The sequence below is a fragment of the Pseudomonas sp. TE3786 genome, assembly GCF_054057335.1.
This window is the reverse complement of sequence record NZ_JBSRZF010000012.1, coordinates 57,441-156,661: the sequence shown is the minus strand read 5'-3', so window position 1 is coordinate 156,661 and position 99,221 is coordinate 57,441. Positions and strand designations below refer to the sequence as shown.

Annotated in this window: 95 protein-coding genes, 3 tRNA genes and 1 pseudogene (1 of these 99 only partly in view); 54 read left to right on the top strand and 45 right to left on the bottom strand. The window is 60.4% G+C overall.

The features are described from left to right. Nucleotides 1-156: 156 nt before the first annotated feature. From hisC to ACVW0Y_RS14860, 10 genes are all read right to left on the bottom strand, one after another. Nucleotides 157-1,209, bottom strand: a complete 1,053-nt coding sequence (gene hisC, locus ACVW0Y_RS14905; RefSeq protein ID WP_457439089.1) for a histidinol-phosphate transaminase — start codon at nt 1,207-1,209, stop codon at nt 157-159. Nucleotides 1,210-1,292: 83 nt separating this feature from the next. Next, nucleotides 1,293-2,603 (bottom strand): histidinol dehydrogenase, encoded by a 1,311-nt coding sequence (gene hisD, locus ACVW0Y_RS14900; protein WP_457439088.1) that lies wholly within the window; start codon nt 2,601-2,603, stop codon nt 1,293-1,295. Between the two features lie 164 nt (nt 2,604-2,767). Further along, the gene (gene hisG / locus ACVW0Y_RS14895; protein ID WP_457439087.1) at nt 2,768-3,403 is read right to left on the bottom strand and encodes an ATP phosphoribosyltransferase; all 636 of its coding nucleotides are present in this window, start codon (nt 3,401-3,403) and stop codon (nt 2,768-2,770) included. Between the two features lie 83 nt (nt 3,404-3,486). Then, entirely contained in the window at nt 3,487-4,752 is a 1,266-nt protein-coding gene (gene murA / locus ACVW0Y_RS14890) for a UDP-N-acetylglucosamine 1-carboxyvinyltransferase (protein ID WP_457439086.1), read from the bottom strand. 22 nt (nt 4,753-4,774) lie between these two features. After that, the gene (locus ACVW0Y_RS14885) at nt 4,775-5,014 is read right to left on the bottom strand and encodes a BolA family protein (RefSeq protein ID WP_457439085.1); all 240 of its coding nucleotides are present in this window, start codon (nt 5,012-5,014) and stop codon (nt 4,775-4,777) included. A gap of 124 nt (nt 5,015-5,138) precedes the next feature. Further along, the gene (locus tag ACVW0Y_RS14880; RefSeq protein ID WP_457439084.1) at nt 5,139-5,450 is read right to left on the bottom strand and encodes an STAS domain-containing protein; all 312 of its coding nucleotides are present in this window, start codon (nt 5,448-5,450) and stop codon (nt 5,139-5,141) included. After that, the gene (locus tag ACVW0Y_RS14875; protein ID WP_457439083.1) at nt 5,440-6,096 is read right to left on the bottom strand and encodes an MlaC/ttg2D family ABC transporter substrate-binding protein; all 657 of its coding nucleotides are present in this window, start codon (nt 6,094-6,096) and stop codon (nt 5,440-5,442) included. Before ACVW0Y_RS14875 ends, ACVW0Y_RS14880 begins: the two co-directional genes overlap by 11 nt. An 11-nt stretch (nt 6,097-6,107) precedes the next feature. Further along, nucleotides 6,108-6,575, bottom strand: a complete 468-nt coding sequence (gene mlaD / locus ACVW0Y_RS14870) for an outer membrane lipid asymmetry maintenance protein MlaD (protein WP_457439082.1) — start codon at nt 6,573-6,575, stop codon at nt 6,108-6,110. Beyond that, nucleotides 6,575-7,375 (bottom strand): lipid asymmetry maintenance ABC transporter permease subunit MlaE, encoded by an 801-nt coding sequence (gene mlaE, locus ACVW0Y_RS14865; RefSeq protein ID WP_457439081.1) that lies wholly within the window; start codon nt 7,373-7,375, stop codon nt 6,575-6,577. The genes mlaD and mlaE overlap by 1 nt, the downstream gene beginning before the upstream one ends. Beyond that, complete coding sequence (locus ACVW0Y_RS14860; RefSeq protein WP_457439080.1) at nt 7,375-8,184, bottom strand: ATP-binding cassette domain-containing protein; 810 nt, start codon at nt 8,182-8,184, stop codon at nt 7,375-7,377. The genes mlaE and ACVW0Y_RS14860 overlap by 1 nt, the downstream gene beginning before the upstream one ends. Nucleotides 8,185-8,450: 266 nt before the next feature. Between ACVW0Y_RS14860 and ACVW0Y_RS14855 the strand changes: the two genes are divergently transcribed. The 10 genes from ACVW0Y_RS14855 (at nt 8,451) to ACVW0Y_RS14810 (ending at nt 15,604) form a co-directional block, all read left to right on the top strand. Further along, nucleotides 8,451-9,425: a KpsF/GutQ family sugar-phosphate isomerase gene (locus tag ACVW0Y_RS14855; RefSeq protein ID WP_457439079.1), complete on the top strand. Its 975-nt coding sequence runs from the start codon at nt 8,451-8,453 to the stop codon at nt 9,423-9,425. Next, nucleotides 9,425-9,949, top strand: a complete 525-nt coding sequence (locus ACVW0Y_RS14850) for a KdsC family phosphatase (RefSeq protein WP_457439078.1) — start codon at nt 9,425-9,427, stop codon at nt 9,947-9,949. The genes ACVW0Y_RS14855 and ACVW0Y_RS14850 overlap by 1 nt, the downstream gene beginning before the upstream one ends. A gap of 8 nt (nt 9,950-9,957) precedes the next feature. Further along, on the top strand, nt 9,958-10,530 hold the full coding sequence (gene lptC, locus ACVW0Y_RS14845; RefSeq protein WP_457439077.1) for an LPS export ABC transporter periplasmic protein LptC: 573 nt from the start codon (nt 9,958-9,960) through the stop codon (nt 10,528-10,530). Further along, nucleotides 10,517-11,089, top strand: a complete 573-nt coding sequence (gene lptA, locus ACVW0Y_RS14840; protein WP_457439076.1) for a lipopolysaccharide transport periplasmic protein LptA — start codon at nt 10,517-10,519, stop codon at nt 11,087-11,089. Before lptC ends, lptA begins: the two co-directional genes overlap by 14 nt. Further along, nucleotides 11,089-11,814 (top strand): LPS export ABC transporter ATP-binding protein, encoded by a 726-nt coding sequence (gene lptB, locus ACVW0Y_RS14835; protein WP_457439075.1) that lies wholly within the window; start codon nt 11,089-11,091, stop codon nt 11,812-11,814. The genes lptA and lptB overlap by 1 nt, the downstream gene beginning before the upstream one ends. 173 nt (nt 11,815-11,987) lie before the next feature. Then, nucleotides 11,988-13,499: an RNA polymerase factor sigma-54 gene (locus tag ACVW0Y_RS14830; protein WP_457439074.1), complete on the top strand. Its 1,512-nt coding sequence runs from the start codon at nt 11,988-11,990 to the stop codon at nt 13,497-13,499. A 136-nt stretch (nt 13,500-13,635) separates the two neighbouring features. Next, a complete protein-coding gene (gene hpf / locus ACVW0Y_RS14825; RefSeq protein ID WP_457439073.1) occupies nt 13,636-13,944 on the top strand; it encodes a ribosome hibernation-promoting factor, HPF/YfiA family in 309 nt (102 codons plus the stop codon). A gap of 14 nt (nt 13,945-13,958) precedes the next feature. After that, a complete protein-coding gene (gene ptsN, locus ACVW0Y_RS14820; RefSeq protein WP_457439072.1) occupies nt 13,959-14,423 on the top strand; it encodes a PTS IIA-like nitrogen regulatory protein PtsN in 465 nt (154 codons plus the stop codon). 18 nt (nt 14,424-14,441) lie between these two features. Then, nucleotides 14,442-15,296, top strand: a complete 855-nt coding sequence (gene rapZ / locus ACVW0Y_RS14815; protein ID WP_457439071.1) for an RNase adapter RapZ — start codon at nt 14,442-14,444, stop codon at nt 15,294-15,296. A 35-nt stretch (nt 15,297-15,331) separates the two neighbouring features. Then, on the top strand, nt 15,332-15,604 hold the full coding sequence (locus tag ACVW0Y_RS14810) for an HPr family phosphocarrier protein (protein WP_108096176.1): 273 nt from the start codon (nt 15,332-15,334) through the stop codon (nt 15,602-15,604). Nucleotides 15,605-15,737: 133 nt separating this feature from the next. Here ACVW0Y_RS14810 and pmbA read toward each other — a convergent pair whose 3' ends face one another. Further along, nucleotides 15,738-17,084, bottom strand: a complete 1,347-nt coding sequence (gene pmbA / locus ACVW0Y_RS14805) for a metalloprotease PmbA (RefSeq protein WP_457439070.1) — start codon at nt 17,082-17,084, stop codon at nt 15,738-15,740. A gap of 97 nt (nt 17,085-17,181) precedes the next feature. Here pmbA and yjgA point away from each other — a divergent pair, with 97 nt between their 5' ends. After that, entirely contained in the window at nt 17,182-17,700 is a 519-nt protein-coding gene (yjgA, locus tag ACVW0Y_RS14800) for a ribosome biogenesis factor YjgA (protein WP_457439069.1), read from the top strand. Nucleotides 17,701-17,813: 113 nt separating this feature from the next. On the opposite strand, the gene tldD is transcribed toward yjgA, so the two are convergent. The 8 genes from tldD to mreB form a co-directional block, all read right to left on the bottom strand. Then, nucleotides 17,814-19,256 (bottom strand): metalloprotease TldD, encoded by a 1,443-nt coding sequence (gene tldD / locus ACVW0Y_RS14795; protein ID WP_457439068.1) that lies wholly within the window; start codon nt 19,254-19,256, stop codon nt 17,814-17,816. A 41-nt stretch (nt 19,257-19,297) separates the two neighbouring features. Further along, complete coding sequence (locus tag ACVW0Y_RS14790; RefSeq protein ID WP_457439067.1) at nt 19,298-20,137, bottom strand: carbon-nitrogen hydrolase family protein; 840 nt, start codon at nt 20,135-20,137, stop codon at nt 19,298-19,300. Nucleotides 20,138-20,166: 29 nt separating this feature from the next. Further along, entirely contained in the window at nt 20,167-24,012 is a 3,846-nt protein-coding gene (locus ACVW0Y_RS14785; protein WP_457439066.1) for a YhdP family protein, read from the bottom strand. Between the two features lie 89 nt (nt 24,013-24,101). Beyond that, nucleotides 24,102-25,559: a ribonuclease G gene (gene rng, locus ACVW0Y_RS14780; RefSeq protein ID WP_457439065.1), complete on the bottom strand. Its 1,458-nt coding sequence runs from the start codon at nt 25,557-25,559 to the stop codon at nt 24,102-24,104. Continuing rightward, entirely contained in the window at nt 25,556-26,173 is a 618-nt protein-coding gene (locus tag ACVW0Y_RS14775) for a Maf family protein (RefSeq protein WP_457439064.1), read from the bottom strand. The genes rng and ACVW0Y_RS14775 overlap by 4 nt, the downstream gene beginning before the upstream one ends. Nucleotides 26,174-26,224: 51 nt before the next feature. Next, nucleotides 26,225-26,713: a rod shape-determining protein MreD gene (gene mreD, locus ACVW0Y_RS14770; protein ID WP_457439063.1), complete on the bottom strand. Its 489-nt coding sequence runs from the start codon at nt 26,711-26,713 to the stop codon at nt 26,225-26,227. Continuing rightward, nucleotides 26,710-27,789 (bottom strand): rod shape-determining protein MreC, encoded by a 1,080-nt coding sequence (mreC, locus tag ACVW0Y_RS14765; RefSeq protein ID WP_457439095.1) that lies wholly within the window; start codon nt 27,787-27,789, stop codon nt 26,710-26,712. The genes mreD and mreC overlap by 4 nt, the downstream gene beginning before the upstream one ends. Nucleotides 27,790-28,087: 298 nt before the next feature. Then, nucleotides 28,088-29,125 (bottom strand): rod shape-determining protein MreB, encoded by a 1,038-nt coding sequence (mreB, locus tag ACVW0Y_RS14760; RefSeq protein WP_108096189.1) that lies wholly within the window; start codon nt 29,123-29,125, stop codon nt 28,088-28,090. Nucleotides 29,126-29,349: 224 nt separating this feature from the next. Between mreB and gatC the strand changes: the two genes are divergently transcribed. The 5 genes from gatC (at nt 29,350) to ACVW0Y_RS14735 (ending at nt 33,446) form a co-directional block, all read left to right on the top strand. Further along, complete coding sequence (gene gatC / locus ACVW0Y_RS14755; RefSeq protein ID WP_457439062.1) at nt 29,350-29,637, top strand: Asp-tRNA(Asn)/Glu-tRNA(Gln) amidotransferase subunit GatC; 288 nt, start codon at nt 29,350-29,352, stop codon at nt 29,635-29,637. 29 nt (nt 29,638-29,666) lie between these two features. Next, complete coding sequence (gene gatA / locus ACVW0Y_RS14750) at nt 29,667-31,118, top strand: Asp-tRNA(Asn)/Glu-tRNA(Gln) amidotransferase subunit GatA (RefSeq protein WP_457439094.1); 1,452 nt, start codon at nt 29,667-29,669, stop codon at nt 31,116-31,118. A gap of 11 nt (nt 31,119-31,129) precedes the next feature. After that, nucleotides 31,130-32,575 carry an Asp-tRNA(Asn)/Glu-tRNA(Gln) amidotransferase subunit GatB gene (gene gatB / locus ACVW0Y_RS14745; RefSeq protein ID WP_457439061.1) on the top strand — a complete coding sequence of 482 codons (1,446 nt, stop codon included), beginning with the start codon at nt 31,130-31,132 and terminating at the stop codon, nt 32,573-32,575. 70 nt (nt 32,576-32,645) lie between these two features. After that, nucleotides 32,646-33,053, top strand: a complete 408-nt coding sequence (locus tag ACVW0Y_RS14740; protein WP_457439060.1) for a septal ring lytic transglycosylase RlpA family protein — start codon at nt 32,646-32,648, stop codon at nt 33,051-33,053. A gap of 9 nt (nt 33,054-33,062) precedes the next feature. Further along, nucleotides 33,063-33,446, top strand: a complete 384-nt coding sequence (locus ACVW0Y_RS14735; RefSeq protein ID WP_457439059.1) for a carboxymuconolactone decarboxylase family protein — start codon at nt 33,063-33,065, stop codon at nt 33,444-33,446. Nucleotides 33,447-33,577: 131 nt separating this feature from the next. On the opposite strand, the gene ACVW0Y_RS14730 is transcribed toward ACVW0Y_RS14735, so the two are convergent. After that, the gene (locus tag ACVW0Y_RS14730; RefSeq protein WP_108098691.1) at nt 33,578-34,969 is read right to left on the bottom strand and encodes a PhoH family protein; all 1,392 of its coding nucleotides are present in this window, start codon (nt 34,967-34,969) and stop codon (nt 33,578-33,580) included. Between the two features lie 522 nt (nt 34,970-35,491). On the opposite strand from ACVW0Y_RS14730, the gene ACVW0Y_RS14725 reads away from it, so the two are divergent. From ACVW0Y_RS14725 to ACVW0Y_RS14665, 13 genes are all read left to right on the top strand, one after another. After that, nucleotides 35,492-36,787: an NCS2 family permease gene (locus tag ACVW0Y_RS14725; RefSeq protein WP_457439058.1), complete on the top strand. Its 1,296-nt coding sequence runs from the start codon at nt 35,492-35,494 to the stop codon at nt 36,785-36,787. Beyond that, on the top strand, nt 36,784-37,872 hold the full coding sequence (gene trmA / locus ACVW0Y_RS14720) for a tRNA (uridine(54)-C5)-methyltransferase TrmA (RefSeq protein ID WP_457439057.1): 1,089 nt from the start codon (nt 36,784-36,786) through the stop codon (nt 37,870-37,872). The genes ACVW0Y_RS14725 and trmA overlap by 4 nt, the downstream gene beginning before the upstream one ends. A gap of 205 nt (nt 37,873-38,077) precedes the next feature. Continuing rightward, nucleotides 38,078-39,031, top strand: a complete 954-nt coding sequence (locus tag ACVW0Y_RS14715; RefSeq protein ID WP_457439056.1) for a YbgA family protein — start codon at nt 38,078-38,080, stop codon at nt 39,029-39,031. A 21-nt stretch (nt 39,032-39,052) separates the two neighbouring features. After that, on the top strand, nt 39,053-40,024 hold the full coding sequence (locus ACVW0Y_RS14710) for a MerR family transcriptional regulator (RefSeq protein WP_457439055.1): 972 nt from the start codon (nt 39,053-39,055) through the stop codon (nt 40,022-40,024). After that, nucleotides 40,024-41,502: a deoxyribodipyrimidine photo-lyase gene (gene phrB, locus ACVW0Y_RS14705; protein WP_457439054.1), complete on the top strand. Its 1,479-nt coding sequence runs from the start codon at nt 40,024-40,026 to the stop codon at nt 41,500-41,502. The genes ACVW0Y_RS14710 and phrB overlap by 1 nt, the downstream gene beginning before the upstream one ends. A gap of 4 nt (nt 41,503-41,506) precedes the next feature. Beyond that, nucleotides 41,507-41,971 (top strand): nuclear transport factor 2 family protein, encoded by a 465-nt coding sequence (locus tag ACVW0Y_RS14700; protein WP_457439053.1) that lies wholly within the window; start codon nt 41,507-41,509, stop codon nt 41,969-41,971. Beyond that, nucleotides 41,968-42,756 (top strand): SDR family NAD(P)-dependent oxidoreductase, encoded by a 789-nt coding sequence (locus ACVW0Y_RS14695; RefSeq protein WP_457439052.1) that lies wholly within the window; start codon nt 41,968-41,970, stop codon nt 42,754-42,756. Before ACVW0Y_RS14700 ends, ACVW0Y_RS14695 begins: the two co-directional genes overlap by 4 nt. Further along, nucleotides 42,753-44,003 (top strand): NAD(P)/FAD-dependent oxidoreductase, encoded by a 1,251-nt coding sequence (locus ACVW0Y_RS14690; RefSeq protein ID WP_457439051.1) that lies wholly within the window; start codon nt 42,753-42,755, stop codon nt 44,001-44,003. Before ACVW0Y_RS14695 ends, ACVW0Y_RS14690 begins: the two co-directional genes overlap by 4 nt. Beyond that, nucleotides 44,000-44,818, top strand: a complete 819-nt coding sequence (locus ACVW0Y_RS14685; RefSeq protein WP_457439050.1) for a DUF1365 domain-containing protein — start codon at nt 44,000-44,002, stop codon at nt 44,816-44,818. The genes ACVW0Y_RS14690 and ACVW0Y_RS14685 overlap by 4 nt, the downstream gene beginning before the upstream one ends. Further along, the gene (locus ACVW0Y_RS14680) at nt 44,805-46,076 is read left to right on the top strand and encodes a class I SAM-dependent methyltransferase (protein WP_457439049.1); all 1,272 of its coding nucleotides are present in this window, start codon (nt 44,805-44,807) and stop codon (nt 46,074-46,076) included. Before ACVW0Y_RS14685 ends, ACVW0Y_RS14680 begins: the two co-directional genes overlap by 14 nt. After that, nucleotides 46,069-46,590 carry a DUF2878 domain-containing protein gene (locus ACVW0Y_RS14675; RefSeq protein ID WP_457439048.1) on the top strand — a complete coding sequence of 174 codons (522 nt, stop codon included), beginning with the start codon at nt 46,069-46,071 and terminating at the stop codon, nt 46,588-46,590. Before ACVW0Y_RS14680 ends, ACVW0Y_RS14675 begins: the two co-directional genes overlap by 8 nt. Before the next feature lie 12 nt (nt 46,591-46,602). Then, nucleotides 46,603-46,920, top strand: a complete 318-nt coding sequence (locus ACVW0Y_RS14670; protein ID WP_457439047.1) for a YkgJ family cysteine cluster protein — start codon at nt 46,603-46,605, stop codon at nt 46,918-46,920. Nucleotides 46,921-46,930: 10 nt separating this feature from the next. Then, complete coding sequence (locus ACVW0Y_RS14665) at nt 46,931-47,662, top strand: class I SAM-dependent methyltransferase (RefSeq protein WP_457439046.1); 732 nt, start codon at nt 46,931-46,933, stop codon at nt 47,660-47,662. Between the two features lie 99 nt (nt 47,663-47,761). Here the strand turns inward: ACVW0Y_RS14665 and ACVW0Y_RS14660 are convergent, their stop codons facing one another. Then, nucleotides 47,762-48,925, bottom strand: a complete 1,164-nt coding sequence (locus ACVW0Y_RS14660; protein WP_457439045.1) for a type III PLP-dependent enzyme — start codon at nt 48,923-48,925, stop codon at nt 47,762-47,764. Between the two features lie 529 nt (nt 48,926-49,454). Here ACVW0Y_RS14660 and ACVW0Y_RS14655 point away from each other — a divergent pair. Further along, nucleotides 49,455-51,038: a peptide chain release factor 3 gene (locus ACVW0Y_RS14655; RefSeq protein WP_457439044.1), complete on the top strand. Its 1,584-nt coding sequence runs from the start codon at nt 49,455-49,457 to the stop codon at nt 51,036-51,038. 73 nt (nt 51,039-51,111) lie between these two features. On the opposite strand, the gene ACVW0Y_RS14650 is transcribed toward ACVW0Y_RS14655, so the two are convergent. Together ACVW0Y_RS14650 and ACVW0Y_RS14645 are read right to left on the bottom strand one after the other, a co-directional pair. After that, nucleotides 51,112-52,890 (bottom strand): sensor domain-containing diguanylate cyclase, encoded by a 1,779-nt coding sequence (locus tag ACVW0Y_RS14650; RefSeq protein ID WP_457439043.1) that lies wholly within the window; start codon nt 52,888-52,890, stop codon nt 51,112-51,114. A 141-nt stretch (nt 52,891-53,031) separates the two neighbouring features. Continuing rightward, nucleotides 53,032-53,931, bottom strand: coding sequence for a peptidoglycan DD-metalloendopeptidase family protein (locus tag ACVW0Y_RS14645; protein WP_457439042.1), 900 nt, complete (start codon nt 53,929-53,931; stop codon nt 53,032-53,034). A gap of 205 nt (nt 53,932-54,136) precedes the next feature. On the opposite strand from ACVW0Y_RS14645, the gene ACVW0Y_RS14640 reads away from it, so the two are divergent. Then, nucleotides 54,137-54,922, top strand: a complete 786-nt coding sequence (locus ACVW0Y_RS14640; protein WP_457439093.1) for a TatD family hydrolase — start codon at nt 54,137-54,139, stop codon at nt 54,920-54,922. 39 nt (nt 54,923-54,961) lie between these two features. On the opposite strand, the gene ACVW0Y_RS14635 is transcribed toward ACVW0Y_RS14640, so the two are convergent. From ACVW0Y_RS14635 to ACVW0Y_RS14615, 5 genes and pseudogenes are all read right to left on the bottom strand, one after another. Continuing rightward, the gene (locus ACVW0Y_RS14635; protein WP_457439092.1) at nt 54,962-55,666 is read right to left on the bottom strand and encodes a methyl-accepting chemotaxis protein; all 705 of its coding nucleotides are present in this window, start codon (nt 55,664-55,666) and stop codon (nt 54,962-54,964) included. Nucleotides 55,667-55,819: 153 nt separating this feature from the next. Then, nucleotides 55,820-56,017: pseudogene (locus tag ACVW0Y_RS14630) on the bottom strand (HAMP domain-containing protein); the annotation flags it as partial. A gap of 1,298 nt (nt 56,018-57,315) precedes the next feature. After that, on the bottom strand, nt 57,316-58,152 hold the full coding sequence (gene ampE, locus ACVW0Y_RS14625; RefSeq protein ID WP_457439041.1) for a regulatory signaling modulator protein AmpE: 837 nt from the start codon (nt 58,150-58,152) through the stop codon (nt 57,316-57,318). After that, nucleotides 58,149-58,742 (bottom strand): 1,6-anhydro-N-acetylmuramyl-L-alanine amidase AmpD, encoded by a 594-nt coding sequence (gene ampD / locus ACVW0Y_RS14620; protein ID WP_457439040.1) that lies wholly within the window; start codon nt 58,740-58,742, stop codon nt 58,149-58,151. Before ampD ends, ampE begins: the two co-directional genes overlap by 4 nt. Before the next feature lie 109 nt (nt 58,743-58,851). Then, complete coding sequence (locus ACVW0Y_RS14615) at nt 58,852-61,152, bottom strand: DUF1631 domain-containing protein (RefSeq protein ID WP_457439039.1); 2,301 nt, start codon at nt 61,150-61,152, stop codon at nt 58,852-58,854. A gap of 308 nt (nt 61,153-61,460) precedes the next feature. Here ACVW0Y_RS14615 and nadC point away from each other — a divergent pair, with 308 nt between their 5' ends. Beyond that, nucleotides 61,461-62,309 (top strand): carboxylating nicotinate-nucleotide diphosphorylase, encoded by an 849-nt coding sequence (gene nadC, locus ACVW0Y_RS14610; RefSeq protein ID WP_457439038.1) that lies wholly within the window; start codon nt 61,461-61,463, stop codon nt 62,307-62,309. Nucleotides 62,310-62,372: 63 nt separating this feature from the next. Here nadC and ACVW0Y_RS14605 read toward each other — a convergent pair whose 3' ends face one another. Next, nucleotides 62,373-64,127, bottom strand: a complete 1,755-nt coding sequence (locus tag ACVW0Y_RS14605) for a Wzy polymerase domain-containing protein (protein ID WP_457439037.1) — start codon at nt 64,125-64,127, stop codon at nt 62,373-62,375. Further along, nucleotides 64,128-64,466, bottom strand: a complete 339-nt coding sequence (locus tag ACVW0Y_RS14600) for a hypothetical protein (protein WP_457439036.1) — start codon at nt 64,464-64,466, stop codon at nt 64,128-64,130. 2 nt (nt 64,467-64,468) lie between these two features. Here ACVW0Y_RS14600 and ACVW0Y_RS14595 point away from each other — a divergent pair, with 2 nt between their 5' ends. From ACVW0Y_RS14595 to yacG, 6 genes are all read left to right on the top strand, one after another. Continuing rightward, entirely contained in the window at nt 64,469-64,924 is a 456-nt protein-coding gene (locus tag ACVW0Y_RS14595; protein WP_457439035.1) for a pilin, read from the top strand. Between the two features lie 130 nt (nt 64,925-65,054). After that, entirely contained in the window at nt 65,055-66,758 is a 1,704-nt protein-coding gene (pilB, locus tag ACVW0Y_RS14590) for a type IV-A pilus assembly ATPase PilB (RefSeq protein WP_457439034.1), read from the top strand. A gap of 3 nt (nt 66,759-66,761) precedes the next feature. Then, nucleotides 66,762-67,979, top strand: coding sequence for a type II secretion system F family protein (locus ACVW0Y_RS14585; RefSeq protein ID WP_457439033.1), 1,218 nt, complete (start codon nt 66,762-66,764; stop codon nt 67,977-67,979). Between the two features lie 2 nt (nt 67,980-67,981). Further along, entirely contained in the window at nt 67,982-68,854 is an 873-nt protein-coding gene (locus tag ACVW0Y_RS14580; RefSeq protein WP_457439032.1) for a prepilin peptidase, read from the top strand. Next, entirely contained in the window at nt 68,851-69,462 is a 612-nt protein-coding gene (gene coaE / locus ACVW0Y_RS14575; RefSeq protein WP_457439031.1) for a dephospho-CoA kinase, read from the top strand. Before ACVW0Y_RS14580 ends, coaE begins: the two co-directional genes overlap by 4 nt. After that, nucleotides 69,459-69,665, top strand: coding sequence for a DNA gyrase inhibitor YacG (gene yacG, locus ACVW0Y_RS14570; RefSeq protein WP_108098665.1), 207 nt, complete (start codon nt 69,459-69,461; stop codon nt 69,663-69,665). The genes coaE and yacG overlap by 4 nt, the downstream gene beginning before the upstream one ends. A gap of 20 nt (nt 69,666-69,685) precedes the next feature. On the opposite strand, the gene ACVW0Y_RS14565 is transcribed toward yacG, so the two are convergent. The 3 genes from ACVW0Y_RS14565 to ACVW0Y_RS14555 form a co-directional block, all read right to left on the bottom strand. Then, nucleotides 69,686-69,901, bottom strand: a complete 216-nt coding sequence (locus ACVW0Y_RS14565) for a hypothetical protein (RefSeq protein ID WP_457439030.1) — start codon at nt 69,899-69,901, stop codon at nt 69,686-69,688. 110 nt (nt 69,902-70,011) lie between these two features. After that, on the bottom strand, nt 70,012-70,692 hold the full coding sequence (locus ACVW0Y_RS14560; RefSeq protein ID WP_457439029.1) for an energy-coupling factor ABC transporter permease: 681 nt from the start codon (nt 70,690-70,692) through the stop codon (nt 70,012-70,014). After that, nucleotides 70,689-71,114, bottom strand: coding sequence for a GNAT family N-acetyltransferase (locus ACVW0Y_RS14555; protein WP_457439028.1), 426 nt, complete (start codon nt 71,112-71,114; stop codon nt 70,689-70,691). The genes ACVW0Y_RS14560 and ACVW0Y_RS14555 overlap by 4 nt, the downstream gene beginning before the upstream one ends. A 66-nt stretch (nt 71,115-71,180) precedes the next feature. On the opposite strand from ACVW0Y_RS14555, the gene ACVW0Y_RS14550 reads away from it, so the two are divergent. The 4 genes from ACVW0Y_RS14550 (at nt 71,181) to ACVW0Y_RS14535 (ending at nt 73,881) form a co-directional block, all read left to right on the top strand. After that, nucleotides 71,181-71,810 (top strand): DUF1780 domain-containing protein, encoded by a 630-nt coding sequence (locus ACVW0Y_RS14550; RefSeq protein WP_457439027.1) that lies wholly within the window; start codon nt 71,181-71,183, stop codon nt 71,808-71,810. Continuing rightward, entirely contained in the window at nt 71,807-72,301 is a 495-nt protein-coding gene (locus ACVW0Y_RS14545) for an MOSC domain-containing protein (RefSeq protein ID WP_457439026.1), read from the top strand. Before ACVW0Y_RS14550 ends, ACVW0Y_RS14545 begins: the two co-directional genes overlap by 4 nt. Nucleotides 72,302-72,342: 41 nt before the next feature. Then, nucleotides 72,343-72,516: a DUF3094 family protein gene (locus ACVW0Y_RS14540; RefSeq protein ID WP_108098659.1), complete on the top strand. Its 174-nt coding sequence runs from the start codon at nt 72,343-72,345 to the stop codon at nt 72,514-72,516. A 63-nt stretch (nt 72,517-72,579) separates the two neighbouring features. Then, the gene (locus tag ACVW0Y_RS14535) at nt 72,580-73,881 is read left to right on the top strand and encodes an NAD(P)/FAD-dependent oxidoreductase (RefSeq protein WP_457439025.1); all 1,302 of its coding nucleotides are present in this window, start codon (nt 72,580-72,582) and stop codon (nt 73,879-73,881) included. 207 nt (nt 73,882-74,088) lie between these two features. Here the strand turns inward: ACVW0Y_RS14535 and ACVW0Y_RS14530 are convergent. The 3 genes from ACVW0Y_RS14530 to ACVW0Y_RS14520 form a co-directional block, all read right to left on the bottom strand. After that, nucleotides 74,089-74,164 (bottom strand) — tRNA-Lys (locus tag ACVW0Y_RS14530). Nucleotides 74,165-74,169: 5 nt separating this feature from the next. Further along, a tRNA-Pro gene (locus ACVW0Y_RS14525) sits at nt 74,170-74,246 on the bottom strand. A 10-nt stretch (nt 74,247-74,256) separates the two neighbouring features. Beyond that, nucleotides 74,257-74,332 (bottom strand) — tRNA-Asn (locus ACVW0Y_RS14520). A 205-nt stretch (nt 74,333-74,537) separates the two neighbouring features. Here ACVW0Y_RS14520 and ACVW0Y_RS14515 point away from each other — a divergent pair. Further along, nucleotides 74,538-76,919: a DUF1631 domain-containing protein gene (locus ACVW0Y_RS14515; RefSeq protein WP_457439024.1), complete on the top strand. Its 2,382-nt coding sequence runs from the start codon at nt 74,538-74,540 to the stop codon at nt 76,917-76,919. Then, on the top strand, nt 76,919-77,251 hold the full coding sequence (locus ACVW0Y_RS14510; RefSeq protein WP_457439023.1) for a PilZ domain-containing protein: 333 nt from the start codon (nt 76,919-76,921) through the stop codon (nt 77,249-77,251). The genes ACVW0Y_RS14515 and ACVW0Y_RS14510 overlap by 1 nt, the downstream gene beginning before the upstream one ends. A 153-nt stretch (nt 77,252-77,404) precedes the next feature. Here ACVW0Y_RS14510 and clpB read toward each other — a convergent pair whose 3' ends face one another. The 3 genes from clpB to rluD form a co-directional block, all read right to left on the bottom strand. Then, entirely contained in the window at nt 77,405-79,969 is a 2,565-nt protein-coding gene (gene clpB / locus ACVW0Y_RS14505) for an ATP-dependent chaperone ClpB (protein ID WP_457439022.1), read from the bottom strand. A gap of 269 nt (nt 79,970-80,238) precedes the next feature. After that, the gene (pgeF, locus tag ACVW0Y_RS14500; RefSeq protein ID WP_457439021.1) at nt 80,239-80,979 is read right to left on the bottom strand and encodes a peptidoglycan editing factor PgeF; all 741 of its coding nucleotides are present in this window, start codon (nt 80,977-80,979) and stop codon (nt 80,239-80,241) included. Next, the gene (gene rluD / locus ACVW0Y_RS14495) at nt 80,969-81,913 is read right to left on the bottom strand and encodes a 23S rRNA pseudouridine(1911/1915/1917) synthase RluD (RefSeq protein ID WP_457439020.1); all 945 of its coding nucleotides are present in this window, start codon (nt 81,911-81,913) and stop codon (nt 80,969-80,971) included. Before rluD ends, pgeF begins: the two co-directional genes overlap by 11 nt. A gap of 176 nt (nt 81,914-82,089) precedes the next feature. Here rluD and ACVW0Y_RS14490 point away from each other — a divergent pair, with 176 nt between their 5' ends. After that, nucleotides 82,090-83,106 (top strand): outer membrane protein assembly factor BamD, encoded by a 1,017-nt coding sequence (locus ACVW0Y_RS14490; protein WP_457439019.1) that lies wholly within the window; start codon nt 82,090-82,092, stop codon nt 83,104-83,106. Nucleotides 83,107-83,273: 167 nt separating this feature from the next. On the opposite strand, the gene ACVW0Y_RS14485 is transcribed toward ACVW0Y_RS14490, so the two are convergent. After that, nucleotides 83,274-84,905, bottom strand: a complete 1,632-nt coding sequence (locus tag ACVW0Y_RS14485; protein WP_457439018.1) for an NAD+ synthase — start codon at nt 84,903-84,905, stop codon at nt 83,274-83,276. Between the two features lie 183 nt (nt 84,906-85,088). Here ACVW0Y_RS14485 and ACVW0Y_RS14480 point away from each other — a divergent pair, with 183 nt between their 5' ends. Genes ACVW0Y_RS14480 through ACVW0Y_RS14470 form a run of 3 tightly spaced genes read left to right on the top strand, consistent with a single transcriptional unit; the run spans nt 85,089 to nt 88,241 of the window. Beyond that, nucleotides 85,089-85,316, top strand: coding sequence for a PP0621 family protein (locus ACVW0Y_RS14480; RefSeq protein WP_457439017.1), 228 nt, complete (start codon nt 85,089-85,091; stop codon nt 85,314-85,316). Further along, complete coding sequence (locus ACVW0Y_RS14475) at nt 85,306-86,898, top strand: sensor histidine kinase (protein WP_457439016.1); 1,593 nt, start codon at nt 85,306-85,308, stop codon at nt 86,896-86,898. The genes ACVW0Y_RS14480 and ACVW0Y_RS14475 overlap by 11 nt, the downstream gene beginning before the upstream one ends. A 2-nt stretch (nt 86,899-86,900) precedes the next feature. Then, entirely contained in the window at nt 86,901-88,241 is a 1,341-nt protein-coding gene (locus ACVW0Y_RS14470) for a sigma-54-dependent transcriptional regulator (protein ID WP_457439015.1), read from the top strand. On the opposite strand, the gene thiO is transcribed toward ACVW0Y_RS14470, so the two are convergent. Next, nucleotides 88,242-89,342: a glycine oxidase ThiO gene (thiO, locus tag ACVW0Y_RS14465; RefSeq protein WP_457439014.1), complete on the bottom strand. Its 1,101-nt coding sequence runs from the start codon at nt 89,340-89,342 to the stop codon at nt 88,242-88,244. 193 nt (nt 89,343-89,535) lie between these two features. Between thiO and ACVW0Y_RS14460 the strand changes: the two genes are divergently transcribed. The 6 genes from ACVW0Y_RS14460 to ACVW0Y_RS14435 are packed head-to-tail and all read left to right on the top strand — an operon-like array spanning nt 89,536 to nt 96,477. Beyond that, nucleotides 89,536-90,033 carry a GspH/FimT family pseudopilin gene (locus tag ACVW0Y_RS14460; RefSeq protein ID WP_457439013.1) on the top strand — a complete coding sequence of 166 codons (498 nt, stop codon included), beginning with the start codon at nt 89,536-89,538 and terminating at the stop codon, nt 90,031-90,033. 8 nt (nt 90,034-90,041) lie between these two features. Continuing rightward, entirely contained in the window at nt 90,042-90,563 is a 522-nt protein-coding gene (pilV, locus tag ACVW0Y_RS14455; protein ID WP_457439012.1) for a type IV pilus modification protein PilV, read from the top strand. Nucleotides 90,564-90,573: 10 nt separating this feature from the next. After that, the gene (locus tag ACVW0Y_RS14450) at nt 90,574-91,374 is read left to right on the top strand and encodes a PilW family protein (protein WP_457439011.1); all 801 of its coding nucleotides are present in this window, start codon (nt 90,574-90,576) and stop codon (nt 91,372-91,374) included. After that, on the top strand, nt 91,371-91,964 hold the full coding sequence (locus tag ACVW0Y_RS14445; protein ID WP_457439010.1) for a PilX N-terminal domain-containing pilus assembly protein: 594 nt from the start codon (nt 91,371-91,373) through the stop codon (nt 91,962-91,964). Before ACVW0Y_RS14450 ends, ACVW0Y_RS14445 begins: the two co-directional genes overlap by 4 nt. 2 nt (nt 91,965-91,966) lie before the next feature. Beyond that, nucleotides 91,967-96,073, top strand: a complete 4,107-nt coding sequence (locus ACVW0Y_RS14440; RefSeq protein ID WP_457439009.1) for a pilus assembly protein — start codon at nt 91,967-91,969, stop codon at nt 96,071-96,073. After that, nucleotides 96,070-96,477 carry a type IV pilin protein gene (locus ACVW0Y_RS14435; RefSeq protein ID WP_457439008.1) on the top strand — a complete coding sequence of 136 codons (408 nt, stop codon included), beginning with the start codon at nt 96,070-96,072 and terminating at the stop codon, nt 96,475-96,477. Before ACVW0Y_RS14440 ends, ACVW0Y_RS14435 begins: the two co-directional genes overlap by 4 nt. A 75-nt stretch (nt 96,478-96,552) precedes the next feature. Here the strand turns inward: ACVW0Y_RS14435 and ispH are convergent, their stop codons facing one another. From ispH to ileS, 4 genes are all read right to left on the bottom strand, one after another. Beyond that, the gene (gene ispH, locus ACVW0Y_RS14430) at nt 96,553-97,497 is read right to left on the bottom strand and encodes a 4-hydroxy-3-methylbut-2-enyl diphosphate reductase (protein ID WP_457439007.1); all 945 of its coding nucleotides are present in this window, start codon (nt 97,495-97,497) and stop codon (nt 96,553-96,555) included. Between the two features lie 63 nt (nt 97,498-97,560). Continuing rightward, nucleotides 97,561-98,013 carry an FKBP-type peptidyl-prolyl cis-trans isomerase gene (locus ACVW0Y_RS14425; protein ID WP_457439006.1) on the bottom strand — a complete coding sequence of 151 codons (453 nt, stop codon included), beginning with the start codon at nt 98,011-98,013 and terminating at the stop codon, nt 97,561-97,563. Further along, nucleotides 98,006-98,512 (bottom strand): signal peptidase II, encoded by a 507-nt coding sequence (gene lspA / locus ACVW0Y_RS14420; protein WP_457439005.1) that lies wholly within the window; start codon nt 98,510-98,512, stop codon nt 98,006-98,008. Before lspA ends, ACVW0Y_RS14425 begins: the two co-directional genes overlap by 8 nt. After that, nucleotides 98,505-99,221 carry the 3' end of an isoleucine--tRNA ligase gene (gene ileS, locus ACVW0Y_RS14415; RefSeq protein WP_457439004.1) on the bottom strand. Its footprint extends 2,115 nt past the window's final position, so only the last 717 of its 2,832 coding nucleotides appear in the window; its start codon lies off the right edge, out of view — the gene reads right to left on this strand; it ends in the stop codon at nt 98,505-98,507. The genes lspA and ileS overlap by 8 nt, the downstream gene beginning before the upstream one ends.

The following is a 99,221-nucleotide window of genomic DNA, read 5'->3' as shown; positions in this document are numbered from 1 at the left end:
GGTTTGTTTAGTTCGTGGTTTTTTTTGGGCTGAAGCCAGGAGTAATATTCCGGGGCTAACCCCCCCTTTTGGTGGGGCTTCAGCCGCGATGCTCTTAACATCAAAAGCATCGCGGCTGAAGCCGCTCCTACCGGGGCTTTTTTATTCAGGCAGAGATCACAGTTGCTTCAGTGCATCCACCAACGCCTGGTTCTGCTCCGGGTTACCGATGGTAATCCGCAGGAACTGCGCGATACGCGGCTTGTTGAAGTGGCGCACGATCACGCTTTGCTCACGCAGGCCGGCAGCCAGCGTCGCCGCATCTTTGCTCGGGTGGCGGGCAAAGATGAAGTTGGCGCCCGACGGCAGCACCTCAAAACCCAGTGCGGTCATCTCGGCCACCAGCTTCTCGCGACTGTCGATCACGGCCTGGCAGGTTTGCTGGAAGTACGCTTTGTCTTCGAAGGCAGCGGCGGCACCGGCAATGGCGGCGCGGTCCAGCGGGTAGGAGTTGAAGCTGTTCTTGATGCGCTCCAGCGCCTCGATCAGGTCCGGGTGGCCCACTGCAAAACCAACGCGCAAGCCGGCCAGCGACCGGGATTTGGACAGGGTTTGTGCCACCAGCAGGTTCGGATAACGGTCCACCAGGCTGATGGCCGTCTCACCGCCGAAGTCGATATAGGCTTCGTCGACCAGCACCACGCTGTCCGGGTTGGCTCGCAGAATCTGCTCGATGGCCTCCAGCGCCAGCACGCAACCAGTCGGCGCGTTGGGGTTGGGGAAGATGATGCCGCCGTTGGGTTTGGCATAATCCTGCGGGCGGATCTGGAACTGCTCGTCCAGCGCCACCGCATCGAACGCAATGCCGTACAGGCCGCAGTACACCGGATAGAAGCTGTAGCTGATATCCGGAAACAGCAGCGGTTTGCCGTGTTGGAACAGGCCGTGAAAGGCGTGGGCCAGCACTTCATCCGAACCGTTGCCGACAAACACTTGCCCCGGCTGCACGCCGTAGTACTCGGCCACGGCCTGCTTCAAGCGGTCACCGTTGGGGTCCGGGTATAGACGCAGGTCGTCGTTGATTTCGGCCTGCATCGCGGCGATGGCTTTAGGCGACGGGCCATAGGGGTTTTCGTTGGTGTTGAGCTTGACCAGGTTGTTCAGCTTCGGTTGCTCACCCGGCACATAAGGCACCAGGTCTTTGACGAAGGGGCTCCAGAATTTGCTCATTGCCCTTCTCTCCTTGAATCTTGCGTTTGATTCGATGGGTTACGCCTCTGGCTTAACCCATCCTACGGATCGGTGTCGTCGCCTCAGGGCTTGATGCGGTATTCAGCGCTGCGGGCGTGGGCGGTCAGCGACTCGCCACGGGCCAGCACCGAGGCGCTTTTACCGAGCTCCGATGCGCCTTCGGCCGAGCAATGAATGATCGACGAGCGCTTCTGGAAGTCATACACGCCCAGCGGCGAGGAGAAACGCGCGGTGCCGGAGGTCGGCAGGACGTGGTTCGGGCCGGCGCAGTAGTCGCCCAGGGCTTCGGCGGTGTAGCGCCCCATAAAGATTGCACCGGCGTGGCGAATCTGTGGCAGCCAGGCGTCCGGGTCGGCCACCGATAGCTCCAGGTGTTCCGGCGCAATGCGGTTGGCGACGTCGATGGCCTGCTGCATGTCCTTCACCAGAATCAGTGCGCCGCGGGTTTCGATAGAGGTGCGAATAATGGCTTCGCGCTCCATGGTCGGCAGCAGCTTGGCGATGCTGGCGGCGACCTTGTCGAGGAACTCGGCGTCGGGGCTGAGCAGAATCGATTGGGCGTCTTCGTCGTGCTCGGCCTGGGAGAACAGATCCATGGCGATCCAGTCCGGATCGGTCTGGCCGTCACACACCACAAGGATTTCCGAGGGGCCGGCGATCATATCGATGCCAACCTTACCGAACACATGGCGCTTGGCGGTGGCCACATAGATGTTGCCGGGGCCGACGATCTTGTCCACCGGCGGTACGCTCTCGGTGCCGTACGCCAGCGCCGCTACAGCCTGGGCACCACCGATGGTGAACACGCGGTCAACACCGGCGATGCAGGCCGCAGCCAGGACGATTTCATTTATTTCGCCACGCGGGGTAGGCACTACCATCACCACTTCCGGCACGCCGGCCACTTTCGCGGGGATGGCGTTCATCAATACCGACGAAGGATAGGAAGCCTTGCCGCCCGGTACATACAGGCCAGCGCGATCCAGCGGGGTGACCTTCTGGCCCAGCACGGTGCCGTCGGCTTCGGTGTAAGTCCAGGAGTCCTGTTTCTGTTTTTCGTGGTAGCTGCGCACGCGCTCGGCCGCTACTTCCAGGGCCTGGCGCTGGGCCGGGGTGATGCGGGTCAGAGCCAGTTCCAGACGCTCACGCGGCAGGATCAGGTCCGCCATGCTGTTCACGCTCAGGCCGTCAAAGCGCTGGGTGTATTCCACCAGCGCCGCGTCGCCGCGCGCGCGCACGTTCTTGATGATGTCCAGCACGCGCTCGTTGACGCCGTCGTCCGACACGCTTTCCCAGCTCAGCAGATGATCCAGATGCTTGGCAAAGTCCTGGTCAGCGGCATTGAGTCGGCGGATGGCGATAGGAGCGGTCATAACGGGCCTCGTGATAGTCATGGACGTTAAGAGCGGTTGAGCGCAGGTGCGGCTTCAACCGGTTCTCGAGCGTCGCTAGGCTACCAAGCCAATCCTGTGGACGCCCGAGAAAAACGGCTATGACAAGGATAGGCACACGCGACTGAACGTCGCGTGGAGAGGTATCAGCCTCGGTGGTTAGCTTCCACCGCGTCGCGCAGGGTATCGATCAGCGCCTGGATACGGGCGTGCTGCATCTTCATCGAGGCTTTGTTGACGATCAGCCGGGAGCTGATATGGGCGATCAGTTCCTGGGCTTCCAGACCGTTGGCCTTCAGGGTGTTGCCGGTGTCGACCACGTCGATGATCTTGTCGGCCAGGCCAACCAGCGGTGCCAGTTCCATGGAGCCATAGAGCTTGATCACTTCCACCTGACGGCCTTGTTCGGCGTAGTAACGCTTGGCCACGTTGACGAACTTGGTGGCTACCCGCAGACGGCCTTTAGGCTCCGGTACGCCAACGGCACCGGCGGTCATCAGCTTGCACTTGGCAATTTGCAGGTCCAGCGGTTCGTACAAACCCTGGCCGCCGTATTCCAGCAGCACGTCTTTACCGGCCACGCCGAGGTCGGCCGCGCCGTGTTCGACATAGGTCGGCACGTCGGTGGCACGCACGATCAGCAAACGCACGTCGTCCTGGGTGGTAGGGATGATCAGCTTGCGGCTTTTGTCCGGGTTTTCAGTCGGCACGATCCCCGCCTTGGCCAGCAATGGCAGGGTGTCGTCAAGAATGCGGCCTTTGGATAAGGCGATGGTCAACATGGCGCAATGTGTCCTTAAAACCTGGTTTCCAGCGGTTGCGCGCAGCCCTGATCACCGCCACGCGGCAATCAGGGCAGGCACTACTAGCCCGGTACGCGACGGATTTTCGCGCCCAGCAACTGCAGTTTTTCTTCGATGCACTCGTAACCACGGTCGATGTGGTAGATGCGGTCGATCAGGGTGTCGCCTTCGGCCACCAGGGCCGAGATCACCAGGCTGGCGGATGCGCGCAGGTCGGTGGCCATAACCGGAGCGCCTTTCAGCGTCTGGGTGCCGGTGACTATGGCGGTGTTGCCTTCAACCTGGATCTGCGCGCCCATACGGGTCATTTCGTAAACGTGCATAAAGCGGTTTTCGAACACGGTCTCGATCACCGCGCCAGTGCCTTCGGCAATAGCGTTGAGGGCAATGAACTGCGCCTGCATGTCGGTGGGGAACGCCGGGTACGGAGCGGTACGCAGGTTCACGGCTTTCGGACGCTTGCCTTTCATATCCAGCTCGATCCAGTCCGGACCGGTGGTGATTTCCGCACCGGCTTCCTGCAGTTTCAGCAGCACGGCTTCGAGGATGGTCGGATCGGTGTCTTTCAGCTTCACCTTGCCGCCGGTAGCGGCAGCGGCCACCAGGTAGGTGCCGGTTTCGATACGGTCAGGCATCACGCTGTAACGCGCGCCGCCGAGACGTTCAACACCGTCGATGGTGATGGTATCAGTGCCGGCACCAGTGATTTTCGCGCCCATGGCGATCAGGCAGTTGGCCAGGTCGACCACTTCCGGCTCGCGTGCGGCGTTTTCCAGCACGCTGCGGCCTTTGGCCAGGGTGGCGGCCATCATGATGTTCTCAGTACCGGTCACGCTGACGGTATCGAAGAAGAAGTGCGCTCCACGCAGACCGCCTTCCGGCGCCTTGGCTTTGATATAGCCGCCTTCCACGTCGATGATCGCGCCCATGGCTTCGAGGCCACGGATGTGCAAATCAACTGGACGCGAACCAATGGCGCAACCGCCAGGCAGGGCCACTTCGGCTTCACCGAAGCGGGCAACCATCGGCCCCAGTACCAGAATCGATGCACGCATGGTTTTCACCAGTTCGTACGGGGCGATCAGGGTTTTGATGGCACGGGCGTCGACTTCAACGCTGAGCTTCTCGTCGATCACCGGCTCAATGCCCATACGACCGAACAGTTCGATCATAGTGGTGATGTCGTGCAGGTGCGGCAGGTTGCACACGGTGACTGGCGCATCGGCCAGCAGGGTTGCAGCCAGAATCGGCAGGGCGGAGTTCTTTGCCCCGGAGATGCGGATTTCGCCATTCAGGCAAACGCCGCCGGTAATAATCAATTTATCCATAGGAGTCTCGTCGCCCGTGGGCTTAGGAACGCTCGGCCCAAGCGGCGCGGCTGAAGAATTTCATGGTAACCGCGTGAATTCGGCCATCGGCGATCCACGGGTTGAGGTGGGCATAGACCTGCTGCTGACGCTTGACCGGGCTCATGCCCGCCAACTCGTCACTGATCAGGTTCAACTGGAAATTACAGCCTTCGCCTTCCACGTTGACCTCGGTATCGGACAGCTTTTCCTCAAGGAGGCTTTTTACTTCTACGGCCTGCATGCTAAACCTCGATCGGCGCCCTACGCGCGCGGGTCGGCCATGATACAAAAAAGCCCCCCGCCTGCGAACCCCGGAATACGGAACACTGACAGAGGGCCACACTTTTTTGCCAGCCCGTAGGGTTTCACGCCTGCAGCGGCAGAATTTCCAACAGGCCGGAGACTTCCGCGATCTGCCGCATTTCCAGCGGCAGGGCGCGCACCGACAGGGTCTTGCCGGCAGCTTTGGCCACGCGCATATAGGCCAGCAGCAACGACAGACCGACACTGCTGGAATGCTCAACCGCAGCGCAATCCACCACCACGGTGGTGGCCGGGGTGGCGCGAATCAGCTTTTCGCCCTCGGCACGCAACACCGCGCCGCTGCGAAAATCCAGTACACCCACCAATTGCAGGGTGCCATCGGGCTGCTGACGAATCAGGCTATCAGTCGTCATGACCCGCTGCCTTCTGCCCTTCTTCGGTGTTCTTGGCGTTGGCGACAACCTGCGCCCAACCGTCGATGGTCTTGTCCAGGTCGTTGCCATTTTTCTGCATGGCGTCGGCGAACTGGTCACGGAACAGCTTGCCGATGTTGATGCCGTTGATGGTGACGTTACGCAGCATCCACTCGCCGTTGACCAGGGTCATGGTGTAGGTGACCGGGTACACGGTGCCTTTGGTGTCACGCACTTCCATGTTGACGCTGGTGCGCTCCGGGTCGGACTGCTTGCCATTGCTCGGCAGCACGCGGATGTCCTGATTGTTGTACTCCAGCAAGGCGTTGCCGTAGAACTCCATCAGGCTGCGTTTGAAGTTCTCTTCGAAACGCTTCATCTGCGCCGGGGTGGCGTTACGCGAATATTTGACCGTCATGATGCTGCGCGAAATGCCGTCAGCGTCCACGACCGGACCGATGATACGGTTCAGCGAATCGTAGAATTTCTGCGGGTCGGCCTTGTATTGCTCTTTATTGGCCTTGAGGTCGCTCAGCAGTTCGTCAGTGGTTTTCTGCACGATTTCCTGAGCGCCGGGACCGGCCGTGGCGACCAGAGGAAACACCGCCAACAGCACCAGTAAACCGCGACGCAGAGTGCTCAACATGCCTGTATTCCTCACTTGGATTCTTTGTTAACCGAGTTGATCAGGAACTTGCCGATCAAGTCTTCGAGTACTAACGACGACTGGGTGTCATGAATGGTTCCGCCGTCCTTGAGCAAGGCTTCGTCGCCGCCCACGCTGATGCCGATGTACTTCTCGCCCAGCAGACCAGCCGTGAGGATAGACGCGGTGGAATCCACCGGCAGGTTGTCGACGCGCCTCTCCAGCTCCATGGTGACGCGACCGGTAAAGGTGTCGCGGTCCAGGTCGATGGCAGTGACCTTGCCGATCCCGACGCCGGCCATGGTGACCTTGGCGCGCACGGTAAGGCCGGCGAGATTGTCGAAGTTGGCATACAGCTTGTAGGTGTCCTGCCCAGCGCCGACCGTCAGGCCGCTCACCCGCAACGCCAGCAGCAGCAAGGCCAGCAGACCAGCCAAGAGGAACAGGCCGACACCAATTTCCAGGGTGCGGTTTTGCATCAGAAGTCTCCAAACATCAAGGCGGTCAAGATGAAGTCCAGGCCCAGCACGGCAAGCGAGGCATAAACCACTGTTTTGGTAGTTGCACGGCTGATCCCCTCGGATGTGGGCTCGCAGTCATACCCCTGGAACACAGCAATCCAGGTCACTACAAAGGCAAACACAACACTTTTGATCAGGCCGTTGAGCACGTCCTTTTCGAAGGACACGCTGTTTTGCATGTTGGCCCAGAACGACCCTTCGTACACACCCAGCCAGTCCACCGCCACCATCGCGCCGCCCCAGATGCCAACCACGCAGAAGATCATGGTCAACAAAGGCAAGGAGATGAAACCGGCCCACAGACGCGGGGCAATGATGTACTTGAGCGGGTCGACGCCGATCATTTCCAGACTGGACAGCTGCTCGGTGGATTTCATATTGCCGATCTCAGCGGTTAACGCCGAACCGGCACGGCCGGCGAACAGCAATGCCGTGACCACCGGGCCGAGTTCACGCAGCAGGGTCAGGGCGACCATCTGCCCCACCGCCTGCTCCGAGCCGTAGCTGGACAGAATGTTGAAGCCCTGCAGCGCCAGCACCATGCCGATAAACAGGCCGGACACGACAATGATCACCAGGGACATCACGCCCACGGAAAACAGCTGTTTGATCAGCAGATGGGTAAAACCGTTGCCGACATTGCCCGCGCCGAACAGCGAGCGCAGCAGAAACACGGTGGACGCGCCCAGCGAGCCGACCACGTCTATACCGGCGCGACCCAGCAGGCGAACGCGTTCGCTAATGGATTTTCTGCGCATCAACGCGCCCCCAACAGATCGTCGCGGTAATCCGCAGCCGGGAAATGGAAAGGTACCGGCCCATCGGCGATGCCCTTCATAAATTGGCGGATGCGCGGGTTATCCGACTCCATCAGCTCCTTGGGTGTGCCGTGGCCCAGCACCTGGGTATCGCCTACTACATAAAGGTAGTCGGCGATGCTGGCAGTTTCGGCGAGGTCGTGGGAGACCACGATACTGGTGATTCCCAGGGCATCGCTGAGCAGGCGGATCAGGCGCACGAGGATGCCCATGGCGATCGGGTCCTGGCCCACGAACGGCTCGTCATACATAAGGATTTGCGGGTCCAGGGCAATTGCCCGGGCCAGCGCGACACGACGTTTCATGCCGCCGGACAGCTCATCGGGCATCAGCTCGATGGCGCCACGCAGGCCTACGGCCTGCAGCTTCATCAGCACGATGTCGCGAATCATGTCTTCGGGTAGCTGGGTATGGACGCGCAGGGGGAAGGCCACGTTCTCGAACACATCGAGATCGGTAAACAGCGCGCCGCTCTGAAACAGCACGCCCATTTGCTTGCGCATATCGAACAGATCGCTGCGCGACAGCTCGGGCAGGTTCTGGCCGTTGACCCACACTTCACCGCTGGCAGGCCGCAACTGGGCACCCATCAACCGCAGCAAGGTGGTTTTACCACTCCCGGACGGCCCCATGATCCCTGTGACCTTGCCGCGAGGAATGGAAATATCGACATTCTTGAAAATGCTGCGCGAACCGCGCATGAAGGACACGCCCTTCAGCTCGACCGCGTAGGCGTGATCGGCACTCATCTGAACTCCTTGGTACAGCCGCCTATCAGACGTCATGTCTCACGGTGGGGACACCACAGGAGTGAACATGCCGGATAGGGCGGCAACTATATCACCGGCATCCAGCCGCGCCCAAGGTAGAAAAAGTCGGTAACAGCATTCGGCCTACAGCGGCGACCGAAGTGCGATCAACTCAACAGTGCACGAACACTCCTACATTCAAGGGTGAGCCGGACCGGCTTTACCGCTATAATCCCCGCCTTTTCACGCGGCCACTGTCTTTAGTTATGAACCAGACCAACGACCTGATCCAATCGGCACTGCGCACCGTCCGCCTCGAAATCGAAGCTGTGGAAGGCCTGCTACCCCGTATTGACGCGGCTTTCGTAAAAGCCTGCGAACTGATTCTGGCCAGTAAAGGGCGCGTGGTTGTGGTCGGTATGGGCAAGTCCGGGCACATCGGCAACAAGATCGCCGCCACCCTGGCGAGCACCGGGACTACCTCGTTTTTCGTCCACCCGGCCGAAGCCAGCCACGGCGACATGGGCATGATTACCCGCGATGACGTGGTGCTGGCCCTGTCCAACTCGGGCTCCACCGCCGAAATCGTCACCCTGCTGCCGCTGATCAAACGCCTGGGCATCACTCTGATCAGCATGACCGGCAACCCTGACTCGCCGCTGGCCAAGGCCGCCGAGGTCAACCTCGATGCCCGTGTAGCCCAGGAAGCCTGCCCGCTGAACCTGGCCCCAACCTCTTCCACCACCGCCTCGCTGGTACTCGGCGACGCCCTGGCCATTGCCCTGCTGGAAGCCCGCGGCTTCACCGCCGAAGACTTCGCGTTCTCCCACCCGGGGGGTGCCCTTGGCCGTCGTCTGCTGCTGAAAGTGGAAAACGTGATGCACAGCGGCGAGCAGTTGCCCAAGGTGCAACGCGGCACCCTGCTGCGCGACGCACTGATGGAAATGACCCGTAAAGGCCTGGGAATGACCGCCGTACTGGAGGCCGATGGGCGTCTGGCCGGGATCTTCACTGACGGCGATTTGCGCCGCACCCTGGACCGCGACCTGGATATCCGCCAAGCCACCATCGACGAAGTGATGACCGTGCACGGCAAGACCGCACGCCCGGACATGCTCGCTGCCGAAGCCTTGAAGATCATGGAAGACCACAAGATCGGCGCGCTGATTGTGGTCGATGAACACGACCACCCCATCGGTGCCTTCAACCTGGGCGACCTGCTGCGCGCTGGAGTGATGTGATGAGTAGCGACCTGTTGAAGCGCGGCAAGGCCGTCAAGCTGGCGGTTTTTGATGTCGACGGTGTACTCACCGACGGAAAAATCTACTTCCTCCCCGATGGCGGCGAATTCAAAACCTTCAGCACCCTGGACGGTCAAGGCATCAAGATGCTGATCAACTCGGGCGTGCGCACCGCGATCATCACTGGGCGCTCGTCGCCGGTGGTGGAACGTCGCGCACAGAACCTCGGCATTCATCATCTGTATCAAGGCCGCGAAGACAAGCTGGTGGTTCTTGATGAGCTTCTGGCCGAACTCGGCCTAAGCTATGACCAGGTCGCGTACCTGGGGGACGACCTGCCAGACCTGCCCGCCATCCGCCGTGCTGGTTTGGGCATGGCTGTCGCCAATGCCAATGACTTTGTTCGCCAACACGCCGATGGTGTGACTACGGCGCGTGGTGGCGAAGGTGCTGCCCGCGAATTCTGCGAGTTGATCCTGCACGCCCAGGGCAACCTCGAAGCGGCTCAAGCCGCCTATCTATAGAGCCAACCATGCTGCGCAAACTGCTTCTCACCTTATCGTTCGGCCTGGCGGCGCTGCTTGTCGCCGCCCTCGGCTATTGGAACCTGAACCCAGAGAGCCTGCTTGAGCAGAAGCCCCAGGCCAGTGCCGACAACGCCGTGGACTTCTACGTCATCAACGCGAAAAGCGTGGAGTACCAGGTCGACGGCTCGCTGCACTACGAAATGACCAGCGACAAAGTCGAGCACTTGAAAGAAAGCGACAAGAGCCTGATCACCAAGCCCGACCTGCTGCTGTACCGCGAAGCCTCACCGCTGCCCTGGCATGTGCAGAGCGAGCGCGGCGAAGTAGCGCCAGGCGGCACCGAGGTCGAGCTGATCGACAATGTGCGCATTGCCCGCACCGACGAAAAAAACCGCCCCACCATCATCACCAGCAGTCGCATGACCGTGTTCCCGGACAAGGAATTTGCGCAGACCCAGCAAGCCGTTAGAATCGAGGCCGCCAATGGAGTGACCACGGCTAATGGAATGAAAGCGTATTTGAAAGACAGCCGGGTGCTCCTGCTGTCCAACGTAAGAGGCCAGCATGAGGTTCGTTAACCAATTTTCCCTTCACACCCTGTCCCTGCTGCTCAGCCTGGGCGCGGCGATTGCCAGCTCCAGCGCCTGGGCCCTGCCCACCGACCGTGAGCAACCGATTCGAGTGCAGGCCGACAGCGCCGAACTCGATGACAAACAGGGCGTGGCGGTATACCGCGGCGACGTGGTGATCACCCAGGGCAGCATGAAAATCACCGGCCACACGGTGACCATCACGCAAACCCCAAGCGGTGATATCGACGTCTTCACCGCAGTGGGCACCCCGGCCTACTACGAACAGAAACCGGCTGTGGATAAAGAGATCGTCAAGGCTTACGGCCTGACCATCCAGTACTTCGCCGCCAAAGACCGCATTGTGCTGATCGACCAGGCCAAGGTGATTCAGGAAGGCAACACCTTCGAAGGCGAGAAGATCGTCTATGACACCCAGCGCCAGATCGTCAACGCCGGCCGCGCCAATGGCACCAACGTGACCAGCCCGCGCCCACGCATCGACATGGTCATCCAGCCGAAGAACAAACCCGCTGGCGCCCCACCAGCCAATCAGCAGGCGCAGTAATGGCGATTCTCAAAGCCCAGCACCTGGCCAAAGCCTACAAGGGCCGCCAGGTGGTTCGTGATGTCAGCGTATCCATCGAAAGCGGCCAGATCGTTGGCCTGCTGGGCCCCAACGGTGCCGGCAAGACCACCTGCTTCTATATGATCGTCGGCCTGGTGAATGCCGACCAGGGCCGCGTGCTGATCGACCAACAGGACGTCACCCACCTGCCCATGCACGGCCGCGCACGCGCCGGTATCGGCTATCTGCCGCAGGAAGCCTCGATCTTCCGCAAGCTGTCGGTGGCCGACAACATCATGGCGATCCTGGAAACCCGCAAGGAACTCGACAGCGCCGGGCGTCGCAAGGAACTGGAAAGCCTGCTGCAGGAATTCCACATCAGCCATATCCGCGACAACCTCGGCATGAGCCTGTCCGGTGGCGAACGCCGCCGGGTGGAAATCGCCCGCGCCCTGGCCACAGCACCGAAATTCATCCTGCTGGATGAACCCTTCGCCGGCGTCGACCCGATCTCCGTTGGCGATATCAAACAGATCATTCACCACCTCAAGGCCAAAGGCATAGGCGTGCTGATCACCGATCACAACGTGCGTGAAACGCTGGATATCTGCGAGACCGCCTATATCGTCAACGACGGCCAGCTGATTGCCGAAGGCGACGCGCAAACCATCCTGGCCAACCAGCTGGTGAAAGAGGTTTATCTGGGCCACGAGTTCCGCCTGTAAAGCCTCCCTGTAGCGCGTGTCTGTACAGTAAAAAAGACACGCCCTACAGACTTCGATTGAGGACTAGGCAAACACCTCAAACATAGGCATATAATTTGCTTCCTGGTGGCGTCTCGGCGCCCTCGTTGTGGAAAGCGCGTATGCGCCGGCGAATAAGGTCTTAAGCCCCCTCCATGAAACCATCGCTAGTCCTAAAAATGGGCCAGCAGCTGACGATGACACCGCAGCTGCAACAAGCCATCCGCTTACTCCAACTGTCCACCCTGGATCTGCAGCAAGAGATCCAAGAGGCACTGGAGTCCAATCCCATGCTCGAACGCCAGGAAGAAGGCGAGGACTTCGACAATAGCGACCCGTTGGCCGATGGTGCCGAAAGCGCCCCCCCCGCGCCGAACAACGAAGAGTCCTACCAAGACACCAGCTACCAGGAAACTTCGGCACCCACCGTCGACAACCTGGAGGAAGGTGAATGGAACGAACGCATTCCCAATGAGCTTCCCGTCGACACCGCCTGGGAAGACATCTACCAGACCAGCGCCAGCAGCCTACCCTCCAACGACGATGACGAGTGGGACTTCACCACCCGCACCTCGGCTGGCGAAAGCCTGCAAAGCCACATGCTCTGGCAGCTCAACCTGGCACCGATGTCCGACAAGGACCGGCTGATTGCCGTCACCCTGATCGACTGCATCAACGACCAGGGCTATCTGGAAGAAACCCTCGAAGAAGTGCTGGACGCTTTCGACCCTGAGCTGGATATCGAGCTCGACGAAGTCGAAGCCGTGCTGCACCGCATTCAACAATTCGAACCCTCCGGCATTGGTGCCCGCGACCTGCGCGAATGCCTGCTGTTGCAACTGCGTCAGCTGCCGGCAAAAACCCCGTGGCTGGCCGAAGCGCAGCGTCTGGCCGGTGATTACCTCGACCTGCTGGGCGGCCGCGATTACAGCCAACTGATGCGCCGCATGAAGCTCAAGGAAGATGAGCTGCGTCAGGTCATCGAACTGATTCAAAGCCTCAACCCGCGCCCGGGTTCGCAGATCGAAGCCAGTGAGCCGGAATATGTGGTGCCCGATGTGATCGTGCGCAAGCACAACGATCGCTGGCTGGTGGAGCTGAACCAGGAAGCCATGCCGCGCCTGCGGGTCAACCCGCAATACGCCGGCTTCGTGCGGCGTGCCGACTCCAGCGCCGACAACACCTTTATGCGCAATCAGCTGCAAGAGGCGCGCTGGTTTATCAAGAGCCTGCAGAGCCGCAACGAAACGCTGATGAAAGTCGCCAGCCAGATCGTCGAGCACCAGCGCGGTTTTCTCGATTACGGCGACGAGGCCATGAAGCCTCTGGTTCTGCATGACATCGCCGAAGCGGTGGGCATGCACGAATCGACCATTTCCCGCGTCACCACGCAGAAATTCATGCATACCCCGCGCGGTATTTACGAGCTGAAGTACTTCTTCTCCAGCCACGTCAGTACCTCCGAAGGCGGCGAATGCTCGTCCACAGCGATACGCGCAATCATCAAAAAACTGGTTGCAGCGGAAAATGCGAAAAAGCCGTTGAGTGACAGCAAGATCGCTGGTTTACTGGAGGCACAGGGCATTCAGGTAGCCCGTCGCACAGTCGCCAAATACCGCGAATCCCTCGGGATAGCGCCCTCCAGTGAACGTAAGCGACTGATGTAAACGTTATTCAGGGTTCGACCCGGCACCTGCTGCGAACCCTGCTCTGGCAAGACGGCTACACTGATCCAAGGCCAAAGTGTTCCGGCGACAAGCCCGTTAGCTTGTCTCTTACACACGGCAATAAGGAGAAAGCGGTATGCAAGTCAACATCAGTGGACATCAGCTGGATGTGACCGACGCCCTACGCGACTACATCGACGAAAAACTCAGTCGATTAGAACGCCACTTCGACAAGATCACCAACGTGCAAGTGACCATGGAGGTCGAGAAGCTCAAACAGAAAATCGAAGCGACTTTGCACATCGCCGGGGGCGAAGTGGTCGCCAACGCCGAACATGACGACATGTACGCAGCTATCGATCTACTCACCGACAAACTCGACCGCCAACTTATCAAACATAAGGAAAAGCAGCTGGGTCGCCTGCAAGGCGCCACAGTTCGCTGACACCACCCCAACCCATGATTCGACTTGAAAATATCCTGACCCCCGGCCGCTCCCTTGTGGGCGTGCCGGGTGGCAGCAAAAAGCGTGTACTCGAACAAATCGCCAACCTGGTCGCCCGCGAACTGCCCGATCTGGATGGACAAGACATTTTCGAAAGCCTGGTGGCCCGTGAAAAACTAGGCTCCACCGGCTTTGGCAATGGCATCGCCATCCCCCATTGCCGCCTGCCAGGTTGCACCGCTCCGATCAGCGCCCTGCTGCGCCTCGATTCCGCCGTCGACTTCGACGCCATCGACGGTGCCCCGGTCGACCTGCTGTTCGTGCTGCTGGTCCCCGAAGCTGCCACCGATGAACACTTGGAACTGTTGCGCCAGATCGCCAGCATGCTCGACCGCAGCGATGTCCGCGAACAACTGCGCCACGCCCCCACCAGCGAACGTCTGTATCAGGTTGTCGTAGACGTACAAAACGGCCGCTAGGCGAACGGGTGACTGTGCATGCGTTTGATCATCGTCAGTGGCCGGTCCGGTTCAGGCAAGAGCACAGCGCTCGATGTGCTCGAAGACAACGGTTTCTACTGCATCGATAACCTGCCCGCCGGGCTGTTGCCTGAGCTGGCCGAACGCTCCTTGTTGCACACCGAGCTGGTGCAACCGCTGGTTGCGGTGTCCATCGACGCACGCAACCTGCCCAGCCAGCTCAAGCGTTTTCCCGAACTGCTCGCCGAAGTGCGCGCCCGGCATATCCAGTGCGATGTGCTGTATCTGGATGCCGACGACGAAACCCTGCTCAAGCGCTTTTCCGAAACCCGTCGCCGGCACCCGCTGACCACCGACGAGCGCTCGCTGGCCGAAGCCATCCACGACGAAAGCCTGCTGCTCAGCCCGATCACCGATCTGGCTGACCTGAAGATCGACACCACCCACCTGAACCTCTATCAGCTGCGCGATACCCTCAAGCTGCGCCTGCTGAACAAGCCCGAGCCGGGCACGGCGTTTCTGGTCGAGTCGTTCGGATTCAAGCGTGGCATGCCGGTGGATGCCGATCTGGTCTTCGACGTCCGCTGCCTGCCCAACCCCTACTGGAAACCCGAGTTGCGCGAGCACTCCGGGCTGGACAGCGTGGTGGCCGAATACCTGCAGGAGCAGCCGGACGTACAGGAAATGTACGACGATATTTATGCTTATCTGCACAAATGGCTGCCGCGTATCGCCGCCAGCAACCGCTCTTATGTCACGGTCGCCATTGGCTGCACCGGCGGTCATCACCGCTCGGTGTACCTGGCGGACCGTCTGGGCAAAGAACTGAAGAAAACCCTGAAAAATATCCAGGTTCGTCATCGCGACCTGTAGAGTCGCTGAACCTTTGTAGAAGGACTTATGCAGCGATGCCTGCCTGTGAAATCACCATCATCAACAAGCTCGGCCTGCACGCCCGCGCCGCCGCCAAATTCGTTGGCGTAGCCGGTCGTTTCCCCTGCCAGATCCGTATTGGTCGCAGTCCGGAAAGCTGCGTCGACGGCAAAAGCATCATGGCCGTCATGATGTTGGCGGCCGGCAAAGGCACCGCCATCCACCTGAGCACCGACGGCGAGCAGGGGGATGAAGCCCTGGCGGCGCTGGTGGAATTGATCAACAACCGCTTCGACGAAGGCGAGTAACACCCTCCCCGCCGTGTCCATCAGCACGGCACTCAGCAGCCTCAAGCGGGATAAACAACTCGCTCAATGAACTGCGCAGACAGCGTACCCCAGCATCGGCGCACGCCCATCCGTACGCCTGAGAGGGGAAAAATCAGCTACCGGCGACCGTCATTTTCTCGATCAACACCGAGCCGGTACGGGTATTGCCGCGCAGCTCCAGGTCATTACCCACGGCGACAATCTGCTTGAACATATCGCGCAGATTGCCGGCGATGGTCACCTCCTGCACAGGAAACTGGATCTCGCCGTTTTCCACCCAGTAACCGCCCGCGCCGCGGGAATAGTCCCCGGTGACCATATTCAGGCCCTGGCCCATCAGCTCGGTTACCAGCAGCCCGCGCCCCATACGCTTGAGCAGCGCCTTCTGATCTTCATCGCCATGGCTGACAAACAGGTTATGCACGCCACCGGAGTTGGCGGTGCTCGGCATGCCCAGCTTGCGACCGGAATAGGTGCCCAGCACATAGGACTGCACCTGGCCTTTCTCGACGAAAAACTTGCTGTAGGTGGCCAGGCCATCGCCGTCGAAAGAGGCGCTACCCAGCGCGCCACGGATATGCGGGCGCTCTTCCAGGCTTAGCCATTCGGGGAACAGCACCTGGCCCAGGCTACCTTCCAGGAAAGAGGATTTGCGGTACAGCGTGCCGCCCGACACCGCCGAGAGAAAATGCCCGAACAACCCGCCAGCCAATTCGGCAGCAAACAGCACCGGCACTTCGCAGGTCGGCACCGGGCGCGCGCCCAAACGGCTTACGGCACGCTCGGCGGCGCGACGCCCAATGCTGACGGCACTTGCCAGGTCTTCACCGCGGCGGCTGACGTCATACCAGTAATCACGCTGCATCAACCCATCGGCCTCGGCGATCATCACGCAGCTCAGGCTCTGCCGGGTGCTGGCGTAACCACCGACGAACCCATGGCTGTTGCCGTAAACACGGCAGCCCTGATGGGTATTGAGGCTGGTGCCATCGGCGTTCTTGATCCGCGAGTCGGTGGCAAAGGCCGCCGCTTCACATTCCAGGGCGCGCTCGATGGCCTGCTCCGGAGTGATGTCCCAGGCGTGGTAGAGATCCAGATCTGGCAGATCGCGGGCCATCAGCTCGGCATCGGCAAGCCCCGAGCAGTCATCTTCGGAGGCATGCTTGGCAATGGCCAGGGCCGCCGCCACGGTTTCCCGAATGGCCGCTTCGCCGCTGGCCGAGGTGCTGGCCGAGCCCTTGCGCTGCCCCAGGTAGAGGGTGATGCCAAAGCCCTGGTCGCGGTTGAACTCGACGGTTTCCACTTCGCCCTGGCGTACCGAGGTCGACAACCCCTGCTCCACCGACACCGCCACTTCGCAGGCGCTGGCACCCTGGGCCTTGGCTTCGGCGATGATTTGCGCCACCTGTTCCTGCAATTGCGGCAGGGCCTGTGGCCCAACTACGTCTGCTGCACTCATAACCTACAACTCCAGTTCAAAGACCAGTCACCTGGCCAGGCCGGACAAGCGGCCTTTGACTCGTTATCATGGCGGCGTTTCCAACTGGATCTGCCCCATGTCTGACTATTCCGACGACTTCTCCGAAGAGAAGAGCAAAACTCAGGTCAAGCGCGAGCTACACGCGCTGGTTGACCTTGGCGAGCGCCTGACCACGCTCAAACCCGCCCTGGTCGACAAACTGCCGCTGACCGACGCCATGCGTCGCGCCCTGGCCGAAGCGCCGAAACACACGGCTCATATCGCCCGTAAACGGCATATCCAGTTCATCGGCAAGCTGATGCGTGATCAGAACATCGATGAAATTCTGGTGCTGCTGGATCAACTCGATGCCTCGACCCGGCAGTACAACGAACGCTTCCACAACCTCGAACGCTGGCGTGACCGTTTGGCCACCGGCACCGACGAGGTGCTCGAAGCCTTCGTCGCCGAGTACCCGGACGCCGACCGCACCCATTTGCGTCAGCTGATCCGCCAGGCCCAGCACGAAGCGGCGCAAAACAAAGCCCCGGCCGCCACGCGCAAAATCTTCAAATACATCCGCGACCTCGACGAAACCAAACGCGGGTTGCGTTAAAGCCCCCTTCGGTATTCCGGGAGAAGGGCTGTTTGTGGGAGGGGCTTTAGCCGCGATGCTTTTTACGATAAAAAGCTCGCGGCTAAAGCCCCTCCCACAAGTACTGCTGTGCCTTACGAGCCCGTCCCACCCACGGTAATCAAATCAATCTTCAACGTCGGCTGCCCCACGCCGACCGGCACCGACTGCCCATCTTTGCCGCAGGTGCCCACGCCGCTGTCCAGCGCCAGGTCGTTGCCGACCATCGATACCTTGCTCATCGCCTCCGGCCCGTTACCAATCAGCGTCGCGCCTTTGACCGGGGCGGTGATTTTACCGTCTTCGATCAGGTAGGCCTCGCTGGTGGAGAACACGAACTTGCCGCTGGTGATGTCCACTTGGCCGCCGCCGAGGTTGGCGCAGTAGATGCCCTTTTTCACCGAACGAATGATTTCTTCCGGATCGCTTTCGCCGGCCAGCATGTAGGTGTTGGTCATGCGTGGCATCGGCAGGTGCGCGTAGCTTTCGCGGCGGCCGTTACCGGTGGCGGCAACGCCCATCAAACGGGCGTTGAGCTTGTCTTGCATATAGCCCTTGAGCACGCCGTTTTCGATCAGGGTAGTGCATTGGGTGGGCGTGCCTTCGTCGTCCATGCTCAACGAGCCACGGCGGCCGAACAGGGTGCCGTCGTCGACGATGGTGCACAGACTCGACGCCACTTTCTCGCCAACACGGCCGCTGTAGGCCGAGCTGCCTTTGCGGTTGAAATCGCCTTCCAGGCCGTGGCCCACCGCTTCGTGCAGCAACACGCCGGACCAGCCGGCACCCATCACCACCGGCATGGCACCGGCCGGTGCCGGAATCGCTTCGAGGTTGACCAGCGCCTGGCGCAGCGCTTCACGGGCATAGCCCATGGCGCGGTCTTCAGTAAGGAAATACAGGTAGTCGGAACGCCCGCCGCCGCCATGGCCGCCGCGCTCGCGACGGCCATTCTGCTCAACGATAACGCTGACGTTAAAACGCACCAGCGGGCGGATATCGGCACCCAGGCTGCCATCGGCAGCGGCCACCAGAATGCGCTCCCACACCCCGGCCAGGCTGACGGTGACTTGCTGAATACGTGGGTCCAGCGCGCGGGTGGCGACATCCACACGCTTGAGCAACTCGACTTTTTCCGCGCGGGTCAGCACTTCCAGCGGGTTTTCCGGCGCATACAGGCGCGCCACCTGCGGGCTGACAAAAGCCTGCACGCGGCCTTGCTGACCGGCGCGGGCAATCGAGCGGGCAGCACGGGCGGCCTGACTCAGGGCTTCCGGGGTAATGGCGTTGCTATAGGCGAAGCCGGTTTTCTCGCCGGACTGGGCACGCACCCCCACGCCCTGATCGAGGTTGAAGCTGCCTTCCTTGACGATGCCGTCTTCCAACACCCAGGTCTCGGAAACCTGGCCATGGAAATACAGGTCGGCGGCGTCGATACCCGGCCCGGCCAATTCGCCGAGTACGCCCGGCAAATGTTCAATGCTCAAACCGCCCGGCCCCAACAGGTGCTCGCTGACGGACAGCAACATGTCGCTCATAGTCTCTCCAATAGGCTGTTCAAGCCTTTAAAACGGTGCCTTCAGGTCGGCGCCTTCAGCGACGACACAGCAAAACGGCGGTGTGTGTACACCGGCATACGTTGACGGATCGCCGCCTGCTCGACCGCATCACGGTTGGCCAGCAGCGCGGCCGCGCCTTGCGCCTGCTCGGCAAGCACCCTACCCCAGGGGTCGATGATTGCCGCATGGCCAAATGTTTCGCGCCCTTTCGGGTGCAGACCGCCTTGTGCGGCGGCGAGGATATAGCACTGCGTTTCTATCGCCCGTGCCCTCAGCAGTACCTGCCAGTGCGCGGCACCGGTGACGGCAGTGAACGCCGCCGGCACCGTGATCAATTCTGCCCCGGCCTCGCGCAAGGCGCTGTACAGCTCGGGGAAACGCAGGTCATAACAGACGGTCAGGCCCAGACGCCCCACCGGGGTATCGGCCACCACCACATGGCTGCCAAACGCGTAGTCGTCCGACTCGCGGTAGCGGCCGCGGCTGTCAGCCACGTCCACATCGAACAGGTGCAGCTTGTCATAGCGCGTCACCACTTCGCCGTGTTCATCGACCAACAGCGAGCAGGCATGCGACTTGGCCTGCGGTTGGCCGACCGGCGGCAACGGCAAGGTGCCCGCCACTATCCATAACTTGAGGTCGCGGGCGGTCTGTTTCAACCACGGCAGGATCACGCCGCTGCCTTCGGCCTCTGCACGACCGATGGCGGCCAGGTCGCTACGGCCCATGGCGGCGAAGTTTTCCGGCAGCACCGCCAGTTGTGCGCCCTGCTCGGCAGCGCTCTGCAACAGCAGGCGCGCCTCGGCTAGGTTGGCCAGCACGTCGTCCTGGCTGACCATCTGGATGACCGCAAGGCTCATAGCAACTCCGGGAACAGACTGATTAAAGGTTAGCGAGGTTTTTCAAAGGGCTTGTCGAAGTTGATCTTCGGGTCCTGCCAGGCACCCTTGACGCTGTACTGCACGCTGGCAAAGCGCGCCACCTGCTTACCCAGCAGTTTATCCACCACAAACAGAGCACCACCAATGGCCGGGGCACCGACGATCAAGGCCGCCAGCGGCAGGTTGTTGCTCAGCGGCAGGGTCACCAACAGCTTGGCATCCACCTGATTGCTGGCCATATCCAGGGTGCCGTTGAGTTCGAGATTGCTCGACGGCCCGGCCAGGGTGATCGGCTCTTTGGTCAGGTACACACCATTGGTGGCCACCAGCAGACCTTTTACCCGGTCGTAGCTAAGCCCCTTGTCCAGCAGGTCGGAGAAATCCAGGCGCAGGCGACGGCCGATGGAGTTGAAGTTGAGCAGGCCGAACACCCGCAGTGCCGCTGTCGAACCCTGGGCTTCGACAAACTGCCCCTTGCGCAGGGTGGGGTCGAGGGTGCCGCTAAAGCGTTTGAGGCTGATCCAGGCGGGTGAACCGGGCCAGCGGCCGTCGATATTCATATGGAAGTCTTCGCTGGTGGCGGTCGGCGCAAAGTTCCAGGCCAGCAGCACGTCAGCCAGATTCTTGCCGCCGATGCGGCCTTTGAACCAACTGCTGGTGGCACCCGGCGCGCCCTCCCAGCCCACGCTACCTTCCAGCTGCAGGCCCTTGAGGCCCATATTCACCTCGCTGAACACCACACCATTGGCGTTCGGCCGCGCTTTCAGCGACCAGGCCCCAAGCAGCGCGTCGCCCTGGTACACCCGGGCAATATTCAGATTGAGCGCCGGAATCTGCCGTGGATCGACAGCCGCCAGGCTGTCCGGCTCTTCCACTTCCGCGGTTTCAGCATTGGCCGGTTGTGGCGGTTGCGCGGCGGGGAAACGCAGGTGTTTGAGCTGGATATCGATGGGCGCGCCATCGGCATCCGGCAACCCGACCTGCCCGCTGACCTTGGCGCTGCCGAGGTTGATGGTCCAGCCGCTGTCGATCCGGGTCATCTTCACGTCGAGGTTATCGACCTCCGCCCCCAGACCACGGAAGGTGCCGATATGCAGTTCCGCGCTATTGAAGAACTGCTTGGCGCTGGCAGCCTGGTCACCGGCATAGCGCTTGGCCACGCTCTGCCAGGCGCTGGCGTCCAGCTCACCGACCTCACCGTTAACCTGCAAGCCCTTGGCGGCCGGAACCCGTGCGGGAGTGCTGCCCAGGCGCAGCTCGGCGCGGCCGTCGTTGATACCGCTGGCCGGCGCACTGGCCGCCAGGCTGGCGAGATTGGCGTAGGTCAGCCCATAGCTGCGTTCCGCGCCTTGCAGGCTCATGCGCCATTGGCTGGGGCGCTCATCGGCGGCGACTTTGCCCAGCGGTGCCGGCAGATCGATGGCCAGGCCTTTGAGGTTGGAGTCCACTTGCAGCTGACTGTTGTCGCCATCCAGGGTCACCGCCAAGTGGTATGGCAGGTCGCCGGATGCCGGTAGCGGCCGGGTTACCCCCAGCCAATCGGTGAGGCTTTTCAGCGGCATCTGGCCATTGGCTTCAATACGCGTAGTGGGTTTGCCCGGGGTGCTGCTGGCGATGGCCTTGCCGCGTACCGCACGGCCGAACAGCTGCGCACGGATATCGCTAGCGCTAAGCCCGGTGGCGGTGTCGTAGCGGAAGTTGCCCTTGACCTGACTGAGGTCGAGCTTGGGCGTCGGCATGCTCAGCTTGGCACCATCGGCGCTGAAGTCGACGATGGCGCGGGTCGCCGGGCCAGGGCCGAGGGGAATATCCAGATTCAGCTTGCCGGCCAATGCCCCTTCGCCGCTCCAGCCATTGAACAGCGAGGCAGTGCCAATGGGCGCTTCCTGGAGAATCTTCAAGGCATCGGCCAGGCTGCTGTCGAGGTTGCCGGTAATCAGCAAGCGTGATGGCTGGCCCTTGGCGACATGGGGAACCTCGACATTCACATCGCTGACGGTGCTGTTGAGCAACTGCCCGCTGGGTGCCCGCACCCGCACCCCGGTGTCTTCGATCAGCACATCGCCGCGCACGTTCTGCAACACCGGCCAGCCGGGCTGGAAGGCCAGTTCGGTGTCGTGCACCTTGAAGAACAGGCTGATGCTGTGGGCCGCGTCTTCGGCACCTTTGTTCAGCGAGCCCTGGTATTGGAAATAGCCTTCGTCGATGGCACCGCTATGGATCGCGGTGGTCAGCCATTTGGCCAGGTCCTGACTGAAACTCGGCACCAGGGTCGGCAGGTACTTCTCCACGTAATGGGCGTCGCCCTCCTGCAGCCCGACGCGCAGGTCCATATAGTCTTCGGTGTCGGGGCCCAGGGTGATCCGGATCAGGAAGTCGCCAGCCAGCTTGCCCTCGTCGCCCAGCAGCTTCATATACGGCGCGATCAGGGTGAAGGCTTCGCTGTTCAGGGTCCAGGTCAGGCGCGCATTGGCCTTCTGGTAGCGCCAAGGCTTGGGAAACAGGTGATCCAGATGCAGGGCGAAGTTTTCCGTGTCCATGCGCAGTTCGCCATGGCCGAGGTCGCCGCTGATGCTGCCGCTGACATTTTCCGCGGCCGGTGCGCCGCCGAAGGCCTTGAAGCTGATCTGTTGCAGGTTCGCGGCGAACTGCAGACGTTGCTCGGGGTTGGCCGCCTGCGGGGTGATGCTCAGTTGCACGTTATGCAGCGCACCTTGCGGCTGCAGACCTTCGAGCACCTGAGCAGCCATTTCCGGCAGCGGTGCCAGGGCTTCGATGGTCGGGGTCAGCGGGGTAAGGTCGAGGCGGTCAGCGGTGATCTGCCAGCTTTGCGGGCGGTCGGCGGCGGCGCTCTGATAGGTCAGCCCCACCTGTACTTCGCCCCAGCGCGTGTCACCCAGGGTGGCGGCCAGGGAGTTGAGCAGCAGCGTGTAGCCCTGCTCGGTGCGGTTCAGGTAGGCCATCACCGCCAGATCATCCAACCGCACGGCCTTGCGTTCGGCATAGGCGGCGCGCAGCTCTGGCGCATGCACCCGCGCCACCGCGCGCTGCACCGCACCATCCGCCCAGGACAACCAGAATTCGCCGCCAGCCTGCAGCCGCTCAATCTGCCACTCACGGGTCAGACCGGCGGGCAGCCAGCTTGCCCAATCACTTTGCGGCAGACTCAGGTAGATATCGGCCTGGGCCTCGCGCCAGGTCTTGGCTTTTACCCGCGCATCCAGACTGAAACTCAGCGGCTGGCCATCCGGCAAGGTCACCCGGCCATCCAGGCGCTGGTGGCTGCTGCCGGTGCGCAGATCGAGATTGATATAGGTGAGGGTCAGCGGTTTGCCGCGTTGCGGCTCCAGGGTCAGCTGGCTATTGAACAGCGCCAGCTGCTTGATGCGTTTGATGCTGCGAATCAGCTGTTCCGGGTCCAGCGGCGCGCTGTTGTCGCGCTGCGGCAGACCCTCCAGGGCCCAGTGGCCCTCGGCGTCCTGCACCGCACTGAGTTGCAGGCCATCAACCTCGAGGCTGCCGACCCGCACTTGCTGATTACTGAGGCTGGCCCACAGATCGGGCACCACCCGCACCTGGTCCAGGCGCAAGGCGCTGGGGCCGTCGCCCACCTGTACGTCATGGGCCACCAGCAACGGTGCCAGACCGCGCCAGCTGCCTTCCAGACTGCCAATATGTACCGGCAGGCCGACGGCCTCGCGCATACGGTCTTCGGCCTGCAGGCGGTAATCGGCTATCAGCGGCGTCAACTGCCGTCCGACGCTGACGTACAACGCCGCCAGAATAAGCCCGCTGGCGCATATGTACAGGCCCCAGCGCGTCAGGGTGGCTATCAAGCGGGCAAGGCGCTGCATGGTCAGACGGCGTTCCTTTTATTGTTGCGGCCGGGGCAATTCTGGCGAGCCGTCGTTATACGGACAGGCAATGGGGATCACGAGAGGAGTCAGAGTAAGACCACGTCATATTGTTCCTGTGAATACATGCTTTCGACCTGGAATTTGATCGTGCGACCGATAAAGCTCTCAAGGTCGGCCACATTACCCGATTCCTCATCCAACAGACGGTCGACCACTTTCTGGTTGGCCAACACACGATAGCCTTCCGGCTGATAGGCGCGCGCCTCGCGCAGAATTTCGCGGAAGATTTCGTAGCAGATGGTTTCCGGGGTTTTCAGCTTGCCGCGCCCCTGACAGCAGATGCACGGCTCGCAGAGAATCTGTTCCAGGCTTTCGCGGGTGCGCTTGCGGGTCATCTGCACCAGACCGAGCTCGGTAATGCCGATGATGTTGGTCTTGGCGTGGTCGCGCTCCAGCTGTTTTTCCAGGGTCCGCAGCACCTGGCGCTGGTGCTCTTCATCTTCCATGTCGATAAAGTCGATGATGATGATCCCGCCGAGGTTGCGCAGACGCAGCTGGCGGGCAATGGCGGTGGCCGCTTCGAGGTTGGTCTTGAAGATGGTTTCTTCGAGGGTGCGGTGACCGACGAAGGCACCGGTATTGACGTCGATGGTACTCATCGCCTCGGCCGGGTCGATGATCAGGTAGCCGCCGGATTTCAGCGGCACCTTGCGCTCCAAGGCTTTCTGGATTTCGTCTTCGACGCCATACAAGTCGAAGATCGGCCGCTCGCCAGGGTAATGCTCGATACGGTCGGCCACTTCCGGCATCAGTTCTTCGACGAACTGGGTGACCTTCTGGAAGGTTTCCCGCGAGTCGACCCGCAGCTTTTCGGTGCGCAGGCTGACCAGATCACGCAGGGTGCGCAGGGCAAGGCTGAGATCTTCGTAAATCACCGAAGGGGTTGGCGCGGTCTTCATCTGGGTGCCGATCTGGCCCCACAGGCGGCGCAGGTAGCGGATGTCGGCGACGATTTCATCGGCACCGGCACCATCGGCAGCGGTGCGCAGAATAAAGCCGCCGGCTTCTTCGATGCCTTCGGCAGCGATGCAGTCGGCCACTACTTTTTTCAGCCGGTCGCGCTCGACTTCATCTTCGATACGCAGGGAAATGCCGACATGGCTGGTGCGCGGCATATATACCAGGTAGCGCGATGGAATAGACAGCTGGGTGGTCAGGCGTGCGCCTTTGCTGCCAATCGGGTCTTTGGTCACCTGCACGGTCAGACTCTGGCCTTCGTGCACCAGGGCGCTGATGCTTTCTACCGCCGCGCCTTCGCGAGTGGAGATTTCCGAGGCATGAATAAAGGCCGCACGTTCCAGACCGATATCGACGAAAGCCGCCTGCATACCCGGCAGTACGCGCACCACCTTGCCTTTATAGATATTGCCGACGATGCCGCGGCGCTGGGTGCGCTCGACGTGCACTTCCTGCAGCACACCGTTTTCCACCACCGCCACGCGGGATTCCATGGGGGTGATGTTGATCAGAATTTCTTCACTCATGACGGCTCTCGCTCAAGGCACGGGTCGTTCAGATGTTGCCAACAGGGGATGCCGAATTCGGCGAGTAAGTCAGCAGTTTCACACAATGGCAGGCCGACCACGGCCGAATAGCTGCCATGCATGCCACTGACAAACACCGCTGCCAGGCCCTGGATAGCGTAGCCGCCGGCTTTGTCCTGCGGCTCGCCGCTGGCCCAATAAGTGTTGGCTTCAGAAATTGATATCGGGCGAAAGTGCACGTCGCTGCTGATCAAACGCACGTCGCTACGCTGGCCACTGGCCAAGGCGACGGCGGTCAGCACCTGGTGTTCACGGCCGGAAAGCAGTTGCAGCATGGCCAGGGCGTCGGCCTGGTCCACGGGCTTACCGAGAATCTGGCCGTCAACCACCACGGCGGTGTCGGCGCCCAACACCACGGCATCGGAAGAATTGGACAGGGTGGCCAAGCCAGCATGGGCTTTGGCCAGGGCCAGACGTTGCACGTAGACCTCAGCGGTTTCGCCGGGCAGCACGCTTTCGTCGATAGGGGCAGCAAGGGTGGAAAAGGCCACGCCGATCTGCGTCAGCAGCTCACGCCGGCGTGGAGACCCGGAGGCCAGGTATAGCGTGGCCATGCAGACCTCTCCCTGTCGAGCAGTGCGCCAGCAGGAAAAGGCCTGCCGCGCTTAATTGACGTTCAAACGCTTCTGTATACCGCGCAAAGCCACCGAGACCCAGGGCCAAAGCAACGCGCTGACCAGCGCCGGCAGCACAAAGGCCAGGGTTGGCGGGCGGTTACCGGTCAACGCATTGAGCCACAACTGCACCAGCTGGGCCAAGCCAAACACCACCAGCAACACCAGGCTTTGTTGCCACATCGGGAACATGCGCAAGCGCTGGTGCAGGCTAAGTACCAGGAAGGTAATCAGGGTGAGGATCAACGCGTTCTGCCCCAGCAGCGTGCCGTACAGCACATCCACACCGAGGCCGAGCAGCCAGGCGGTGGTCATGCCCACGCGGTGCGGCAGGGCCAACACCCAATAGGTGAGAATCAGCGCTGGCCACAGCGGGCGGCCGACTTCCATAAAATCTGGCAACGGCGCAACGCTCAGCAGCAGAGCCACCGCCAGGCTGAACCAGATAACCCAGCCATTACGCGGGCGCAGACCGATCATCGACGCTCTCCTTGCGTGGCGGGTTTGGCTGGAGTTGCAGCCGGTTTGGCTGGCGTAGCGGCGGGCCTGGCCGGTGTGGTGACGGGCTTGGCCGGCGTAGCAGCGGGTGCGGCAGGTGCCGGAGCTGGCGCAGCGGCCGGCGCTGGAGCGGTAGCAGGTGCTGGGCCTTGCAGCGCTTCAGCCGCTTTTTGCTCGGCCTGACGATCAACTTTTTCCTGCGCTTCGGCCGAATCGGTGGCGCGTTGTTCCGGACTGCGGGTATCGGTGAACACCAGCAATACGTAGCGGCTGCGGTTCAACGCAGCGGTCGGCACAGCGCGAACTATGGCGAATGGCTGACCGGAGTCGTGTATCACTTCTTTCACCACCGCGACCGGGTAACCGGCTGGGAAGCGCTGACCCAGGCCCGAGCTGACCAGCAAGTCGCCCTCTTTGATATCCGCCGTATCGGCCACATGGCGCAGCTCCAGCCGCTCCGGGTTACCGGTACCGCTGGCGATGGCACGCAGGCCGTTGCGGTTTACCTGCACCGGAATGCTGTGGGTGATATCGGTGAGCAGCAACACCCGCGAGGTGTAGGGCATCACTTCGACAACCTGGCCCATCAGACCACGGGCATCGAGCACCGGCTGACCGAGGAACACACCGTCCTTGCCGCCTTTATCGATCAGGATGCGGTGGGTGAAGGGGTTGGGGTCGACGCCAATCAGCTCGCCCACCAGCACCTTTTCATCCACCAGGGACGAGGAGTTGAGCAATTCACGCAGACGCACGTTCTGCTCGGTCAGCGCGGCCAGCTTCTGCAGACGACGCTGCATCAACAGCGCTTCGGCCTTGAGTTTTTCGTTTTCGCCCACGAGTTCGCTGCGGCTGGTGAACTGCGCGGTGGCGCCATCCCACATGCGTATCGGGAAGTCGGCCAGCCAATAGAACGGCGTCAGCACCAGACCGAGCTGGCTGCGCATGGGCTTGAGGGATTCGAAACGGGCATCGACCACCATCAGCGTGGCCGACAGTACAACCAGCACCAGCAGGCGTACCCCCAACGAGGGGCCCTTGGCAAAGAGCGGCTTAATGGCTGACTGCTCCGACGCTGAGTTGAATATTCATACGGTCCGCATCGCTGACTGGTGGACGGAGTGTAAGGCGAAGCACCGTTGTAAATGCAATGAGCCCACCGGAGTGGGCCCAACTGCCAGGCCGGGGCCAGGCTTCTAACGATTCTGGGTCAGGCCTTGTGAAAACGTAGCGAGCGACGGTTAGGCAAGGCAAAAACAGACGAACAAGCGGAATTGGCTGTAGCCAATGAGCATTGTGAGACTGTTTTTAACGCCGCCAAACCGAGCGCAGTAGTTTTCACAAGGTCTGCAACGCTCACTCGCTGGACAGCAGATCCATCGTATGACGGTCCATCATCTCGAGGGCTTTACCGCCGCCGCGGGCCACGCAGGTCAGCGGGTCTTCGGCAACGATCACCGGCAGGCCGGTTTCCTGGGCCAGCAGCTTGTCGAGGTCACGCAGCAAAGCGCCACCACCGGTCAGCACCAGACCGCGCTCGGCGATATCGGAAGCCAGTTCCGGCGGCGACTGCTCGAGGGCGCTTTTCACCGCCTGGACGATGGTGGCCAGCGACTCTTGCAGGGCTTCGAGCACTTCGTTGGAGTTCAGGGTGAAGCTGCGCGGTACGCCTTCAGCCAGGTTACGGCCACGCACGTCCACTTCACGCAGTTCACCACCGGCGTAGGCGGTGCCGATTTCCTGCTTGATGCGCTCAGCGGTGGATTCACCGATCAGGCTGCCGTAGTTACGGCGCACGTAGGTGATGATCGCTTCGTCGAAGCGGTCGCCGCCAACCCGTACGGATTCGGCGTAAACCACACCGTTCAGAGAGATCAGGGCGATTTCAGTGGTACCACCACCGATATCCACTACCATCGAACCGCGTGCTTCCTCTACCGGCAAACCGGCACCGATGGCAGCTGCCATTGGCTCTTCGATCAGGAATACTTCGCGGGCACCGGCACCCAGGGCCGATTCACGAATGGCGCGACGTTCTACTTGGGTGGATTTGCACGGAACGCAGATCAGCACACGGGGGCTGGGCTGCAGAAAGCTGTTTTCGTGCACTTTGTTGATGAAGTACTGCAGCATTTTTTCGCAAACGCTGAAGTCGGCGATCACGCCATCTTTCATCGGGCGAATGGCGGCAATGTTGCCCGGCGTACGGCCGAGCATACGTTTGGCTTCGGTACCGACGGCCACAACGCTCTTCTGGTTGCCGTGGGTACGGATGGCGACCACGGATGGCTCGTTCAGCACGATGCCGCGTTCGCGTACATAAATCAGGGTATTGGCAGTGCCCAGGTCGATCGAAAGATCACTGGAGAACATGCCACGCAGTTTCTTGAACATGGGATAGGGACCCTAGGCAACGCGCGGGTAAAAAAGTGGCGCAAACTCTAACAACGACGGGGATTTTGGGCAAGGCACCAATATGTTAAATTGCCGCCTTTTCCCGGCATTGGCGCCCAACTAGCGGCTTATGACCGCGCGCTGATCTTATCCGTTCCGTACGACAATCCCTACGGACTTCTACACGCCTTCCACAGGCCGTTCTATTAATTGGAGAACACCCGATGGCGCTTGAACGCTCCGAGGTGGAGAAAATCGCTCATCTGGCCCGACTGGGTCTGAACGAAGCCGATATCCCCCGCACCACTGAAACACTCAATAACATTCTCGGCCTGATCGATTTGATGCAAGCGGTGGACACCACCGGCATCGAGCCTCTGGCCCACCCGCTGGAAGCGACCCAGCGCCTGCGTGAAGACCAGGTCACCGAACAGAATCAGCGCGATGCCTACCAAGCCATCGCCCCAGCCGTGCAAGACGGCCTGTATCTGGTTCCCAAGGTTATCGAGTAAGGGGTTATCGAGTGAGTAAGGACGTGGACATGCACCAACTGACCCTGGCCGAGATTGCCCGTGGCCTTGAGGCCAAGAAATTCTCCTCCGAAGAGCTGACTCAGAGTCTGCTGGCGCGTATCGCCCAACTGGATCCGCAGCTCAACAGCTTTATCACCGTCACCGCAGACAGCGCGTTGCAGCAGGCCAAAGCCGCTGACGCCCGTCGCGCCGCTGGCGAAACCGGCGCGCTGCTGGGTGCCCCGCTGGCGCACAAGGACCTGTTCTGCACCCAGGGCATCCGCACCAGCTGCGGTTCGAAGATGCTCGACAATTTCACCGCCCCCTACGACGCCACTGTGGTCGCCAAGCTTGCCGCCGCCGGCGCCGTCAGCCTGGGCAAGACCAACATGGACGAATTCGCCATGGGTTCGGCCAACGAGTCGAGCCATTACGGCGCAGTGAAAAACCCGTGGAACCTGGAACACGTGCCGGGCGGCTCGTCCGGTGGTTCCGCCGCCGCCGTGGCCGCGCGCCTGCTGCCCGCCGCCACCGGCACCGACACTGGCGGCTCGATTCGCCAGCCTGCGGCGCTGACCAACCTCACCGGCCTCAAGCCCACCTATGGCCGCGTCTCGCGCTGGGGCATGATTGCCTACGCCTCGAGCCTCGACCAGGGCGGCCCGCTGGCGCGCACCGCCGAAGACTGCGCGCTGCTGCTGCAAGGCATGGCCGGCTTCGATGCCAAGGATTCCACCAGCGTCGACGAGCCGGTACCGGACTACTCCGCTACCCTGGGCGACTCGATCAAGGGCCTGCGCATCGGCCTGCCCAAGGAATACTTCAGCGCCGGGCTCGATCCGCGCATCGCCGAACTTATCCACAACAGCGTCAAGGAGCTGGAAAAGCTCGGCGCGGTGGTCAAGGAAATCAGCCTGCCGAACATGCAGCACGCCATTCCGGCGTACTACGTCATCGCCCCGGCAGAAGCCTCGTCCAACCTGTCGCGCTTCGATGGCGTGCGCTTCGGCTACCGCTGCGCAGACCCGAAAGACCTCACCGACCTTTATAAGCGTTCGCGCGCAGAGGGCTTCGGGCCGGAAGTGCAGAACCGCATCATGGTCGGGGCCTACGCCCTGTCGGCCGGTTACTACGACGCCTATTACCTGCAAGCGCAGAAAATCCGGCGCCTGATCAAGAACGACTTTATGGCGGCATTCCAGGATGTCGACCTGATCCTCGGCCCGACCACGCCCAACCCGGCCTGGAAGATCGGCGCGAAAAACAACGACCCGGTCGCCGCCTACCTCGAAGACGTCTACACCATCACCGCCAACCTCGCTGGCCTGCCGGGCATTTCCATGCCGGCCGGTTTCGTCGATGGCCTGCCGGTTGGCGTACAACTGCTCGCGCCTTACTTCCAGGAAGGTCGCCTGCTCAACGTCGCTCACCAGTATCAGCTCACCACTGACTGGCACACGCGCACACCGACAGGCTTCTGAGGAGATACACCATGCAATGGGAAGTTGTTATCGGCCTGGAGATTCACACCCAGCTCGCCACCCAATCGAAGATTTTCTCCGGCAGCGCCACCACCTTTGGTCAAGCGCCCAACACCCAGGCCAGCCTGATCGACCTGGGCATGCCCGGCGTACTGCCGGTGCTCAACGAAGAGGCCGTGCGCATGGCGGTGAAGTTCGGTCTGGCAATTGATGCCGAGATCGGCCAGCACAACGTGTTTGCGCGCAAAAACTACTTCTACCCGGACCTGCCCAAGGGCTACCAGATCAGCCAGATGGAATTGCCCATCGTCGGCAAGGGCCACCTGGACATCACCCTGGAAGACGGCACAGTGAAACGCGTCGGCATCACCCGCGCGCACCTGGAAGAAGACGCCGGCAAGAGCCTGCACGAAGACTTCAGCGGCATGAGCGGCATCGACCTGAACCGCGCCGGCACGCCACTGCTGGAAATCGTTTCTGAACCCGACATGCGCAGCGCCAAAGAGGCCGTGGCTTATGTAAAAGCCATTCACGCCCTGGTGCGTTACCTGGCGATCTGCGACGGCAACATGGCCGAAGGCTCGCTGCGTTGCGATTGCAACGTCTCGGTTCGCCCGAAAGGCCAGGCCGAGTTCGGCACGCGCTGCGAGATCAAGAACGTCAACTCGTTCCGTTTCATCGAGAAAGCGATCAACAGCGAAATCCAGCGCCAGATCGAACTGATCGAAGACGGCGGCAAGGTCATTCAGCAAACCCGTCTGTACGACCCGAACAAAGACGAAACCCGCGCCATGCGCAGCAAGGAAGAAGCCAACGACTACCGTTACTTCCCCGACCCTGACCTGCTGCCGGTGATCATCGACAACGCCTTCCTCGACGCCACCCGCGCCACCCTGCCGGAACTGCCGCCAGCCAAACGCGAGCGCTTCCAGGCGCAGTTCGGCCTCTCGGCGTACGACGCCAGCGTGCTGGCCTCCAGCCGCGAACAGGCGGACTACTTCGAGCAAGTGGTCGGCATCAGCGGCGACGCCAAGCTGGCGGCCAACTGGGTGATGGTGGAATTGGGCAGCCTGCTCAACAAGCAGGGCGTGGAAATCGACGCCTCGCCGGTCAGCGCCGAGCAACTGGGCGGCATGCTCAAGCGCATCACCGACAACACCATCTCCGGCAAGATCGCCAAGATGGTCTTTGAAGCCATGGCCAATGGCGAAGGCAGCGCCGACCAGATCATCGAAGCCAAGGGCCTCAAGCAGGTCACTGATAGCGGCGCGATCTCCGCCGTGCTGGATGAAATGCTCGCCGCCAACGCCGAACAGGTCGAACAATACCGCGCCGCCGATGAAGCCAAGCGCGGCAAAATGTTCGGCTTCTTCGTCGGCCAGGCGATGAAAGCCTCGAAAGGCAAAGCCAACCCGCAGCAGGTGAATGAACTGCTGAAACAGAAGCTGGAAGGCTGAGTGCAGGATAAAAAAACGCCGGTTATTCCGGCGTTTTTTTTGCCAAGGACTCTTGATAAGGAGAGCAGCAATGTGGCGTTTACTGATGCTGGCAACCACCCTGACCCTGCTGGCCGGCTGTAACAACCTGTCCTACCGTGACGCGCTGCCGACCAACACTCCGCCGCCCAGCCCCTACAACGGGCACTACAGCGAAAGCGGCGAAGCATCGTTTTACGGTGCCAAGCACCAGGGCAAGAAGACCGCCAGCGGCGAGCGCTTCGATCAGGCGCAACTGACCGCCGCCCACCGCACCTTGCCCTTTGGCACCCAGGTACGGGTGACCAACCTGGACAACAACAAATCCGTGGTTGTACGTATCAACGACCGCGGCCCATTCAACCGCAAGCGCTTGATCGACATCTCCCGCGCCGCCGCCGAGCAGTTGGATATGGTGCGCGCCGGTACCGCACCGGTGCGCGTGCAGAGTCTCGACTGAGGAATTTTTATGACCGATAAGCACAAGACCGGTGAACAGGTTCGCCGCCAGGTAATGGGCGACGCCTTCGTCGACCGCGCCCTGAACAACGCCACCGACTTCACCCAACCGCTGCAAGACTTCGTCAACCAACACGCCTGGGGCGGCGTCTGGAACCGCGAAGGCCTGCCCCTGAAAACCCGCAGCCTGATCACCCTCGCCGCCCTTACTGCCTTGAAGTGCCCACAGGAACTGAAAGGCCATGTACGCGGCGCGCTGAACAACGGCTGCAGCGTGGAGGAAATCCGCGAAGCGCTGCTGCACTGCGCGGTGTATGCGGGGGTTCCGGCTGCCATCGACGCGTTTCGCGCGGCGCAGGAAGTGATCGATAGCTACACCGCGCCCGCCCCGTAGGAGCGGCTTCAGCCGCGATCCCTGGAAACGATGAAGCAAGAGCTTCGCGGCTAAAGCCGCTCCTATGCGATCGAGTACAGCGATAAAAAAACCGGGCACATGGCCCGGTTTTTTTATCCTGCAAAACTCCTCTACATATTCGCTTCGGCGTATTCGGCCAGCACCGACCGTGGCACCCCTTGCAGGGTGATATGCACCCCATGGGGGAAGTCTTTGAAGCGTTCGGTCAGGTAGGTAAGCCCCGAACTCGGTGCCGACAGATACGGCGTATCGATCTGCGCCAGGTTGCCCAGGCACACCACCTTCGAACCGGTCCCCGCACGGGTGATGATGGTTTTCATCTGGTGCGGCGTCAGGTTCTGGCACTCATCGATCAGAATCAGGCTTTGCTGGAAGCTTCTGCCGCGAATGTAGTTAAGGGATTTGAACTGCAATGGCACCTTGCCAAGGATGTAGTCCACGCTGCCGTGGGTGTTCTCGTCGTCCATATGCAGGGCTTCGAGGTTGTCGGTGATGGCCCCCAGCCAAGGCTCCATTTTTTCCGCTTCGGTACCGGGCAGGAAACCGATCTCCTGGTCCAGCCCCTGCACACTGCGGGTGGCGATGATGCGGCGATAGCGTTTGGTGACCATGGTCTGTTCGATGGCGGCCGCCAGGGCCAGGATGGTTTTCCCCGAGCCGGCGGCACCGGACAGGTTGACCAGGTGAATATCCGGATCGAGCAGGGCGAACAGCGCCAGGCTCTGGTAGATGTCGCGTGGGCGCAGGCCCCAGGCCTCCTGATGCAGCAAGGGCTCCTGGTGCAGGTCGAGAATCAGCAGCTCATCGGCCTTGATGCCTTTGACCCAGCCGACAAAGCCCTGCTCGTCGATGATGAATTCGTTGATATGCACAGCCGGCAAGTTGTCGGTCATCTGCACGCGGTGCCAGGCACGGCCACGATCCTGGCGGGTATCGACCTTGCTCACGCGGTCCCAGAACGAGCCCGTGAGGGTGTGATAACCACGCGGCAACAGCGAGATATCGTCGACCAGCTGGTCGGTGTGGTAGTCCTCGGATTCGATGCCACAGGCGCGCGCCTTCAGGCGCATGTTGATGTCTTTGGTGACCAGCACCACCGACAGACCCGGCTTGCGGGCTTTGAGATCCACCAGCTGGTTGATGATTTTGTTGTCGTTGAGGTCTTCCGGCAGCCAGGTGATGGGCTCGGCACGACGGCTCATAAGGATGGACAGATAACCGCAGGGACCGCTTTTGTCGCGCTGGATGGCGACACCATGTTCCACTTCTTCGGGAGAGGCACCGCCGAGGATCTTGTCGATCAGGCGGATGGCTTGCCTACATTCTGCTGCGACGCCTTGCTTGCCGGTTTTGAGCTTGTCCAGTTCCTCAAGGACGGTCATGGGGATGGCAACGTGGTGTTCCTGGAAATTCAGTAAGGCGTTGGGGTCGTGGATCAGAACGTTGGTATCGAGGGCGTAGAGGATTGGAGCAGTAGGGCTGGAGCGTCCGTGGTCATCCATACTCGGTCACCTTCTTATAGGAGCCAAGCGACGGAATGCCGTAACAGCGCTCCGCCGCACAAACCGTCAATATCCCCGGCCGCGGCGGGGGAAAACTGTACACATCAAAAATGTGCTGCAGCATTTGCCGGTCTGCCTTTTAGATACTCCAAAAAAGGTGACAGGAAAAAGTAATTTTTGCGTTTGCCGGGTTTATTTTTCAGTGCGACGAAAAGCCCTTGGCGTACCCGCACCGTCTCGTTAAAGTCGGAAGTCCCGCTAGTGCTTAACAGCTACTTCCGACATACATTTCCCGTATGCAGGCCTGCTTCACTCCCCCTTCCTACCGTTGCCTTTTCCCCCTTTAGAACACCGCGCCCGATGCAAGGCACGAGCACTGCCGTGCGAACTGGTATGATGCGCCGCTTTTTTCGCCGCACCCGCTAAACCAGATACCGGCAAACCGGCGCCGTACAGGCTGCTGTGCTTTGCTTCTGGTTTATCCACAAGACGGCCATTGATCACATCCGCGGAGCCCATCCCATGCTGGAAAGACTGTTCCAACTCAACGCACACAACACCACCGTGCGCACCGAGATCCTTGCCGGGATCACGACTTTCCTGACCATGGCCTACATCCTGTTCGTCAACCCGAGCATCCTCGGCGAGACCGGCATGGACAAAGGCGCGATTTTTGTCGCCACCTGCCTGGCCGCCGCCATCGGTTCGGCGATCATGGGGTTTATCGCCAACTACCCGATTGCCCTCGCCCCGGGCATGGGTCTCAACGCTTTCTTCACTTACACCGTGGTCCTGCATATGGGCCATACCTGGCAGGTAGCGCTGGGTGCGGTGTTTATTTCGGCGTGCATGTTCTTTGTGCTGTCGATCTTTCGCATCCGTGAATGGATCATCAACAGCATCCCCCTGGAGCTGCGCTCGGCGATTGCTGCCGGTATCGGCCTGTTCCTGGCGCTGATCGCGTTGAAAGAAGCCGGCATCGTCATCGCCAACCCGGCCACCCTGGTCGGCATGGGCGACCTGAGCAAGCCAGAGCCGCTGCTGGCCATCCTCGGTTTCTTTATCATCGTTGCCCTGGAAGCCCGCAAAATCACCGGCGCGGTGCTGATCGGCATTCTGCTCACCAGCGCCGCCGGCATTGCCCTGGGCGTGTCGCAGTTCGGCGGCGTGTTCTCGATGCCGCCATCGCTGGCACCGACCTTTATGCAGCTGGATATCAAAGGCGCGCTGAATATCGGCCTGGTGACTGTGGTGTTCGCTTTTCTGTTTGTGGATATTTTCGATAACTCCGGCACCCTGATCGCGGTGGCCAAGAAAGCCGGCCTGATGCGCGCCGATGGCCATATGCCGAAGATGGGTCGCGCCCTGATCGCCGACAGCAGCGCGGCGATGGTCGGCTCGGTACTGGGTACCTCGACCACCACCAGCTATATCGAATCCGCAGCCGGCGTAAGCGCTGGCGGCCGTACCGGTCTGACCGCCGTGGTGGTGGCCATTCTGTTTTTGCTGGCGCTGTTCCTCGCGCCACTGGCGGGCAGCGTACCGGCCTTCGCCACCGCTCCGGCCTTGCTGTTCGTGGCCGTGCTGATGACCGCTGGCCTCGCGGAAATCGATTGGAGCGACATCACCGTCGCCGCCCCGGTGGTGATCACCGCCCTGGCCATGCCGCTGACCTTCTCCATCGCCAACGGCATCGCCTTTGGTTTTATCGCCTGGACCGCCATCAAGCTGCTATCCGGCCGCTGGCGTGAACTGAGCCCGGCACTGGTGATTCTGTCGATTCTGTTCGTGATCAAGCTGGGCTGGTTCAACGCATGAGTGCGCCGCAATTCGACCCTAGCCAGTACGACGCCCAACTGGCGGAAAAAAAGCAGCGCCTGCAGGACCTGCTGGCACCCTTCGACGCCCCGGTGCCGCAGGTGTTCGAGTCGCCGCGCGAGCACTACCGCCTGCGCGCCGAGTTCCGCCTGTGGCGTGAAGGCGAAGAGCGCTTCTATGCGATGTTCGCCGCCGGCGACAAGCACACGCCGATCCTGCTGGAAGACTTCCCCATCGCCAGTCGCCGTATCAATGAACTGATGCCGCAGTTGAAAAGCGCCTGGCAGAACAGCAAAGCCCTGGGCTTCAAGCTGTTTCAGGTGGAGTTTCTTACCACCCTGGCGGGCGACGGTCTGATCACCCTGTGTTACCACCGCCCGCTGAATGACGAGTGGCAAGCCGCTGCTACGCAACTGGCCAGCGAGCTGGGGGTGAGCATCGTTGGCCGGTCGCGCGGTCAGCGTCTGGTGGTGGGTCGCGATTATGTAGTGGAAAAACTCGAGGTGGCCGGTCGTACCTTCAGCTACCGGCAACCGGAAGGTGCCTTTACCCAGCCCAACGGCACGGTGAACCAGCACATGCTCAACTGGGCGTATGACGCATTGGGTGAGCGCAGTAATGATCTGCTCGAGCTGTACTGCGGCAACGGCAACTTCACCCTGCCGCTGGCCACCCGCGTCGGCAAGGTGCTGGCCACCGAGATCAGCAAGACCTCGGTGAATGCCGCCCTGGCCAACCTGGCGGACAACCAGGTGGATAACGTCACCCTGGTGCGCCTGTCCGCCGAGGAATTGACCGAAGCCCTCAACGAAGTGCGGCCATTCCGCCGTCTGCAGGGCATCGATCTGAAGGCTTATAAGTTCGGCAGCGTATTCGTCGACCCGCCCCGCGCCGGCATGGACCCGGACACCTGCGAACTGACCCGGCGCTTCGACAATATCCTGTACATCTCCTGCAACCCGGAAACCCTCGCGGCGAATATCGCCCACCTGAACGACACGCACCGCATCGAGCGCTGCGCCCTGTTCGACCAGTTCCCCTATACCCACCATATGGAATCCGGGGTTCTACTGGTTCGGCGTTAAGCCCCCGCGCAACCTTCGCAGGAGCGGCTTCAGCCGCGATGCTCTTGATCTTGAAAAGCATCGCGGCTAAAGCCGCTGCTATGGGACAGAGGTGCGCCGCAAAAAAACTTGTACAAGAAACTTGACCTGTACAAGCATCTCTCTATGCTGACCCCCAAAGCTGTACAAGAACTCAATCTTGTACAACTACTCCACAGGGGCCGTCATGGGTCAGCACAAACCGAAAATAGCCATCAGCGCCTGCTTACTGGGCGATGAAGTGCGCTACAACGGCGGACACAAGCGCTCTGAGCTGTGTACCGAGCGGCTGGCTGAGCATGTGGAGTTTGTACGCGTCTGCCCGGAAGTGGCCATCGGCCTGGGTACGCCCCGTGAGCCGATCCGCCTGGTGGGCGATATTGCTGCACCGCGTGCAGTGGGCACGCTGCACAGCGACCTGGATGTCAGCAGCGCGCTACGCGACTACGGCCAGCACATGGCCGAGCAATTGGCCGGCATCAGTGGCTACATCTTTATGCAGAAGTCGCCGTCCTGCGGGCTGCACCGGGTCAAGGTGTATCAGGCCAATGGCCTGCCCGCCGCCGGTGGCGGTCGCGGCCTGTATGCGGCGGCGTTTTGCGCGGCCCATCCGGACTTGCCGGTGGAAGAGGAAGGCCGCCTGAATGATCCGGTGCTGCGGGAAAACTTCCTCACCCGCGTGTTCGCCTACGCCGACTGGCAGCAGCTGCTGCAGCGCGGCCTGAGCCGCCATCGCCTGACCCATTTCCACGCCCGCTACAAATACCTGCTGCTGGCCACCCACCCGGAACAGTACCGCGCCCTCGGGCAACTGCTCGGCGGCCTGAACAAACACAACCTGCATGACCTCGCGCCGCGCTATTTCAGCGCGCTGATGGAGGCGCTGCAGAAATGCGCCACCCGCGGCACCCACAGCAATGTGCTGCAGCACATCAGCGGCTACCTCAAGGAAACCCTGAGTAGCGAGGAAAAGGCCGAAATGCAGCAACTGATCGAGCAGTACCGCCGCGGCTATGTGCCGCTGGTGGTACCGCTGACCCTACTCAAACACCACTTTCTACTCCACCCGGATCGCTACATCGCCGAGCAGGTGTACCTGCAGCCGCATCCGGCAAACCTCAGCCTGCGCAATGCGCTCTGACTCGGAAACTGAAAAAACACCATGAACAAACACGCACTCAACAACGACGAGCCCGAAGACAGCAGCGATGAAGAACTGCAGGCCGCGCTCGCCAACAACCTGCTGCCGATCCGCGAAGTGTCGCGCATCACCGGGGTCAACCCGGTCACCCTGCGCGCCTGGGAGCGCCGTTACGGCCTGATCGTGCCGCAGCGCACGGCCAAGGGGCATCGCCTGTATACCCAGGAACATATCGCCCGTGTCCAGGCAATCCTCACCTGGCTCAACCGCGGCGTGGCGGTCAGCCAGGTCAAGGCGCTGCTGAAAACCGCCGCCCTGCCCAATGCCCATGTCGACAGCGACGGCTGGCAAAACGCCCGCGCTGCCCTGCTGAGTGCCATCAGTGAACAAGCCGAGCGGCGCCTGGACGATGCGTTCAAACGCGTCGAGCAGCTGTACCCGCCGAAACTGCTGTGCGAGCAGCTTCTTCTGCCCTTGCTGGCGGAGCTGGAACAACGCTGGCAGGGCCAGTTCGGTGCCCGGTTGGAACAGGTATTTTTCTACTCCTGGCTGCGCAGCAAACTGGGCGCGCGGATCTACCACAACAACCGCCAGCTGGGCGGTGCGCCGCTGCTGCTGGTCAACCTCTCCGACCTGCCGATGGAGCCGGCGCTATGGCTATCGGCCTGGCTGCTGAGCAGCGCCGACTGCGCAGTCGAGGTATTCGACTGGCCGCTGCCGCCGCTGGAACTGGCCCTGGCCATCGAGCACATCAAGCCACGCGCCACCCTGCTGTATTCCGGCCAGGCGCTGGTCAGTGCCCAGTTACCCAAGCTGCTGGCCGACAGCAGCTGCCCGCGCCTGTTGGTCGGGCCGACGGTGCGTATTCATCAGGCCGACCTGCTCGCCCTGCAAACCCAACTCAATGGCCTGCACCTGGCCGATGATCCGCTGCTGGCTCTGCAAACCCTGCAGCAACTCGACCTGCTCGGCCCGCAAAAAGGCAAAGCGTAATGCGCCAGCTGATGTGGTTTCGCAGCGACCTGCGGGTGCAGGACAACAGTGCCCTCGCCGCCGCCATGCAGGCCGGGCCGAGCATTGCAGTGTTTCTGCTCAGCCCCGGGCAATGGCAGCAGCATGACGATGCGCCATGCAAAGTGGATTTCTGGCTGCGCAATCTGCAGCACCTGAGCCAGGCCCTTGGGCAACTCGGCGTGCCCTTGCTGATCCGTCAGGCCGACACCTGGGCGCAAGCCCCACAAGTGATTGCGGCGCTATGCAACGAGTACGACATCGGCTGCGTGCAGGTCAACGAGGAATACGGGGTCAATGAAACCCGGCGCGACCATGCCGTGGCCGACCGTCTCGGCGAACAGGGCATTCATTGGCGCAGCCACCTCGATCAATTGCTGTTCCAGCCGGGCAGCGTGCTGACCAAGGCCGGCAACTACTTCCAGGTCTTCAGCCAGTTCCGCAAGGTCTGCTACAGCCGTCTGCACAGCGCACTGCCGCCGCTGGTGGCACTGCCCAAGCCACAGCAAGGGCTGGGAATCAACAGTGACGCGGTGCCCGAGACCGTCACCGGCTTTCCGCCGCCCAGCGACAGCCTGCGCCAGCTCTGGCCTGCCGGTGAAACCGAGGCCCATGAGCGCCTGGAAACCTTCGCTGACGAGCAGATCGGCTACTACCACGAGCAACGCGATCTGCCGGCCAAACCCGGCACCAGCCAGCTGTCCACCTACCTGGCCGCCGGTGTGCTATCGCCACGCCAATGCCTGCACCGCGCCCTGATGTGCAACCAGGGCGAGTTCGAAAGCGGCAACACCGGGGTGATCACCTGGATCAACGAGCTGCTCTGGCGCGAGTTCTACAAACATATCCTCGCCGGTTTTCCACGGGTGTCGCGCCACCGCGCCTTTCGCCAGGAAACCGAAGCCCTGCCCTGGCGCGCCGCGCCCCAGGAACTGGCGGCCTGGCAACAGGGCCGTACCGGCATTCCCTTGATTGATGCGGCCATCCTGCAACTGCTGGCCACCGGCTGGATGCACAACCGCCTGCGCATGGTAGTGGCCATGTTTCTGACCAAGAACCTGCTGATCGACTGGCGTGAAGGCGAGCGCTTTTTTATGCGTCACCTGATCGACGGCGACCTGGCCGCCAACAACGGCGGCTGGCAGTGGAGCGCCTCTACCGGTACCGACTCGGTGCCCTACTTCCGCATCTTCAACCCGGTCAGCCAGTCGCAGCGCTTCGACCCCCAGGGCCGCTTTATTCGCCACTGGCTGCCGCAGCTCAACGAGCTCAGCGACAAGGACGTGCACAACCCGGCGATCCGCAAAGGCGGCGACCTGTTCGCCAGCCTGGATTACCCGCCACCGATTGTCGATCTGAGCAGCAGCCGCGCCCGCGCCCTGAGCGCGTTCAAAGGGCTCGCTGAAACGCAGCTGCCGCCGCTGTTTGACGACGACAGCCAAGCCCCCTGGAGGAACTGACGTCATGAAATTCGAACAGCCAGACCCATCGAATGACGGCCAGGCACAACGCGAGTTTCTCCAGCGTTTTGCCACTGCCGTTGCCAGCCTCGACGCCAATAACCTGGAGCGCTTGAGCGAGCTGTACAGCGCGGACGTGCGCTTTGAAGACCCCCTGCATGAGATTCATGGCCTGGCGGCGTTAACCCGGTATTTCCACGAGCTGTACGCCAACGTCCAGGAGCTGCACTTTCAGTTTTACGGCTTCGACCAGCTCTACCCCGGTGCCGGCTACCTGCGCTGGAAAATGACTTACCGCCATCCACGTCTGAATGGCGGCCGGCAAATTGAGGTCGACGGCTGCTCGCATCTGCTGTGGCGCGACAAGGTCTATGCCCATCGCGATTACTTCGATGCCGGCGCCTTGCTGTATGAACACCTGCCGCTGCTGGGACGGCTGATCCGCTGGCTCAAAGGCCGCCTGGCATGAGCGGCGCACGGCGGGTCTGGCTGACCGGAGCCAGCAGCGGCATTGGCGCGGCCATGGCCGAGCAGCTGCTGGCCGCCGGCACCCGTCTGGTGCTCAGCGCACGGCGGGGCGAGCCGTTGCAGGCGCTGGCCGCGCGGTATCCGGAGCAGGTGCTGGTATTGCCGGGGGACCTCGCCGACGCCGCGCAGGTGCATGCAATAGGCGAACAGATTGCCCAGCAGTGGGGAGCGCTGGACGGCGTGATCCTGAACGCCGGCACCTGTGAATATATCGACGCCCAGCATTTCGAGGCGGCGATGGTGGAGCGGGTAATGCGCGCCAATCTGCTCTCTGCCGCCTACTGCATCGAAGCCGCGTTGCCGCTGCTACGCATTGGCCGTGAACCGCATCTGGTGGCCGTTGCCAGCTCGGTTACCTACCTGCCGCTGCCGCGTGCCGAAGCCTATGGCGCATCCAAAGCCGCGCTGCGCTACCTGCTGCAGTCGCTGCGTATCGACCTCGCCGCCGAAGGTATCGATGTCACCCTGGTCAGCCCCGGTTTTGTCGATACGCCGCTGACCCAACGCAATGACTTTCCGATGCCGATGCGCTGGTCGGCGCAACAAGCCGCTGCCCATATCGTTCGGCGGCTGGACAAACGCCCCTATGAGATCGCCTTTCCCGGCGTATTTATCGCCTGTCTTAAATGGCTCGCCTGTCTGCCCACCGGCCTGCAACTGGCGCTCGGCAAACGCATGGCGCGCAGCGCCACGAACGCTTCACCCCCCAGCAAGGACGCAGCATGAAAATTGCCATTATCGGCAGTGGTATTTCCGGGCTGACCACCGCTTACCTGCTGAACCGCCAACACGATATCCAGGTCTTCGAAGCCAGTGACTGGATCGGTGGCCACACCCATACCGTGGATGTGCAGGTGAACGGCCGCGACTATGGGATAGACACCGGTTTTATCGTGTTCAACGACTGGACCTACCCAAACTTTATCCGCCTGCTGGGACAGTTGAAGGTCGGCTTTCAGGCCACCGAAATGAGCTTTTCGGTGCGCGACCCGGGCACTGGCGTGGAGTACAACGGCAACACCCTCAACAGCCTGTTCGCTCAGCGGCGCAACCTGCTGTCGCCGGCGTTCTGGGGCATGCTCCGGGATATCCTGCGCTTCAACCGCGAAGCCCTGGAAGATTTGCACAGCCAGCGTATCGGTGCCGGCACCACGCTGGGTGCCTACCTGCAAGCCCGTGGTTATCGCCAACGTTTTATCGACCACTACATAGTGCCGATGGGTGCCGCCATCTGGTCGATGTCGCTGGGGGAAATGCTTAATTTCCCGCTGCAATTCTTTGTGCAGTTCTTCAGCAACCACGGCCTGCTGTCGGTCAACAACCGGCCCCAGTGGCATGTGGTCAGCGGGGGCTCGCGCAGCTATGTAGAGCCGCTCTGTGCATCGTTTCGCCAGCACATTCGCCTCAACTGCCCGGTGCACAAGGTCGATCGCGACATGCTGGGGGTAACCCTGCACAGCGCCCAGGGCAGCGAGCGTTTCGACAAGGTGGTATTCGCCTGCCATAGCGACCAGGCGTTGCGCTTGCTCGACCGCCCCACTGCTGCCGAGCAGAGCATTCTTGGCGCGCTGCCGTACGCCGATAACGAGGTGGTGCTGCACACCGATACCCGCCTGCTACCCGAGCGACGCCTGGCCTGGGCCAGCTGGAACTATCGCCTGGATGGCGATCGCCAGCGCTCGGCGGCGGTGACCTACAACATGAATATTCTGCAGGGCATTCACAGCGACACCACCTTCTGCGTCAGCCTCAATCAGAGCGCCGCCATCGACCCGGCCAAGGTGCTCTCGCGTCATAGCTATGCCCATCCGCAATACAGCCTCGCCGGCATGGCCGCACAAGCGCGCTGGCACGAGCTGCTCGGCGTGCAACACAGCTATTACTGCGGTGCCTACTGGGCCAACGGTTTTCACGAAGACGGCGTGGTCAGTGCCCTGCGGGTGGCCAAGGCGTTCGGCGAGGAGCTCGGATGAACAGCGCCCTCTACAGCGGCTGGGTGCAGCACCGGCGCTTCAGCCCACGCGCCCATGCCTTTCGTTACCGCATGGGCTTGCTGTTTCTCGATCTCGACGAGCAGGAACAGGTGCTAGCCCTTTCGCCCCTGGCCGGGCGCGGACGCTGGTCGCCCTTCGCCTTTCGTGAACAGGATTTTCTGCCGGCCTTTACCGGTGCCGGAATACGCCTTGGCGATGCGGTACGGCAGATCGTCAGCGAAGCCCTGGGCCAGCCGCTGCTGGGCAAAATCTGCCTGCTGGCGCAGCCCCGGAGCTGGGGCCTGGCATTCAATCCGGCGAGCTTTTTCTACTGCTACGACAGCGTCGGCCAGCTGCAAGCAGTGCTCTGCGAGGTCAGCAATACGCCGTGGCAGGAGCGCTATCACTATGTGCTGCCCTGCCCGGACGGCGAACCCGGCCCCTATCAGGTGCGAGTGCGCAAGGCTTTCCATGTCTCGCCGTTTCTGCCCCTCGATCTGGAATACCGCATGCGCTTCAGCCAACCCGCGGCGCGCCTGGGCGTGCATATGGCCGACTGGCAGGGCGAACTCAAGCTGTTTGACGCCAGCCTGAGCCTTGAGCGCCGCGAGCTGTCGCGCGCCAGCCTGCACCGCTACCTGCTGAGTTTCCCCTGGATGACTGGCAAAACCCTGCTGGCCATCTATTGGCAGGCCCTGCGCCTGTTGCTCAAACGCATTCCGTTGTTTTCCCACCAGGCGGCCGAAGGCGCGTTGCGCGTGGCCAGCCTCGACCGCCCGCTCGCCAGCCAGGAACACCGCCATGAAAAGCCCTAGCCTCAGCAGCAAAACCTTTACCCGCAGCGGCAACGGCATCTCTGCCAACCTGCTGCGCCGCGCCGTGCTGCGCCTACTGGGGCAGTTGCGCCATGGCCAGCTGAGCATCGTCGAAAACGGCGAATGCCGGGTGTTCGGCCAACCCGGCGCGGCCCTGCAAGCGGAGATCCAGGTGCTCGATCCGGCCGTCTGGGCACTGGTGGCCAGCAATGGCTCGATCGGCTCCGGCGAGGCCTATATCCACGGCTACTGGAGCAGCCCGGACCTGACGGCGGTGGTGCGCGTGTTCGTCTGCAACCTCGACCTGCTCGACGCCATGGAGCGCGGCCTGGCGCGACTGGGCCGGCCGCTGATCGCCGGCCTGCACTGGCTGAACCGCAATACCCGTCAAGGCTCGCAGAAGAACATCGCCGCCCACTACGACCTCGGCAACCAGCTGTTCGAGCAGTTTCTCGACCCCACCATGATGTACTCGGCGGCCATGTTCCAGGGTGCCAATGACAGCCTGGAAAAGGCACAGTTGAACAAGCTTGAGCGCATCTGCCAGAAGCTCGCGCTGAAACCCAGCGACCATTTGCTGGAGATCGGCACCGGCTGGGGCAGCATGGCCATCTATGCGGCGGTGCACTATGGCTGCCGGGTGACGACCACCACCTTGTCCCGTGAGCAGTACGCCTACACCCAGCAACGGATCGCCGCCCAGGGCCTGCAAGAGCGCATCACCCTGCTGCTGCAGGACTACCGTGACCTGGAAGGCCAGTTCGACAAGCTGGTTTCCATCGAGATGATCGAAGCGGTCGGCCACAGCTTTCTGCCCACCTACTTCAAACAGTGCGCGCACCTGCTCAAGGACGATGGCCTGATGCTGCTGCAGGCCATCACCATTCGCGACCAGCGTTACGAACAGGCCAAGCGCAGTGTCGATTTCATTCAGCGCTATATCTTCCCCGGCGGTGCCCTGCCCTCGCTGAGCCAGATGCTCAGGGTGGTCACCGCGGATACCGATATGAACCTGGTGCATATGGAAGACTTCGGCCAGCACTACGCGCGCACCCTGCGCATCTGGCACGACAACCTGCGCAACGCCCGCCATACCCTGCATGAGCACGGCTACGACGATTATTTTTTCCGCCTCTGGGAGTTTTACCTGTGCTACTGCGAGGGCGGTTTTATCGAGCGCACCATCGGCACCGCACAGCTGTTGCTGGCCAAACCGGCGGCACAGACCGCGCCGCTGCTAGGGCGCTTTGATGCTTAGCAACCTGGCGAACGCCGGGCTGTTTCAGCTCGCCTGGTTCGCCGGCATTTTCAGCCCGCAACAGCCGGTCTTGTTGCTGGTACCACTGCTGGTGGTGGGCGTTCATCTGCTGTGGCTCGGCCGCGGCGAACTGCCGCTGCTGCTGGTTATCACCTTGCTGGGCACGCTGATCGACAGCCTGCTGATGCACGCCGGGCTGTTCGAATTCGCCCAGTCACGCTGGCTGATTCCATTCTGGCTGGTGCTGATGTGGACGCTGCTGGCCACCACCCTGCGCCACTGTCTGGCCTGGACCGCACGGCCCTGGTGGCTGGCCAGCGTGCTCGGTGCCGCCACTGCGCCGCTGTCGTATTACGCCGGCGCACGCCTGGCTGGGGTCGGTTTGCCCTTTGGCCTGTGGCCAAGCCTGGCGATTCTGGCGGTGCTGTGGGCGCTGCTGTTTCCGCTGCTGCACCGCCTGGCGCTACGCATGCAACCGGTCGAAATGCCGCCAACCGGCCGGCGCAGTCTGTAGACTGTCGCCCCCATGAGCGCCCTGCCCCCCATTCCCCTGGTCACCCTTGAGCCAACCCCTGTGGTTGCCTGCTCCAATTGCGCGGCCTGCTGCTGCCAACTGGAAGTGCTGCTGCTCACCGACACCGGGGTGCCCGAGCGCTATATCGATACCGATGAATGGGGCGGCGAAGTGATGGCGCGCCTGGACGATGGCTGGTGCATCGCCCTGGACCGCGACACCATGCGTTGTACCATCTACGAAAACCGCCCCTGGGTATGCCGGATCTTTGAAGAAGGCTCACCGGAATGCCTGGAAGAGCGTGAGCAGCTGACCACCATCTATCGCTAAGGGATTAGGAATGACGTTGCACAGCATCGAACGCATTTATCCAAAGGACCTGGACCCGCAAAACCCCGACGATCTGGCCACCCTGGCCATCCATATGCAGCGCTATGAATTCGCCTCGGGCCTGCTCAGTGGCTCGCGGGTTTTGGATATGGCTTGCGGTTGCGGTTACGGCACGGCGCTACTGGCGCAACAGAACCCGGACAAAACCGTGACAGGCGTGGATATCGACCCCGACGCCATCGCCTATGCCCAGGCGCATTACCAGCTGGCCAACCTCCGCTACGTGTGCGCCAACGCCGAAACCTTTGCCAGCGAGCACGGCTTCGACACCATCGTCAGCCTGGAAACCATCGAACACCTGCCCAGCCCCAGCCGCCTGGTGACCAACTACAGCAAGCTGCTGGCCAGCGGCGGTCAGGTGATCGCCTCGGTGCCGATCACCCCGACCCTGGACGGCAACCCCCACCATCTGCACGACTTCAGCAAAGCCTCGTTCGCCAGACTGTTCCGCAGCCAGGGTCTGCGCGCAGCGGCGCAGTTCGAGCAGATCCAGTGGTGGCAGTTCAAAGGGCTGTTCAGCAAAAAAGCCGACCACCAGAAACAACACCGCTCCGAAGGCGTCGGCAATGCGGTGCTGCAGTACTACCGCCAGCACCCCTTCTACCTGCTCGCGCGCCTCGGCTCGATGCTGCGCTATGGCTTCAGCAACCGTTACCTCACCTGCCAATTCAAGGCGCAGTAGCCCGTAGGTTGGGTTGAGCCAACGGCCAAACCCGACAAAGCGGAACATGCGCCGATAAAAAAGCCCCGCATTTAGCGGGGCTTTTTGTGCAAGCAAGGCTTACAGATAGAACGCCTTCAGCGGCGGGAAGCCGTTGAATTCCACCGCGCTGTAGCTGGTGGTGTAGGCACCGGTGGATAGCCAGTACAGGCGGTCACCGATGGCCAGGTTCAGCGGCAGGCCGTACTTGTAGTTCTCGTACATGATGTCGGCGCTGTCGCAAGTCGGGCCGGCGATGACCACTTCTTCCACTTCGCCTTTCTTCTCGGTCCAGATCGGGAACTTGATGGATTCGTCCATGGTTTCGATCAGGCCAGAGAACTTGCCCACGTCCACATACACCCAACGCTCGACGGCGGTACGCGACTTGCGCGCCACCAGCACCACTTCGCTGACCAGGATGCCGGCGTTGGCGATCAGCGAGCGGCCCGGCTCCAGAATGATTTCCGGCAGGTCATCGCCGAAGTCTTCCTTGAGGAAGCGGATGATCTCTTCGGCGTAGGTTTCCAGGCTGTTGGTACGGGTGATGTAGTTGGCCGGGAAGCCGCCACCCATGTTGATCAGTTTCAGCTCGATGCCGTCTTCTTCTTTCAGACGCTCGAAAATCACTTTGACCTTGGCAATCGCCGCGTCCCATACCGAGATATCGCGCTGCTGCGAGCCAACGTGGAAGGACAGGCCATAGGGCACCAGGCCCAGGTCACGGGCGAGGATCAGCAGGTCCATGGCCATGTCGGTCTGGCAGCCGAATTTGCGCGACAAAGGCCAGTCGGCAGTGGTCGAGCCTTCGGTGAGGATGCGCACATAGACTTTCGAACCCGGGGCGGCCTTGGCGATATTGCGCAGGTCGGCTTCCGAGTCGGTGGCGTACAGGCGCACACCTTTTTCGTAGAAGTAACGGATGTCTTTGGATTTCTTGATGGTGTTGCCGTAGCTGATGCGCTCCGGGCCGACACCGGCGGACATGACCTTGTCCAGTTCGTAGATCGAGGCGATGTCGAAGTTCGAGCCTTTGTCGCGCAGCAGTTCGATGATCTCGATGGCCGGGTTGGCCTTGACTGCGTAATACACCTTGGCGAATTCGAAACCGGCGCGCAGGTCATCGTAGGCCTGGCTGATGATGCTGGTGTCGATGACCACGAACGGCGTTTCTTGCTGATCGGCGAACTCTTTCATTTTCTGAAAGGTTGCGCGCGGGTAGTAGTCTTCCACCTGAATCGACATGCGAGGGACTCCATGGGCAAAACAAACAAAGGTAGTTAGGGGTGGCTTTGTGACAAAGCCGCGAACGTCGAATCCGTTTCCCCACTTTGGTTCGCCTACTTCCCAAGGCTTGTCGCCGAGTATCGAAATCGATCTCTCGTCGTCAGTACTTGAGCCGCATGGATCGTTTCCAGCATGGACGTTCGGGCGCGAACTTTAGGAGCATGTGGGGGCAAGATCAATCAAAAAATGTCGCAGTTTTGCACCGCTTTGCCGCTTCGTTTTGGATAACAAACAAAACGTCCAAAATGCTGCACAAACCCTTGCCATTCAAGGCTTCCAGCGCAGGGACAGGGATAAGTCTGCGGACCTTTTTTGACAGACCGACTATCACTGGCAGGGTTCCTTCGGACTGACCTGCGGGCCCCGTGCGATGCCACTGCCCCGCGACAAGCCGCTGGGCAGCCGGGCAAGGCGTCCGCCGCCCCAAACGCGACGGGCATCCTGTATACTTCGCGGCCAATTTCCAGCTCCACGACCAGGTTCTCGCATGACCACTCAGGCCGCCGAAGTCGCGAAACGCCGCACGTTCGCGATCATTTCCCACCCCGACGCCGGTAAAACCACCATCACCGAGAAGCTTCTGCTGATGGGCAAGGCCATTGCCATCGCGGGTACGGTGAAGTCGCGCAAATCTGACCGCCATGCGACGTCCGACTGGATGGAAATGGAGAAGCAGCGCGGTATCTCCATCACTACCTCGGTGATGCAGTTCCCCTACCGCGAGCACATGATCAACCTGCTCGACACCCCCGGCCACGAAGACTTCTCCGAAGATACCTACCGCACCCTGACCGCGGTGGACTCGGCGCTGATGGTGCTCGACGGCGGTAAGGGCGTTGAGCCACGCACCATTGCCCTGATGGACGTGTGCCGCCTGCGCGACACGCCCATCGTCAGCTTTATCAACAAGCTCGACCGCGACATTCGCGATCCGATTGAACTGCTCGACGAGATCGAAGCGGTGCTGAAGATCAAGGCCGCGCCAATCACCTGGCCAATCGGTTGCTACCGCGACTTCAAAGGCGTGTACCACCTGGCGGACGACTACATCATTGTCTACACCGCCGGCCACGGCCATGAACGCACCGAAGTGAAGATCATCGAGAAGCTCGACTCCGATGAAGCCCGCGCCCACCTGGGTGACGAGTACCAGCGCTTTGTCGATCAGCTCGAACTGGTACAAGGTGCCTGCCACGAGTTCGACCAGCAGGAATTCCTCGACGGCAAACTGACCCCGGTGTTCTTCGGTACGGCGCTCGGCAACTTCGGCGTCGACCATGTTCTGGACGCGGTCGTCAACTGGGCTCCCCAGCCGCTGGCCCGGGTTGCCAACGAGCGCACCGTGGAACCGGAAGAAGAGAAATTCACCGGCTTCGTGTTCAAGATTCAAGCGAACATGGACCCCAAGCACCGCGACCGGATTGCCTTTATGCGCATCTGCTCGGGCAAGTACGAGAAGGGCATGAAAATGCGCCACGTACGCCTGGGCAAGGAAGTGCGGATCGGCGACGCGCTGACCTTCTTCTCCTCCGAGCGTGAGCAGCTGGAAGAAGCCTTTGCCGGCGACATCATTGGTTTGCACAACCACGGCACCATCCAGATCGGCGACACCTTCACCGAAAGCGAAAACCTCGGCTTTACCGGTATTCCGCACTTCGCCCCGGAACTGTTTCGCCGCGTACGCCTGAAAGACCCGCTGAAATCCAAGCAACTGCGCCAAGGCCTGCAAGAGCTGGCCGAAGAAGGTGCCACCCAGGTGTTCTTCCCCGAGCGCAGCAACGACATCATCCTCGGCGCCGTCGGTGTGCTGCAGTTTGACGTGGTCGCCAGCCGGTTGAAGGGCGAATACAAGGTGGAATGCCAGTACGAGCCGATTACCGTGTGGTCGGCGCGCTGGATCGACAGCAGCGATAAGAAGAAGCTCGAAGAGTTCAAGGTCAAGGCTGTGGAAAACCTCGCCATCGACGGCGGTGGCCACCTCACCTACCTGGCCCCGACCCGGGTGAACCTGAGCCTGATGGAAGAGCGCTGGCCGGACATCAAATTCCGCGCCACCCGCGAGCACCACTGATACGCCAACAGGCTCCGGGTTTATCCCGCCCGGAGCCTGGCGTCTCGCCTCCCCGGCAGCGCCTCTTGTCTGCTTACGCCGGCAGTGCCTGCACCCCTTGCACCTGATTCCGCCCGCCCTGCTTCGCCGCATATAACGCGCGATCTGCAGCGCTGAGCAGCGCCTGTACATCGAGGGGCCGTTCGGCATTGTTGCAGGCCACGCCAATGCTCACGGTCAGTTTCACCTGCTCCTCGCCAGCTTCCAGAAGAATGCCGCCCACCGCCAGACGGATCTGCTCGGCTAGTTCATGGGCATCTTTAGGGTTGCTGTCGCGCAGCAACACCACGAACTCTTCACCGCCATAGCGCGCGGCCAGATCGGCGCTGCGCCGGGTTGCCTGCTTCAGCACCTGGGCTACGGCGCTGATGCAGGTGTCGCCGAAGGGGTGGCCGTAGGTGTCGTTGACCCGTTTGAAGTGGTCGATGTCGATCATCAACACCGCCAGCGCCGGGTCGTTCAGGTGCGCCAGCTGCTGGTCGCAGTAACGACGGTTGGCCAGCTGGGTCAGCGCGTCGGTGTGGCTGATGCGGGTCAGCTCGCCGTTGGCTTCCTCTAGGTCCTGCTTGGCGCGTTGCAGGGCGGAGGTGCGCTCCTGTACCCGCAGCTCCAGCTCTTCGTTGGTGCGGCGTTGCACTTCAAGGATCTGCTGCTGGGTGGCCAGCGCCTGCTCACGAGCCTCCAGCAGGCTGTGCTGGGCCTCCAGCCGCGCGGCGCGCTCGCGATTGAGGCGGTCGGCCAGGGCGATGGACAGCAAAATGAACTCGACGAAAAAGCCCAGGGTCTGCATCCGCAGGGTGACCTGATTGATCGGCAGCAGCCCTTCCAGCGCGGCCACATGCACAAAGGTGCAGACGATCAGAAAGCTCCAGGCCAGGATAAACAGCGGTGCCGAGGAATTGCCGCGTCGCCAGGCGGAAATCGCCACCACCAGCGCCAGAATGCATGAAGCCAGCGCCACTTGGTTGATGCCGATCCAATACACCCAGTCCGGCTGCACCAGGGTCAACAGCAGCGCCACCACCCAATACAGGGCCAGCAGATTGTTGGTCCATAGCGGCCAGCCGCCGAACCGCGGCAAGTGTAGAAAGGCGCGGATAAACATGGCGGCCGCGAAGAAGCTCCAGAACGCCGACAGCGCATAGATCTGCCGCGCCGGCTTGCCCAGCTCCGGCCACACATAGAGCGGGCCGATGCCGCTGATACTCAGCTCGTAGACGATTACCCCGAGCAGGTAGACGGTGTACCAGGCATAGCTAGGGTGCCGGGTGAACAGGTACAGGCTGGCGTTGTACAGCAGGATCGCCAGCATGGCGCCAAAGAACATGCCCAACAGCATGCGCAGGCTTTTCTCCTGGGCCTGGAACTGCGTGCTGCTGTAGATCTGCATGGGCAGCACCAGGTTTTCCTTGCTGCTTACGCGCATATACACCCAGGCTTCTTCGGCTTTCTCCAGGCTCAGGGGAAACACCAGTTGGCGCTCGGCTACCGGCCAACTGCTGAACGGCAGGTGATCGCCGGCCGACTGCGTGGTGCCCCAGCTGCGGCTTTGCGGGTAATACAGACGAACGTCGGCGCGGTCGAGGATCGGCCACTCGACCACCAGCAACCAGTCATTGATAGCGGCGATATTCAGCAGGTGCATGCGCACCCACACCGCTTGTTCCTGGTGGCCGAGGTTCAACGAGTCGGCATTGACCGCCTGCCAACCGCGCGAACGCTGGGCATCGACAAACTGCAGGGGCTGTTGGGGTAGTAGGTATTCAAGCTGTGGGCCGAGGCGCAGGGGCTCGCTGTCATCCTGCAATTGCACCAGCGCGGCCGAGCAGGAACAGGCTGCCAGCCAGCACAACAGTAGGGTTATGACTCGTGCGCATCGCCGCATTCTTCGCCCTTCGCCTGCCTGCCGGTCGATGGAGGTGACCGGCGCTCTGCACACAGGCTAGCAGGCGACTCAGTCACCGCCCACAGCGAAGTTGGGCAAGGTGTCGACCGGTTGCACGAAGTCGAAGGGAATCGATTCCAGCGCCAGGCCCATATTGCGTTGAATCACAAAGTGCAGGTGCGGGCCGCTGCTGTTGCCGGTGTTGCCGGAACGCGCCAGGGGCGTGCCGAGGGCGATGCGCTGGCCCTCATTAACCAGCACCGAACCGCGCATCAGGTGCAGGTAGACGCCCATGGTGCCATCGTCGTGCAGCACTCGGACAAAATTGCCCGACGGGTTGTTGCCGCGGCCGCTCTGATCGTTTTCTACCTTCACCACCGTGCCGGCACGGGCCGAGACAATGGGCGTGCCTTCGGGCATGGCAATATCGATGGCGTAGCGGCCCTTGGGGGTGAAATGGCTGTATTTGCCGTTGGCACCCTGGCTCTGGCGGAACGGGCCACCGACCCAGGGCAAGGGGTAGTCGTACTCCAGCGGCTGCAGGCGCGGATCGCCCAGAGCGGTGCGCAGTTTCGGCTTGTAGCGCATGGGTTGGGCGGGATCGCGCGGGGCCAGGGTGGCCAGGCGGATCTTGCTGCGCGGCGGCAGTACCCAGTGGATGGGTTTGTCTGGCATCCCCGACACGTTCACCGCGTTATTCACGCTGAGCTCCACTTCCACCGGGGCGTAGAGATCGTTGCGCACCAGCAGGGTTTCGCCGGCATCGTGCTTTTTGGTTTCCAGTTTCACCTGGGTATCCAGGCGTTCGACCATGCGATCACGGAACACAAAGACCTGCGCACCGGGCGCGGCTTTGTCGGTGTAGGTCACCACACCATTGGCATCGGTGTACTTGTAGATGGTCAAAGCCACCGCCGGATTGGCAGCGGCCAGCGTCAGACCACAGAGAAAGATAATGCGCCCTAGCATAACTGCATCGTTCTAATGGGTATCGAGCCAGCAAGACTAGCTCAGCGGGCCGCGCCAAGCGAGACGTGGGCCGCTGAGCTGTGAACAGGCTCGCGCCACTGGTCGGCCAGTGGCCATGACGATGCTGCCTCCACCCGCCGCCGCGAATTCGCACCGGCCGGCGATTCCCTTTACTCTGCGCTATGCCCAGCCCACGGCCCTGACCATGCACCTGACCGACACCCACACCCATCTGGACTTCCCCGACTTCGATAGCGATCGCAGCCAGGTGTTGGCCGCTGCGCAGGCAAAAGGGGTGACGCGAGCGGTGGTACTGGGGGTGTATCAGGACAACTGGCAGCGGGTGTGGGACCTGGTCAATCGCGAGCCCGGCCTATATGCCGCCCTGGGGCTGCACCCGGTTTATCTGCAGCAGCATCAACCCGAGCATCTGCAGCAGTTGCGGCAGTGGCTGGAGCGCCTGGCTGGTGCTGAAAAGCTCTGCGCCGTGGGCGAGTTCGGCCTGGATTACTACCTGGCGGAACTGGACCGCGAACGCCAGCAAAGCCTGTTCGAAGCGCAGTTGCAGCTGGCCGCCGAGTTCCAGCTGCCCGCCCTGCTACATGTGCGCCGCAGCCATGCCCAGGTGATCGCCACCCTGAAGCGCTTCAAGCTGCAACGCGGCGGGATTATCCACGCCTTTGCCGGCAGCTATGAGGAGGCCCGCGAGTACCTCAAATTGGGTTTCAAGCTCGGCCTGGGCGGCGCGGCGACCTGGCCGCAGGCCCTGCGTCTGCGCAAGGTGGTGGCGCAGTTGCCGCTGGAGGCCATGGTGCTGGAAACCGATGCGCCGGATATGGCCCCGGCGATGTACCCCAACCAACGCAACAGCCCCGAGTACCTAGCGGCGATCTGCGCCGCGCTGGCGCAGTTGCGTGGGGTGAGCCCGGAAGCGCTGGCCGAGGCCACTACGGCCAATGCCTGGGCCTTGTTTGGCTGGCGTCAGGCATAAAAAAAGCGCCGACGAAGGCGCTTTTCTCACAACGACTGCTTACACCCGGAAGGCGCTGATCAGCTGTTTCAGATGAGCCACTTCACCGGATAGCTCGCGGCTGGCCTGCTCGGTCTGACTCGCGCCTTTAGCCGTACGCTCACCGGCCAGGTTGATCTCGACAATGTTCTGATCGATATCGTGGGCCACCGCCGTTTGCTGCTCGGCAGCGGCGGCGATTTGCTGGTTCTGGTCGACGATCATGCCTACCGCGCCGAGGATATTTTCCAGGGCGACCTGCACCTTGCCCGACTCGGCCACCGTGTTGTCGGCCATGCTGTGGCTGCTGTGCATGGTTTTCACCGCAGCGCCCACACCGCCTTGCAGCTTGGCGATCATCTTCTCGATTTCTTCAGTGGACTGCTGGGTGCGCTTGGCCAGATTGCGCACCTCGTCGGCCACCACGGCAAAACCACGACCCTGCTCACCGGCACGCGCCGCTTCGATGGCGGCGTTGAGCGCGAGGAGGTTGGTCTGTTCGGCAATGCCCTTGATCACGTCCAGCACCTGGCTGATCGAGGCACTGTCGCTGGCCAACTGGTTGATCACGTTGACCGACTGTTCGATCTCATCGGCCAGACGCTGGATACTGCCCACCTGCAATTCCACCAGGGCGCGGCCGCTAACGGTTTCGTGGTTGACGCTCTGTGCGCTGTCCACCGCAGCGGCGGCGCTGCGGGCCACTTCCTGAGCGGTGGCGGACATCTGGTTCATTGCGGTCGCCACTTGCTCGATCTGACTGCGCTGCCCGGCAACCGCCTGGTTGCTCTGCGCGGAAACGTCTTCCACGCGATCTGCCTGATGGCCGACGGCGCTGACGGTATGGCCGACGCGCTCGATCAGGTGGTGAATCTTCTGCACCGTGCCGTTGAACACCTCACCCAACTCGCCCAGTTCGTCGCGGCTTTGCGCGTGGAAGCTGACGGTCATATCGCCGGCGGCCACCTGATCCATGACCTTGCCGAGGCTTTTCAGAGTAGTACGGGTGGAGACGTAGAAGCCGCCATACAGGTAGCCGATCAGGATAAACACCACCAACAGCGCCACCACCAGCATGACCATCTGCGCTTGTTTCTGCGCCAGACGTTTTTGCAGCTGCTGCTTGAGGAACACCAGCGCGGCGTCGTTCAGTTGGTAGGTTTTTGCCATCGACGCCGACACGCTGTCGTAAAACTGCTGCCAGGGCTCGTCGAGGGAGTCAGCCATTACCACCTGATCTTCGAACAGTGTGCTGCTGTCTTTCAGGGTGGCGCGGCTGGCGTCGGCCAGGCCTTTCAGCGCCTCTTGTGCCGCTGGGCTGCCATCGAGGGCATCGTTGATGGTCAGGCCGTATTCGGCGTGCAGTTTTTCCAGAAGCAACAGCAGCTCATCGAACTTGCCGCTGGCCGAGGAGTTGAGAAAGCCTTGCGCCAGCGACGCCGAACCCAGCGAGCGGCCGGTGCTCAAGGCCGCGGTGACCGAGGTGGTGCCGTTGGTGACCAGTTCGATCATCTGCCGCACGGTGGTCTGGCCGTCCTGGCTGAGGCCGGCCTGGTTGGCGATGATCTTGATCAGCACCTGCATATTGCCCTGTAGCTTTTCGATCATCGGTGCCTTGCTTTGCAGCGAGGACTCCGCGTCGGCGGCCTTCAGGGCTTTATCCAGTTCATCGCGTTTGCTGACGAACAGTTCCACCTGATCGGCGTCAGTGACCACCGGCTCCAGCTTGAGCAGATCGGCCTCGATACGTTTGCTCAGGGCACCGATACGCGCTTCGAGATCCCCTGCCTTGCCGGACTGGCCGACGGCAGCGTTGATCTCGACCATGTCATTGAGATTTTCCAGATCGCCACGCAGCTTGAGGCTGGCGCTCATCAGGTCGAGGCTTTGTAGCTCGGCGCGGGTGCCGACGAACTCGTTGTAGGAGTCCTGCACCAGATAGAAGTTGGTAACCAGCATTGGCAAAAAGAAGAGGACGCTGATTAGGCTGAACTTCATACCAAAACTAAGGCGATTCATCAGCGCGATGGCCGGATACAGCACGGTCTTCACAAGACGTCTCCTGTTCACATTATTGTTATGGATCGTCACAGGGCAGAGCGGCGAACGTGGCGGGGGTCAACCGCTTTATCCCTGCCGCCCTTGTGCGTCGCTGGGCGACGGCAACGGGCAAATCGAGCGTGAAACACATCACAGATTGCCGGGCACGGCATTCTGTATACCCGATATCGGCAAGCACCTTTGTAACTTAAGGTTAAGCAAGCGTCCATAAGCGCGGCGGGCCATTGATCAGGGTGATGGCACTTCACACCCAGGCCCTGCGCGGGGCCCGTCAGCTCGGGCCTTGTAGCCCGACCGACGGTGACCTCAAGGGGTCAGAACAACAGGGTCCAGACGGCAAAACCGGCGTACCAGAACACCCCGGCGCGGACCAGCAATTGCCACAGGCCATCGAGGCTGGAAACACCGCTTTCCCCCAAGGCGGGGGTGGTGAATTCTTCCGCCGCGCGACCGCTGCTGGCGATCAATTGGGCAGCAGCAATATTCCAGTTCAGCAGCTCATGGAGCAGCACCCGACTGACCGCAACAAAGCTGCCGACCAGAGCGAAGCTGCCCGCCAGCAAGCGCACCGGCAGCCAGTCGAAGGCGTGCCGCCATTGTCCGGCGCGGGTACGCAGGGCGGGGTCCTGGGCATGCTCGACGGTCAGCGCCAGCAGGCGATATGCCAGAGCGGCCAAGGGCCCGAGCAAGGCGTACCAGAAGATCACGGCAAAAAAGCTTTGATAGCCCTGCCACAGCAGATAGCCCTGAGCCTGTTGCAGCAGGCTGTCGGGATCAGCCGCCTCAACCCCCAGATCGCGCTGCGCCACCAGATAGGCGGCCTCCAGATCTTCACGTCGCCAGGCGTCGCGGAACGGCCCCAAGGCCACCAGCGGATCACCCCGGCCCAGGCTGTAGACCAACACCCACAGGTGCACCGGCAGCGCCAGCCAACCATGCACCGGCACACCCAGCACCGCCAGCAACAACGCCAGCGCCAGCAAGGGCAACAGCACCAGCGCCGCCAGCTGCAGCCAGGGATTATCGCGAAATGCACTTTGCCGCTCGACCCAGGCCAGCAGCCGTAGCCAGGTGCCGTCTTGCTGGATTCTGGTGCGCCAGGACGAGAACTTCTCGACCCACAGCACCAAGAGCAGCGCTAGAAAACTCATTGCTTCACTCCTTTTGCGGGCAGCTCGTGCCCTATCAATCCTTGATCGGCCAGCCCGGCGTGGAAGCGGGGCCAGTCAAAATGTTCACCCGGGTCGGTCTTGCGCCCCGGCGCGATATCGCTGTGGCCGCGGATACGTTGTCCGGTGATCGCTGGATAGGCCCGGCACAACTGGCCGCTCAACTGCGCCAGCACGGCGTATTGCCTATCGGTAAAGGGCTGGTCGTCCGTCCCTTCTAACTCAATTCCGAGGGAGAAATCATTACAGTTGTCCCGCCCCTCGAACATCGACACCCCGGCATGCCAGGCACGGTCGAGGCAGGAAACGAACTGGATCAGCGTGCCATCGCGCTCGATCAGAAAGTGCGCCGACACCCGCAGCTCGGCGATTGCCGCAAAGTACGGATGCTCTTCAGCGCACAGGCTGTTCTGAAACAGCTCCAACACTTTGCCGGTACCGAACTGCCCAGGCGGCAGGCTGATGTTGTGAATCACCAACAGGGAAATTTCCCCGCTCGGGCGGGCATTGAAGTTGGGCGACGGGCAGTGGCGAATGCCAGTGCACCAGCCGCTCTGGGGATCCAGCTGCATAAAAGCTCCTTGGCGTGCCGACCACTCTAGAGCAGCCTGCTCCGCGGGCCAACCCTGAAAACGACAACGCCCGGCAAAGGCCGGGCGCTGTGGATAACGGCTGCTGCAATCAGGCGTTTTTCAGCCGACGCAGGTTGCCGATCACCGACTCCAGGGCGCGGTCGAACAGCAGCGCATCGTCCAGCAGGCGGATGGCGTTGCGGCGAAATTCCACGGCCAGGCCCATGCGGGTTTTCTCCAGCACTTTCATACCGGTGCGGTTAACGAAGATGTACTTGCCGGTGGGCTTGATCACCGCCGCCAGCTTGCAGCGCAGCTTGTGTTCTTCGTCTTCCTGGAACTCGACCCAGCTGCCAACCACCAGGCTATCTACGCGGGCCAGGCCCTCGTCGTCATCCGGCAGCACCACTTCGGGCTCTTGCTCGCGGTTTTCACCAGGAGCCAGGAGGACGATTTCCTCAACCACTTCGATCATCGCCGGAACAGCGACCGCTTCGATTTCCTCTTCCGGCGGCAGCTCCAGCAAGGGCGCGTCGCCGTCCAGACCAGCAGCGATATCGGCGCTGGTCTCTTCAATGGTTTCCGGCAGCGGCCGTTTGAAACGCTGGAACGCCTGCACATGCAGGTTTTCCAGCTGACTGAAAAATTCGCTGGTGGAGAACGGATCGAACGCCGCGCTGGCCATACCTTCGCGCAAGGCCTTGAGCAAACCTGGCACCAACTCCAGCAGGCGCAGACGGGCTTCCGGATCTTCGTGCGGAGCCACGCTCCAGACCAGGTCGTCCATGGTGCTGAGGGCCGCTTCCCACTCCGGCGATTGCACGCCGTGCTTGAGGCAGGTGAGCATCATCACCTTGCTCCAGGCTTCCTGCAGGAGACGCACCACCACTTCCGGCAGAGTTTTGCCCAGCAGACGCTCGTTCAGCGCGTGCTCCACTTCGCGACGGGCCAGTTCGGCCTTGGCGCTGCCTTCTTCAGCGTCACGGGTACGCTGCTCCAGCAGTTCGCTACGGCGGCGCTCGTCGCCGGTAAAGGCGAGGAAATCGGCCAACAGCTCGGAGAAGATCGCCGGGTCGTCAACAAAGTCGTTGAGCAGGCGCTGCACCACACCTTCGATTTTCTGGTACAGGCTGTCGCGCTGGGCGTCATCCTGCTCCGCCCAGCCCAGGGCTGCAGCGGCAATTTCGTTGAGCAGACGGCGCGCCGGATGGCTGCCGCGGCTGAAAAAGGTCTTGTCCAGCACCGCCACTTTCAACATCGGAATCTGCAAACGGCCGATCAGGGCCTTGAGCGAATCCGACAGGGTGCGGTCGTCGAGAATGAACTCGAACAGCATCGACACCAGATTGATCACATCTTCATCAACCTCACCGACCACCCGCGACTTGCCGCTCTTGGCGCTGGCGCGCACCAACAGTTGCTCGAGCTGGTTGCGTAGGTCGAAGTCGTCCTGCACGGCGGTAGTGAAGGCTGGGCGCTGCTGCATATGGGAGAGCAGGCGCATCAGGTCATTACTGGAAATCGGCAGAGCGTCGGCAGGCGCTTCGCGGCGCGGTACGCCGCTGCCACGCACTTGCGACAACAGCTCCTGCAACACGCCAAACACTTCCTGCACGCCTTCGTCGACGTAACCGCCAGCCTGACTGGCTTCACCGCCAGCGCTGCTAACTGAACCACGACCGCCAGTAACAGGCGGGCCGGTTTTGCGGCGCACAGGCGCGGTTTTCAATTCAGGCAAGACGCCAGCATCGATCAGTTGCTGGTTGGTATCGGCATACAGCTGATCGAGATCGGTAAGAACGTATTTCTCGAACAGCTTGAGAATGATCAGCTTGACCTTGATCTCTACGCCCAAACGGCTGCAGGCCTCCAGGAAGTACTCGCAGAGTACGGTGGGGCCCAGCGGGTTGGTTTTGTCGTCAAGCTTCTTGCTGACCATCGCATTGATGCGGGTGGTCAGGTGACCGAGGGCGACCGCATCGCGGCTCATCACCTTGGCCACCATGGAGTCGATGGCGACGGTTTCTTCCAGCTCGTCGTTCTGAATCAGCGCCAGGGTGTCGAACGACACGGCATCCAGCTGCGGCGCACGGCCGATTTCGTACTGATTGAGGTTGGCGAAGGTTTCGAAGACTTTCTGCAGGAAGCCGCGTTCGATGCCCTTGCGCTTCAGACGCAGGTCACGCATGGCCTCGAAAAAGGCGTTTTGCTCAGCGTTGCTGGTGGCGCGGTCAGCCATCTCGAAGAGGGTGTCATCCGCGTTGTCGAACAGCGCCTGCAAGGCTTGTTTCAGCTGCTGAGCAGCTTTGTCGCGCACGTGAATGAGTGCCACGGGCAGCCTCCCCGCCGGTGATGTTGGCGAGTGCTCGGGAGCAACCTTATTAAGGTGCACCACTTTCGCATCAGTCATTGCAACTCTCCCGCAGACCGGCCTTCTGGCTCTCACATCTGCATAACGATCAACTGAGCGTCATCCGTTACGTCAAAGGCATGGCGTCAATAATAAGCAGTAAAAGCGATTATAGAGAGGCCGAGCAAGATAAAACCCTACTTCTTGCCCAGATATGACCTACATCACACATGTACCGCATCTGGTTACGAACGGCTACTGACTGACGACCAACGCGCGATAAGACGCACAGTTTTACCCACATAAATGGCACTAGCCAGAGGCCTTCGCCTCTTTATAATCGCCCCCATACGAAATGGGAGCCCCCAATGCCGAACCTACTCCTCGCCGACCTTGGCGCAGAAATTCAAGCCAACGTACGCCGAGCGCTACGAGAAGACGTCGGCAGCGGCGATATCACCGCCCAACTGATCCCCGCCGAACGCCTGGCCCACGCCACCATCATTACCCGCGACGCCGCCGTCATAGCCGGCAGCGCATGGGTTGACAACGTATTCGCCCAAATAGATCCCCGCGTCGCAGTGCATTGGCAAGTCCGCGACGGTGAGCGCGTGCAGCCTAACCAGCCTTTGTTTCATCTCGAAGGCCCCGCCCGCGCCCTGTTGACCGGCGAGCGCAGCGCCTTGAACTTCCTGCAAACCCTCTCCGCCGTCGCCACCCGCTGCCGCCACTACGCCGACATCGTCGACGGCACCGGGGTAAAACTGCTCGACACTCGTAAAACCCTGCCCGGCCTGCGTCTGGCGCAGAAGTACGCCGTTACCCAAGGTGGCTGCCATAACCATCGCATCGGCCTGTACGACGCTTTCTTGATAAAAGAAAACCACATCGCCGCCTGCGGCGGCATTGCCCAGGCGATTCAGGCCGCGCATGGCATTGCTCCGGGCAAGCCGGTGGAGGTGGAAGTAGAGAGCCTGGCTGAACTGCAACAAGCACTGGATGCGGGGGCGGACATCATCATGCTCGACGAACTCAGCCTGGATGAAATGCGTACGGCGGTGGCGATGACGGCCGGGAAGGCAAAACTCGAAGCTTCTGGTGGGATTAATGAGACGACGCTGCGGGTTATTGCGGAGACGGGAGTGGATTACATCTCCATTGGCACGCTGACCAAGGATGTTAAGGCGGTGGATTTGTCGATGCGGTTGAGTATTTGATCTGCGATTTGCGCCCATAAAAAATCCCGCTCATGCGGGATTTTTTATGGGCTGGGGTTGCGCCTATTTGTCAGTACCAGGACCCGGCACTAACAGACGCCCGAAGGGAACATTAGGGAATAACTTTTTCGCAACGGCCACCTGCTCAAGGAATCCTGCTCGGTAGCTCTCTTCGTAACAGATCTCCAGTTCACGCAAGGTTTCTCGTGCGCCAGCCTCGTTGCCATCAATCATCTGCACAACAGCCAATCTGGAGACAATTTGAGGATAAGGAAGCAACTGACGAAAACGCGGCAGAATCTCGCGCTCCTTTGGCAAGGAAACAAGCGAGATATCGAAGTTGGCGAAGTACAGTGCGTACCCGAAAGGCTCCAGCAAAGGGTCACGGATCATGGAGTCCACAAACGCGTACTCCTGCTGTTGCACCGGCGCGCGCAGAAAATACTGGCGATAACTCCATACCGTGCGCTCAACCAGTGGCAGGTACACCACCGCCACAAATAAAGTGACCAGTAAGGCGGCTATGGAGAATAGCCGCCCCTGCTTCAGTTTGACGGTTACCGCAGCCCCGCCGAGAGCGCCAATCAGCACCATGTTCAGCGCCAGAAAATGCATCATCCACATTGGAAATTCGATCAGGCCGTAAATCTGGATCGTCAGCAATACCAGCGCAGGAAGCAGTCGCACCTGATCTTTTGAAACCTGCCAGAAGGCTTTGGCTGCAAGCGCAAACATAGCCAACAGCCATACCAAGCCTGCAACCCCTAGCTCAACGACAACTTGCATCGGCGAGCTATGCGAATGCACAAACAAAGCGCCCGCAGAGGAAGTACCCGCCAACACATGCTGTTCGTAACTGCGCACCGCGTAATTACCAATACCGATACCGCCCCAGAAATTCTGACGGATCAACTCCAAGGTTACTCGCCACTCATTCAAACGTTGCGAGCTACTCAGCCCGCGACTGATCACATCGCTCTCAGCCGTACCGGCACCACGCACCCAGCCCCACTTGAGTACCAGAGCGTAGAACCACTGATCGAACAGGAAATACAGAGGACGAAATGCCCAATAAAAGGCGAAGCCTGCCACCATCACCCATAGCCAACGATCGACCCCAGCAACATTCCTCCGCGCGAACAGCACCGCAACAATGGCCACCCAGGCAACCAGAACACCGCGATTCCCCGAGGCAATAATGCCAGTCGTAAGCACCACCACTGACAACGCGCACAGCCACAATGCAATGCGGCGAGCACCAGCCAGCCAGCCGGCAGCCAACAATCCAAAAAAGCTGATAAACGCGAAAAAGTTACTGTGGCCGACCAAACCGGTCATTCGCCCAGTATTAGGCTCAGGCACATAGGCGCGCCAAGTGCTGCCGAGCAAGCCGTAAAACCGTAGGAAGCCGCCAACAGCGCAGATCAATGCAATAGCCAGAAGAGCAAAGGCCAATTTTTCAGCCCAACGCACACTTTGCTGCTCCCACTGGATCTGGTCGCCTATTAATAGCGCCAACAGGCCTATGAACCAGAACGCCGCCATCAGCAACTTGCTAGCTACAAACGGTTGAGGGTGCAGCCACCCTGAAACAGCCCCCAACACGCCAAGCGCTACCCACATCACCAACCATATTGAAAGGCGTAGCTCGGTGGCCCGCCAAAACAAAACAGCCACTGCGATCAGCACACCTAAGGCGACCAAAAGCTCTTCGATAAAGTTGGCGAGCGGGAAAACATGCATCGGCTGACAAAAGCCAATACCCACTGCTAGGAGCACAAGCATAAACGCGCGTTGCGCGGCTGCGACGTTAGACATTCAGGGGAACTCTATGACAATTTTGGTCACTCGCTTTTCAAGCCATCGCGGCAAGCGTGTGAATTCGGAGCCAATCATTGGCAACGGCGCACAGACTACAAGGAAGCGCCGCTGAAAGCGCATGAGAACTTCACAGTCGTAGGCCCGATAGCTTTTTTCAGCATGCTCGCCCGCATGAATCGTCCATTGAACGACCAAAAAGCTGCCGCCTTCGCCCTCCGGAATTAGCGGCCCCTCAACTATTTTTCGAGTCGATGTATTTGTTGGCAAGGCGCTTGCACTATCGACATCCAGCTGCGGAGCACGCAGTAACGCATAATCGAATCCAACTGGAGACATCCATGAAAGCTCAAATTCAGAAAGGTTTTACCCTTATCGAACTGATGATCGTTGTTGCGATCATCGGTATTCTGGCCGCCATCGCCATCCCGGCTTACCAGAACTACATCGGCCGCTCTGAAGCAGCCACCGGCCTGGCAGCTATTGCTCCTCTGAAAACCGGCGTTGAAGATGCTTTCGCTCAAGGCCTCGGCGGCGCTAGCGTTACCCTGCCACGTCTGGGTACCTCCCAAACTGCCAGCCCGCTGGGCGGCATCGCAATCGATGGTTCGGGTTTCCAAAACGACGGTTCGGGTTCGTTGAGCTTCACTTTCGGTAACAAAGTTAACCAAGCTGGCAAATCCGGCCCTAAAACTGTAGACAAAGTCATCACCCTGGCCCGCGACTCCAACGGCACCTGGAGCTGCACTACCGATCTGGTTGCTGACTTCGCTCCTCGCAACTGCGCCACCAAGTAATACTTAAGCCATAAAACTAAGGCGCCCACGGGCGCCTTAGTTTTTTCCGTAACACCCAAAGCCCTTCGCTTCGCTTCATATAGCATTTAGGCTATAACCCCTCTACATACTCCAAGCACACAGCCAACCAATGAATGACAAACCCATGCTGACCGGTTTAGCCAAGCAATTGGTGCTGGCTGAACTGCTCGATGAAAAAAGCGCCCAGCAGGCGCACGCTCAAGCGCAGCGAAACAAGATTTCGCTGGTGACCTATCTGGTCCAGAACAAACTGGTCAAAAGCCGCCAACTCGCCGAAGTCGCCGCAGACCAATTTGGTGTGGCCTTCCTCGACCTGAGCAGCATTGACAAAGAAAGTCAGCCCAAAGACCTGGTAACGGAAAAGCTACTGCGCCAGCACCGCGCCATTCCACTTTGGAAGCGTGGTAACAAACTCTTCGTGGGCATTTCCGATCCCACCAACCATCAGGCCGTTACCGATATTCAATTCAGCACCGGCTTGAACACCGAAGCCGTACTGGTTGAAGACGACAAACTGGGCGACGCCATTGAAAAGTTCTTCGATGCTGCCAACAGCGGTATGGACGATCTGGGCGATGTCGACCTGGATGGCGTCGATATCCAGGCCGTCGATGAAGACAAGCAAGACAGCGGCGACGGCAATGCGGCCGACGACGCTCCAGTTGTACGCTTCGTCAACAAGATGCTGCTGGACGCCATCAAGATGGGCTCGTCCGACCTGCACTTCGAACCCTATGAGAAAAGCTACCGCGTGCGCTTTCGTACCGACGGCATTCTTCACGAAATTGCCCGCCCGCCCATTCAGTTGGCCCCGCGAATTTCTGCCCGCTTGAAGGTTATGGCCAGCCTGGATATTTCCGAGCGCCGTAAACCGCAAGACGGCCGCATCAAGATGCGCATTTCGAAAACCAAATCCATCGATTTCCGCGTCAGCACCTGCCCTACGCTCTGGGGCGAAAAGATCGTAATGCGGATTCTCGACTCCTCCAGTGCGCAAATGGGTATCGATGCCCTTGGCTACGAGGAAGCGCAGAAAGACCTGTATATGTCCGCGCTAAAACAGCCGCAAGGCATGATCCTGGTAACCGGCCCGACTGGCTCCGGCAAAACCGTGTCCCTGTATACCGGCCTGAATATCCTCAATACCGTCGACGTGAATATTTCCACCGCCGAAGACCCGGTGGAAATCAACCTGGAAGGTATCAACCAGGTCAACGTCAACCCGAAACAGGGTATGGACTTTACCGCCGCCTTGAAATCGTTCCTGCGTCAGGACCCCGACATCATCATGGTCGGCGAGATCCGAGATCTGGACACGGCATCGATTGCAGTTAAAGCGGCACAGACCGGCCATATGGTGATGTCGACGCTGCACACCAACAGCGCCGCAGAAACACTGACACGCTTGCGCAATATGGGTGTTCCGTCTTTCAACATCGCCACATCGGTAAACCTGATCATTGCCCAGCGCCTCGCGCGCAAGCTCTGCAACAACTGCAAGAAAGAGGTGCCGGTGCCGACAGAAACCCTGCTCGAAGAGGGTTTCCCGGAAGACAAGATCGGCACATTCAAAATTTACGGCCCCGTAGGCTGCGATAACTGCAACCACGGTTACAAAGGCCGCGTCGGAATATATGAAGTGGTTAAAAACACGCCTGCGCTGCAACGGATTATCATGGAGGAAGGCAACTCCATCGATATTTCGACGCAAATGCGTAAAGACGGCTTCAATGACCTGCGCACTTCGGCTTTGCTGAAGGCCATGCAAGGTGTCACCAGCCTCGAAGAAGTGAACCGCGTCACTAAGGACTAATTCATGGCCGTTAAAGCATTAAAGACCAGCACCTTCAGCTGGGAAGGCACCGACAAAAAAGGCGCCAAGGTAAAAGGTGAAATAGCCGGCCAGAACCCAGCCCTGGTGAAAGCACAGCTGCGTAAGCAAGGTGTCAACCCAACCAAAGTGCGCAAAAAGGCGGTCTCGCTGTTTGGCAAAGGCAAGAAGATCAAGCCTTTGGATATCGCTATGTTCGCCCGTCAGATGGCGACCATGATGAAGGCTGGTGTGCCATTGCTGCAGTCCTTCGACATTATTGCCGAGGGCGTTGAAAACCCGAACATGCGCAAGCTGGTCGAGGACATCAAACAACAAGTTGCTGCGGGTAATAGTTTCGCCACCGCTCTGCGCACGCAGCCCCTGTACTTCGATGACCTGTTCTGCAACTTGGTAGATGCCGGCGAACAAGCCGGTGCTCTGGAAAGCCTGCTGGATCGTATTGCCACCTACAAAGAAAAAACCGAACAACTGAAAGCCAAGATCAAAAAGGCGATGAATTACCCCATCGCCGTAATTGTTGTGGCGCTGATCGTATCGGCGATTCTGCTGATTAAAGTGGTTCCTCAGTTCCAGTCAGTGTTCTCTGGTTTTGGTGCAGAACTTCCAGCGTTTACCCTTTGGGTGATTCACTTGTCCGAGGCCCTGCAAACCTGGTGGTTCGTAATTGTGGTCGGCATCTTCGGAGCAGCTTTTGGCATCAAACAGATGTTTCAGCGTTCGCAAAAAGTGCGAGATGGCTTTGATCGCGGCATTCTGAAAATGCCAGTGGTGGGCGACATCATCTACAAGTCGTCGATTGCCCGTTTTGCTCGAACACTGTCTACCACCTTTGCGGCGGGCGTCCCCTTGGTTGAGGCGTTGGACTCGGTAGCCGGTGCCACCGGCAACATCGTGTTCAAGAACGCGACAAACAAGGTCAAGTCCGACGTATCTACCGGTATGCAGCTCAACTTCTCGATGCGCACCACGGGTGTCTTCCCGTCGATGGCTATTCAAATGACGGCGATTGGTGAAGAGTCGGGCGCTCTGGATAGCATGTTGGACAAAGTGGCCACTTACTACGAAGAAGAAGTCGACAATATGGTGGATGGCCTTACCGCACTGATGGAACCCATGATCATGTCCGTCCTGGGCGTACTGGTGGGCGGTCTGGTAATCGCCATGTACCTGCCAATCTTCAAACTGGGTGCCGTGGTTTAACAATGCCCTTTATCGACTTCCTGGCCAGCTCAACGCTGGCCTTTGTTTTTTGCGCCCTTATCTTCGGCCTCCTGGTCGGCAGCTTCCTCAACGTGGTGGTCTACCGCCTCCCCGTGATGATGAAGCGCGATTGGCAAAACCAGGCGCGGGAAATTCTCGAGCTGCCGGCCGAGCCCAAGGGCGAAACCTTCAATCTGGTGCTGCCGAACTCGCGCTGCCCGCACTGTGAGCATGAAATCCAGGCGCTGGAAAATATCCCGGTTGTTAGCTGGCTGGCCCTGCGAGGCAAATGCTCGTCGTGCCAGGCACCGATCAGTAAACGCTACCCGTTGGTGGAGCTGACCTGCGGTCTGCTCTCGGCCTATGTGGCGTATCACTTCGGTTTCAACTGGCAAGCCGGTGCCATGCTGTTGCTGACCTGGGGCCTGTTGGCGATGAGCCTGATCGATATCGATCACCAGCTGTTGCCGGACGATCTGGTGCTGCCACTGCTGTGGGTCGGCCTGCTCGTCAATCAGTTCGGCCTGTTCGCCAGCCCGCAGGATGCGCTGTTTGGTGCCATCGCTGGCTACCTCAGCCTGTGGTCGGTGTATTGGCTGTTCAAGCTGGTCACCGGCAAGGAAGGCATGGGTTATGGCGACTTCAAGTTGCTGGCCATGCTCGGTGCTTGGGGTGGTTGGCAGGTGTTGCCGCTGACCATTCTGCTGTCATCGCTGGTCGGTGCAGTATTGGGGGTGATCATGCTGCGTTTGCGTAATGCCGAAACCAGCACACCAATCCCCTTCGGCCCCTACCTGGCAATTGCTGGCTGGATTGCTTTGCTCTGGGGTGATCAAATAACCGGCACCTATCTCCAAATCGCCGGATTTAAATGACCACACCTTGGATTCTCGGGCTCACTGGCGGCATCGGCAGTGGCAAGAGCGCGGTAGCCCAGCACTTTATCGACCTCGGCGTGCATTGTGTGGACGCCGATCACGCCGCGCGCTGGGTGGTGGAGCCGGGTAAACCGGCCTTGGCGGCCATCACCGCGCACTTCGGTCCTGAGGTATTGCAGGCCAATGGCGAGCTGGACCGCGCCGCCCTGCGCGCCCGCATCTTTCAGGCCCCTGACGAGCGCCGCTGGCTGGAAGCGCTGCTGCATCCGCTGATCGGCGCAGAGATTATCGCCAGCCTGGCCAGTGCAAAATCCCCTTACGCCATCCTGGTCTCGCCGCTATTGGTCGAGTCCGGGCAACACAAGCTGACTCAGCGTGTGCTGGTGGTGGACGCCCCCGAGCACCTGCAATTGCAGCGCACCATGCGGCGTGATCAGGTGTCAGAGGAGCAGGTGAACGCCATTCTCAAGGCCCAGGCCCTGCGCGAAGAACGCCTGAAACATGCCGACGACGTGTTGCTCAATGACCGCGATCTACCCTGGCTGCAGAGCGAAGTTGAACGCCTGCACCGTTTTTATCTCACCCTTCATGGAGGCCAGCCATGAGCCAAGCTCCAATCGTTAAATGCCCAACCTGCGGCGCGCCCGTCGAGTGGGGCCCGCAAAGTGCCAGCCGACCGTTCTGCAGCGAGCGCTGCAAGCTGATCGACCTCGGTGCCTGGGCGGCCGAAGAACACGCCATCCCCGGCAACCCACTGGAAGACGAGCTGTTTTCCAGCGACCTCGATATCCCGCCGCAGCGCCACTGAGGCCCTCGCCTCAATAAAAGTCAGGGCCGCATAAAGCTGTAATCGCGGTCGTCGTCCAGGTTATCCGCCAGAAATTGCAGCTCCTGCGCCAGGTCGGCAGGGCTGCGATAGCCCTTGCTCTGCTCCACCACTGCACTGAGCAGCGCGCGCAATGCCAATCCTGGCTCGAAGCCCTTTGCGCCCGCCGATTGCAGGCTGCTCTGCATTTGCTCCCTGGCCCATGTATGCACACTCATCGCCCTAACTCCTCCGTTGAATTGCCGTTGTGGCTGCGTTGCAGCGTGGCAAGTGTGCCCGGCGCGCGTCTGACCCAGATCAAGCCCCGGTTCGCTATAAAAGCGGCGAATCAGTCGTCATCTTTCCACGGTGCCTGCAGGTAGCGGTCGCGATTGAAGGTTTCCAGCCACTCCGGCTTGAATACCACCAGAGCGGTGATCAACATGCCGTTGATAAAGGCCTCGGGAAACATCACCAGCCACAGGTAGCCGATAAAATCTTCCAGCCAGAATGGCATCGGAAAACGCTCGTCCAGCCACAGCACCCACAGCCCCAGCAGCACGCAGAGCAAGGCCGCCAGGGCCGCGGGAAAAAAGCCGGAACAGAAGATATAGACGAACAGATTCTGTGACTGTCGACGCTCGACCCACAGCGCACAGACCTCAGTAACCAGTACTGGCACCAGCACCAAGAGCACGCCATTGACGCCTAGCGCCGCCAGATCCTGGCGGCCGATGGCGAACAAGCCAAGCTGGGCAGCCACTCCACCCAGCACGGCCAGGGGCCAGTCGAGCAGCAAGGTGACGGCGGTCATGCCGATGAAATGAAAAGACACCCCCACCTCAAAATCGCGCCGCACCAACCACAGCAGAAACAGTATCAGCACCGTGCCGAACAACAGGTGCTGACGGCGAATATCGCTGAACAACTCCAGCCATGGCGCTCGATAAGCGGCCCAAGCCAAGGCCGGCAAATACACCAACCAGCCAACCGCCAAGGTGGTGGTAGACAACAATTCAGCCGCGATCACGACGGCATCTTCCGCGTCGAATACACCTGAATGTCCTCACGCACCTGCCAGCCAGATTGCGCCGCCCAGAACGCCAAGGCAGGTTCAGCGTCGCTCAATACAAACACATGGGACTTATCCACACCCAACTCACATAGCCGTGCCAGCGCGTCATCGAGCATCGCCTTGGCCAGCCCCTGCCCGCGAAAGGCCGGAGCCACCAGCAGATGCTGCAGGTAACCGCGGCGTCCGTCATGCCCGACCATCAAGCTGCCGAGCAATTGCCCGTCGCGCTCGACCACCAGACTGAGCCCAGGGTTACGTGCGAGATAAGCGCAAAACGGCTCGAAGGCGTCCTCTGCCCGCAGGCGAATGCTCGGCTCGGCCTGCCACAGCGCAAGCAGGGCGGGGTGATCTGCGGGCAGCACAGGGCGAATCGACATAGCTGGCTCCAGCCTGAACGAAATCGCAGTCTACACCGGCCTCGTCTGCGGGCTAAGCTTGCAGGCATGGATGACTCTGAGTACCTGCGTCTACTGACCGATCAAGCCGAACAGGCCAATGCGCTGCTCTCCAATGCACAGAAATGGGAGCGGGAGCGTTGGGTTTGCCGCCGGTTTTTGCAGGCCCTGAATGTGCCGCACCGCCTGGAGGAGTTCAGCGCCGCCAGCCAGGACCCGCCCGACGTGCTGTTCCATGACGCCCATTTCGAGGTGTTTTTTGTCCTCGATGAAGGCCGACGCCTCAACGATGAATGGCGTCAGGAGCTGGAACGACGGCGCAACGCCTACTCCCTCAGTCAGCTGGTCGAACATGAAGCCCGCCCGCGCAAGATCCGCGCCGCCGAGCTGCATAACCGCCTGGCCCCGACCCTGCGCAAGAAAACCGCCAGCTACCGCGAACGCAATATCGACATCGCCAAGCTGGACATGCTCGCCTACGTCAACCTCAAGCGCGAGATCACCGACTTCAACAGCGCGTTCCCACCGCCTACCGAGTTTCTGCATCAAGGCTGGCGCTCGCTATCCGTGTTAGGCCCCAACTTCGCCCGCGTGCTCTTCGCCCACCCTGGAGCACCGGATTTTCTGCGCATCAACCTCGGCCGCACCGTGCTGCTGGATATTGGAATCAGCCTATGAGCGAACTGCTGGAACTTATTGCCGACGTACCGCAACAAGGCGAAGTGCGCTGGATTGGCGTACGGCCGGTAGCGCGGCAACCGATGCTCGAGCTGGATGCCGTGGAACCACGGCGCGAGGCCGGGTTGACCGGCGATCACACCCGCCCCGGCCCGCGCAATGCTCGGCAAGTGACATTGATTCAATGGGAACACCTGGCGGTGATCAGTGCCTTATTAGGACGCCCCGCCGACCAGGCGCTTACCCCGGCTGACATGCGCCGCAATATCGCCGTCAGTGGTATCAATTTATTCAGCTTGAAGAACCGGCGCTTTCGCCTCGGTCAGGCGCTGCTGGAAACCACCGGCTGGTGCCAACCCTGCGCACGGCTGGAACAACGCCTGGGGCGCGGCACCTTTCAGGCAGCCCGCGGACATGGCGGCATTACCGCGCGAGTATTGGAAAGCGGGATTATTCGTTTGCAGGACACGCTTTACGTTGAGCCAGACTAAAACCCACGACTAGAATGCTTTCATCCCACACGAGGCCTGCCATGACCAGCCGACTCAGTCCTGACGATCAGCAACGCGTCGACCAGTACCTCAGTGCGCCACAGCATCAAGTCGAGCGCCGGCCGTTCCGCCCATGGTTTCTTCTCTTCATTGTGTTGGCCTCGGTCATTGGCCTGGGCCTGCTCAGCCGTTTACTTAGTCGGTTAGTGCTATGAGCTGCTTCGCGCTCGCCTTGCCGGCTTGCCCCCGAATCCCTGAAAGCCTTATGAGATATCACCATGTCCCATCGCATCATTATTGTCGGCGGCGGTGCCGGCGGCTTGGAGCTTGCTACCCGCCTGGGTAAGACCCTGGGCAAACGCGACCTGGCGCGCGTCACCCTGGTCGATGCCAACCTCACCCACATCTGGAAACCGCTGCTGCATGAGGTAGCGGCCGGCTCGTTGAACTCATCGGAAGATGAGCTGAACTATGTCGCCCAGGCCAAATGGAACCACTTCGAGTTTCAGTTAGGCCGTATGGAAGGGCTGGATCGCAACGCGAAAAAAATCCGCCTCTCCGCCACCCTGGATGAACAGGGCGATGAGCTGGTCCCGGCGCGCACGCTTGATTACGACAGCCTGGTGATTGCCGTCGGCAGCACCACCAACGATTTCGGCACACCTGGCGCGGCAGAGCACTGCCTGTTTCTCGACACTCGCGTGCAAGCCGAACGTTTCCACCGCCAGCTGCTCAACCACTATATGCGTGCCCACGCCAATCAGACCGACCATGCCGAGCAGATCAGCGTCGCCATCGTCGGTGCCGGCGCTACCGGTGTCGAGCTGGCCGCTGAGCTGCATCACGCCGCCCATGAGCTGGCAGCCTATGGTCTGGACAGCATCAAGCCGGAAAACATGCGCATCACCCTGATCGAAGCGGGCCCGCGTGTGCTGCCAGCCTTGCCCGAGCGCATCGGTCAGCCGGTGCATAAAACTCTGGAGAAACTCGGCGTCACGGTGCTGACCAACGCCGCAGTCAGCGAGGTAACCCGCGATAGCCTGAAGACCGCACAGGGGCAGGATATTCCGGCCAGCCTCAAGGTCTGGGCTGCCGGCATTCGTGCGCCGGACTTTCTCAAGGAGCTGGACGGCCTGGAAAGCAACCGCATCAATCAGCTGCAGGTACGCCCTACCCTGCAGACCACCCGTGACGACAACGTCTTTGCCTTCGGTGATTGCGCGGCCTGCCCGCAGCCCGGTGAGGACGGCCGCAATGTGCCGCCACGCGCCCAGGCGGCGCACCAACAGGCCTCGTTACTGGCCAAATCGCTCAAGCTGCGAATTGAAGGCAAAGCGCTGCCAACCTATCGCTACCGCGACTATGGTTCGCTGATTTCCCTGGCGAGTTTTTCTGCAGTCGGCAACTTGATGGGCAATCTGACCGGCAGCGTAATGCTGGAAGGCTGGTTGGCGCGGATGTTTTACGTATCGCTGTACCGCATGCACCAGATGGCCCTGTACGGTGTGTTCCGCACCATGATGCTGATGCTTAGCGACCGCATCGGTCGTGGCACAGAGCCGCGGTTGAAGCTGCACTGATATTCGATTCACGAAACTCGGAGGAGCGGCTTCAGCCGCGATGCTTTGATCTTTTAAGAGCATCACGGCTGAAGCCGCTCCTACGGGAACTAACCGCTTTAAAAAGCACAAACAAAAAAGGCACCCCGAAGGGTGCCTTTTTTGTTGGATACTCCGTCTTTCAACGTTTTTCCTAAGATTTAACTCTTTAACATCAAGAGCCAAAAATGGTGGGTCGTGTGGGACTCGAACCTACGACCAATTGGTTAAAAGCCAACTGCTCTACCAACTGAGCTAACGACCCAAAAATGGTCGGGGTAAGGGGATTCGAACTCCTGACATCCTGCTCCCAAAGCAGGCGCGCTACCGGACTGCGCTATACCCCGGTTGAAAGATTGGCTCCGCGACCAGGACTCGAACCTGGGACCCAATGATTAACAGTCATTTGCTCTACCGACTGAGCTATCGCGGAACTACTTGCTTCCATCTCTTTACGTCATTTGCTGTTAGGCATTTGCCGTATCGAGGCGCTGCATTTTAAGGATATTCGAAACCCTGTCAACCCCCTAAATAGCTTTTAAGACAATGATTTGCAGCAACGTGATCGCCACTCTATGTTTGCCTGAGATATGATCGCTGCAGGATGCATAAGCCGGCCGGCTTGAACAGGACAGTCCATGAGCACGCAGGACATACCCCCACTACCACGAACCAACCAGACGCTTGCCAGCCGCGGTATTCAACCGCGCTTTGGTGAACTGGTGCAGGGTTGCCGCAAGCTCGCGATGAATCGTCTGGCCGAACACCTCACCGGGGTTTTCGGCCAGGTTGATGACACGCTGTTCGAATGCGCAGAGAAAGCCGAGAACAACAAAGTGCAATCGTTGTTCTTCGATAACATGCGCGAGATTCGTCGACAGCGTCCGCAGATCGAACGCAGCTACCACCAACGTGTGGCGAAGAATTTTTCCAACTTTCTCGAAGGCACTCTGGAACCCGAGGCAAGCGCAATCGGGCTGCGGGCTGAAGATCTGTCGTTGATTCAGAACGAAGATTATGAAGAGAGCCTGCAAGTCACCAATATGGTCAGCCGGGTCAAGGCTCGCTGCGCCGAGCCGCTGTTTGCCCTCGAGCAACGACTGGCGGTGCTGAACAACGGCCAGAAGCTCGGTGAAGACAGCAACCCGTTCGGCCCGCGCGCCATTGCCCAGGCCTTCCGCGAAGCGCTGGCACCCACGCCCTTCCCGCCGCAGATCAAAACCATCCTGTATATGCTGTTCGATCGCCATGTCATGCAGAGCCTCGACCGCCTGTATGAAGCGATGAACCAGCGCCTGATCGATGCCGGTGTATTGCCCAATCTGAAATACGCACCGCAACGTACGCCCGATGCTCGTCGTACACCGTCGGTACCTCGCGAGCCCGCACCCGCCGCTACTGCGCCCGTAACTGAAGCGCCGCGGGCCAGCGAACCCGCTCCAGCCAGCACCACCCAGGCTCCTGCAGGCATCGCCGGCGCAAGCGCCGATGCACCGCGCGTGCCCTACGATGCCTCCGGCCCCGAGCCGACCGACCCGACCGCGCTGTTCAGCAGCCTGGCGGCCCTGCTTGGCGAGCGCCGTCACTACAATGTCGACGCGCCTTTATTAGGTGGCACCCGCAGCATCGCCAGTTTCGCTCCCCAGGGTGCGACGCGCACTTATGCCGCCAACGATCTGCTGGAAGCGCTGAATCGCCTGCAGCAACAGTCGGCGCTGGATTTTTCCCAGCGTCTGCAACGTCCGCAGCAGGTGGAAGACTTCAAGGTCGATCTGCAACAGCAACTGGAAACCCACAGCAGCCAGCCTGGCCAGCAGAAGCTGTCGGACCAGGAAGCGGATGTCATCGACCTGGTGGGCATGCTGTTCGACTTTATCCTCGATGATGAAAACCTGCCGGATAACTGCAAGACCGCCCTTTCGCACTTGCACACCCCGTATCTGAAAGTCGCCCTGCTGGATAAAGCCCTGTTCACCCAGCACCATCACCCCGCGCGCAAATTGCTCAACGCCATGGCTCAGGCCGGTGTGCTGTATGGCGGCGAGGAAGATGATCGTGGTCTGTTGGCGAAAATTCACTGGGTGGTCGAGCGCGTCATTCAAGGTTTCGATGGCGACCTCAAGCTATTCGACAGCCTGCTCGAAGAGTTCAACGAGTTCACCACCAACCTGCAGCATAAGGTGGCCCTGCGCGAGCGCCGCGCCGTCGAGGCCGCCAAGGGCCGCGACAAGTTGCTCGGTGCCCGCCAGCAAGCGGTGGATATCATTGCCCGCGCCCTGGCCAATCGTCAGCCGCCGCCGCTGATCCGCAACTTCCTCGAACTGACCTGGACCGACGCCCTGGTCTTCGTCCTGTTGCGTCACGGTGAGCGCAGTGCCGAGTGGTTGCGCTACAGCGAAGTGGCCGAGCAGCTTGCGTGGAGTAGCACGCCGCTGAACGCCGCCGGCCAGGAACGCCTGCAGAGCATTCGCGTACAACTGCTGGACGACCTGCGCAAAGGCCTGGAGATTCTCGGCGGTTACCACGAAGACGGTATCCGCCGCCTGCTGCAGGACATCGTCGCCTGCCAGCACGCGGTACAGGCCAAGCAACCGCTGGTAGCCGCCAAGCTCAACCCGGTGCTGCCGGAAAGCCCGCTTGGTGCCATGCTCGGCGAAGATGCCGAGCTGGCCAACTCGGCACCGCGCGCCTCCGGGCTGTCGCGCCAGGCGCAGTTGATTGCAAAGGAACTGGGGCGGATCGAATTCGGCACCTGGTTTGAATTTGTCGACGGTGCACAGGTTCGCAACCTGAAGCTGTCATGGTTCAGCCCGACTACCCACAACTACATGTTCGTTGACCACAGCGGTCAACGTGTGGCGATAAAGCCGCTGACACTTTTAGCCAACGAGATGGAACAAGGTTTGGTTCGCATCCTCCAAATGGAACGCGAGCCGCCCCTGATGGACCGCGCCCTGACCGCCATCTACCGAGTGTTGCAACGCTTCACCGGTCGCGCCGACACAGTTAAGGAGCCGTAATGGACGATCGTCGTCAGCACAGTCGACACGCCGCAGACTTGCACCTGGAAGTTTACGACCTGCATACCGAGCGCCATCTGGGCCGCGTGGTCGATCTGTCAGCCGAAGGCTTTATGATCTTTGGCGACTCCCCCCAGGAAGCAGACGCTCTACTGGAATGCCGCCTGGTTTCCTACCCACCGGTGGAGGGCCTGACCGAAGTACGCCTGGGCGCTGACTGCCTGTGGAGCCGCCCCGGTGCCGATGGGCAGCATTGCTGGTCGGGTTTTCACATTATCGACCTGGCTGAAGACCAGGCCGTGCTGCTCGAAGGTTTGCTTAACCGCCTGTAGCGCCTATCAATCCGGCTCCTGTAGGAGCGGCCTCAGCCGCGATTGCTGGCGCAGGTGGATCAACAGCATCGCGGCTGAAGCCGCTCCTCCAGGGGCGCGCAAGACGCAACAAAAAGCCCCGCATCTGCGGGGCTTTTTGTTGCTGCGAAGGCCTTATGCGAAGACGATCTCGTCGCCATCGACCACGCCGGTTACTGTTGTGCCGGGCATAAACTTGCCACCCAGAATCAACTGCGCCAGCGGGTTTTCGATCCAGCGTTGCACCGCCCGTTTCAGCGGACGGGCACCATACACCGGGTCGTAACCCACGGCGATCAGCTTATCCAGTGCCTCGTCGCTCAACTCCAGCTTCAGCTCACGCTCGGCCAGACGCTTGTCCAGCCGGGTCAGTTGAATGCGAGCGATGCCGGCGATCTGATCACGGGCCAGCGGCTCGAAGATCACCACCTCGTCGATACGGTTGATGAACTCCGGACGGAAGTGGTTGCTCACCGCATCCATCACCGCCGCGCGTTGCGCTTCCTGATCGCCGACCAGCTCCTGAATCTGCGCCGAGCCCAGGTTCGAGGTCATCACGATCACCGTGTTGCGAAAGTCCACCGTGCGCCCGTGGCTATCGGTCAGACGACCATCTTCCAGCACCTGCAGCAACACGTTGAACACGTCCGGGTGGGCCTTCTCGACCTCGTCCAAGAGCACCACCGAGTAAGGCTTACGGCGTACCGCTTCGGTGAGATAACCACCCTCTTCATAGCCGACATAGCCTGGTGGCGCACCGATCAGACGGGCCACCGAGTGTTTCTCCATAAACTCGGACATATCGATACGTACCAACGCCTCTTCGGTATCAAAGAGGAACTCGGCCAAAGCCTTGCACAACTCGGTTTTACCCACACCGGTAGGGCCGAGGAACAGGAACGAACCGCTCGGCCGATCCGGGTCGGACAAGCCGGCACGGGAACGGCGCACGGCACTGGCCACGGCGGTGACCGCTTCGTTCTGGCCGATCACCCGCTGGTGCAGCAAGCCTTCCATATTCAGCAGTTTTTCCCGCTCGCCTTCGAGCATTTTCGCTACCGGAATACCAGTCCACTTCGACACCACTTCGGCAATTTCTTCCTCGGTCACCCGGCTGCGCAGCAGCTGGTTCTCGGTCTTGCCGTGTTGGTCGACCATCTGCAGGCTGCGCTCCAGATCGGGAATGATGCTGTATTGCAGCTTGGCCATCTGTTCCAGATCGCTGCGACGGCGCGCCGCTTCCAGCTCCTGGCGGGCCTGCTCGATTTTCTGCTGGATCTGCGCCGAGCCTTGTACCTCAGCTTTCTCCGACTTCCAGATTTCCTCCAGATCGGCGTATTCGCGCTCGTACTTGGCGATGTCTTCCTGCAGCTTATCCAGACGCTTCAGGGCGGCGTCGTCGCTTTCCTTTTTCAGCGCTTCACGCTCGACCTTGAGTTGAATCAGGCGGCGTTCCAGACGATCCAGCACTTCCGGCTTGGAGTCGATTTCCATGCGGATGCGACTGGCCGCTTCGTCCATCAGGTCGATGGCTTTGTCCGGCAACTGGCGGTCAGTGATGTAACGATGGCTGAGCTTGACCGCGGCGATGATCGCGCCGTCGGTGATCGCCACTTTGTGGTGAACCTCATAACGCTCTTTCAGGCCCCGCAGAATGGCGATGGTGTCTTCTTCGCTGGGCTCTTCCACCAGAACTTTCTGGAAACGCCGCTCCAGTGCCGCATCCTTTTCGATGAACTGGCGGTACTCATTCAGCGTGGTCGCGCCCACGCAGTGCAGCTCGCCGCGGGCCAGGGATGGCTTGAGCATATTGCCAGCGTCCATCGCGCCCTCGGCTTTGCCGGCACCGACCATGGTGTGCAGTTCGTCGATAAACAGAATGACCCGACCTTCCTGCTTGGAAAGCTCGTTAAGCACCGCTTTCAGGCGTTCCTCGAACTCACCGCGGAACTTGGCCCCAGCAATCAGAGCGCCCATATCCAGCGACAGCAGGCGCTTGTCTTTCAGACCATCGGGTACCTCGCCGTTGACGATGCGCTGGGCCAGGCCTTCAGCGATAGCAGTTTTACCCACGCCAGGCTCGCCGATCAGCACCGGGTTGTTTTTTGTGCGGCGCTGCAGAACCTGGATGGTGCGGCGGATTTCGTCATCACGACCGATCACCGGATCGAGCTTGCCTTCTTCGGCACGCTTGGTGAGGTCGACGGTGTATTTATCCAGCGCCTGGCGCGACTCTTCGACATTGGGGTCGTTGACCGCATCGCCGCCGCGCAGGTTGTTCACTGCGTTTTCCAGAGCTTTCTTGCTTACGCCCTGGCCCAGCAGCAATTTGCCCAACTTGGTGTTTTCGTCCAGTGCCGCCAGCAGCACCAGTTCGCTGGAGATAAATTGGTCGCCCTTCTGCTGCGACAGCCGATCGGCCTGGTTGAGCAGGCGCGCCAGGTCTTGGGAGAGATTAACGTCGCCGGTGGGGTTCTGAATTTTGCCCAGGTGGTCGAGCTCTTTGGTCAACGCCTGACGCAAGCTGTTGACGTCGAAACCGGTCTGCATCAGCAGCGATTTGATCGAGCCGCCCTGCTGCTCAAGCAATGCCTGCATCAGGTGCAAGGGCTCGATGGCTGCGTGGTCCATACCCACGGCGAGAGATTGGGCGTCGGATAACGCCAATTGCAATTTGCTGGTTAAACGATCGATACGCATAGGTTTACCTTCCTTTAGAGGGCAGCCGGCGCAATGAACGCACCTAGTGAAAAATGTCTGCCGAGATGCTCAAGTAAGTGAGGTCGATTGTTCGGGATTCAAGGTGTGCGGGTGCTGATCAACGTCAAACGGCCCGACAGGCGTGATGGTCGGTGCATACGTTGACTGTAGTTGGCGGCTGGGAAAGCATCGCGGCTAAAGCCGCTCCTACGAGACGAAGACCCCGTAAAACCCGTAGGAGCGGCTTCAGCCGCGATGCCCTTGGCCTTTCAGGGCGCGAGCCAGACCAGCGAGGCGAAACGCCCGGTGCGCGCCGCGCGGCGGTAGGAGAAAAAGCGCGCATCACTGACGGTGCAAAAACCACCGCCATACACGGCGCTAACGCCACGTGCCGCCAGCCGCAGACGGGCCAGCTGATAGATGTCGGCGAGAAACTTGCCAGCATTGGCGCTGGGCACAAACGCCTGATCGGCCTCGGGCTGCACCGCTATAAAAGCCTCACGCACCTCGGGCCCAACTTCGAATGCCTGCGGGCCAATCGCCGGACCGAGCCACACCAGTACGTCATCGGCAGGAACGGCCAGGGCATCCAGGGTAGTTTCCAGCACCCCATTGACCAAGCCACGCCAGCCAGCATGGGCGGCGGCCACACGCGTGCCGTAACGGTCGCAGAACAGGGCTGGCAGGCAATCGGCGGTCATTACCGTGCAGGCAATGCCGGGGGTGGCGGTCCAGCTGGCGTCGGCCTCGGCCACCAGCGCTGGGTTGGCATCAGCCACCACGACGCCATGCACTTGCTGCAACCAGGCTGGCTGGCAGTTCAGGCGGGAAATCAGGGCGTGACGGTTGGCAGCCACGGCACCTGGCTCATCGCCAACATGGTCACCGAGATTGAAGCTATCGAAAGGCACCTGGCTGCCACCACCAGCGCGGGTGGTGACACACGCCTTGACCCGCGCCGGCGCGGGCCAGTCCGGCGTCAGCCAGCTCTGCGGATCGTCAGCCGACAAAGGCTTCGCGGTCCTGACGCAGCAACGTCAGCAGCCAGACAAAATCATCCGGCAGTGGCGATTCCCACTTCATGCGCTGGCCGCTGACCGGATGAGTCAGCTCAAGGAAACGCGCATGCAAGGCCTGACGAGGAAACTCTTTCAGCGCCTGCACCATGGTCGGGTTGGCCGCCGGCGGAATGCGGAAGCGACCGCCGTACGCCGGATCGCCCACCAACGGGAAATTGATATGGGCCATATGCACGCGAATCTGGTGGGTGCGGCCGGTTTCCAGCTTGACCCGGGTATGGGTGTGCGAGCGGAAGCGCTCCAGCACCCGGTAATGGCTGATGGCTTGCTTGCCACCTTCCATCACCGCCATACGCTGCCGCTGCTGACCGTGGCGACCAATCGGCGCGTCGATCTTGCCACCGGCGGTAATGACGCCGATGACGATGCATTCATAGATACGACTGACCGAACGCTTTTGCAGCTGGTCCACCAGATTGGTCTGCGCCTGGATATTTTTTGCCACCACCATCAAACCGGTGGTGTCTTTGTCCAGACGGTGAACGATGCCGGCGCGCGGCACGTTGATGATATCGGGCACATGGTGCAACAGGGCGTTGAGCAAGGTGCCGCTCTGATGGCCGACCGCCGGATGCACCACCAGGCCTGCTGGCTTGTTGATCACCAGAATGTCGTCGTCTTCGTAGACGATATCCAGTTCGATATCCTCGGCCACCCATTCGCCCTGGGCTTCCTGCTCGGCGTCGAGCACCAGCACGCTGCCGCCATGCACGATGTCGCGCGGCCGGACCACCACGTCATCCACCGTCAATCGGCCGTCCTTGATCCAGGCGGTAAGGCGCGAACGCGAGTGTTCGGAGAAGAGTTGAGCGGCGACTTGGTCGAGGCGTTGGCCGCCCATTTCGGACGGAACCTCGGCGCGCATCTGGATGGCTAACTTATTAATTGGAGGAATGCTCGGAAACGGCGCGGCGTAGGCTTTGGTTTCGGCTACGCGCTTGTGGTTAAATACGGCGTCTTTGTCCCGGGGTAACCGGGGCGCTCATCATAACAGGACGGCTCTGCTCAAGACAGCCAGCCGTCACAGGGACGCAAGCCGCCATGCAAGTGAAACACCTGCTGCTGATCGCCATCCTCGCTCTCAACGTTGCTTGTTCTTCTAATGAAGTTGTAGACGAAAATCTGAGTGAGTCCGAGCTGTACCAGCAGGCACAGACCGATCTGGACAATAAAAGCTATACCAGCGCCGTCACCAAGTTGAAGGCACTGGAGTCCCGCTATCCGTTTGGCCGCTATGCCGAACAGGCCCAGTTGGAGCTGATCTACGCCAACTACAAGAACGTCGAGCCGGAAGCTGCCAAGTCTGCCGCCGAGCGCTTTATCCGCCTGCACCCGCAACACGCGAACGTCGACTACGCCTACTACCTGAAGGGCCTGGCCTCGTTCGACCAGGACGTCGGCCTGCTGGCGCGCTTCCTGCCGCTGGACATGACCAAGCGTGACCCGGGTGCTGCCCGTGACTCGTTCAACGAGTTCGCCCAGCTCACCAGCCGCTTCCCCAACAGTCGCTACGCCCCCGACGCCAAGCAGCGCATGATCTACCTGCGCAACCTGCTGGCCGCCTATGAAGTGCACGTCGGCCACTACTACCTGAAACGTCAGGCCTATGTGGCCGCTGCCAACCGCGGCCGTTACGTGGTGGAAAACTTCCAGGAAACCCCGGCCGTCGGCGATGGCCTGGCAATCATGACCGAGGCCTACCAGCGCCTGGCCCTGAACGATCTGGCCGACACCAGCCTGCAGACCCTGAAGCTCAACTACCCCGACCACCCGAGCCTGGTGGATGGCAAGTTCGTGCCGCAGGAAGACGAAGCCGACAACCGCAGCTGGCTGAGCAAGGCCACCCTGGGCCTGATCGAAAGCGACGCGCCGCTGCCACCGGGCGAAACCCGCGCCAGCCAGGACGTGATCAAGCAGTACCAGGACGCAGAGCAGGAAATTCCGGAAGAATTGCTGCCAGCCGATCAAAGCAGCGATGCTGAAGAAGAGCACGAAGCGGAAGGCAATAGCGCTGACCGTTCGTGGTTCAGCTACATGACCTTTGGCGTGTTTGATTAATTTGCCATCGGCAGCCAAAAGGAGGCTTCGGCCTCCTTTTTATTGCCTGCAAATAGACGTATGTACTGTAGGAGCGGCTTTAGCCACGAAGTTTTTTGGCCCCTGAGGTGCTTGCAGTCAGCGCCAATCGCGGCTGAAGCCGCTCCTACAGGACAGGTTTATGGCGCTCAATCTCCTAACCGCCACCCGGAGGTAATCGGATATCGCCGATCCCGCCCAAACCCGCGCTGCGTCACCCGCACACCAACAGCCGCCTGCCGGCGTTTGTATTCGTTGATATCCACCAAACGCAGCACGCGCTTGACCTGCTCCTCGTCGAAGCCCTCGGCAATGATGGCGCTGGCCGAGAGGTCGTACTCGATATACAGGCGCAGGATTTCATCCAGCACCGGGTATGGCGGCAGAGAGTCCTCGTCTTTCTGGTCGGGTGCCAGTTCAGCCGATGGCGGTCGGTCGATCACCCGCTGGGGAATCACCGCCCCCAGACCGTTGCGGTATTCGCAGAGGCGGAACACCAAGGTCTTGGGCACATCCTTGAGCACATCGAAGCCACCGGCCATGTCGCCATAAAGCGTGGCGTAACCAACGGCCATTTCGCTTTTGTTACCGGTGGTCAGCACCAGATAGCCCTTCTTATTGGAGATCGCCATCAGCAGCGTGCCGCGGCAACGGGCCTGCAGGTTTTCCTCGGTGGTATCCGCCTCCAGCCCTTGGAATAGCGGGGCCAGGGTGGCGACAAAGGCCTCGACCATCGGCGCAATCGGCAACACGCGATAGGCAACGTTCAGCGCCCGGGCCTCAGCTTCGGCGTCCTCCAGGCTGATCTGCGCGGTGTAGTGGTATGGCATCATTACCGCCTCCACCTGTTCGGCACCCAGGGCATCGACGGCAACGGCGAGGGTCAAGGCCGAGTCGATACCACCGGACAACCCCAGAATCACACCCTTGAAGCCATTCTTCTGCACGTAATCGCGCACGCCCATCACCAGCGCCTGATAAACGCTGGCCTCCCGCTCCGGCACCGGTGCGCAACAGGCCGCACAGGGCTGTATCTGCTGGCCGTCATAGACAAAATCCACCGGGTACAGCCCTTCGCTAAAGGCCGGCACCCGCTGGCTGATCTGCCCATTCGCGGCGATCACGCAACTGCCACCGTCGAACACCAGTTCATCCTGCCCGCCAACTTGGTTGACGTAGAGAATCGGCAGACCCGCCTCGGTCACCCGCTTGGCCAGAACGGCTTCGCGCTCGCGCTGTTTATCCAGATGGAAGGGCGAGGCGTTAAGGCTGAGCATCAGCTTGGCACCGGCAGCCTTGGCCTGGGCCAGGGGCTCAGAGAACCAGATATCCTCGCAGATGCTCAGCGCCACCGGCACGCCCTTGATCTCCAGCACGCAGGGGGTATTGCCCGCCTGGAAGTAGCGCTTCTCGTCGAACACCCGGTAGTTCGGCAACCGCTGCTTATAGTAGGTGGCGAGCACTGCGCCGTCGGCAATCACCGCACTGGCGTTGTAACGCTGCTCACCGTCCAGCCAGGGATAGCCGACCACCAGATAAATGCCCTGCACCTCGCTTTGCAATCGCAACAGGCCCTGCTCGATACGCCGTTGCATGCTTGAGCGCAGCAGCAAGTCCTCGGGCGGATAACCGCACAGCGAAAGCTCGGGAAACACGATCACATCCGCCTGCCATTGCTCGCGGGCACTGGTGGCGGCGGCGATGATGCGCTCGACATTGCCATGCACATCGCCTACCCGCAGATTCAATTGGGCCATCACGACCCGCAGGGTTTGGCTCATCACTCCCTCCATCGATAAAAGAGGCGCGACTGATGCGGCGTAGTTGCGCATCGAATCCTGAGGACACTTTAGCGCCGATAAAACCGCCGTCCTGAGGAAACAATGCACAGCTTGCCACTTCCCGGCTGTGCTGGCGTCACGACCTTGGCTAAACTGCCTGCCTTACGAAAAGAAGAGCCAATTATGGGACGCCTGTTGATCTGGATCGGTTTGATCTTTGCCGTGTACTGGCTGTGGCACCGCGCCACGCGTCCCGCTCCAGCCAAACCCGGCATCGAGGAAGCGGCACCCATGGTGCGCTGCGCCCACTGCGGCGTGCATACCCCCAGGGCGCATGCCCTCAGCCAAGGGCCGCAGTGGTTCTGCAGCCAGGCCCACCTCGAGCAGGGTGCCATCCGCAGTGACCGGTGAAGCCCTGGCCCTGAGCGGCCTGCAAGGGCAGCGCATTCTCAAGATCTACCACCTGTACCGCCTGGCCATCGGTGTGATGCTGGTGGTGTTGATCTCCAGCGATCTGGATAACCAGCTGCTGGACCTGGCCAACGACAACCTGTTCAAGTACGGCAGCTGGCTGTACCTGATCCTCAACGCCGTGATCACCCTGGTGGTTCGCCGTGCGCAGCACCTGGCGCAAGTCTTCAGCCTGAGCATGGTCGATGTGATCCTGCTGTCGGGCCTGTTCTATGCCGCTGGCGGTACCCCGAGCGGGATCGGCAACCTGCTGATCGTCGCCGTGGCCATTGCCAATATCTTGCTGCGCGGCCGCATCGGCCTGCTGATCGCCGCGGTCGCCGCCATCGGCCTGATCTACCTGACCTTCTATCTGAGCCTTAGCAACCCGTCCGCCTCCGCCCAGTATGTACAGGCCGGTGCCCTCGGTGCCTTGTGCTTTACCGCAGCGTTGTTCGTTCAGGGCGTGACCCGGCGCTTGCAGGTCAGTGAAACCCTGGCGGAAAAACGCGCCGCCGATGTCGCCAACCTGGAAGCCCTCAACGCCCTGATTCTGCAACGCATGCGCACCGGTATTCTGGTGCTCGACGGCCAGCACCGCGTGCTGCTGGCCAATCAGGGTGCCCTGGGTTTGCTTGGTCGCGAAGAGCTGGCCGGGAAAATTCTCGACCCGCACAGCCCGGAGCTGGTCAAACGCCTGCAGCACTGGCAGCGCAATCCTACCCTGCGCCCCCTGAGCATGCAGGCGATTGCCGACGGCCCGGTGCTGCAACCGAGCTTCGTCACCCTGCAACGCGGCGCGCAGCAGGACACCCTGGTGTTCCTCGACGACATCTCGCAAATCGCCCAACAGGCGCAGCAGCTCAAGCTCGCCTCCCTGGGGCGGCTGACGGCCGGCATCGCCCACGAAATCCGCAACCCTCTCGGTGCCATCAGCCACGCCGCGCAACTGCTGCAGGAATCGGAAGACCTCGACGGCCCGGACCTGCGTCTGGCGCAGATCATTCAGGACCACTCGCGGCGCATGAACCTGGTGATTGAAAACGTGCTGCAGCTGTCGCGCCGACGTCAGGCCGAGCCGCAACTGTTGGACCTGAAATACTGGATCCACCGCTTTGCCAGCGAGTTCCGCACCACCACCAACGACAACCAGCTGCTGCATCTGGACACCACCGGCAGCACCATCCAGACGCGCATGGACCCCAACCAGCTGACTCAAGTGCTGACCAACCTGGTGGAAAACGGCCTGCGCCATAGTGCCCTGCAACACAAACAGGGCCAGGTGTGGCTGAAGCTGTTCCGCGATGCCGACAGTGATCTGCCGGTGCTGGAGGTGCTGGACAACGGTGCCGGGGTGCCGACCGAGCACCTGCAGAATATTTTCGAGCCCTTCTACACTACCGAAAACAAAGGCACGGGCCTCGGCCTGTATATTTCCCGCGAACTCTGCGAAAGCAACCAGGCCCGTCTGGACTACAAAACCCGCGACGTCGGCGGTGGCTGCTTCCGTATCACCTTCGCCCACCCGCGCAAACTGAGCTGACCATGACCGCCCGGCAAAAAGCCCTGATCGTCGACGACGAGCCCGATATCCGCGAACTCCTGGAAATCACCCTCGGCCGTATGAAACTGGACACCCGCAGCGCGCGTAACGTCAAAGAGGCCCGCGAGTGGCTGGCGCGTGAACCCTTCGACCTGTGCCTGACCGACATGCGCCTGCCCGATGGTACCGGTCTGGAACTGGTGCAGCATATCCAGCAGCGCCACCCCCAGGTGCCGGTGGCGATGATCACCGCCTATGGCAGCCTCGACACCGCCATCAATGCCCTGAAAGCCGGGGCGTTCGACTTCCTGACCAAACCGGTCGACCTCGCCCGCTTGCGGGAACTGGTGGGCACCGCCCTGCGTATTCGCAGTGGGGACGGCGACGAAGTCACTGTCGACAACCGCCTGCTTGGCGACTCGCCGCCCATGCGGGCGCTGCGCAAACAGATCTTCAAACTGGCCCGCAGCCAGGCACCCGTGTATATCAGCGGCGAGTCGGGCAGCGGTAAAGAGTTGGTGGCCCGCTTGATTCACGAACAAGGGCCGCGCACCGACCTGCCGTTCGTGCCCGTGAACTGCGGCGCGATTCCGTCCGAACTGATGGAAAGCGAATTCTTCGGCCATAAAAAAGGCAGCTTCACCGGCGCCATCGAAGACAAACAGGGCCTGTTCCAGGCCGCCAATGGCGGCACCCTGTTCCTCGATGAAGTGGCTGACCTGCCACTGGCCATGCAAGTGAAATTGCTCCGCGCCATCCAGGAAAAAGCCATACGCACCGTGGGCGGCCAGCAGGAAGTGGTGGTGGACGTGCGCATCCTCAGCGCCACCCACAAAGACCTGGCGGCTGAAGTCGCCGCCGGACGCTTCCGCCAGGACCTCTACTACCGCCTGAACGTCATCGAACTGCGCGTGCCCGCCTTGCGTGAACGCCGTGAAGATATCGCCCAACTCAGCGACGTGATGCTCAAACGCCTTTCAGAAGGAACCGGCCTGGCCGCCGCCAGCCTCGACCCGGACGCTCTGGAAAAGCTCAAAAACTACCGTTTCCCCGGCAACGTGCGCGAACTGGAAAACATGCTCGAACGCGCCTACACCCTGTGCGAAGACGACCGCATCCAAGCCAGCGACCTGCGCCTTGCCGATGCCGGCACCGCCGGTGAAAACGGCGAAGCCAGCCTGGCGCAGATCGATAACCTCGAGGATTACCTGGAAAACATCGAGCGCAATCTGATCATGCAAGCCCTGGAAGAAACCCGCTGGAACCGCACCGCGGCCGCCCAGCGCCTGGGCCTCACGTTCCGATCCCTGCGCTATCGCCTGAAAAAGCTCGGCATCGACTGATCAGCGCAACCCCAATCGACCCTGCGGCGCATAAGGCGCGGGGTCGATAATTGGCGTGTTGCCCAGCATCAGATCGGCCAGCAACTGGCAGGACGCCGGTGCCAACACCAAACCATTGCGGTAATGGCCGCAGTTCAACCACAGCCCCGCATGCCCCGGCAGCGGCCCGATAAAAGGCACGCCTTCCGGCGAGCCCGGTCGCAGCCCAGCCCAATGCCCCACCACCTCGGCATCTGCCAAAGCCGGTAACAGCTCGATAGCCGATGCTTTGAGACTGGCCAGCGCTTCGTCAGTCGGCGTCTTGTCGAAACCGCAATGCTCCAACGTGCTGCCCACCAGGATATGGCCATCCTTGCGCGGGATGGCATAACGGCCTTTGGCCAAGACCATGCTCGGCAGGAAGTCTGCTGCGCACTTGAACAGAATCATCTGGCCCTTCACTGGCTCCACCGGTAGCTCTAGGCCCAGCGTTGCCAGCAGCTCGCCGCTCCAGGCACCGGCAGTCAGCACCACCCGCCGCGCGCGGATTTCGCCCTCAGCGGTCTGCACGCCGACCACGTTGTCGCCGTCACGGATAAAACCGGTTACTGCAGCGTTTTCCTGCAGCGTCACGTTAGGCATTTGCACCAATGCCGCGCGCAATGCCTTGACCAGCCGCGGGTTGCGCACATTGGCCACATCACTCATCTGCACCGCACGTGTATAGCCTGGGCCCAGCACTGGAACAGCGTCGTACACGCTGCTGATCGACACAGACTGCAGCGGCCGCGCTTGTTGGCGTGCCCAGGCCAGGGCCTCGGCTTCATCGTCCAGATCCAACCAATACAGCCCGGTGACAAACACCTCAGGATCAACCCCAGTTTGCGCCAGCAACTTCGCGCCCAACCCCGGATAGAAGTCCTGCGACCAATGCGCCAGTGCGGTAACAGCAGAGCTATAACGCCAGGGGTAAAGCGGCGAAACGATACCGCCACCAGCCCAGGAAGATTCGCCGCCAACCTGGGACTTATCGAGCAAGGTGACCTGCATCCCCTGCTCCGCCAGCATCAAGCCGGTCAGCATCCCGATAGCGCCAGCGCCCACCACTACCACATCAGTCAAAGCATCCCCTTAGCGCGCGTAGCGGTATCGAAGTGGAAAAACAGCGGCGAAGAATACGTCAACTGGCGCACAGTTTTGTAGGCAGTTTCCAAGTGGTTAACCAATCATCGCCTACAAATTTCCACTCATCCCCGCATGTACGACAAATCCTACGACAGCGTGGGAATCTATACCCTCGGTATAGGAGCAAGTTATGCGCGCAAGAAAAGGATCCAGGGGTTTCACCATGATCGAGATGATGGTTGTCGTCGTCTTGCTCGCCATTTTTGCCTCGATGGCCATCCCCAGCTTTATCAACATGATCAATAACGCCAAGGTGCAAAGCACCAGCAACGAACTGGCGAGTTTGCTGCAGTACGCGCGCTCCACCGCCGTGCAAAACAATACCTCCTACACCGTTTGCGTGAGCAACTCCGTGTGGAGCGTGAAAAAGGGTGCTGACTGCACCTCCGTTACCGAACTGCGCAATCTGACGCCAGTAGTCGATATTACCGTGGCCGCCAGTACCAGCGCAGTGCCAATGGTCTTCGCGCCCAACGGGACCACCAGCAACAACCCCAGCATCATTCTGTGCCGCGGCGACGTCGCGACCGATGGTTACAAGATCAAAGTTCGCAACAGCGGCAATATTCGTGTCGCTAACCGGGGCCTGGATGAAGCCGGTGCCGTCCTCACTTCTTGCACGCCATGAGCAGCTCTATGAAAAGTAACCGTGGTTTCAGCATGATCGAGGTTCTTATCACCTTGATCCTCGTCAGCATCGGTGTGCTCGGCATGGTTGCCTTGCAGACTCGCACCCTACAAAACACTCAGGACTCCGTGCAACGCAATGCCGCAGCGGCGTTAGCCAATGACTTGCTCGAGTCGATGCGGGCGCAACCCACTGGTCTTCCCGCCAACTCTGCTTTTTATAAAAAAGCTGGCAGTGATTTTCCTGCAGCGCCCGCAGCCGGCTGTGCCGAAACTCCGCTGGACCCATCCCAACAACTCGGCTGTTGGGCCAAGAAAGCCAAGCTACTGCTGCCGGGCGTGACCGACGAATTGCTGAACAAAGATTTCTATGTCTGTCGCACCACCAACCCTGGCGCATGTAATCCGCTCGCAGGCTCTGCGGTAGAGATTCAAATTGCCTGGAAAGTGAAACCCGGCGAATGCATGGACAGCACCGACGCGGATAGCGCCGCCACTACTTGTCGTTATCGACTCCGGGCAGAACTCTAGGATCTTTTTTATGAAATTTCACAAACTGCAATTCGGCTTGTCGCTGATTGAGCTGATGGTTGCTATGGCAATTGCTAGCTTTTTGATTCTGGGAGTTACTCAGATATACATCGACAACAAAAAGACCTATGTCTTTCAGCAAAACCTTTCGGAAAACCAGGAAGGCACACGCTTTGCTTTGTTATTTCTGCAAAATGAACTTGGCAAGACCGGTTATCGCCGCCGCCCGGACGAACCACTTGAAACCGCATTCCCGGAAGCGACTGCCTCCGGTTGCTCTTTTGAAGAAGGACAAACCGTTAAATACATAAGCGCCAAGTCAATCTGCATTCGCTACCAACCAAAAGACCAAAACGATAGGGACTGCGTTGGCAATAAAGTAGCTACCGCCTCGGACTTTGCCACTCCATATACAAAAGCGACCGAGACTTTCGTCGAAAGACTGTACGTAAACGACAGCAATGAGCTTATTTGCACCCGAGACACTAATGATGCCGTATTGATCAGTGGCGTAATGGACTTGCGCTTTGAACTCGGAGTTGGTAGCGCATCTTCACCACAAACTATCAAGTCATATATCAAATCAGCTGCTGCAACTAATCAGCCCGTACTATCAGTCCGCTTTTCTTCCTTACTGCGTAGTACCGGCAGCAAGTTACGTGAATCCGTTACCGCAGATGAAGCACTGGCGAATTGGAAAAATCTTGTCGGTGCGACCACCGCTGAATTCAACGCGGTGAAAACGCTCGACCAAGGGCAGATCTATCAAGTTTCGCAAAATACCGTGATGCTCAGGAACCGCATGCCATGAACCCAAATAGCTCACGTCACGTAGCACTGCCTAAAACCCAACAAGGTGCCTCGCTATTTATCGCCCTCATTATATTGTTAGTCATTACCTTATTAGCCTTATCAAGCACCCGTGAAGTCACTCTTGAGTCTCGAATTACAGGTAATTTCACCGAACAACAAAAATTGTTCAACAGCGCCGAGAGTGGATTGAGAGACGGCGAACTAAGTGTGGTGGACTCTATGTACCCTCTGGAACCAACCACAGACTGTGCTACTGCCGCCTCCGGCTCCCGCCCTGATCCTTGCTTGCTATCACTCACAGATGGCCAGTACACCTACGATCTGCTTTTTGCTACCGCAGGCAAATCACGCCCCTACTTCCCGGAAAATGGCACAAAAGCCAACAGCAACACCAATATTAATTGGTATGCGAAGCCAGCCCCTTCAGGGGCGGGCGACGCCGAGTCAGAGAATCCGGAATACGGCAACATGGAAGGCGGGACCGGTACGTTTCGCTATGAAGTAAATAGCCAGGCAGTTAATCAAATCAGCAGTAACGCGACTTACCTGCGCTCGACCACCGTCAAATTTTTCGATAACGGGAACTGACCATGAAAACGGCACGTTTTTACGGTAAAACCACCGCCAGCCTCTTGGCTTCCCTGCTGTTTATTAGCGGCACGCAACAGGCGCAGGCGACATTGCTAGACCCGGCACAATCGCCATTGATTCTGTCCGAGAGTGTTGCGCCCAACCTGATTTTTACCTTGGATGACTCCGGCAGCATGGTCTGGGCCTATGCGCCCGACAATATGGACGTGTTGAGTACCACCCGCCGAGTTAAAGCGGCCACCTATAACCCGATGTACTATAACCCGGCGATCACCTATACCTTGCCGGTGAAATATGAAAGCGATGGCGCGCGATCTACCACCCAATACAGCACCAGTTTTACTTCGGCTTACTTCAACGGTCTGGTGAGTAGTCGTGGCTCGGTCAACTTATCAACCGATTACCGCGTCACCTGGGCATACAACCCTGCGACCACGCCTAAAACTACTGGTTTAGCCAACAGTGACTTTGGCGACCAGAACACGAACAACACTTACGCGGAAAACGCTGCGGCCGACTTTAACGCTGCAACTATCAGCACCACCACAGCGCCCGGACCGTCCGGTAGCGGAAACTTTTCCGGCTCCGCCAACTCAAGCATGGCGAACAATACGACCACAAACCTGACAATGAACGGGGTAACGTTCTCGGTAAAACGCACCGGTACAACTACCTGTACTGCTACCAAGGTAACGAACTCCACCAACTCGACGGCCACCGATACACAGAGCAACACGCCGACCACCGGCTATACCACCACAGCGGTCACTACAACGACGACCGCCTATGACAATCCCAGCTCTTGCGTGCGCTCCAGTAATACTTACACCGTTACGGCTCCGACCACATACACCTCGAGCGTTACTACTACCGTCACTCGTGCCGACTTGAGAAAAGCAGCTGTCCCGGCCTACTACTATTTGTACGACACCACACTGGCGGGCTGCACCAGCGTCAACACCGATGAAAACTGCTACCGCCTGGTATTTGTCAGCAGCTCCTCGGGGCAAAATCGTGCTGCCGAAGCGTCAGTAGGCACGGACGAACGAGCCAACTTTGCCCGATGGTATTCGTTCTACCGTACCCGCTCGCTGACTACCCTGTCGGCCGCCAACCTGGCATTTACCGGCCTGCCGCGTTCAATCCGTCTGACCTGGCAAACGCTTGGTAGCTGCACCGCGTTCAACTCCACCGCAGCGGCTTGCGGCAGTAACTATCTGCGCAAATTCACCAGCAACCATGTGGGCAACTTCTTCAACTGGTTGCCTACTGTGACCTTCACCAGTTCGACCTACCTGCGCGGTGCGATGACTCGTGCGGGCAACTTCCTTAGCGCCGCTGACAGTCCTGCCTGGGCAGCCAACCCATATCCTCTGACCAGCTCAGGCGGCGTTGGAACTACGGTTCAGGAGCCGAAGTACTCATGCCGCGCCAACTACCAGATCATGATGACCGATGGCATGTGGAACGATACCGCCACCATGCCTTCAGAATTCAAGCCAGACGAGTCTGCAATCCCCCAACTGCCCGACAAGACTGCGTATGCACAGCAATACCCTTTTGTAGATGCAACAACAAAAACGCTCGCGGACCTGTCGTTCCACTACTGGGCAACGGATGCCAGCACACTGACAGACGACGTAAAAGCCGTGATCGTGGCACCTAATGCCAGCGATCCAGCTGCCCAATATTGGGATCCTAAAAATGACCCTGCTACCTGGCAGCACCTAACCACATATACCGTCGGTCTTGGCCTGAATTCTTCATTGACCGCTGCAGGCATCCCTTGGGCAGGCAGTACCTATGCCGGCGCAGGTTACAGCGCACTGGTCGCTGGTACTGCTAGCTGGCCGGCAGCAGCATCCAACAGCACTAACAACGTGTATGACCTGTGGCACACCGCGATCAATTCCCGTGGCGAGTTCTTCAGCGCCGATAGCCCGGACACCGTGGTTGCTGCATTCAACCAGATCATCAGCCGCATCAGTAACCGCACCACATCCGCCGGCGCACCTGGTGTGACGGCAGATATAGTAAGTGATGCTATTAACCGTGACGTTTACCAAACCCAGCTAAACAGTGAGGACTGGAGCGGTAACCTGACCAAATTCAATATCGACTCTAATAACCTTCGCAGCAAAGTCTGGGATGCCCAGTCAGCGATCAGCGGTAAAACGGCCAGCACTCGAAATATAAAAATGGTCAGCACAACAGGTGTACTGACTGATTTTGCCTGGAGCAACCTCACCCCAGCTCAGCAAGCAATGCTGAACAAGGACAACGACCTTACCAACACGCCGACAGATACCAAGGGTGAAGCTCGCCTCAACTACGTACGTGGTGACCAAAGCGGCGAAGGTAGTACAGCAGGCACGTTCCGGATTCGCAGCTCCGTGCTGGGCGATATCATCAACTCATCCCCGGTGATCGTGGGCACGCCGAAAAACGTCGCTTACTTGATGGATGCCATTGAGGACTTGAGCGGCACCGGTGTCCGCTCCTATAAACGTTTTAAAGCTGCCAACAGAGCAACAAAAAACGACGGCGAAGACAATTCCCCGCGACGCCCTATGGTTTACGTCGGTGCCAACGACGGAATGCTGCATGGCTTTGATGCGAATACTGGCGAGGAGCGGTTTGCATTCGTCCCTACCGCAGCCATTCAAAATATTTACAAGCTACCGGCGCAGAGATACACAGGTTCCGGCCACCAATATTATGTTGATGGCACGCCGACCGTGGCCGACGTCTTCTTTGCCAATGCCTGGCACACGGTGTTAGTGGGTACCATGCGAGCCGGCGGCAGATCGCTGTTTGCTCTGGATATTACCGATCCAGACCATATTTCGTTGCTCTGGGAAAAGAACTTTACCGATACCGGCCTGAGCAATCTGGGCTACACCTTCTCACAACCGACTATCGCTCGCCTGCACACCGGCAACTGGGCTGCAGTGATCGGCAATGGCTACGGCAACCAGTCAAGCTCCATTGCCGATAACGCTTCGCTGATGATCTTCAACATCGAGACCGGTGAGCTTCAGCGTGAATTGGTAGTAGCTGGCGATAACACCAAAGCCAATGGCCTTTCCACTCCACGTCTGGCCGACAACAACAGCGACGGCGTTGCTGACTATGCGTATGCCGGCGACCTGCAAGGCAACATGTGGCGATTTGATCTGGTAACCACTCGTGCCGTGCCAGTAACTCCGGATCCGTTCAAACGGGGCACGGGCTTCCTTGGCAATATCAACGCCAACAACTTTGCCGTTGCCTATGGCGGCACACCGCTGTACAAGGCGACCGATTCACGAGCCGCCAGCTCAGCAACAGCACAGGCGATTACCGCTCCGCCATCGTTGGTTCGGCATCCATCGACGCTCGGTTATCTGGTTATTTTTGGTACCGGAAAGTACTTCGAAACCACCGACTCCACAGTTGACTCAACCCGAGCTATGACGCTGTACGGTATTTGGGACCGCAAAACCAAAGGGCAGAACACCTCAAGCAGAACGGCTCTGAAACGTAGCGACCTGCAGGCACAGACGATTAACTCGCAGCCGACCAACCCTTTTAAGGATAACGTCGCCGTCCAAGGCATCCGTATCGTCAGCAACAACACGGTGCAGTGGTATGTGGATGACGCTAAAAGCACTGACGACAGCCAAGTGAACAAATGGGGTTGGGCGCTTGATTTGAAAGTGGTTGGCAGCACCCCCACTTACAGCGGCGAGATGGTCATCAATCCCATGGCCGCACGTGGTCAGACACTGCTCCTGAACACCCTTACGCCGAACGCTGACCCTTGCAAAGAAGGTGTCGACTCATGGCAATACGGGCTGGACCCAACTACCGGCGGACGAACCAAGTTCAACGTATTTGACCTGGATAACAGCGGCACAATCGATGACAACGACGCCTATGTGAGCGGCGGCGCAGGCACCGTAGTTTCCGCCTACAAGAAACCCGGCTCCGGCGGTTTCACCACCAACAACGGAGAAGTTTTCACCGCGCCTAGCCAGGGCGGCGGCATGAAATACAATACCGGCCCCGGCACAACCGGACGCCAAAGCTGGCGCGCAATCCCAGAGCGAGAGACTTCGGAATGATCAAGAACGCACGCACTATGCAGGGTTTTACCCTGGTCGAGTTGATGCTGGTGGTAACGGTGATCGGCATCCTCGCCGCCATCGTTTACCCCAACTATCAGGAGTACGTGATGCGCAGCAACCGCACCGAAGGGATAGCACTGCTTAACGATGCGGCGGCTCGGCAGGAGCGCTACTTTGCGCAGAACAATACCTATGCCGACACCAGCGCTAAACTAGGCCTCTCGGGCCAGTCGCCGAACAAGATGTATACGCTGGACATCAGCAACACCTCCGCCAGCACTTACACCTTGACGGTAACGCCCAGCAGGACCGACGCCAAATGCGGCAACCTGAGCGTCACTCAGGCAGGTACCAAAGACAAAACGGGGACGGCTGCGACCGTCGCCGATTGCTTCAGATAAGCCCTAGCTAAAACAAAAAAGGCCACTTCATCGAAGTGGCCTTTTTTTATGCTCGGCAGATTAACTGCTAAAACTTCAAATCGCCTTAACCCGCAATTCCTTGGGCATCGAGAACGTCACATTCTCCGGCCGCCCATCCAGCTCTTCAGCGCCGGTAGCGCCCCACTCCTTCAGCTTTTGCACCACCCCTAACACCAACACTTCCGGTGCCGAAGCACCAGCAGTGATGCCAATCCGCGCAGCGCCCTCGAACCAGCCTTGCTGCAGGTCTTCCGCACCATCAATCAGGTAAGCCGGGGTACCCAAACGCTCGGAGAGTTCGCGCAAGCGGTTGGAGTTGGAGCTGTTGGGGCTGCCAACCACCAGTACCACGTCGCTATCGCTGGCTAGCTGTTTGACGGCGTCCTGACGGTTCTGGGTGGCATAGCAGATGTCGTCTTTGCGTGGGCCACCGATGCTCGGGAAGCGGCTGCGCAGGGCGTCGATCACGCGGCTGGTGTCGTCCATGGACAGGGTGGTCTGGGTGACGAAGGCCAGGGAATCGGGGTTGCGCACTTGCAGGTTGGCAACGTCGGCTTCGTCTTCCACCAGGTAAATGGTGCCGCCGTTGCTGGCGTCGTATTGGCCCATGGTGCCTTCGACTTCCGGGTGACCGGCGTGGCCGATAAGGATGCATTCACGGCCGTCGCGGCTGTAGCGGGCGACTTCGATATGTACTTTGGTCACCAGCGGGCAGGTGGCGTCGAACACTTTCAGGCCACGGGCTTCAGCTTCTTTGCGTACTGTTTGGGAAACGCCGTGGGCGCTGAAGATGACGATGACGTTGTCAGGCACCTGGTCGAGTTCTTCAACAAAGATGGCACCACGGGCGCGCAGGTCTTCGACGACAAATTTGTTGTGGACCACTTCGTGGCGCACGTAGATCGGCGGGCCGAACACTTCCAGGGCGCGGTTGACGATTTCGATCGCGCGATCGACTCCGGCGCAGAAGCCGCGGGGGTTGGCGAGTTTGATTTGCATGGCTGACTCTTGCATGGAGCTGTCCTCATCCGCCCCTAAGGCAGGTGCAAGGCAACCGACCGATCAGGCCGGTTTGACCTCGATGATTTCCACCTGAAAGCTCAGGGTTTTGCCGGCCAGCGGGTGGTTGAAGTCGATGGTGACCTGGCTGTCATCAAAGGCTTTGACCACGCCGGGCAGCTCGGTGTTGGCGGCGTCGTTGAAGATCACCAGCAGGCCTTCGGACAGCTCCATGCCTTCGAACTGCGAGCGAGGCATCACCTGCACGTTCTGCGGGTTCGGTTGGCCAAAGCCGTGTTCGGGCTCCACCTGCAGGGTGCGCTTATCGCCGGCCTTGAGGCCAAACAGCGCCGCTTCGAAACCGGGCAGCAGGTTGCCATCGCCGACTTTGAAGGTGGCGGGCTTTTTGTCGAAGGTGCTATCCACCACGTCACCGTTTTCCAGGTTCAGGGCGAAGTGCAGGGTTACTTGCTTGTCCGGGCCGATCCGCTGTTCATTTGCGTGGGCGTCAGTCATGGGCGGGCTCTCCGGATTTTTTGCTTTTGAACATATCCAGGGCCAGCAATACAGCACCGACGCTGATAGCGCTGTCGGCAATATTGAAGGCTGGGAAGCGCCAGCGGTCTTGCCAGTGCACCAGGATAAAGTCGATAACGTGGCCCAGCACGATACGGTCGTACAGGTTGCCCAGCGCGCCGCCGAGCACCAGTGCCAAGGCGATGGCCAGCCAGGTTTCGTCGGCCTTCAGGCGCTTAAGCCAGACCACCAGGGTGGCGCTGACGACAATCGCGATCAGGGCGAACAACCAGCGCTGCCAGCCGGAGCTGTCGGCGAGGAAGCTGAAAGCAGCGCCGGTGTTGTAGGCCAGGGTCCAGCTGAACAGGTCGGGAATGACCACGATCTGCTGGTACAGGCTCAGGTTGGTTTCGAAGTACAGCTTGGTGGCCTGATCGACGATCAGGACCAGCAGACTTATCCACAGCAGCGACAACCGGCCGAAGCGAGCGTTAGGCATAGTGACGAACCTCGCCTGCACCGCTGATGTTGTCGACGCAGCGACCGCAGATTTCTGGGTGCTCCGGATTCACGCCCACGTCTTCACGGCAGTGCCAGCAGCGCGCGCACTTGGCGTGGGCGGATTTCACTACTTTCAGTTTCAGGCCGGCCACTTCGGTTACCACGGCATCGGCCGGCGCGCTGGCCAACGGAGCCACGGCGGCGGTCGAGGTGATCAACACAAAACGCAGCTCGTTGCTGAGTTTGTTCAGGTCGCGGACCAGGGCATCTTCGGCGTACAGGGTGACTTCGGCTTGCAGGTTGCCACCGATGGCTTTGGCCGCACGCTGGTTTTCCATTTCCTTGTTCACGGCCACTTTTACGGCCATGACGCGATCCCAGTAGGCGCGGTCCAGCTCGAAGCCTTCTGGCAAAGCGGTAAGGCCTTGGTACCAAGTGTTGAGCATCACCGATTCGTTGCGCTCGCCAGGCAGGTATTCCCACAGCTCGTCGGCTGTGAAGGCGAGGATCGGTGCGATCCAGCGCACCAGCGCTTCGGCGATGTGGAACAACGCGGTCTGGCAGGAACGCCGCGCCTGGCTGTCGCTGGCGGTGGTGTACTGACGGTCTTTGATGATGTCCAGGTAGAAGCCGCCCAGCTCCTGCACGCAGAAGTTGTGCACTTTGGAGTAGACGTTCCAGAAACGGTATTCACCGTAGTGCTCTTG

Bases quoted from the DNA above. Each gene is read 5' to 3' on its own strand.
- gatC (WP_457439062.1), top strand. From the start codon at position 29,350: ATGGCGCTTGAACGCTCCGAGGTGGAGAAAATCGCTCATCTGGCCCGA.
- ACVW0Y_RS14635 (WP_457439092.1), bottom strand. From the start codon at position 55,666: ATGTCCGCCACCGCTCAGGAAGTGGCCCGCAGCGCCGCCGCTGCGGTG.
- ACVW0Y_RS14645 (WP_457439042.1), bottom strand. From the start codon at position 53,931: ATGCTAGGGCGCATTATCTTTCTCTGTGGTCTGACGCTGGCCGCTGCC.
- ACVW0Y_RS14515 (WP_457439024.1), top strand. From the start codon at position 74,538: ATGAGCACGCAGGACATACCCCCACTACCACGAACCAACCAGACGCTT.
- lptC (WP_457439077.1), top strand. From the start codon at position 9,958: ATGCTGCGCAAACTGCTTCTCACCTTATCGTTCGGCCTGGCGGCGCTG.
- murA (WP_457439086.1), bottom strand. From the start codon at position 4,752: ATGGATAAATTGATTATTACCGGCGGCGTTTGCCTGAATGGCGAAATC.
- yacG (WP_108098665.1), top strand. From the start codon at position 69,459: ATGAGCCAAGCTCCAATCGTTAAATGCCCAACCTGCGGCGCGCCCGTC.
- ACVW0Y_RS14450 (WP_457439011.1), top strand. From the start codon at position 90,574: ATGAAATTTCACAAACTGCAATTCGGCTTGTCGCTGATTGAGCTGATG.
- ACVW0Y_RS14725 (WP_457439058.1), top strand. From the start codon at position 35,492: ATGCTGGAAAGACTGTTCCAACTCAACGCACACAACACCACCGTGCGC.
- tldD (WP_457439068.1), bottom strand. From the start codon at position 19,256: ATGAGCGACATGTTGCTGTCCGTCAGCGAGCACCTGTTGGGGCCGGGC.
- ACVW0Y_RS14425 (WP_457439006.1), bottom strand. From the start codon at position 98,013: ATGACTGACGCCCACGCAAATGAACAGCGGATCGGCCCGGACAAGCAA.
- lptA (WP_457439076.1), top strand. From the start codon at position 10,517: ATGAGGTTCGTTAACCAATTTTCCCTTCACACCCTGTCCCTGCTGCTC.
- ACVW0Y_RS14730 (WP_108098691.1), bottom strand. From the start codon at position 34,969: ATGGATGACCACGGACGCTCCAGCCCTACTGCTCCAATCCTCTACGCC.
- ACVW0Y_RS14615 (WP_457439039.1), bottom strand. From the start codon at position 61,152: ATGACTGATGCGAAAGTGGTGCACCTTAATAAGGTTGCTCCCGAGCAC.
- ACVW0Y_RS14470 (WP_457439015.1), top strand. From the start codon at position 86,901: ATGACCGCCCGGCAAAAAGCCCTGATCGTCGACGACGAGCCCGATATC.
- pilV (WP_457439012.1), top strand. From the start codon at position 90,042: ATGAAAAGTAACCGTGGTTTCAGCATGATCGAGGTTCTTATCACCTTG.
- coaE (WP_457439031.1), top strand. From the start codon at position 68,851: ATGACCACACCTTGGATTCTCGGGCTCACTGGCGGCATCGGCAGTGGC.
- ACVW0Y_RS14665 (WP_457439046.1), top strand. From the start codon at position 46,931: ATGACGTTGCACAGCATCGAACGCATTTATCCAAAGGACCTGGACCCG.
- ACVW0Y_RS14480 (WP_457439017.1), top strand. From the start codon at position 85,089: ATGGGACGCCTGTTGATCTGGATCGGTTTGATCTTTGCCGTGTACTGG.
- yjgA (WP_457439069.1), top strand. From the start codon at position 17,182: ATGTCTGACTATTCCGACGACTTCTCCGAAGAGAAGAGCAAAACTCAG.
- ACVW0Y_RS14880 (WP_457439084.1), bottom strand. From the start codon at position 5,450: ATGACGACTGATAGCCTGATTCGTCAGCAGCCCGATGGCACCCTGCAA.
- ACVW0Y_RS14485 (WP_457439018.1), bottom strand. From the start codon at position 84,905: ATGAGCCAAACCCTGCGGGTCGTGATGGCCCAATTGAATCTGCGGGTA.
- ACVW0Y_RS14490 (WP_457439019.1), top strand. From the start codon at position 82,090: ATGCAAGTGAAACACCTGCTGCTGATCGCCATCCTCGCTCTCAACGTT.
- ACVW0Y_RS14710 (WP_457439055.1), top strand. From the start codon at position 39,053: ATGAACAAACACGCACTCAACAACGACGAGCCCGAAGACAGCAGCGAT.
- ACVW0Y_RS14675 (WP_457439048.1), top strand. From the start codon at position 46,069: ATGCTTAGCAACCTGGCGAACGCCGGGCTGTTTCAGCTCGCCTGGTTC.
- ACVW0Y_RS14540 (WP_108098659.1), top strand. From the start codon at position 72,343: ATGACCAGCCGACTCAGTCCTGACGATCAGCAACGCGTCGACCAGTAC.
- ACVW0Y_RS14445 (WP_457439010.1), top strand. From the start codon at position 91,371: ATGAACCCAAATAGCTCACGTCACGTAGCACTGCCTAAAACCCAACAA.
- hisD (WP_457439088.1), bottom strand. From the start codon at position 2,603: ATGACCGCTCCTATCGCCATCCGCCGACTCAATGCCGCTGACCAGGAC.
- ACVW0Y_RS14600 (WP_457439036.1), bottom strand. From the start codon at position 64,466: ATGTCTCCAGTTGGATTCGATTATGCGTTACTGCGTGCTCCGCAGCTG.
- hisG (WP_457439087.1), bottom strand. From the start codon at position 3,403: ATGTTGACCATCGCCTTATCCAAAGGCCGCATTCTTGACGACACCCTG.
- ACVW0Y_RS14460 (WP_457439013.1), top strand. From the start codon at position 89,536: ATGCGCGCAAGAAAAGGATCCAGGGGTTTCACCATGATCGAGATGATG.
- ACVW0Y_RS14810 (WP_108096176.1), top strand. From the start codon at position 15,332: ATGCCTGCCTGTGAAATCACCATCATCAACAAGCTCGGCCTGCACGCC.
- ACVW0Y_RS14775 (WP_457439064.1), bottom strand. From the start codon at position 26,173: ATGGCCACGCTATACCTGGCCTCCGGGTCTCCACGCCGGCGTGAGCTG.
- hpf (WP_457439073.1), top strand. From the start codon at position 13,636: ATGCAAGTCAACATCAGTGGACATCAGCTGGATGTGACCGACGCCCTA.
- ACVW0Y_RS14735 (WP_457439059.1), top strand. From the start codon at position 33,063: ATGACCGATAAGCACAAGACCGGTGAACAGGTTCGCCGCCAGGTAATG.
- ACVW0Y_RS14785 (WP_457439066.1), bottom strand. From the start codon at position 24,012: ATGCAGCGCCTTGCCCGCTTGATAGCCACCCTGACGCGCTGGGGCCTG.
- rluD (WP_457439020.1), bottom strand. From the start codon at position 81,913: ATGCGCGCCGAGGTTCCGTCCGAAATGGGCGGCCAACGCCTCGACCAA.
- lspA (WP_457439005.1), bottom strand. From the start codon at position 98,512: ATGCCTAACGCTCGCTTCGGCCGGTTGTCGCTGCTGTGGATAAGTCTG.
- ACVW0Y_RS14660 (WP_457439045.1), bottom strand. From the start codon at position 48,925: ATGTCGATTCAGGTGGAAGACTACTACCCGCGCGCAACCTTTCAGAAA.
- ACVW0Y_RS14605 (WP_457439037.1), bottom strand. From the start codon at position 64,127: ATGTCTAACGTCGCAGCCGCGCAACGCGCGTTTATGCTTGTGCTCCTA.
- ACVW0Y_RS14510 (WP_457439023.1), top strand. From the start codon at position 76,919: ATGGACGATCGTCGTCAGCACAGTCGACACGCCGCAGACTTGCACCTG.
- ACVW0Y_RS14680 (WP_457439049.1), top strand. From the start codon at position 44,805: ATGAAAAGCCCTAGCCTCAGCAGCAAAACCTTTACCCGCAGCGGCAAC.
- trmA (WP_457439057.1), top strand. From the start codon at position 36,784: ATGAGTGCGCCGCAATTCGACCCTAGCCAGTACGACGCCCAACTGGCG.
- ispH (WP_457439007.1), bottom strand. From the start codon at position 97,497: ATGCAAATCAAACTCGCCAACCCCCGCGGCTTCTGCGCCGGAGTCGAT.
- ACVW0Y_RS14740 (WP_457439060.1), top strand. From the start codon at position 32,646: ATGTGGCGTTTACTGATGCTGGCAACCACCCTGACCCTGCTGGCCGGC.
- ptsN (WP_457439072.1), top strand. From the start codon at position 13,959: ATGATTCGACTTGAAAATATCCTGACCCCCGGCCGCTCCCTTGTGGGC.
- ACVW0Y_RS14875 (WP_457439083.1), bottom strand. From the start codon at position 6,096: ATGTTGAGCACTCTGCGTCGCGGTTTACTGGTGCTGTTGGCGGTGTTT.
- rng (WP_457439065.1), bottom strand. From the start codon at position 25,559: ATGAGTGAAGAAATTCTGATCAACATCACCCCCATGGAATCCCGCGTG.
- rapZ (WP_457439071.1), top strand. From the start codon at position 14,442: ATGCGTTTGATCATCGTCAGTGGCCGGTCCGGTTCAGGCAAGAGCACA.
- ACVW0Y_RS14440 (WP_457439009.1), top strand. From the start codon at position 91,967: ATGAAAACGGCACGTTTTTACGGTAAAACCACCGCCAGCCTCTTGGCT.
- mreD (WP_457439063.1), bottom strand. From the start codon at position 26,713: ATGATCGGTCTGCGCCCGCGTAATGGCTGGGTTATCTGGTTCAGCCTG.
- pmbA (WP_457439070.1), bottom strand. From the start codon at position 17,084: ATGAGTGCAGCAGACGTAGTTGGGCCACAGGCCCTGCCGCAATTGCAG.
- mreB (WP_108096189.1), bottom strand. From the start codon at position 29,125: ATGTTCAAGAAACTGCGTGGCATGTTCTCCAGTGATCTTTCGATCGAC.
- ACVW0Y_RS14855 (WP_457439079.1), top strand. From the start codon at position 8,451: ATGAACCAGACCAACGACCTGATCCAATCGGCACTGCGCACCGTCCGC.
- mlaE (WP_457439081.1), bottom strand. From the start codon at position 7,375: ATGCGCAGAAAATCCATTAGCGAACGCGTTCGCCTGCTGGGTCGCGCC.
- gatB (WP_457439061.1), top strand. From the start codon at position 31,130: ATGCAATGGGAAGTTGTTATCGGCCTGGAGATTCACACCCAGCTCGCC.
- ACVW0Y_RS14715 (WP_457439056.1), top strand. From the start codon at position 38,078: ATGGGTCAGCACAAACCGAAAATAGCCATCAGCGCCTGCTTACTGGGC.
- hisC (WP_457439089.1), bottom strand. From the start codon at position 1,209: ATGAGCAAATTCTGGAGCCCCTTCGTCAAAGACCTGGTGCCTTATGTG.
- ACVW0Y_RS14850 (WP_457439078.1), top strand. From the start codon at position 9,425: ATGAGTAGCGACCTGTTGAAGCGCGGCAAGGCCGTCAAGCTGGCGGTT.
- ACVW0Y_RS14885 (WP_457439085.1), bottom strand. From the start codon at position 5,014: ATGCAGGCCGTAGAAGTAAAAAGCCTCCTTGAGGAAAAGCTGTCCGAT.
- nadC (WP_457439038.1), top strand. From the start codon at position 61,461: ATGCCGAACCTACTCCTCGCCGACCTTGGCGCAGAAATTCAAGCCAAC.
- mlaD (WP_457439082.1), bottom strand. From the start codon at position 6,575: ATGCAAAACCGCACCCTGGAAATTGGTGTCGGCCTGTTCCTCTTGGCT.
- ACVW0Y_RS14640 (WP_457439093.1), top strand. From the start codon at position 54,137: ATGCACCTGACCGACACCCACACCCATCTGGACTTCCCCGACTTCGAT.
- ACVW0Y_RS14550 (WP_457439027.1), top strand. From the start codon at position 71,181: ATGGATGACTCTGAGTACCTGCGTCTACTGACCGATCAAGCCGAACAG.
- pilB (WP_457439034.1), top strand. From the start codon at position 65,055: ATGAATGACAAACCCATGCTGACCGGTTTAGCCAAGCAATTGGTGCTG.
- ACVW0Y_RS14685 (WP_457439050.1), top strand. From the start codon at position 44,000: ATGAACAGCGCCCTCTACAGCGGCTGGGTGCAGCACCGGCGCTTCAGC.
- ACVW0Y_RS14595 (WP_457439035.1), top strand. From the start codon at position 64,469: ATGAAAGCTCAAATTCAGAAAGGTTTTACCCTTATCGAACTGATGATC.
- ACVW0Y_RS14670 (WP_457439047.1), top strand. From the start codon at position 46,603: ATGAGCGCCCTGCCCCCCATTCCCCTGGTCACCCTTGAGCCAACCCCT.
- ACVW0Y_RS14585 (WP_457439033.1), top strand. From the start codon at position 66,762: ATGGCCGTTAAAGCATTAAAGACCAGCACCTTCAGCTGGGAAGGCACC.
- clpB (WP_457439022.1), bottom strand. From the start codon at position 79,969: ATGCGTATCGATCGTTTAACCAGCAAATTGCAATTGGCGTTATCCGAC.
- ACVW0Y_RS14580 (WP_457439032.1), top strand. From the start codon at position 67,982: ATGCCCTTTATCGACTTCCTGGCCAGCTCAACGCTGGCCTTTGTTTTT.
- ampE (WP_457439041.1), bottom strand. From the start codon at position 58,152: ATGAGTTTTCTAGCGCTGCTCTTGGTGCTGTGGGTCGAGAAGTTCTCG.
- ACVW0Y_RS14555 (WP_457439028.1), bottom strand. From the start codon at position 71,114: ATGTCGATTCGCCCTGTGCTGCCCGCAGATCACCCCGCCCTGCTTGCG.
- phrB (WP_457439054.1), top strand. From the start codon at position 40,024: ATGCGCCAGCTGATGTGGTTTCGCAGCGACCTGCGGGTGCAGGACAAC.
- ACVW0Y_RS14830 (WP_457439074.1), top strand. From the start codon at position 11,988: ATGAAACCATCGCTAGTCCTAAAAATGGGCCAGCAGCTGACGATGACA.
- ACVW0Y_RS14545 (WP_457439026.1), top strand. From the start codon at position 71,807: ATGAGCGAACTGCTGGAACTTATTGCCGACGTACCGCAACAAGGCGAA.
- ACVW0Y_RS14655 (WP_457439044.1), top strand. From the start codon at position 49,455: ATGACCACTCAGGCCGCCGAAGTCGCGAAACGCCGCACGTTCGCGATC.
- ACVW0Y_RS14435 (WP_457439008.1), top strand. From the start codon at position 96,070: ATGATCAAGAACGCACGCACTATGCAGGGTTTTACCCTGGTCGAGTTG.
- ACVW0Y_RS14690 (WP_457439051.1), top strand. From the start codon at position 42,753: ATGAAAATTGCCATTATCGGCAGTGGTATTTCCGGGCTGACCACCGCT.
- ACVW0Y_RS14535 (WP_457439025.1), top strand. From the start codon at position 72,580: ATGTCCCATCGCATCATTATTGTCGGCGGCGGTGCCGGCGGCTTGGAG.
- ampD (WP_457439040.1), bottom strand. From the start codon at position 58,742: ATGCAGCTGGATCCCCAGAGCGGCTGGTGCACTGGCATTCGCCACTGC.
- ACVW0Y_RS14700 (WP_457439053.1), top strand. From the start codon at position 41,507: ATGAAATTCGAACAGCCAGACCCATCGAATGACGGCCAGGCACAACGC.
- ACVW0Y_RS14860 (WP_457439080.1), bottom strand. From the start codon at position 8,184: ATGAGTGCCGATCACGCCTACGCGGTCGAGCTGAAGGGCGTGTCCTTC.
- ACVW0Y_RS14695 (WP_457439052.1), top strand. From the start codon at position 41,968: ATGAGCGGCGCACGGCGGGTCTGGCTGACCGGAGCCAGCAGCGGCATT.
- gatA (WP_457439094.1), top strand. From the start codon at position 29,667: ATGCACCAACTGACCCTGGCCGAGATTGCCCGTGGCCTTGAGGCCAAG.
- ACVW0Y_RS14565 (WP_457439030.1), bottom strand. From the start codon at position 69,901: ATGAGTGTGCATACATGGGCCAGGGAGCAAATGCAGAGCAGCCTGCAA.
- lptB (WP_457439075.1), top strand. From the start codon at position 11,089: ATGGCGATTCTCAAAGCCCAGCACCTGGCCAAAGCCTACAAGGGCCGC.
- ACVW0Y_RS14790 (WP_457439067.1), bottom strand. From the start codon at position 20,137: ATGAGCCTTGCGGTCATCCAGATGGTCAGCCAGGACGACGTGCTGGCC.